Here is a 115,343-nt window from a genome sequence, read left to right on the forward strand (position 1 = left end):
ATTGGCGGAAATTCTATGAGAGAATCTCCTGCGATTCAAGAAGCTACTATGCGCCCTTATCAAGTGGCAGGAAAGTGGTATTACCCCGAGAAAGTAAGTCTTGGCGATAAGTTTGATGGCTATGCGAGTTGGTATGGTCCAGATTTTCATTCTAAAAAAACATCAAATGGCGAAACCTACAATATGTATGCGCACACTGCCGCGCATAAAACTTTCCCTATGAATACAGTCGTAAAAGTGCTGAATGTCGAAAATGGCAAAAGCACAATCGTGCGCATTAACGACAGAGGACCATTTGTGGAGGGGCGCATTATCGATTTGAGTGCTGCTGCAGCAAATGATATTGATATGACAAAAGTCGGCACGGCAAAGGTGAGATTAGAGGTGATTGGCTTTGGCGGTGTGATTAACAAAGATTCAAAGCAAGAAGCACAGAATGTGCAAAGTGATGATGTGCTGAAAAAAGAATTTAAAGTCGCAAATACGCCAAAATCGGTAAGTGGCGGGGACTTTGCGATACAAGTGGGTGCATTTAGACGATATGAGGGAGCGCAAATTACCCAAGAGCAGTTCTCGCATTATCCACCATATCAAAGCGTGATAAAAGAATTTGTGCTTGATGGTGTGCCTATTTATCGCGTGTTTTTGCGAGGATTCCAAAGCGAGAGTGAAGCGCGAGATTTTTTAAAGAAAAATACGCGCATTAAGGGTGGATTCTTTATCCGCGATTAAAGACAAAGCAGTTGCCAAAATAAAATGTGAGGAGTTAGAAATGGCACAAGATTCAAAAATGACCCAAACAATACAAAAATCGCGCAAGACAAAAGAGACAGATATTACCTTAAGCCTACTCGTGTATGGTAGCGGACAGGCGAAGATTCACACCGATATAGGCTTTTTCAATCATATGTTAGAATCTCTGACCAAGCACTCGCTTATGGATTTGGACATTAATTGCAAGGGTGATATTTTTGTCGATGGACATCATAGTATTGAAGATTGCGGGATACTTTTGGGCGAGGCATTGCGCGAGAGCATTTATCCGGTGGCAGGCATTGAGCGGTTTGGCAATGCGAGTGTAGTAATGGACGAATCTTGCGTGGAGTGTGATATTGACATCAGCAATCGCGCGTTTTTGGTTTTTGAAACAAATGCGTATAGGCTTCCATTTAAGGGTAAAGTGGGGGAGCTTGATGTAGAGCTTGTAGAGGAATTCTTCCGCGCATTGTGCTTTAATGCAGGGCTAAGTGTGCATATTGTGTTAAAAAGAGGCAAAAATCTCCACCATATCATCGAGGCAATGTTTAAAGCCTTTGCAGTGGCATTGCGCCGCGCTCTAACACTCAATTCTAGAATCTATATTCCCTCCACAAAAGGCGTATTATGATAAAACTTCTCGTTTTTGATGTCGATGGCACATTGAGCGATGGCAAGGTATATTTTTCTCAAAGTGGCGAAGAGATAAAGAGCTTTGATATACGTGATGGCTTAGCGATAAATGTGTGGAATCATATCCTAAAACGCCCGAGTGCGATTATCACAGGAAGGGAATCTAGCATTGTCAAGAAACGCGCAAATGAGCTTGGCATAGAACATATTTTTATGGGTGTAAAAAATAAGGGGCAAGTGCTACAAGAGCTAATTCAAATGCTTGGCTTAGGGCAAGATGAAGTCGCTTGTATCGGTGATGATTTAAACGATTTAAGTATGTTTAGAATCTGCCCTTATGCGTATATGCCCAAAAATGGTGATAAGGCTCTGAAAAAATATACCTTTAAGGTTCTAAAACACTGCGGTGGGAATGGTGCGGTTCGCGAAATGATAGAAGATGTATTAAAGCGCAATGGGGATAAAAAGCTTGAAAAACATTTCTTATAGAATCTATATTTTTTTTATCGCGCTTTTGTTGTTTAGCCTTAGCAGTATTGTATTTTTCACGCGCGATAATGAAATCCACGCTGCCATTGGCAAGGAAGTGCCAAATATAGAGATGACAGGTTTTGAACTCTATATTATTAATTCTCAATACACACAAGCGATTTCTTCGGGTGCAAAAGCTCTACGTTTTGAATCTCACGAGGAAATTTATGAACTCTTTATCAATCAAGTCAATAATGCTTTCAATGAATATATGTATGCACCTTTCGTGCATAGCAAAAATAGAATCTACACATTTTCGCAAGGTGTGCATTATCTACGTTTAGATGGGCTGAATTTTTGGAGCAAATGGGGAAATTATAATTACATCACGGGCATTTTCACGGGCAAGGGAGATTTTACACTCAACAACACAAACACGAAAGCAAAAGGGATGAACCTCTACTACGATGCAAGGCAGGATAACATCAGCGCGGATTCTATAAAAATCAATATGACTTTGGGGGACAAATAATGCAACTATGCAAGATATATGCGATTGTATGCCTTGTAAACTTTTTTGCACTAAGTCTTAGCGCAACAGAAACACTTCAAGTGAGCGCAAAAAAAATCAAAAGTGATTTAAAAAATGGTGAGACTACACTAAGTGGCGATGTTTTTATCACAAAGGGCGAGGATAAGCTATGGGCAGATAGTGTGATAATAGAGACAAACAAAAAGAATCAACCGCTGAAATATACCGCGATAGGAAGCGTGAGATTCTATGTAAAAATGCCAAACAAAGAAATAAGCGGTAGAGCAAAAAAGGCAACCTATGATGTGCAAAAAGATGAATATAAACTCCTTGATAATGCGGTGATTGAGGAAAAAGGCAAGACAAATATCATTCGAGGCAATATGATTGTGCTAAGCCCTGCCACAGAGGAAGCCTCCATACAGGGCACGAAACAAAAGCCTAGTGTGGTAACATTTAGCCTAGACAATGAGAAATAATGATACAGGTGATTCAATCTCATTTTGTGAGTAGTGCGAGCAATGTGCGCAATGCGCCGCCCCCAAAGGATTCTGAAATCGTGTGTTTGGGACGTAGCAATGTCGGCAAAAGCACCTTTATCAATGCCATTTTAAATAAACCCCTTGCAAAAAGCTCCGCCACACCGGGAAAAACACAACTCATTAATTTTTTTGCATCTACTTGGACTAACAAAAATGATACTATTCCGCTTACTTTTATTGACTTACCCGGCTTTGGCTATGCGAAGGTAAGCAAAACAATAAAGGCACAATGGGGGGAGCATTTGTTAGAATTTTTACATACGCGCACATCAATTAAGCTTTTTTTACACCTCATCGACTCTCGCCATAGAGATACGCAAATGGATACAATGATGAGCGAAGTGCTAGATTCTATAATCTACAATGACCAATGTATTTTTAGAATCTACACCAAAGCTGATAAACTTACACAAAATGAGCTTAACGCATTAAAAAGCAAAGTAGAAACTCTACATAGGGCAGATTCTAAAAATGATATAGAATCTACAAACAGCGCAATAAACGCGAGTAACAATGCAAAGAATATCTATCACTTTATCTTTAGCGCGAATGCAAAGAATCATCGCAAAATGACCTCCACAGCGCAAATGCGTGAGGAGATTCTATCCCATACTTTAGGACTTAACAATGAGCATTGAGATTATACGACCAACAATAGCGGATATTCCAGCTATGCGTGAGATTGTGAGTGTTGAGGTAAAAAATGGCATTATATTAGAGCGAAGCGAAGATGAAATGGCAAATGCCATTCGCTCTTATCATCTTGCTAGAGATTCACAAAGTGGCGAAATAACAGGATTTTGTGCGCTATATATTTATTCTAAAAGCTTAGCAGAAGTGCGCTCTTTGGTGGTAAAGGAATCTTTTCGAAGTAAAGGCATAGGCAGTAGCCTTATCCAAAGTGCTTTAGAGGAGGGGAAGAATCTAGGGCTAAAGGAGATTCTCACCCTCACTTATCGCGCACATTTGTTTCAAAGGCTAGGTTTTGTTATAATAGAGAAATCATTTTTACCAAATCACAAAATATGGGCGGATTGTATCAAATGCAAACATTTTCCAATATGCGACGAAATAGCTCTCATAAACAAACTCTCTTAAGTATTCTCCTCTTTGTAGGATTCTATATTTATGAGAGTATAGCGAGTATGAATATATGGCTACCACCGCTCGTGGGCGTGTGCCTCGCACTCTTTGTAAGATATGATAAGCAAGATAATTTATACAGATTCTTAGCGATTATTGGCTATATGGTTGTTATAGAATCCGAGAATGAATTACCTATGGGAATGCTTTTGGCATTATTCTTATTGCTTGCCTTTTTTGTAATACCGCGTATTAGAATAATGTTTGATTCTGTGCGTATCACGCGCATTGCCTGTGTTATTTTGGCATATATTGGTTTATTAATCGCATCTATTGCGACAGATATACTCACGGGTAATACAACCCCTAATGTGTGGATATTGCTTTATTATGCCGTATGTGAAATCATTATAGTGATGTTTATGAGATGAATATTCGATACAAGTTTTTTATATTTTCTATGCTCGCGGTGTGGTCTATCATCTGTCTGCGCCTTATTGTAGTAAATGTAATCAATAATGAATATTATGAAAAATTCGCTGAAAAAAATGCCCTAAAAACAGAGGTTTTGCTTCCTATGCGAGGAACGATTGTTGATAGGAATAACGAACCTTTGGCGATTAACGAACTTGGATTTTCTATCTCCCTTCTACCTAAGATTCGTAATAGTAGTGTAGTTGAATCTGAGATTGATCATATTGTCTCGCTTTTACCTTATCTTGATAAAGAGGAATTATTAAAGACTTACAAAAAAAATAACCACATATACAATCACGTGCCTGTGGAACTTGTGCGCTTTATCCCCTATGCAGAAATGCTTAAGGTATATGCGTACTTGAGGCGTTCCCCTAATATCATTATCGCCACCAATGCAAAAAGATTCTATCCCAATGATACCGCGGCTTCACACGTTATAGGCTATGTATCAAAAGCGAATGATAAGGATATGCAAAATAACCCCCTCTCCGCTTATAGTAAAATCATCGGCAAAGACGGCATAGAAAAGACTTACAACAGCTATTTACAAGGTAAAGCAGGATATAGAAAGACGCAAATCAACTCCCTTTATAAAGAAACAAAGCTTTTGCAAGAAGACAATGTGCTCAAGCGCAACGATTTGCGTCTCTCACTTGATTTAGCACTACAAGAAAGCATAGATAAAGAGTTTGTGGATAAGTATGGTGCGGTGATTGTGATGAATGTGCATAATGGCGAGATTCTAGCCGCAGGGAGCTATCCAGAATATAATATTAATTATTTTGTCGATGGCATTAGCCATAAAAATTGGCAAGACTTGACAGACAATATACACAAGCCCCTTATTAATAAGCTCGTCTATGGACGCTATCCACCCGGCTCTGTGATTAAAATGGGTATGCTACTTTCTTATTTGGAGTATGCAAATATCCACGAGAACACGATTATACAAACGCCACCATTTGTGGAGTTTGGTGGGCGTAAATTCCGTGATTGGAAAGCTTCTGGGCACGGCAGTGCTGACGCATTTAAGGCTATTAGAGAATCTGTTGATGTATATTTTTATATACTCTCTCAAAATGCGGGTATTGAAAACACTGCTAATGTGCTTACTCAAATGGGCTTAGGGGAGCTTACAGGGGTAGATATACCAAATGAAGTAAAGGGTATTTTGCCCACACCAGAATGGAAACTACGTCGCTATGGGGAGCAGTGGTATAAGGGTGATACTTTGACAACTTCCATCGGGCAGGGATACTTTCTTGCTACTCCTATGCAGATAGCGCGCTATACCGCGCTGATTGCTTCAGGCAAACTTGTAACACCACATTTTGCTATGGATTTTAATGGCGTGGATTCAAATTTTCCACCAAAAGATGTGCTCAACGACTTTCAAAAATCAAAGCTCGATGTGTTGCGCAAGGGTATGTATCAAGTCTGCTCTATGCCCGGAGGCACGGCGTATTATCGCACACAAGGCGCAAAAGTAAGTCTTGCTTGTAAAACAGGCACAGCGCAAGTAATCAGCATACCCCAAGATGTGCAAAAGCGCGTGAGAGAAGCGGATATGGAGTATTTTCACCGCTCGCACGCGTGGATTACCGCATTTTTACCCTATGAGAATCCACAATATGCTGTTACAATTCTTATCGAACACGGCGGTAGCGGAGGGAGTGGGGGACCTACGCTTGTGAAAATCGCCAATAAGCTTAAAGAGTTGGGTTATATCAAAAAGTAAAGGGGAGATATGGGGCATTTAGTGGATAACAAGACTATTCTTATTACCGGTGGCACAGGGAGCTTTGGCAAGAAGTTTGTAGAAATCGTTTTAAAACAACACAATCCAAAGAAAATTATTGTTTATAGCCGTGATGAACTCAAACAATACGAAATGGCGCAAGTCTTCAATGACAAAAGAATGCGTTATTTTATCGGTGATGTGCGTGATAGGAATCGTTTAGAATCTGCGCTGAATGGCGTAGATATTTGTATTCACGCTGCCGCACTCAAGCACGTCCCCATTGCCGAATATAACCCAATGGAGTGCATCAAAACAAATATTGATGGCGCAAGTAATGTCATAAGCGCGTGTCTTAGTAATAATGTTAAGCATATTATTGCACTTAGCACTGATAAGGCGGCAAATCCTATTAACCTCTATGGCGCAACAAAGCTTTGCTCAGATAAGCTCTTTGTAACCGCAAACAACATCAAGGGAAACAAGAATTCTAAATTTAGCGTGGTGCGCTATGGTAATGTCGTGGCTTCTCGTGGCTCTGTGATTCCATTTTTTCAAAAGCTTATCTATGAGGGTGCAAAGGAGCTACCAATCACTGATGAACATATGACAAGATTTTTCATCACTTTAGAATCTGGTGTGTGCTTTGTGCTCGATAATCTTGAACGAATGCACGGCGGAGAGATTTTTATCCCCAAGATTCCAAGTGTGAAAATTACGCATTTAGCCCACGCGCTCGCTCCGCATTTACCGCATAAAATCATCGGCATTCGCCCGGGTGAAAAGCTACACGAAATAATGGTGCCAAAAGATGATTCTCATTTATGTATTGAATTTGATGAGTTTTTTACCATTATGCCAACGATAAATTTCCAAACGCCTGTGGATTATCACACTACACTTAAAGGCGAAAAGGGCGTGGCTGTGGCTCCCGGCTTTGAATACAGTAGCCAAAGTAATTCTTGGTGGCTAAGCAATGAAGAGATTCTCAAAATAATCCAAAAATGATAAAGTTTTAAGGAAAATATTAGAAAACACATTTTAGAATACCGCGTTTAAATTCTCATTAAAGGAATCAAAATGGTATTAGAAAATGTTGTAAAAATGCTCAACGAGCAAATCGCAAAAGAAATGTATGCGGCAAATCTCTACTTAAGTATGAGTTCTTGGTGCTATGAAAATAGCTTTGATGGTGCAGGATTGTTTTTGTTTCAACACGCAGGAGAGGAAAGCGACCACGCAAAACGCCTTATTACTTACCTCAATGAGACAGATTCTAAAGTAAAGATTGCACGCGTTGATGAGCCAGAATCTCAATTTAGCAGCTTACTTGATGTATTTGAAAAAACCTACGCTCACGAGCAAAAAATCACGCAATCTATTAACGATCTTGTGGATTTTACGCTCACAAATAAAGATTATCCAACATTCAATTTCTTACAATGGTATGTGAATGAACAACACGAAGAAGAAGCACTTTTCCGCGGCATTGTAGATAAGATTAGACTTATTGGCTCTGGGGATAATGGACTCTATTTGGCTGATAGATTCATTAAAGACCTCACAAAATAACCTCAAAATAAGCTTTTATTTGCTAGATTCTTGTGCTTAAAGCCTCTTTTAAGGGGGCTAAGCCCCAAAGGCTCAAAGAGGAGATTCTATGCAGAAAATTTTTACCCACAAAAAAATTCTTATCTGTGTAAGCGGAAGTATTGCCGCGTATAAAATGCTCGAATGTATCTCGCGACTTTATAAATATGGCGCACAAATAAGAGTGATTATGAGTGCGGAGGCGTGTAAGTTTGTGAATCCTCTTAGCTTTGAAGCATTAAGCAAAAACATCGTGCTAAGTGAAAATAACCAAATGTGGGCAAGTGAATGCGTTAATGAAAGTATAGACAAAGTCGCAGACAAGACAATAGTTGGGGTAAATCACATCTCCTATGCCAAGTGGGCAGACATCGTACTTATCGCTCCAGCCACCGCAAATAGCATTGCAAAAATCGCCTATGGCATAGCAGACTCTGTAATGTTAAGTGCGATTTTAGCTACCAGCGCACCCAAGATTCTAGCCCCCGCGATGAATACCGCGATGCTAGATGCTCCTCAAACCAAACGTAACCTTGATACGCTCATATCTATGGGTTATGAGATAATTCCCTCTCGTTCTAGCCTCCTCGCCTGTGGAGACTATGGCAATGGCGCGTTAGCCGAAGTTGATGAGATAATTTTCTGCCTCGCCCGCGCCTTATATTTGCAAGATTCACATTTGCAAATCTCATATTTTCAAAATTCTAACACACACAATCCCCCCGCACAAATAGCCTTTTGGCGCGATAGAGAAGTAATCATTACTGGTGGAGGCTCAAAAGAAAATATAGATTTGGTGCGATACATTTCTAATCACAGCAGCGGCAAACAAGCAAGTGCCTTGGCCCTTGCCCTTTATATGTTAGGCGCGAGAGTGAGGCTTATCTCAAGCGCATTTCCCATAACATTACCACTTGGCATAGAATGCAAAAGGGTGCAGAGCGTGCGCTCCTATGATGAAGCCATTAGTGAAGCCATACATACTGCATTGGATTTAAAATCCACAAAAAAACCAGCACTTTTTATGGTGGCAGCCCTTGCAGATTATGCACCCACAAGGCAGGAGGGCAAACTTAAAAAAGAGCAAATTGGCGATGAGCTTATTTTAGTCTGCCACAAGACAAAAGACATTCTTTCACACATTTGCGCGGATAAAATATATAAAATAGGTTTTAAAGCCGAAACTGATGAGAAAAACGCTCTAAATCACGCTCAAAATATGCTTAAAAACAAACATTGCGAGGCAGTATGCCTCAATGTGATAAACGCAAACAATCCATTTGGTGGCGAAAATAATGCGCTAAAGATTATCACATCTCAAGGCATAGAAGAAATAAGCGGGAGCAAGTTTGATGTGGCACTCAAAATCGCGCTTTTTATCGCACCTCTCCTTACTTATAAAGATTTGGAATCTCAAGTCAAATAACTCACTATGCTCAACAAGATTGCTCAAATTGCCGCCACACTTAAAAATACACAAACACCCACGACCTATAATGCCGCCCTGCCTATACTCATAAAGGTAATTGCAAAACTTAAGGGCGATATGTATTTGTTGCAGATTGGAGCACAGAGGATTGAAACTAAAAGCCATAAGCAACTCAATGTAGGTGAGCGGTATTGGGGTGAAATGGGCAGAAGTTCGCTTGGGCATATCACGCTTAAAAATCTTATCGCACAGCCTAAAATCATCGATATGTTTGCTAATGCACCGCTCAAGCTTTCCTTGCAAAACTTACAGGATTTGGGGAAGCAGAGCGATATTTTTTCAGGATTTAAGGACTTTTTGAGTCAAAAACTTGCAGATTCTGTAAGCAAAGATGAATTTATCTTTCTAGGTAATCTCCTGCTTGGACTAGAAAAAAATGTGTTAAGCCTAGTGATTAGCGAAAAAGACGAGGTGCTACAAATGAAGAGAGTTGGCACAAACAAGGTGCGATTTAGCGCGATAATGCCTTCTCTTGGGATTATTGAAGGCGAGATAAACATTGCAAAAGGCGGAAATGCCTTAAGCCTTAAAGTGATGTATGAAAGCACCAAAATTTTGCTAGAGCAGAATTTTGCGCTCCTTAAGGGCTTTGCGGTAAGTAGCATTGTGCTTGATTCTGCGCTTAAGCCCTTGTATGAGTTTCAAGAAAGCTTACTTGATGTGCGAGGATAGATGGCTTTGCATCGCTTGACTTAGAAAGTTTTTATATTGAGATGTATTTATTTTCCAAATAAGTAGCTTCCAAACCAAAATACCCTGCATATTTTAGCTTTTTGGTTAAAGTCATTGTATTTTTCCTGCACGATAGAATCATCAAAGTAGAGTTCCCTTGCATTTTTTAAGGTAAGGGCAAAATCTATATTTTTGGCTTTATCTATACGCCTTTTGGTTATTTCACTCCCTTTCTCATAGATAAAGCCTATGTGGATATAGTTTTGCCTTTCATCGTCATAGAATTTTTTGTAAAATCTAAGCACAAATAATGCGCGATTTCTAGCGGATGATTCTGTTCCTTTTCTTTGCTCTCTCCAAAAAGCATTTTAGCTTTTGAATATGAGGTGTCTATTTCTAAGGGTATGCTTTGGTGTGTAGGGATACCCTCTTTATAATTGGCGGCAGTGAATATTCGCTCTCCTTTGAGATAATCAGTGCAAGCTTTTGCATTGTCTTTTGGCACAAAATCATATACACTTCTCACCCAAAACCAACGATATTCTTTGAATACAGAATCTTTAGATTCAATAGATAATATGACTTGCTTATTCATTCTAACTCCTCAAATTGTCAATATAATTCTACCATTTTTTGCATAAACTTCTTAGGTATTCGCACGCAGTTCGCTAAAGCTTAATTACTGATTGGATTTGTGCGAAAATGTGAAAAGATAGAATCATCAAAAGGCACTTTACAAAAAAAACAAAATGTAAAGGGAGTAGCTTTTAGAGATACAATAAAGCCAAAATGCAAAGTTATATCAAGCTAAACGAAGTAAAACTGCTATAATCATCTTTGCAATATGAGAAATAAGGAGAAATTATGTCATCACACAATCCACACGATACTAAAGAGCCACAAATGAAAGCAAAAAGCCCCGACTTTGATGGATTTATACGCGAGGCAACCCATATTTTTGAGGATAGAATCTACACAGATTATCTCCGCCGCTTTGCTTATGGCGTAGATGCTTCTTGCTATGCCTATGTACCGCGCGTGGTGGTAAGGGCATTTGATGAACGTGAAATTATTTTGCTTTTTACCCTAAGCAATAAATACAATACGCCTCTTACCTTTAGGGCAGCAGGGACAAGCCTAAGCGGACAGGCGTGTAGTGAATCTGTGCTTGTTTTAGCAAATGCAAGGTGGCAGGAAATCAGCATAACACGCGAAGCACAAAGCATTTTTTGTGATTGTGGCGTGATAGGAAGTGAGGCAAATGACGCACTCAAGCCATTTGGTAAAAAGATTGGACCTGACCCGGCTACGATTAATAATGCGATGATTGGCGGGATTTTCTCCAACAATTCAAGCGGTATGTGCTGTGGCGTGAAGCAAAATAGCTACAACACGATTAAATCTGTGCGTGTGATTTTACACAATGGCTTTGTGCTTGATACGAGCGAAAATGCAAATAAAAACGAAAATATAGAATCTTTTATGCGATTGCATAAGGACAAGGCGGAAGCATTACTTGCTTTGAGAGGAGAAATTCTCAAAAATAAGACGCTTTGTAACCTCATTAAACGCAAATTTGCCATTAAAAACACGACTGGTTATAGCATTAACACTCTACTTGATTTCGCAGATATAAAGGATATTTTGAATCACATTTTCATTGGCGCAGAGGGGACGCTGGGCTTTGTCTCAAGGGTAGAGTATGAATGCGTGGAAAATAGTGCGTTTAAAGCCTGTGCTTTGCTCTTTTATAAAGATTTAGAATCTGCGGCAAAAGCGGTGCAGATTCTTGCAAAAAATGATGACAAGGTAAGTGCAGCAGAAATAATGGATTATGCGTGTTTGAAATCAGCCCAACATTTAGAGGGCGCGCCAAAGGAGCTAAAGAGTATTAAAAGCGGACAATGCGCTATTTTAACGCAATTAGAGGATAGCTCACAGGAGGGATTGGATAGCAAAATCGCCTTTATTAGCAATGCGCTAAATTCTGCGCCTAGCCTCTTTGGGGTGCATTTTAGCAGTGATGAGAAAGAAATACAATCTTGGTGGAAAATACGCAAAGCCCTTTTGCCATTGTCTGCGAGTTTGCGCCCAAGCGGGAGCATTGTCATTACAGAGGATATTTGCTTCCCCATAGAATCTTTTGCGACAGGCATTGAGGAGATTACAAAACTCTTTAAAAAATTTAAATATGATGGCATTATCTTTGGACACGCACTATCGGGCAATGTGCATTTTATCATCACGCCATTTTTGGGTGAAAAAAGCGAGAGTGAGCGATTTGGTGGCTTTATGGAAGCTATGGTGGAATCTGTCATAGCCCTAAATGGCAGCACAAAGGCAGAACACGGCACAGGCAGAATGGTTGCGCCATTTGTTGAGAGAGAATGGGGAGCTAAAGCCTATGAGATAAATTGTCAAATCAAGCGCATTTTTGACCCAAGCGGACTTATCAACCCCGATGTGATTATCTCAAGCAATCCTCAAATCCATTTGCAAAATCTCAAAGATTCTACGCAGGTGGAGGATTTTATCAATCAATGTATGGAGTGTGGATTCTGTGAAAAGGTATGCCCGAGCAAGGAGCTTACCCTCACTCCTCGCCAACGCATTGCCCTAAGGAAAGAAATACAAAGGCTAGAAAATATCACAAATAGGAGCGCGGAGCAAGAGGAGATACTCAATGGGCTTAAACAAGGCTATAAATACTATGGTATAGAAACTTGCGCTACTTGCTCAATGTGCGCAACACTCTGTCCTTTGGAGATTGATACCGCACGCATTGCCCTAGAGATCAAATCTCGTGTAGCGCAAAATGCAGATGTGGGAGGTTTTAGCACATTTGTAGCGCACCAAAGCAGTAAGCATTTTGCAACAACCATAAAAGCACTTAAGGGCGGAATAAGCCTTAGCAATACACTTTTTTCTGCCTTTGGCTCAAATGTGATGAGTGGGCTAAGCCTCAAAGCACACAAGAAAATTCACACACCCTATATGCCTAGCACCTTACCACAGGCTAATACTTATGCTTTAAAGTCTAAAGCGATAAAGGCAGATTCTAAAGACAAAAAGAAAGCACAAAAAATAGAGAAAGTGATATACTTTACAACCTGTATCAATCGCACCTTTGCACCGAATAAAAAAGCCCTTGACAAGCGCAGTTTGCAGGAGGTTTTTGAATCTGTATGCAAAAAGGCGAATGTTAGTGTTATTTATCCGCGCAATGTAGCAAATCTCTGCTGTGGCAAGGCATACAAAGACTACAAGCAGAGTGCGGAGGGCAAGGTAAAGGAGCTTTACGCCACCCTTAAAGCAATGCAAAAAGAACACGGCGATATAGCCATAGTGTGCGACCATAGCGCGTGTAGCTATGAAACAATGCAGTATGTGCGCTCACAAGAGGATTCTAAAAATGGCTTAAAAATCTATGATATGCCTCAATATATAGAATCTGTGCTTTTAAAGCGACTAAAAATTACGCCTAAGAGTGAAAATATTGCGCTTTATGCAATGTGTGCCACCAAAAAAGGCAAGTGGAGTGGCTCATTAGAACAAATCGCAAAAACTTGCGTAAGCGGAGAAGTAGCGATACATCACAAAACGCAATGCTGTGGTTTTGCCGGAAACAAAGGCTTTATCTGCCCGGAACTCAATGAAAGCGCATTGAGGGAATTGAAGGATTTTTATAAACAAAAACAAAAAAATACAAGCCATTTTAGGGGTATTAAGCACGGATTTGCAAGCTCAAGCACTTGTGAGATTGGACTCAACGAAAAAACCAATATTGTGTGGCAGAATCTGCTCTATCTCGTTGATGAAGTGAGCGAGGCTAAATAGAAAATTTGGCAAAGCACGAAATACAATCTCATCAATAAGGTTAGATTCTAAAGATTTTAGGCGCGATAGAATTTAGGGCAAAAGCAACACATAACGTTTGCTAACGCGCAAGGTGTTAGCATTTGAGGGATGCAAAACCTTGCCGTGTATATCAAGCAAAAATGTTTGCGGGGCAATTTCTGTAAGAGTCGTGCGGAAACGATAATCCTGCGGAAAAACAAACTCCTGCCTTTTACAACTATTAAAATCACGCTCTTTGAGGCAAAGCGTAAGCATATTGGCAAGACTTCGTGTGTAGAGCTGAAGCTGAATCTTGGCGTGGAGTGTGCTATGAGTGTATGAGCGATGGTGGGATTGGCTAAGGTAAAAAGCACAGGCAAGCCCGAGCGAGAGAATAAACAAAACTGCATAGACAATATAGAATCCTCCGCGCATTTTGTGCTTTTTATAGGAATTACTTATATTTTGCTTTTGCTTCGCACACGCAGGATTCACAACAATATCCTTACTATATCATCAAGCCATACACCACCATTTTCACATCGTGCTTTTGTGGGGGATTTCACACATAATTCTAATGCAAGAAAAGTGCCTTGTGCAGAGACTATGGGTGTAATAAGAAATGAAAGCACATCATCAAGTAGCAACGCATTATCAAGCCATAGCGCATTACTATGAAATGCGAGATTGTGCGTCTTTATAGGTAGAATTATGCGCGGCGTGTGAGTTGGCGCACGCTCTAGCACTATAGCATTGCCCTGAATACGCGTAATTGTGTAAGGCTTAAACGCTTCTTTTGGATTACTCGGTATGTAGGCTTCCTGCGCACTTTGCCAGCCTTTGAGCGATGTAAAATAAAGTGTATTAGCGTGATGTGAATCCACCACAAGCGATACATTAGGCAAAAGCGTATCATTTTGCACCTCTTTGGTCGTATTTTTCGCTCCACCGCCAAAAAACAAGGAATATTCTATGCTAGAAAAACTTATTTGTGAGCTTGGAGTGGTGAAAGGTGTGCCATTTGCGCTAAGGGATTCAATAATAGCGTATTCGAGGAGATTTTGAATCTTAAGCAATGCAAGATGTGGGCTAGAATCGCTTGTATTCTTCGTATAGGCGACATTTTTACTTATCTGCAAAAGCATAGAGCTGCAAATAATACCCACGATACCCAAAATAACAATACTCACAACGGCTTCAAAGAGTGAGAAAGCATTGTGTTTGTGTGATAAACGAGACATTATCGAATGGATTGAGGTATGTAAAAGCGCAGTGTTTCAAGGCTTTTTGAGCTTGTGTAGCTATGCTCTAAAAGCTCGTATTGAATCTGACTAGAGTTTGGGCTACTTGATAGACTTGTTTGGATAGGATTGACAAAAAGCCCTTTATAAACCTCGTAGCTTGTAGGTGTGTGTGTCGGTGTGAGTGCGTATAAAAACATAAAGGCAAATACAAAAGCACTCGCACAAATACAAATCCCCATAACCGCATCAAGAAGCATAAAAGCAGAATGGGATTTGCGAGAATGCTTCGTTATGGGCTGTATATCCTGCTTTATTTGTTGTTTTACACCTCGCTCTAAAAAATGTATATTACTTGGAATCTGTACCCCTTTAAAGCGCATTATCGACTTTATCCTTGATAAACACTGGGGATTCAAAATAAGCCTTTAGCTCGGTGCTATTTTGCTCTATATCTGTCTCATAGCTGATCTCAATCACAAATTTCCACCGCCCCAAAGGTAAGTTGGTAAGCACTTCACTCTCCCATAGATTATTTTCTACATTTGTGAGCTCACCTAGATTCTGTAATTTATCCGCCTCGCGGTTAGAATCAAGATAAAACCAAATCCTATTAATACGAGCAGAGGAGAGCTTTTTATGAAGCTCTATGTGTAGCCTTACCCCATTGGGAGAGATAATGCTTGTTGGTATCTTGGCTTTTATGTCAGGACGATTAGCTGGGGCATAATATGGAAAAATAAAGCTATTATTAGCATATATTCCTTTTTCATCACTTAGCCAAATCTTGTAATCATAAATGTTGTGAAAGAGAGTTTGTTCTTTGATTATTTCATTAATATTCTCATCTACAATACGTTTTTTTGCAAAATAGGTATTTTCATCTTGGATAGGATTTTTCATCGCAATGGTGATAGATACACTTACCATAAATACGCCAAAAAGTAGCACACCTATAATGGCGTGGGGCCAATAATTCTTTTCTTTCATTTTTTATTCCTTGTGATTATTTCTTGCGTGTAAGATAAATAACGCCAATGATACCAAACATAATGAGGAGCATAGCATACATACTGAATCGCACAAAATCTCGACCCCCGCTTTCATCTACGGGCATATTGTTTTCAAGTTTCACATCAAAGTGCTCGGCAATCATATCTGCCGCTTGTGCATAGCCATTAAGGACAACAGCCGATACAAGTTGAGGTGAGAGTGCCTCATCTTTTTGTTTTGGTAAAAGCGGCACCATATATTCAAAATATACTTTGTCCTCATTGAAATACTTATGAGGCTCAGAGCTGATAATACCCATTTTCTCATCATCTCTCATAAAAAAAATAAGCGTATATGGCGCTTTTAGATGCTGCAAAAGAGAATCTTTGTATTGAGTGCGCCTAAGTTTTGCTAATTCTTTAGGTGGTAATGTTTCATCAATGATATTTTGTTGAGATTCTGGGGTTTTATCAACAACGGCTACATACAATGAGTAACCTGTTTTTGAGAAAAGCTCATTTGAGAGAATCTCCACAAATTCTACACTTTTTGGGACTAAAAGAAAACTTCTATTGTCAAGTATGTAAGATTGAAAATCAAGAGATGTAGAACCACCTGCAACCTGAGAATCTAGACTATCTGCATAAGAGAGCGTAAGGCACAAGAGGCTAGTAAAAACTAGCCTCTTTAGTAAGCAAAGCATTGAATTAAACCAAATGCAAGAAGAAATTAGGAATAAATGGAATCACAATTGTCGTAATAATGGTGATGACGATGAGTGTGCCAAGCAATTTTTCAATAAGTGTAAGTTTCATACCAACCTCCTAATTCGCGCTTTTGTGATATTGGGCATTATCAGTGCTGATTTGCTTGATTGAATCTATATGCTCAATCTTGTAATAGCTTGTCGCAACATCTTTTTGAGTAAGAATTGCGCAAGTGCCTAATCCTGCAACGATGCTAAGTAAAAGCACCACAGCGATAATAAACCCTGTTAAACCATTGAGTCCAAATAAACCATTCATCGCAATCCTCCTTACTCTATAGATTCTAAGTCGCGGATAAACGCGTTAAGTGCATCTTTTTGCTTTTGCGCAAAGTTAGCATACTCGAATGAAGGCATAACACCAATCATACCCTTTTTGCCTTTTTCAAGCACTTCCGCCAAGAAATTTGTTGTGCCATATTTTGTCAAGTCTGGCGCAAAGCCATCGAGTCCGCCACCATTACCTTTGCCCTCATCTCCGTGACAAGCTGCACATTGCTCTGCAAAAATTTCTTTACCCTTACTTACTTCAAGTGTGTATTTTGTGCTTTTTACACTTGAAATTTCTTGCATTACATACGCTGCTACTGCTCTTGCATCGCTATCGCTTAGCTCCACAGGCACCATTTCACCAGCAATGTAATTTAAGCCCTTGCTACCTGTTTTAATAGCTTCGATAATACCCTCTTCTTTACCCCATTTTGTGAGGTCTTCTGCCTTGCCATTCATACCTCCAGCATTGATGCCGTGGCATTGTGAGCATTGTACTAAGAATATGTTTTGCCCCATATTCTTGAGTTCTTGATTATCAAGAGTTTCCCAAGTAGATGCGTATTTTTCATTGAAGCTTTGCACTTCTTTGTTGTATTCACCAATTTGTGAATATGCGTTAAGTGGATAGCCTAGGAATATATACCAAAAGCCCCAAATAAGCACACCTAAAAAGCAAGCAGCCCAACCAACAGGAAGATTATTTGTTTGCTCACCTATGCCGTCCCAGCTTTCGCCGACCGACTCTCCTTCAGCCTTGCCATCTTTAATTTTTTTGAGATATACACCCATCACAAAGATAGTGAGTACCAAGATAACAAAAGCACCTAGCAACCCTAGTGTTGTTATATTATCTGACCAATTCATCTGTTTCCCCTTTATTGGATTTTTGTTTTCGTGGCTCAACGGGTTCATCATCAAGATTATCGTTTAACGCTAACTTTGCATACTTCTCATAATCCTTTTTGCCTTTAGCTTGTGAGGAGTAGAGATGATACACATACCCATACAAAAACGCTACGAGCAAAAGCGTAACGATGAGATAAATCTCTTTTTGATAGGCGATGATAAACCGCATTATGAATTCCTCCATCATTCTGCTGCTTCTGCCCGTGATACTGATACTACAGGTGATGCTGCACGGCGAGATTGCCCAAGACTATTCATATAGGCAATAAGTGCTACGATTTGTTTTACTTCGCCTTTTTCGTAAGCCTCTTTTACATCTTGGCTTATCATCTCATCTACAACAGCTTGAGCTTCTTGTTTAAAGATTTCTCTCGCTTTTGCAAGTGAATTTACATCACCTTTGACATAAGAATCCGCACCAATTTGCACACCACCTTCTACATCATAAGGCACACCAAAAACAACTTTTTGTGTATATGCTTCAGCAAATGCTGTTTCAAAATCAACATTTTTTGTGTAGAGATGCTCATACGCTGGCATAATTGAGCCGGGCACACGAGACTTTGGATCTCTCATATGTCCATCGTGCCAATCCACTGCATTACGGCTATCACCTACTCTATGCAAATCTGGTCCTGTACGCTTTGAACCCCACAAGAATGGTCTGTCATACGCATACTCACCGCTAAGGCTGTATGAGCCATATCTGTCTGTTTCAGCCTTAAACGGACGAATAAGCTGTGAATGGCAGTTATAGCAACCTTCAGCTATATATACCTGTCGCCCTGCTGTTTCAAGCAGAGAGTAAGGCTTTAGCCCCTCAATAGGTTGAGCTTTCTTCGCAAAGCCCGGGATTACCTCCACGAGCCCAGCAATAGAAAAAACCAACAAAAACGCAACCGTGAAAAAGAATGGATTTTTTTCCAAAAAACTAAACATTGCTTATTCCTCCTTTATGCTGCCATAGGTGTAGCATTTTGAGGTTCTTTGTCAAGAACCCTACCTGATGAGATAGTCATAAGAATGTTGTAAATAAACATAATGAATCCTATCAAATACATAAGCCCACCAATCGCACGAATAAGATAGTATGGGAAGAGCGCAGTTACTGTGTGAATAAAGCTATAAATAAGACTTCCATTCGCATCATAATCTCTCCACATCATACCTTGTGTGATACCTGCAATCCACATACTTGAGAAGTAAAGGATAATACCTGTAGTCATAATCCAGAATTGCGCGTCCATAAGCTTTTTAGAGTAAAGCTCTCGCTTGAAGATTCTAGGCACCATATGGAAGCACGCAGCAATAACCATAAATCCTACCCAACCAAGAGCTGCATCATGAACGTGTCCGATAATCCAGTCTGTAAAGTGAGCCAAGCCATTGACAGAACGGATAGACTGAATCGGTCCTTCAAGTGTGGTAAGCATATACCAAGTTGAAGCAAGGATGAGGAATTTTATCATTGGAGATTCTTTAATTTGATGCCATTGACCACGCATAGTAAGCAACATATTGATTGCTGTCCCCCACGAAGGCAAAATCAAAATAACTGAAAACACAGAACCAAGTGTCTGAATCCAATCAGGCGTAGTTGAGTAAATAAGGTGGTGTCCGCCTGCCCAAATATAAATAAACATAAGTCCCCAGAATGAGAATAATGTAAGCTTATATGAGAATATAGGCTGTCCAGATTCTTTAGGGAGGAAGTAATAGATTAACCCAATGATACCTGAAGTAAAGACGAATGCAACAGCATTATGTCCCCACCACCATTGCACCATCGCGTCATTTGTCCCAGCATAGAATGAAATAGAGTGCAACATACTCCCTATACCCGCGACGAAATAAGTTGGAACCGAAAGGTTATTGAAAATGTAAAGCGCAGAAATACCAACAAATGTAGCGATGAAATACCACAATGAGATATAAATTGTTTGCTCACGTCTCACACCCATACTTCCAAATAGGCTCACGCCCCACAATACCCACACAACAACTACAAGAATATCAAGAGGCCAAATAAGTTCAGAATATTCTTTAGATTGCGTTAGTCCAGCAAAAAGTGTAACCACTGCAAGCACCATAAGCACAATGTATATCCAAAAATGCGCTAGTCCCACTGCATGCAAGAAACAATGCTCTTTATAGGTAATCTTAAGCACCCTTTGCCCTAAATAATACCAAGAAGCCCAAATCCCACTAAGAGTAAAACCATAGATAATACCATTAGTATGAAGAGGTCGAAGCCTACCAAAAGTTCCATATTCTGAAGCTAGATAGTTTAAATCTGGGAATGCCATTTGAAATGCAATCACTACCCCGATGAGCAGCCCTACAAATCCAAAAGCCATCGCAGAGAAAACAAATAACTTAGCAATTGAGTAATCATACTCGAGCGTGTTTGTCTGCATTGCAGTCTCCTTATTTTGATTTAAATGCGGTATAGATTGTAGTATCTTTGAATTTATAGCCACCTTAAAAAGTTAATAAAGAAATAACAAAAAATTTTTAAAGAGTAAAAAAGTTTTTTATTTTGCACTCAAAACTATCATTTTCTTGCTGCGTTTTGTGTGAGGGTAGAGGGTTGTTTATAGAATCTGCACCAGATTCTATATGTGTGCTTATAGCCTGAAATTCCCACCAGATAAGCTTTCTTATCTTTGGTGGAATATGATATGTGGCGCATAAAGTTTTGAAAGGCTTTGTCATAGGCTCTTTGGTTACGATTTGAAACATACTAATACTATCCAGCGCAATAAACAGCAGCTTATCATTTTTAGCGATGATGAGATTGTGAATCTTACAATTAAAATGGCTTTTCACTATCTCCTCTCGTTGCTTACTGCTTAGCACATAGCCGCAGAGTTTAGCCGCCTTATCACACGCGAGCAAGAGCAAATACTCCTCATTAATGTTAAAGGCAAAAATCGCACATTGATATTTTCCTCTCTCCGTCCGCATAGTCTTAGAAAATTCACAAATATTTTTAGAATCTTTATACAAAGACTCTCTTGCCTCGCTCACAAACTTATGCAAAGATTCTAAAAACAGAATCCGCGGGGCAATCTGTGAAAGCAAATATTCCTTATCCTGCGCGAGATAATTGAGACTCTGTGCTATACCTACACCAAAGGTATTTACAAGATCATTACAAAATCTATGCCGAAAGAAATTTCGCCTAAAGCGCAAATCCGCATTACTCGTATCCTCAAAGTATCGTAAATCACGCTCTTTACAGAATCTATAAAGCTCTTCCTTTGGGGTAGATTCTAAAGGGCGGACAATAGGATATGTGCGCCCCCAATCAAAACCCAACAAATTACCTAGCCCACTGCCAAGCGTGAGCTGCATCATAAACCACTCGAAACGATCATTGAGCTGATGAGCGAGAATAAGCGACTCGTAACCATAAGATTCTATAATCTCATCAAAGAATCCAAATCTAAATATCCTTGCTTGAGTTTCAAAATTATGAGAAAATTGCGGCGCGTGGGCGACAAAGCATTGTTTGTTGTGAATCTGTGCCAACTCTTGTGCATACGCCACCTCATCATCGGCTTCTTTGCGTGTATGATAATGCACGATAGCGATGTCAAAAGGCACATTTGCTTCAAGGAGCAAAAAAAACAACGCCACAGAATCCACCCCGCCAGAAAATCCAAGCAGATGTTTGCCTGTGTAAAGAGATTGTGTTGCGGGGGAGAGCTTCAAAATGCGCCTTTGAAGTGAGATAGCGCATTATAGCATATCTTAGATTCTAAAGACACACCAACATTGTTATAGAATCCAAGATGATAGAATCTAAAATTTTAACGCATTTTATGAGGGATTGAATGAGGATTGCCCCCGCCTGTGCCAATTTGCTTAATCTCGCCACTAGGCAAAATATCAAAAGCCGCGCCAAAGCCCTTTACAAAGCGTCCCAAGCCAAGCTGTAACTCGATGAGATGAAAATCCCGCATTTGACGAATGGTCTTTATGCCACCAGCACCGCCCATAGCAGATTCTAAACTATTAAGCGCGGCATTAAACTCCTCGCTATCACGCTCAATAAAATGCGCATTTGCGCGGTATTTTAAACGTTTGCGCAAGATGACAGACTTTGCTTTGCCCTCATCTTCGAGGAAAAGCACCTCAATTTTTTGGGGATTTGCAGAGATACTCGCAAAATGTTCGGCAACCTCGCTAATGTAGATATAAAGTTTGTTATGAATCTGCATTAAAGGCGCATAGGAGGCAATTGCCTGTCCGTCTTTATCAATACTTGCAATAATGATTGAGCCAAAGCCCTGCTTGAATGCAGCAATTTCATCAGCTATATCTTTGCTATCATCGGGCTTTGCACTTTGACAAAGACTGATGATAGCGTCCTTTAGGCTACTTTCATCAGTCTTTTGCGGAAACTCCACGCGCAGGGAAATGTTATCATTATAGATAATATCTAAGCCCTCAAGATCAATGCCTGTGAGCGTGGCATTTTTTACCTCACCATTAATGAGTGCCTCTTTTTTGCCATATTTTTTACAGAGCGCAATAAGCTCGTTTGTGTGATAATTATTCATATGTGAAATGATGGTTTGTGGATTCATAGTTTGCTCCCAAAGTAGAATTGTGCCTTCATAGGCTACCACGAAAGTAGCCTACTTATGCAATCAAACAACAAATAAGGAAGGAAAAGATGCTCCTAACCCAACCCGCCCAACCAAACCAAAAATGATTTTGCTAAAAGCATCACTTAAAAGACAGGTGCATTATAATGTAAAGAAACTTAAAAATAAATTAATAACTATTCTTATTTTATAAAAATACAGAATCCTGCTTTAGAGTAAGCCAAAACTTTGGGCTACTTTCCACAATGTAAGAATAATAGAGAATGCGTATATGCCAATAAGCGCATAACGATGATTATGCAGTGTAACCTTACTGATGAGATAGATTCCAAAAGACACTCCAATCATTGAGGATATACCGATGATAATACCGGCTCTAAAGTCAATCAAATCGTGCGCAGCAAGTGAAAGTGAGCCAGAAATCGAAGCAAAAATAATAAAAAAAAGCGAAATAGGCACAACCTTTTTAGAATCAAAACCTAGATAATACGCCAAAATAGGCGCGAGGATAAGCCCTCCACCAACTCCCAAGCTCACAGCAAATATGCCCGTTAAGAATCCTGCACCAATCATCAAAAACTTTTGCTTGAAAGGATTAGTAATAGGTGGCGTGGGGTTAGCTTGTGTTTTGACATTAAAGACATATTTGTAAAAACTCACCGCAGATAGGAGCAAAAAGAGTAGGAGGAGGATTTGCGAAGAGAGTGAATCCACGATTATTCCGCTAAATGATGCCCCAATAAGTCCGCCTAGCCCCACAAAAACGCCGTGATAAATGTCAAGCTTTTTTTGAAAAATATTAATGAGTGAGCCAAAGGTTGAGGAAAAAACCATTTGCATAATGGATACACCGATAGCATACTCCATTTGCATACCCAGAATAAGCAAACAAGGCACGATAATCACGCCTCCACCTATACCAAAGAATCCAGCCGCCACGCCACTTGTAAAGCCAAGAATAATGAGTATTTCAACAGCCATTTTCTCCCTCCAATTACCCTTTCATATGCTTAGAATCCTACTCGCCTTACGCTCTTGTAGCATTTGTTTATGTTGCACTTTTGTGCGCCCAACTTTGACAACGCGCGTATTTTGCGTGTTTATTTTACGCCACTACGCCTACTTATTGTGCCTGCATACCGCTAGAATAATGGCTTATCCATTTCTTTTGGTATATCTAAGCCCATAACCTTAAGTATGCTCGGCGCAATATTGTTTAATCCACCATTTGCCACTTTTGTTACGCCATTAGCAAGGCAGAAGCACCACACTTGCCCAATCGTATGATTTGTGAGAACATTACCCTGCTCGTCTCTCATCTCCTCGCAGTTGCCGTGGTCGCTTGTGATGAAAAGTGCGTATTTATGAGACTTTGCGGATTCTATAATGCGTCCAAGCTCCTTATCCACTGCTTCTACTGCAGCCTTTGCCGCTTCAAAGTTCCCTGTATGCCCCACCATATCACCATTTGCAAAATTCACAACAACAAAATCAAACCCCTCTTCTATACCTTTTAGCACCTCATCGCCCACCGCCGCCGCACTCATTTGCGGGAGCAAGTCATAGGTTTTTACATTTGGCGAGGGGATAAGCACGCGCTTTTCTCCCTCAAACTCAGCCTCACGCCCACCATTAAGGAAAAATGTAACGTGTGCGTATTTCTCTGTCTCCGCAGTATGGAGCTGCTTCAAGCCATTTGCTGCAATCACTTCGGCAAGAGTATTTTGCACCTTTTGCTTAGGAAAGAGAATAGGATAAGGAAAATTTGCATCGTATTCTGTCATTGTGGCAATGTGGCATTTCACTACGCATTCTCTCTTAAAGCCCTCAAAGTTAGGATTCCCTAGCGCATCGACAATCTCTCTTGCCCTATCAGAACGGAAATTGATAAAAATAAATCCCTCATTGTCCTTGATACCTGTGAATCCGCCAAAACTTGCAGGGACAATAAACTCATCATAAATACCCTCTTCATATAGAGAGCACACATATTCTTGTGGGCTAAGTGTGCTAGGATTTGCACCTATTACGAGGGTATCATAGGCTTTTTGCACCCTATCCCAGCGTTTATCCCTATCCATAGCGTAAAATCGCCCGGCAATACTTGCTATGGAGATATTTTTACCACATAGATTCTCAATCTCTGTTATAAAAGTATTCGCACTTTGGGGTAAAACATCACGTCCATCGGTGATTAAATGCAAAAATACCCTTTTGTTTTGATTTTCCAAAATCTGCGCTAAAGCCTTAAAATGCTCAATATGTGAATGCACTCCACCATCACTCAATAATCCGCATAAATGCACTACCTCCACATTTTGCACTACTTGCAAAAAAGCGGGATTTTTTTGAATCTCACTCTTTGCGATAGCCTGTGAGATTCTTACCAAATCCTGATAAAGTATGCGCCCAGAGCCAATACACATATGCCCCACTTCGGAATTTCCCATTTGCCCCTCTGGTAGTCCTACACTCATTCCAAATGTATCAATCATACCATAAGGCACATTTGCAAAAAGATAATCATAAGTTGGTTTTTTAGCGTGGTAAAAGGCATTGTATTGTGTTTTTTCACTATACCCTATACCATCAGTAATCACAAGGATACTCTTCATATACACCCCTTAGGAACAAAAATTAACTAATTGTAGCTAAAATCTAAAACCTTTCATAAACCAAAAACTGCCTTAAAACCTTTCGCAAGGCTTAAGATAAAGGACATAAATATGCTGTATTGGCTCTATCAAACTTTTGGTATCAATATCTTTTCTTATATTACTTTCCGCGCGGGGGTGGCATTTTTTTGTGCCTTTGGCTTTAGTATCGCCCTAATGCCTTATTTTATCAAATGGGCGAAGGCAAAAAAGGCAAATCAGCCCATTTCTACCTATGTAGCCGCGCACGAGGGCAAAAAGAATACCCCCACAATGGGCGGAATCGTATTTGTTATAAGTATGCTTTGTGCCTCTTTGCTCTGTGTGAATCTCTTTAATCCCTATGTATTGCTCGGGCTTTTTTGCATCATTAGCTTTAGTTTCATTGGCGCAAGAGATGATTATATGAAAATTTCAGCCAAAAGCAATGCTGGAATGAGTGCAAAAATGAAGTTTTTTCTCCTTTTTGTTGTCTCTTTAATCATTACCGCTTTACTTTTATACATAGGGCATAATACAAACCTTTATATTCCATTTATGAAATATCCGCTCTTTGATATGGGTGATTTTACAATCGCAAACATTCCTATCATCGCCCTTGCCTTTTGGATTCTTGTATTTTTGGCTACAAGCAATGCCGTAAATATTACAGATGGGCTTGATGGATTAGCCACCGTGCCGAGTATTTGCGCTCTTTTTTCATTATCAATTTTTGTATATGTGGCAGGACACGCGGGATTTTCTGGCTATTTATTATGGCCCAAAGTCGTAGATAGTGGGGAGCTCGTTATTCTCTCTGTGTCGCTCATCGGTGCACTTTTTGGATTTTTATGGTATAACTGCCACCCCGCACAAGTCTTTATGGGGGATAGTGGTAGCCTCGCACTTGGAGGCTTCATAGCTTTTATGGCGATTGTCTCAAATAACGAGATTCTGCTTTTGCTCATTGGCATTATTTTTGTGATTGAAGCTCTTTCTGTGATTTTGCAGGTGGGAAGCTACAAGTATCGACAAAAACGCATTTTTGCTATGGCACCTATTCATCATCATTTTGAAGTGCGTGGCTGGGCGGAAAATAAAATCATTGTGCGCTTTTGGATTATTGCAATTTTGGCAAATCTCATCGCACTTTTAAGTCTAAAGATTCGCTAAAGGAGCATTATGCGTATAAGTATTTTTGGCTATGGCGTTACGACCACGCCTCTTGTGGCATTTCTCAATGCGCAAGGACATAAACTAAGTATTTATGATGATAAATTTCAAACTCTACATTACGATGAATATGGCAACACTCTGCTTCCCTCCTCACATTTTGAAAGCAGCAAAAGTGATATGGAGATTCTCAGTCCAGGTATCCCGCCCACACACCCTTTAGTGCTTAATGCAAAGAATCTCATCAGCGAGTATGATTATTTTACAAATCTCTTGCTACAAGATTCACAAAAAAATGGTGCAAATAAAGCACAAGCACCCTTTATGATTTGGATTAGCGGGACCAATGGCAAAACAACGACAACCGAGATGACCACACTTTTATTAGAATCTTTTGGTGCGCAAAGCGGCGGTAATATCGGCACACCCCTAGCGGAACTCTACACGCAAAAGCCAAAAGTATGGGTGCTAGAGACAAGCTCCTTTAGTTTGCATTATACGCACAAAGCCTATCCTCGCATTTATGCACTTCTACCTGTAAAAGAAGATCATATTAGTTGGCACGGCAGTTTTGAAGCCTATATAGAGGATAAGCTAAGCCCTTTAGCGCGTATGGATTCTCACTCTGTCGCCTTTATCCCCGCGCAGTTTAAAGACCACCGCCTAGTGAAAACATTTCAAGGGAAAATGATATACTATGAAGATAGCGCGGATTTAAGCCAAAAATGCAGTATCGCTATGGAAAAGATTAGATTCAAAGAGCCATTTTTGCTTGATGCAATTCTTGCGCTAAGTATCGCCAAATACGCCTTTGGTGCGGATAATATCGATTTAATTAATCGCTTTTGTATTGGCGCACACAGAATCGCGGAGTTTTATGACAAACATCATCGCTTATGGGTTGATGATAGCAAGGGAACGAATGTCGATGCGACCATTCAGGCAATCGCGCGATATGAGGGAATACATATTATGATTATCCTCGGTGGCGATGATAAGGGCGCAAATCTCACGCCACTCTTTGAATCTATGCGTGGCAAGGATATTGAGATTTTTAGCATAGGTGCTAATGAAAAAAGACTCATCGAGTATGCAAAAAACTATGGGATTCCAATCACATCTTGTGAAAACCTGCAAAATGCTATGCAAAAAATTCACGCAAAACGCACACTAGATTCTAAAGATGTTGTTTTACTCTCTCCAGCTGCTGCGAGTTTGGATCAGTTTAAATCTTATAAAGAGAGGGGGGAAATTTTCACCCACCTTGCTTTGGGAGAATCTTAGCCATAGTGCGTCAAGCTAAAAGCCTATACAGATTCAAAAATACCTACTAAGCTATGGACAAAAATACGAGATTCTAAAATAGAGCAGAGTAAAAACAAAGGCAAAATGTGTTATCTTACAGTATTCTACAACTTAAGCGACATTTAATACAGTAAGTCTTAGAATCCGTGACATATTTCTTTCAAAAGGAGCTTTTATGAAAAGATTAAGTGTAGGCTTGTGCGCGGCATTGTTTCTTTTGGGCTGTACTGAGCCAACTCCACAAGCAAAAGTAGAGGAGAACGCAAGGGCAGAAATATCTAAAAGATTGCAAAAACCACTTGAAGTAACCTATGGCAAAGTGCTTAAAGAAGATGAAACAGAAGCGATGAATAAATGTCTCTCTGCTGATTTGGTAAGCAAACTTACCACAGAAGAAAAGCTATTTTTGGGTGGAAACACAGCAGAAAAAACAAAAGTGGCTAAAGAAGCCGACAATGTGGCTAGCAAGCTTCTTTTCACAAGCAATGAGTTCAAAGGCTCTCTCAAGACCTGTTCTGCTGTTGTGGGCGTAGTCAAGGCAATTAATAAAGTCAAATAAATAACCTCTTTAAATAGTCAAAGCATTGCAACCTTGTGTTTTTATGCTTTGACTAGAATCCTCTCTTACTTTTTACTCCTTGTATGTTTATCACAAAACCTTAACCAAATTTAGCAACTTCACGATACAAGCCAAGAAATTTACTAGGCTTAGATTCTCTATTTTTGTTTAGTTCCTAAATCCTACCTATGAAGATTTTATCCCAGCGCGGATAATTTCACCAAAACCCTCTAGTTCGAAACTCGCCGAACCTACAAGCACACCATTGACATAAGGTAGAGACAGAATCTCACTCGCATTGTTAGCATTCACACTACCACCATAAAGCAATGGCGCGTCTGTGAGCTGTGAAAGCATTTTATGCGTAGATTCTATTTGCTTGAGGCTTGCACTCACACCCGTGCCAATCGCCCAAATAGGCTCATATGCGATAATAAGCTTAGAATAACTCGTATCAATACCACTAAGTTGCTTACTCAAAAACTCCTTTAGCGCGTTTTCACCTTTTTCTCGCACCTCCAAAAACTCACCGATACAATAATATATACTAAATCCTGCTTCTTTAAAGAATCTAAACTTCTCGTTGATAAAATCCTGACTTTCGCCAAAAAGTGTGCGCCGCTCACTATGCCCGATAAGCAAATGTGAGATGCGAAATTCCTCTAGCTGCTTGAGTGTAATCTCACCCGTAAAACCTCCGCTTTGCGCAAAGTAAGCATTTTGCGCACCGATATGAAAATGCGCAAAGCTATCATCTAAAAGTGCGGTGGCAGAGGGAAAAATACTCACTTGCAAATGCGATTTAGGCTGTATAGCAGAATCTTGCAAACCCTCCCCCAAAGATGCATTTTTGCAAGTCTCACTTTTGCAAGGCACATTTAGAGATTTAAGCAAAGATTCTAAACCTTCTGCATATGCACACACTTTGGCGCGTGTGAGATTTGATTTAAAGTTTGCAGCGATGATTTTTGACATTTTTACTCCTTTGAAATGTAGAATCTGCCAAAGTGAGGCATTTAATACCATAAATATGAGATTCTTAAAAACACAGAAATAGCATTTTATCTTAAAGTCGCAAATATCCCCTAGTATTGTTAAAACTCCCGACAAAGTGTCAGTAGTGGCAATTTAATATTTTGCGTTACAATCTTGCCCTTATAGTCTTAATTTGGCAATGAGGAGATTTATGAATACTCTAAGCGTGATTGATACTTTCGGTTTTTTCTTTAGGAGTTTTTATGCGCTCCCTCCGCTCAAAAATTCACAAGGCTTCCCTACCGGACTACTCGTGGGATTTTGTAACTTACTTCAGTCTTTATACAAAGACCCCTCTTGCACCTATGTTGTTTTCGCGTTGGAGGGCGGCGGAGAGAATAAGAGGCGCGAGATTTATGACGCTTATAAACGCAATCGCCAAGCCCCACCCCAAGAGCTCATTATGCAGCTACCTGTGGCGATTGAGTGGATTAGCAAAATGGGCTTTTTAAATATTAGCATTAATGGCTATGAAGCCGATGATGTGATTGCCTCTATTAACAAAATCGCAAACAATCAGCACATAGCAGTTAGAATCATCAGCCACGACAAAGATTTATATCAGCTCATCGATGAAAACACCTATATCTACGACCCCATTGGCAAAAAAGACATAAAAGAACAACAATGTATCGAAAAATATGGTGTGAAACCTGCGCAGTTTGTTGATTATCAATCGCTTGTGGGCGATACTAGCGATAATGTGGCGGGCATCAAGGGAATAGGCGCAAAAAGTGCGCAAAAGCTTATATCACATTTTGGCAGTATAGAATCTATGTATGCACGCGAGCAGGAACTAGACGACATTGTAAGCCCTCGTATTGCAAATCTCGCTCGCGAAGGCAAAGAAAGTGCGCTTATAAGCAAAAAGCTTGTAACCTTACACGATGATTTGTTGCAAGAGCTTGACTTAAGCAAATGTCTTATGCCGCAAACCAACCCTATGCTTAAAATCCTCGATGAACTGAAAAAATATGAGCTGAAAAATATCATCTCAAAGGTGCAATCTCCACACGAGCGACACGCACAGAGGAGAAGTGCGCAAAGAGGCGTAGGAAGCAGTCTTGATTCGCTTTCAAAAACAACGCAAAGCTTTTATTTCAAAGCGCACTTGCTCGATAATGTGGCAGATATAGAATCTATCCTCTCGCGCGTGGAAAAAGGCACAAAAATTGGATTTGATTGCGAGAGTGATAGCCTCAATCTCCAAGAGGCGAATTTGGTTGGATTCTCATTTTGCTTTGACGGAGAAAATACCTACTATGTACCAGTGGGGCATAATTATTTGGGTGTTGGCAAACAGCTTAGTATAGATGAGGCAAGGCATATTATTTCACGCATTTTTGCCTACCCGCTTATCGGGCATAATCTCAAATTTGACTTAAGCCTTATCTATCGCACTTTGGGGCTAGAACACAATAATGAAATTTATGATAGTATGATTTTAGGGTGGCTATATGATTCTATCTCGCCAGTGGGGCTTGATAAACAAATGCTAAAATGGTTTAAACACACAATGATAAGCTTTGATTCTATTGTGTCAAAAGGTGAAAATTTCTCGCAAGTCAATATCAATACTGCTATGCAATACGCCGCCGAAGATGCTGCCGCGACTTTCGCACTCTATCATCGCTTAGAGGAGGAGTTTCACGCAAGGAATTGGGGTGAGATTTTGGAGTTAGCCTATACTTTGGAATTTCCATTCATCAAGGTGCTTATGGCAATGGAGTGTGAGGGGATTAAAGTTGATATGGCACTTTTAGAATCTCTAAGAGACAAGATGAGTGAGCAAATCGCACATTTAAGCGCACAAATTTTCGCCCTTTGTGGAGAAAGCTTCAATCTCAACTCGCCCCAACAACTTTCTCAAGTGCTTTTTTCACATTTAGGGCTAAAGCCCGGACGCAGTGTCAAGGGAGGTTTAAGCACCGATGAAAAGACGCTTTCAGCCATAGCACACAGCCACGAGGTCATACCCTTGATTTTGGATTATAGAGAGGCAAACAAGCTTAAAAGCACCTACATAGAACCGCTTTTGCGCTTTGGTGCAACAAATGATGATCATAGAATCTATACATCATTTTTGCAAAGTGGCACAGCCACAGGACGACTAAGCTCAAAATCGCCAAATTTACAAAATATTCCGGTAAGACGCGAGGAGGGACGCAAAATCCGCGAGGCATTTATAAGCAAAGACAGGTATAGCCTCATAAGTATTGATTATTCTCAAATTGAATTGCGCCTTTTGGCACATTTTTGCAAAGATGATTCACTGCTTGAATCTTTTAGGCAAGATAAAGATATTCACTATGAAACAGCTGCGCGACTTTTTGGTAAGGAAAATGCAGAGCAAAAACGTGCGATTGCAAAGTCAATTAACTTTGGACTTATCTATGGTATGGGGAGCAAAAAACTTTCTCAAACTCTGCAGATTTCACTAAAAGAGGCAAAAAGCTATATTGAAAGCTACTTTGCACTTTTCCCCACAATAAAGGATTTTCTCAACGCGCAGGAGGCATTTTTACTAGAAAATGGTTATTCGCAGACATTGCTCGGGCATAGACGATATTTTGACTTTGAAAGTGCTACTGATTTTATGAAAGCAAACTTTTTGCGTGAGGGCATAAACTCTATTTTTCAAGGTAGCGCGGCAGATTTAATCAAGCTTTCAATGTGTGAGATTCACAAAAAATATGCAAAAAGTGATTTAAAAATGCTCCTGCAAGTGCATGATGAACTCATTTTTGAAGCACCTAGCAAAAAGGCGCAAGAATATGCACAAGAAGTGGCGCATATAATGAATAACATCTACACGCTTGAAGTGCCTTTAAAATGTGGCGTGAGTATCGGGCATAACTGGGCAGAGCTAAAATAAAGCGCAGATTCTAAAACTTATGAATCTTGTGTGTTGTGGATAGCGATTTATCAACATTTAGCAAAATTTTTGTAAAAAATGTATAATACGCGCTATTCTACTTAAGGAGGCAGTTATGGCTAAGATTTTAGAGGGCAAAAAAGGACTTATTGTAGGTGTGGCAAATAATCGCTCAATCGCCTATGGCATTGCTAAAGCGTGTAAAGAGCAAGGGGCGGATTTAGCTTTTACTTTTTTAAATGAAGCCTTAGAAAAAAGAGTGCGCCCTATTGCAGAGGAACTAGGCAGTGAAAAATATGTATATGAACTTGATGTAAGTAAGGAAGAACACTTTAGCGCACTTGCAGATGCACTTAAAAAAGATTTTGGCACATTTGATTTTATCGTGCATTCTGTAGCTTTTGCTCCTAAAGACGCATTAGAAGGAGATTTTGTCCAAACAAGCAAACAAGCCTTTAATACTGCTATGGAAATCTCTGTGTATTCACTCATTGAACTTTCTCGTGCTATGCTCCCGCTGCTTAATAAAAATGCGGCAATTCTCACCCTTACCTATCTTGGCAGCGTGAAATATGTAACAAACTATAATGTTATGGGTGTGGCAAAGGCAGCTTTAGAATCTAGTGTGCGCTATTTAGCGTATGATTTAGGCAAGCAAGGCATTCGTGTGAATGCAATCTCTGCAGGTCCAATTAAAACTTTGGCAGCAAGTGGGATAAGTGATTTTAATATTATGCTTAAATGGAATGAAGCAAATGCGCCATTGCGTGAGAATGTGAGCATTACACAAGTAGGCAATGCCGCAATGTATTTGCTAAGCCCTCTTGCAAGTGGTGTTACCGGAGAGGTGCATTATGTAGATGCGGGGTATAATATTATGGGAATGTGCGCCACCGAGGAAGTCGATGGCAAAATCACACCTCGTTGGGATATTTTACGCTCTTAAAAAGCAATCATAATATTTGCGAGGTAGCTAAGCTGCATAGACAGAGCTTCATTATTACTCACTCCTAATTCCTTAAACTTATCGCTCAAAGGGAAGCTACCTCGTCCCATTACTTCAAGGCTTACAAAATCGCTTAACACAAAACCTAGTCCTAGATTCACATTCACGCCAAATCCTTTTGCACTCTCATCATTGAATTTGAGTTGCGCATAATGCACACCCGGTCCGCCAAATGTATAAAATCGTGGAGTGAATCTATATCCTTCTTCCCAAGTGATACCATAGCTTCTATATGATGGCTTTGAGCTGCTATCAAGGATATTTGATTCTGCGACTTCAGCAAGGATACGCGTAAAAAGCTTTTGGCTTGTATTTATCTGCAAGCCCAATGCACCACGTCCGCTTAAACCACCCTTTTCATTATATAAAGTTTCACCCATATTGCTCCATTTGACATTTGTATCAGCATTTTTAAACCAAGTCGTTTGAGAACCTATGCTTCCGCCTACTATAAAGCGATATTTTTGCTCCTCTGCTCCAAAAACACATAATGCAAAAGCAAATGGAATAAAAGCAAGAATTTTCTTCATTATTTCTCCTTTTTGTGAGGTTGTTATAAGCTTATCAGTTTTGCAAACCACAGCTTAATATAAAAATCACATTTTTTGATTAGAATTTTAATATATAAGGTAACCAATCGAATAAATACCATAACATATTTTCCTCCTTTTTATACTATTAAAGATGTAATCGTAGGGTAGATTTCTACCCTGATAGATAGCCTCAAATTAGAATTGAAGACCAATGAGTATTCCAGCGACTAATGCCCACATACTACACCTCCTTTTAAAGATTATCCCAAACCAAAACTTTATGATTTGATTGAATGATTATACTATAAAATATAATAATTGTTATTATTTTATATATCAATATTTTGAGTAATGTAATTTTGTAACATAATCTTTTTTAAGTCAAATTTGCCTACAATGTGTCTTTTATTTTCATAAAGGATTCAAAAACAATGCGTTTTAGAGAACGACAGAGCCTCCACCTCATCTCACTTGGCTGCACAAAGAATCTTGTAGATTCTGAAGTAATGCTTGGACGATTACAATCTTATACCCTCACACAAGAGCTTGAGAATGCTGATGTGATTATCATTAATACTTGCGGTTTTATAGAATCTGCTAAGCAAGAGAGCATTCAAACCATACTTTATGCGCTTAACTCTCGTAAAAAGGGTGCGGTGCTTGTAGTGAGCGGGTGTTTAAGTGAGCGTTATGCTAAAGAGCTCAAAGAGGAGATTCCAGAGATTGATATTATTACGGGCGTGGGCGATTATGACAAGATTGATGTAATGGTGAGAGAGCTTAAATCCATGCAATCCAATCAAGTTTTTTTAGCCAATGAAACCCACGAGCGCAGTATTATCGGCTCAAATTTTCACGCATATATTAAGCTAAGCGAAGGGTGCAATCAAAGTTGTAGCTTTTGTGCGATTCCTAGTTTCAAGGGGAAGCTCCACTCTCGCAGCCTAGAATCCACCACAAAAGAGCTGCTTCATCTCTACGAAAAGGGCTTTCGTGATTTTAGCTTTATCGCTCAAGATTCTAGCTCATATATGCGTGATTTAGGGCAAAAAGATGGGCTTATACAGCTTATTAAACGCATTGACTCGCTCAAACTCCCCATTAGCTGTAGAATCCTCTATCTCTACCCTACGACAACAAGCCTTGAACTCATTGCCACGCTTGGAAACTCGGCAAGTTTCTTGCCCTATTTTGATATGCCAATCCAACATATTTCAGATTCTATGTTGAAAATTATGCGGCGTGGGGCAAATAGAGCCAAGCACATAGAGATTTTAAAAGCAATGCGCGAGATTGAAGGCAGCTTTGTGCGCACGAGCTTTGTGATTGGACATCCGGGCGAGGGCGAGGCGGAGTTTGAAGAGTTATGCGCATTTGTGGAAGATTTCACATTTGATAGGGCAAATCTTTTTGCCTACTCGCCGCAGCTTGGCACAAGAGCGTATGAGATGAGTAATCGTGTGAGTGCCAAAACGACTAACGCACGACTAAATAGGCTCAATGCCATTATCAAAGCGCAGGTAAAACATCACAATAAAGTACTTGTAGGCAAGGAATGCGTGGCAATTTGTGAGGGTAAAAGCGAGATAAGCGAGTATTTTTATAAGGCGCGATTAAAACTTTGGGGTAAAGACATTGATGGGGAGATTCTGCTTAATGATAGTGAGATTTGCGATGAAAGTGGGCAAATGCTTCCGCTGAATGAGGGCTATTATCGTATGCAAATCACAGAATATAAGCAAAACTTTCTTTTTGGTAAAGTTCTTGCGCACTAATGTGTATCAAGACAGATTCAGAATCCCTATGGTATTTTTGTGCGTATATTCAGCAATTTATGGGGTTTTAGTCTATGGATAAAGAAATATTGCTCTCAAACATAAACAGGATTCACACCACTACAATGGGACTTGAAAGGATAAGGAAAAATCTTAGAATCCGCACAAACAATGTCCTAGGATACTGCAAGGACAAAATATTAGATAAGCATTGCCACATATACAGGCAAGGCAAAAATTGGTATTGTGAAGTCGATAATATAAAAATAACGATTAACGCATCAAGCTACTCTATCATCACAGCGCACAGTATTTGATAAAACATATTAGCTCTTTGTGCATTACTCACAATAAGTAAAAAAATACTTACACAATCAAAGAAAATTAAATATTTTTTAATTAACTATGACGTATAATTACACCCGAGATTTGATGAAATTTATCTCTACCTCTAACTAACGCTCAAGGGGTTTTTATGCTTTCACTCATTCGTGCCTTAGGCATCAAAAAACAAATTCTTATCTCATTAGGTATCCCTCTCATCGCCCTTATTTGCTTTCTCTTTCTGCAGCTCTCCCAAACCTTTGCTTCTATGTCTCAATCTCAAATACTAGAAAAGCAAATTTTAATATCCGAACAAATCTCAAAACTCGTTCATGAAATGCAAAAAGAACGTGGGTTGAGTGCAGGATTTGTCGCGAGTAAAGGCACAAAATTTGCCAATGAGATTAAAGAGCAACGCATTCTTACAGATAAAGAGTATAAAACTTTGCGTGATATGGTTGCAGAAAACAATGATGTAGATTCACGTTTTCTTTCCGCTTTACAACAAGGATTGGAATTAGTGGAAAAAATTTCCCAAACAAGGCAAAAAGCCGATACTTCTATGAATACCCAAGAGAATGTGGGAGGGCAAGTTGTAGGGTATTACACAACAACGATTGCTTTTTTACTTGATAGTGTTTTAGAATCTACAAAAATTATTAATGACGCACAGCTTGCTAAATCTATGGTGGCTTATACAAGTTTTCTTTACGCAAAAGAGCGCGCAGGGCTAGAGCGCGCCACCGCAAATGGAATCTTTGTCGCTAATGTCGCCCCAAACAATGCGGGCTACAACAAAGTAGTTTCACTTATTGCCGAGCAAGAAGCATTTTTAAAGATTTTTCTTTCTCTTGCCTCACAGCAAAGCCTTGATTTTTATCACAACGCAATCAAACATCAAAGTTTTGCTGAAGTTGATAAAATGCGTAATATCCTCCACGAAAAGCGTCATAGCGGAGATTTTGGGATTGATGCGAAAGTATGGTTTGATACCATTACACAAAAAATCAATGTGCTTAAAGACATTGAGGATTTCATCGCATCTTATATTAACAAATCTATCAATGCGCATATTGATACCCTACAAAGTAGCTTTAGGCTACTCCTCACCATATATAGCCTTGTGCTTATTTTTACCATTATTGTTAGCATAGCAATGGTTAGGAGCATTCTTACTCGCCTTAATAATGTCAATCTCAAACTTGCCTATATCACACAAAACAAAGATTTGACAGGACAGGTAAAAATTCTTGCAAATGATGAAATTTCAAGAATGGCGCGCTCTGTAAATGCCTTTATCCGCTATATACACGATGTATTCTTGGAGGTAATGAAACTTATCAAAAACAATCTCTCCATCACACAAATGCTTGTTGAAACATCATCTCATCTTGATAGCAACACTAAAAATATTGCCAAAATTTCACAGGATAACACCGAGCTAGGCGAAAGGAGTGTGAATATCATTGAGCAAAACATCACCCTTTCAAATGCAACAAAAGAATCTTTAGAAGATGTGCTTAATACGATGCAGCAAACTCAAGCACTCATAAGCTCTATCAACGAAGAAATCACAAAAGACGCACAAAAAGAAGATGAAAATATGCAAAAGATTCTCTCTCTTGCTAATGAGGCAAAAAATATTCAAAGTGTACTTGTAACTATTACCGACATAGCAGACCAAACAAACCTCTTAGCACTTAATGCAGCTATTGAAGCAGCGAGAGCTGGGGAGCACGGACGAGGCTTTGCTGTGGTGGCTGATGAAGTGAGAAAACTAGCGGAGCGCACACAGCATTCCATTACCGAGACAGGTAGCATTATCCAATCTGTCTTGCAGTCTATTGATGAAGTATCAAGTGATATGGAAACCAGTGCCAAATCAATGAATAATCTTTCAAAGCAGGGTGAAGTGATGTATGGCAATATACAATCTCTTGCCACACTCGTGCAAGAAACAATGCAAAAATCATTGCAAAGCCTAGAGGGAGCACAAATGGCGAATGAAAATACATCAATGATTGTTGATAATGGTGTTAAAATCGCCGCTTGTGTAAGCCAAATCGTAGAAATCAATAATAATATGCAAAAAAGCTCACACGAACTCGCCAATCAAAGCAATGCGCTTGATGAAATGATAAGCACCTTTAAAACATAATCACGCTTTGCTAGAGAGCTTGTTTATTAGGTTGCATTTTACAATCAGGCGATTGGTTGCTTCTATTCCTATTTGGTGGTATGTTTATAATTGATTTAGTAAAGTATGATTAGCAGCATTACAATAAACAAATTATAGTCTTTGGTTTTTTAGAGACAGATAGAAGCATAAATGTAAATGGGGAAGAGTGGTAAATTTAATGTAAGTATAGGTATGTTTGGGAATATACAGGGCAGAGACTCAGGCGTCCATAAAGCCTTAGATTTATTCGCACAAACAGGAACAAAGCTTTATGCTCCATTAGATTGTGAAGAGTTTTTAAAATACTACAATACCGATAGAGCAAGAGGTTTAATTATGTTTAGATATTATTTTATACAATATTTTAAACCATATCAAAGACAAATAAAAATACTATACAACACCTTTTTTGCTTATTTTTTACTTGAGTTATTTGTTGGAGTTTTTGGAACTCTAGTGCTTATGGCATATTTTAAAAACGATACTGCCTTAGAAATTCAATTTATGCAAAACCTCCCTATGAGTGTGAAAATACTATTTATACATTCTTGTTGGTTTTATGTAGCAACTTGTATTTTAATCATTTTTAGCTTATTCTTTACTCCTAGTTTCGCAAGAGCAAAAAATCATAATGTGGGCAAGATTCTAATGGAAGTAAAATGGCAAAGGTGGAGATTTACAGGTTGGATTTATATATTTTTTCTTGCTGGATTTTTGATATTTATAGTATATGGCTTAGGTTTGAAACTCTACGCTTTTGGCTTAGTTGTGTCGTTGATATGCTGGAATAAGTCATTGGAGTATATATCTCAAAATTCTCTTAGTATCACAGAAAATGGTTTATTAGTTGGGCGAATCTTTAGTGATGTCTTTATTCCTTATGAACATTTCTACCTTTTAAGTGAGAAAGATATACAAGTTGCTTTGAATGCCAATGTGATATATTTTAGATATGGTGAGGGAAGCAATGATATATTAAGTTTTGAGTTGATTGTTAAAAATGGAAGCCAAGTAAAGGAATCTTTTATGAATTTTTACAATGAAAAAGTAAAAGAATATAAGCAATCTCACCAAGAGGATTCTACAAATGCAAACTAACAACACAAATACGAATAATAGCGAGGAGTAAGCAACTTGATTCAATATATAGACAATGGAGGCAAGAATATGGATACAAAGCAAGATATAAGATATGATGAGTTTGGAGAGGAGATTATGTATGAGCTGAAACATAATCCTAATTAGTGGGATTATCTCATACTTTGTTCTATGATTCTAAAGATAAATATAATCACATTCTTTCAGCAGAAGTTATAATGTGCGGTATTGATTGCAAATCATTGCTTAATAATATAACACTACCGACACAAGAAAACACAGAAATTCAAAGCGATTTAGTATCACAAGAAAAGATGGAAGGAGCACAACGATGGCAGTAGCGATGGGCATTGTCCTTTTTATAACGCTTATGCTTCCTATATCTACAATATTTTACACTGCTGCCACAATGCTTGTGCTGTGGCTACCCTATCAGCTGCGTTACTGCATTGATATATATTTTCTCTTAGGAATGCTTATAGGCTATATTGTGGTGGGTATTCTTGGCTCTACCTTCTTTTTCTTGTATATCAGAGATGTATCATTCATTCGTTTTTTGCTTATCATTGTGGGTATCTCAAGCCTTTTTATCGCTTTTCCCCACATTTGCTATGTGTTTTATAAATTTATCAAATCCCCAAAACAAGCGCAACATCAGCCCATTGCAACAGATGTGGCAATGCCTCATTCTATACCCCGTGAATCTTTTGCCTCATCTTGCGCTACGCCCTCCAACAAAGCCCCGCTTTTTAAAACAATCCCGCCCAAAATCGTGCTTGGTGCGTGCGTAAGCGGACTATGGGGGATAATAGTATTGGCGACTATGTTCTTTCTAGTGGGATTATTTAGATTCTAGTCTCTCAAACTGCGCAAGAAAGCGGTATAGATGCTATCTAGCTCCTCTCTTTCCTTGCGAAGTTTGTCGCTGCATTTTTGTTCGCCCTCTGCCTTATTAGAATCTTTACTCAAATCCGCTGCACAATCTAGCACAGATTCTAGAATCTGCATTCGCTTGAGGAGATATTCAAACGCCGCCTTGTCAATATCGGGCAGCTTGTTTATGGCATTTGCTTCTTTTGCCCTACCTTTGATTATCACACGCGCGGGGATTCCCACAGCAGTGCAATCTTGTGGCACATCTTTTATTACCACAGAATTTGCACCAATTTTGGCATTTGCGCCAATGCGGATATTTCCTAGAATCTTCGCCCCAGCACCAATGACAACGCCATCTTCTATGGTGGGGTGGCGTTTGACTTTTTCAAGGCTTGTGCCACCTAGCGTTACGCCTTGATAAATCATCACATCATTGCCTACTTCGGCAGTCTCGCCAATGACTACCCCTGTGGCGTGGTCAATAAAAACACGTCTGCCAATCGTAGCCGCAGGGTGAATATCCACATTTGTTATAAAGCCCGTAAGCCCCATAAGAATACGCGCTAAAACTTTGAATCCAACCTTATGAAGCCTGTGCGCAATACGATAATGCACGAGCGCAATCAGCCCGGGGTAGTTAAAAAATAATTCTATGCTCTTATTAATGGCGGGGTCTTTTTGTCTGATAATGCAAAAATCCTCCTTGATAGTCTGCCATAGTCCTATGGGTTGGGTGGCGTGAAAGGGTGTAGATTCTATATTATTTTCTATGTGATTTGGTGTGCGTGATTCTTCCACCCTTTAATCTCCCTTTGTCGTAATCGTGCGCAAATAACCATTCTCACTTAGCATTACATAAAGTCGCCCAAGCATTTCTTTCTTGCCCTCGCTATCGAGGTTTTGATTATCCTCGATATGCTGCTTTAGCCTACGCTCTATGTCTTTAGTATCATAATCCAAATCATCAAGCACATCTAAAATCGTTTGAGCTTCAATGAGGCGAGTAAGCTCATAGCCCTTATTTAAATCATCATCAAATTCCACGCTAAATTCTGTGGGGTGCGTGAAGAGATTATGCCGCATTCCAAGCACCTCCTGATACGCACCCACAAGGAAAAATCCCAAAAAATATTCCTCTTTTGTAACATCTACATCGTGCAAAAAAAGCGGCTGTGTCGCATTAAAAGCAATCTCACCATCAGAATCACAAGTAATATCCCATAAACTCGCGCTTCGATTCGGTCGGCGATTGAGCCTATCAAGGGGCATAACAGGAAAGTTTTGCGCCAACCCCCAATAATCAGGCAAACTTTGGAAAAAGCTACAATTCAATAAGTAACGCTCCTGCACCTGCTCTTGAATCTGTAAAATCTCATTAAAATTCTTATGTTTTAAAAGCTTAATAACTTTTTTGATGATGAGATGCACGAGCACTTCGGTATTTGAGCGGTCTTGCAAATCAATATAGCCCAAATCAAAAAGCGTAAGCAAAGATTCCATATGGTCAAGACTATCGTGGAGATATTCAATCGCATTTTTCTCCACCACGCTATTATAGAGATCAAAAAGCTCTTCAATAAGCGGAGGATTGCTCTTTTTAAGCTTGAGGGCTTTTTCGTCATATTCTTGTGAAAAAAGCTCCAAAACAGGCGCGATAAGCACTGCGTGGCTTGCGGCGATAAATCGCCCAGATTCTATAAAAATATCAGGCTCTGGCTCTTTTTTGTTTTTAGCAATCTCGCGCAAAGAAAACACAACATCGCCGCTAAATTCATTCAAAGTGTAGTTGCGATTATTCGCGCCCTCGTGTTGCGTGTATTCCACAGCGAGCCCTCCACCGATATTGACGCATTTTAGATTTTTTGCTCCCTTTTTGCGTAGCTCCGCATAGATATTTCCCGCCTCCCTAATAGCGCGCTTCAGCGGTGAAATATCGCTAATTTGGCTACCGATATGGAAGTGAATCATTGTAAATTTATGCAGGAGCTGCTCTTTTTCAAGCATATTTATCGCCTCTAAAAGCTCGGTGCTTGTAAGTCCAAACTTTGAGTTTATGCCCCCGCTTTTTGCCCAAATCCCCATTCCTGTGCTATGGAGGCGGATTCTAAGTCCAATATTAGGATAAGGCTCACCTAGCTCACGCGCCACCTCGATAATCGTCCCTAGCTCGTTTAAGCCCTCGATTGTAAGCGTAATATCGTGTCCCATATTCGCTGCACTAAAGCCTAGAGAAATCATCTCCTTATCTTTGAATCCATTAACCGTTATGGGCGCATCTTTATTCGTATAAGCCATAGCGAGGATAAGCTCGGATTTACTCCCCGCCTCTAGCCCATAGCATTTATCCTTGCTCTGCTCTACAAGTGGGAGGACGAAATTTGGCATTTGATTGACTTTGAGGGGAAAAACAGCCTTAAATCTACCCTTGTAAGAATACTCTTTAATCGCGTCTTCAAAAGAAGCAAACACCTTATCAACTTGCTTTTTTATTAAATGCGGAAATCGAAGCAACAATGGTCCTTTGTAGCCTTTCTCACGCGCCTCCTGCACAATGTCAATCAACGCCGGTTTATGCCTATAATTTACCTTAACCTTGCCATTATCGATAGTAAAGTCGTTGTTGCTCCAAAAATTAATGCCATAATCTACCATATTTCCGCGCCTCACTTGTGGTAAAAAAGAGTGAATTATAGCACTTTAATAGCACTTTATGGCTATACTTATGCAAAACAAACCTATTCTCTACACAAATGGAGCATAAATGCACAATCCTAACGATACCCTCGCGGATTCACAGCCTAGCCACAGCGCAGATTCTACCTTACAATCTAACGCAAAAACGCAAAAGGCACGAGATTTTTTGCCTATGCTTGATATACCGCAGGAAAACCTTACACATTTAGGATTCTTAAATGAGCTTATAGAACATATAGAGACGCTAGGATTCCTCAATATGAATCTTGCGTCCTTTACGCTTGAGGTAATTGCCCTAGATAGCGCGGATATGCGCGAGCTAAATAGCACTCATCGGGGCAAAGATACCACCACTGATGTATTATCCTTTCCTTTATGCTGTGATATGTTTAGCGAATCTCACACATTGACAGATATGATTTTGAATGAAAATTTAGAGGCACAGGAGTATAAAGGGGGGGATTCTAATGAATCTATGCTCCCGCTGTGTTTAGGAAGTGTAGTGATAAACTATGAACTTGCCGAGCAAGTTGCCAAAAAGCACGGGCATAGCGCACAAGATGAAATAAGTTTGCTTTTTATCCACGGGCTTTTGCATATTTTGGGCTTTGATCACGAAGTGGATAATGGGGAGCAGCGCACAATGGAGCAAAGGATTATAGAATCTTTGGGATTAAAAGAAAGCTTAATCGTGCGTGAAATGGGCTAAACTCTGCCTACCTCGCACGATAAAAATAAAAATTGATGTGCTTATAAAAAATCTTTGAAAAATTCTTTAAGCCAAACTTTCATTTCCTCGTTGCGCTGTAATCTTAGCATACAAATTCTTGATACATTCCTTAACTTTTCTTTTTATGCTTATGTAGGAAATATGTTATACCCCCTTTTTTAAACTTGCTTAAATTTAAGTAAATTTTAAGGGGAATAGACCAAAGAGTTCAATAATCCAAAAAAACAAACATTGTAGAAAGCAAATTGAATAAATGCAAGAGGGCGATAGTAGAGCGGATTCGTGTATAGAATCCGCGCTTTTTTAGAGCAGATTCTCAACGCACCAAGCTCCCCCTAAGTTTAATTAAGTATAGCCCCAAAAATTAAGCTTAATATTTTACAAGATTCTCACTTGCACTATTTGCCGCCTCTTGCAATCTCCTGCCACACTCTTAAAAGCTCCGAGCTAATCTCCTCATCAATAACACTTAGTCCCACGCCCTCGCACATTATACGCAAATGCCGCACCTTATGTGTGTATTCGATTTGGCTAAGTGGGTAGAGCGCACTATCAAGCCATACATACACACCCCACACGAGCATTTGACTTGCCGCCTTTGGATAAGCGACATTGAGCGAGCCATCATTGTTGCCCTCTTCTATGAGAGATTCTACAATAGGGACAATATGATTGTGCTTGAGACGATACCCAAGGGCACGAAAAGAGCCAAAAAGCGTGTTTGAATCCTGCACAAACGCCTTGTGTTTTAGCATATAATCCAAATGTTGCATAATAATTGTTTTAATCTTATCTCTACCATTTTTGTGAGGATACTGAATCTGCCATATCTGCTTTATTTGCTGCTCGTATTGCCAAAAGATAGATTCTAAAATATCATCTTTACTATCAAAATAATGGTAAATCGCGCCCTTGCTTAAACCATAAGTGGCTAATTTATCGACAATATCTTGCATTCTCACATTTTCAAATCCGTGCTTATTAAAAAGCTTGAGTGAAATATCAAGGATTTTTTGTGCGCTTTTGTGATTCTTTGGCATAGTATTCCTTTTAGAATCGAGTATTATTTTGGTGTGGATTGCATATCAAACAATTGATTTTATCTTAACATACAAAAGACAAACAAAAGTATGTTGATATGTATATAAATGCCTAGATTAAGCTTTTATAGAGAAGTAAAATTTTTAAAATCAAGTTATGAAATGGTAAATCCTAAGAACTCGCATATAGAATCGAGATTATTGACTAAGATAGAGGATTAAAGCTATACATAGAGTTTGCATAACGCAAACCCTACAAAAATTCAAGCTACTTTTTTGCGAAAATACCAAGATAAATAGCAAATAAAAACCCAAGCCCAACAGCCCAAGGTGCATAGGCGCTAATGCCATTTGGCGAGCTTGCAAGTAAAAAATTATGTGCTATTGCAGCTCCAGCTACCATACCGAGTATGAATATCACTGAACTTAAGTTTCCTGTCCCCATTTGCACGAGGTGTTTTCCGGGACAGCCCTCACTCAAGCTAAAGCATAATCCAGCTAAAACCATACCTAAGAAATTCCATACAAAATCATTGTGAGCTATGGCTTGTCCCTCAAAGCCAAATTTGTATTGTCCTAGGGCGAAATTAACTATACTTGCAGACGCGATAATAGCAACTATGCCCCAAAACATTGAAAAATCTCCCCTAAAAGCCCTTGAAAAAGCACCTACCGAGCAAAATTTGCTTTTGTGCATAAGGATTCCAACAATAGCACCAATCACTAAAGAAACAAGTATGGCAGCGTGTTGAGAAGCGGGACCCTTTGTAGAGGTAAAAGGTATGCCATTACTTAGCTTTAAGCCAAAAATTAAAACGCCAAGCATAAGCAAAGTCAAAACAACAGGCAAAAATCCTATGCTCTTACTGACAGAAACACTCTCTTGAAGTTTGTATCCGCGACTTTTGAAAAACATTCCCAAACCAACGCCCCCGGCTAAGCCTAAGAATCCGGCGATAGCTGTCATATCTCCCCCGCCAAGTCTCAAAAAAGCCCTCCAAGGACAGCCTAGAAATACAAGTGCGCCAATCATAGCAAATATGCCTAAGAAAAAGAGTGAAAATGCTGAAGCAGAACCCTTTGCGCTAAATTCTTTTGTCCAAAACATACTCGCTAAAAAGCCACCTATGATAAGTCCAAAAAGCTCGGGTCTTAAGTATTGAAGAGTCTCTACGCGGTGAAATCCAAGTGCGCCGCTACTATCACGCAAAAAACAAGCTGCACATATTCCCATATTTCCGGGATTTCCGGCATAAACCAAATAAGCAGCTAAAGCACCAAGTGCTATCCCTGAAACAATAAACCATTTTGTGTTTGCATTCATTATGAACTCCTTATGTTTGTTTGAAATCAAACTGACCTCTAAGGCTGAAATTATACTCAAAAATCACGCAAAACAAGATTTTAAAAGCACAATAAACATAAAGAGAGCAAAAAGGTTAAGTAGATTGTGTAATATTGTGTGATTGCATATATCGTTGCAAGATTTCACACGCACTTAGAGAATCTATGCGCCCATCTTTTTGAGCTTTGGCACGATTTTGCCTTTTCATATAAGAGAGAGATTGCAAAGCATTAGAGCTTGTATAGTCCTCATTGACAAAGCAAATCTCACCCTCAAAACTAAGAAGGGAGATAAAATGAGAGATGCGCTTTTGCATATCACTATGCTCTGCTTCCCCGCCGCTTGGTATTCCCACGACAAGTATGTGTATGTCGCGCTCTTTGAGAACATTATCAAGCTCTTTTGCAGCTTGATTACGATTGTGGCGCGAAATAGGCTCTAAAGGCAAAATAATTCCCTCTTTAAGAATTGCTATCCCTATGCGCTTCAACCCCACATCACACGCTAAGATATTTATCTCTTTCATTTTTACCTTACCCCTTTCTCTCCGCTTGTTTTTAGAAACTCAATACCCTTGCCTTGATGTCTTTAGAATCTGCGTCTTTGATAACCCTAGCTTCTACAAGATTCATTTTTTGCCCTTAAATCCACCCTCTATCCCTACACCACACGAATAAATCCAGATTCTCTTATAATTTTTCCCATTAGCTCATATTCATAGAGAATCTCCCCAAACAGCGCGTATGCCTCATCGAATCGGGGATTTTTCGCACAAAAGGCTAAGATTTTATCACTTTCTTTCGCAGATTCTGCACTCTCAAAAGATTCTAAGCTCTGCGAATCTCCAAAAATAGACTTTATAAAAGTAGGAATGTGATAAATCGCTTCCGCCTTGCCATCGGCTAGAAGTTTATTTGTCCCCTCGCTTTCGCCTATACGATGAGACAGCACAAAAAGGGGTTTCCCTAATTCCAAAGCAATACGCGCACTCTGCATTGAGCCACTCGCAATATCAGCTTGAGGGATTATCACACAATCACTCAAACCAACAACAAGACGATTACGCTCCAAAAAACTAAAGCGATGAGGCATATATGCGCTTTCATACTCGCTCAAAACAACGCATTCTTTCATCATCTTTTGAATCATCTCTGCATTGCTTTTAGGATAGCAAATCTCCAAACTCGCGGGAGAAAACATTATCGTGCGCGGGAAAGCGTGCGTATGTGCGATAATATCCACGCCCAAAGCCCCACCGCTTACCACCACGCCACCAGCATTTGCAATCTTAGTAGCCAAAGTAGCTACACAAGACTTCGTATAAGGATTAGGCTTTCGTGTGCCAACAATGGCGATTTTATGCGCGGCGGATAAAAGGCTTTCACACTTCGTGCGCTCACCACGATAAAAAAGTTTTGCAGGAGGATTAGGTAAGGAGCGCAGGGCTAGTGGCAAATCCTCTAACTCGCATATAGAATCGAGACTATTCATTGACCAAAAGGAGCGCGGACATAACGCGTAGTTTTACTCTCTGCGAGGTAAGATTCTAAATCTGCTGGGCTAACAAGCACAATATCATTTTGTATTTGCTTACTCATTTGGGACAACGCCTTAAAAGTCGCGTCATTTGGGTGGCAAATGCCGATCGCATAGCCTTTTTTACGCGCCTTTGCTATGAGTGATTTAATCTGTGTTTTGATATAAGTAATATTTGTTTCATTGTCTAAAAATACATCTCGCGCCATAATGAGTCTGCCCTGCTCGGTGGCTATACGCTCACTTACCGGGTGGCTTGTCGTAATACTATCAATGAATTTGAATCCAAGCTCATCAAAGATTTCAAGCAGATTTAGCATATCTGCGTAGCTTTGGGTAAATTTGCTCCCCGTGTGGTTATTAATATACACAAGATTAGGAAAATCTACCTTGATAGCCACTAGTTGTGCCTTTAGTGTTTCTTTAGATACGCCCGCTTTAATGGGCGTGATTTCATTTTGCACAAATCGCTTTGCTTCAAGCGGGAGATGCACCATAAATGGCTTATTTTTCGCATTCAAATACTCTGCGATATGCGGTGTGCTGGGATTGTGTTTTGTTTTTGGGAAAATTGATGGCGTGATATTAAATTGTAATTTTTCAAGTTTTTTTACTTGTGAAAGGCTAGAAAGGTCGTCCATTATAAGCAACACCTTTGGTTTGTCTCCTAATCTCTGTATAGAATCTTTTGAATCTTGTGGATGATGTTTGCTATCAACTTGCAAATTCTCTAAAGTTTGCTGCGATTGTAAATCCTTAGAATCTTGCGTATTTTGTGAATCTTGTGGGTTTTTCTGCGACTCTAAATCAATAAAATTGTCATTATGAAAGTAGGAAAATATCTTGCCAATCCCATACACTAATGGGTGCTTAGATTCTAAATCAAAGGGAGCATCTGCCTTAGCTACACACATCATAAGAGCTAAGCAATACAAAATGCGCACCGACTTATCCCCCCAATGTGATTTGCACTTCGAGGGTGCTGATATTTTGATTGCTGTTTGTGCTAAAGTGAATCTCATTTGATTTTGTATATTTTTGCACCACTTGCAAAATCTCCTTTTGCATATCCTCAAGGTATGGAATATTTGCGCTGCGCTCGTGTGCAAGAATGATGCTTAATCGTTCCTTTGCTCTAGATGCGCTTTTGTGTGAATCTTTTTGAAATAAGCTCAATAAACTCATTTAAAAATCCTTTTAAGCGTGCCCATAACACCCTCACTTTCCAAAGAAACAAAAGGCACTTCTTCCCCTAAAATGCGCTTTGCGATACGCATATATGCCTTTGAACTAGGGGATTGTGTGTAAATTACAGGCTCACCTGTATTTGTTGCACTCACAATTTTACTATCCTCTGGGATAAGCCCAATAAGAGGCAAAGCAAGTATGCCTAACACATCATCGGCTGAAAGCATTTCGCCCTTTTTTACAAGTTCTGGCTTAATACGATTGATGATGATATGTTTTTGGACTTCTTCATTTTGTTGTGCTTTGTGGCTTTTTGCATCAATAATACCAATCACCCTATCGCTATCTCGCACCGAACTCACTTCCGGCGTAACAACAATAAGTGCTCTATCTGCCCATAATATTGCGTGTTCAAACCCACTCTCAATCCCCGCTGGAGAATCTATAAGAATATAGTCAAAATTTTCTCGCAAAGATGCAATGAGTTTACCCACTTTATCCTTATCAAGGATTGTTTTATCCTTTGTCTGTGAAGCAGGAAGAAAGTAAAGATTTTTTGTTTTTTTATGATTGATGAGGGCTTGTGAGAGATTGCATTTACCTTCCATTACATCAATGACATCATATACAATGCGATTTTCTAGCCCAAGGAGCATATCAAGGTTACGCAAACCAATATCAAAATCTATCGCTACAACTTTCTTCCCACTAGATTCTAGCTCCATAGCTAAACCCACAGCGAGATTTGCTGTTGCGGTAGATTTGCCCACACCGCCTTTACCTGAAGTAATCGTAATAACTTGTGCCATATCTGCTCCCATTTATCAATTAAAATATCATTATATAATGCTAAAGTTTAGTATGCGCTTATTTGAGCTTTTGTTGCAAGCTATTAAACATTGAACAAGCATTATCTAATCCACCCTTACAAGCTTTTTGATAATATTTCAATGCTAATTCATTATTACTACTCACACTTCCAAAGCCGTGCTCATATATGCTAGCAGCACCTGAACACGCTACATTAATAATGATTTTTGTATGCTCCTCACATCTGTAAATATTTGCCTTTTCTTCGCTCAAAGCACTCACAGCTTTGCAATTTCTTTTCACATCACTTTCACAAGCAAATAATGTATGCTCTAAGGCTTTGTTTGCATCTTTAGTCGTTCCACCTAAGCCCTGCATTTCCCATAATCCTAATTGATAACAACTATTTGCATCTTTTAGCTCACAGCCTTTTTCTAAAAGGATTCTTGCCTGTGTGTGATTCTTATTTGCTCCACCAAAGCCGTGATAATAGTAAGATGAAAGCCTCTCACAAGCAGTGCCTAAACCATCTTCACAATCACTCTTATACATTAAGCCATACCTATCAAGATTCTCATTTTCACTATATTGCTCTAAAGCCTTTAGATTCTCACAACCTGCCTTAAATCCATAGTTACACGACAAAGTGGCGTATTTTTTAGCAAGGGGGATATTTTGTGCCACACCCTGCGCGTGTTCATATATAATGGAAAGATTATAGCAACCTCCACCATCTTTATTATCACAGGCTTTTTCATAATATTTTTTTGCATTACTCAAATCTTTTTTTTCAAATTTATAACTCGCACCTAACGCCCGACAGCCAAAAGGAGAATCTAGCTCACACGCCTTAAGCGCGTAAGAATGCAAGAGTGGCTTTTTGTTTTGCGGAATGCTCTCAAAAATACCGAGCCAAACCTCACTTATTGCGACTTCACACGCTGCTTTTTGCTCTTTTAAAGGTAAAGAAGCAGCAAGACATTTTTTGCCATAAAGAGATTCTCGTTCAAGAGGAAGCGGCTCTTTACTTGCCTTTTTAATATGCTCAATATAGTCCCACTCCACCAAACCGCTCTCTAGATTCACAATACTAAAAATAAAATGATAAGACACGATATGCAAACTGCCCTGCTTTGTTGTATCATTTGTAATCCGCGCACTTAAGGAATATTTAGGAGCAATCAATGTGCCTTTAGGGATAATGTCGGCAAACTCCTCATTGTTACGCATTGCACGAATCTTATCAAGGCTCGGGTCAGCATTAAAAGCATTTCCGGCAATCGCTGCAGTAAGTGTGATTTTTTGTGAGCTTACCGTGTCCGTGATAATCTTCCGCGCCAAAAGCCCAATGTCAATATCAAAATCACTCAAATTATTAAAATCTGAAATCATTAGGACTTTTTTTGTTTTAGAATCTTTTATAAATGAAGATTCTAATAAATCCGCTCCTGCTAGAGAGGTGATTTGAGAAATATCATCAAAGTTGAGCACAAATGGACTATTTTTATTAGGCTCGGCATAAATATATGTGCAAAATAAAAATACTAAGATACAAAATCTTAACCCCCTCATCACTTATTTATCCCTATTTGCCTTTCCTGCGATGATAAAACGCAAAGCATTAAGTTTAATAAACCCTGCGGCATCTTTTTGATTATATACAGAATCTTCCTCAAAAGTGCTATATGCTGCATTAAATAAAGAATTTTTAGATTCTCGCCCTATAACAATGACATTCCCTTTATAGAGCTTAAGGCGCACTACTCCACTTACTTTTTGCTGTGTCTTATCAATAAGTGCTTGTAATGCCTCGCGCTCTGGGCTAAACCAATAGCCATTATAAATGAGCTCTGCATACTTTGGCATTATAGAATCTTTTAAATGTGCCTCTTCCCTATCAAGACACAAAGATTCTATCGCACGATGAGCTTTTAAATATATTGTGCCTCCGGGTGTTTCATAACACCCACGAGATTTCATACCCACATAGCGATTTTCTACCAAATCAAGCCGCCCAATGCCGTGCTTTCCGCCTAGCTCATTGAGCTTTGCCCAAAAATTCGCAGGACTTAGCTTTTCTCCATTTATCGCCACGCCATCGCCATTTTGAAACTCAATGCTAATACATTCTGGTTTATCTGGCGCATTAAGTGGTGAAACACTCCATCGCCACATATCCTCTTCTGGTTCTACATTCGGGTCTTCTAGAATCTGTCCCTCATAGCTAATATGCAATAAGTTTGCGTCCATTGAATAAGGCGATTTATTTTGCTTTTTTTCAATAGCAATCCCTGCAGATTCTGCATAAGCTAAGAGTTTTTCACGACTATTCAAATCCCATTCACGCCAAGGAGCAATGACTTTAATATCTGGATTAAGCGCGTAGGCTCCGAGCTCAAATCGCACTTGGTCATTTCCCTTTCCTGTCGCTCCGTGTGCTATGGCATCAGCCCCAACACTTTTAGCAATCTCAACAAGTCTTTTTGCAATAAGAGGGCGCGCAATGCTTGTGCCAAGCAAATATTCTCCCTCATAAATTGTATTTGCACGAAACATAGGAAAGACAAAATCTTTGATAAACTCCTCTCTTAAATCTTCAATAAAAATATTTTCACTTTTTATACCAAGCTTTAAAGCCTTTTCTCGTGCAGGTTCAACCTCTTCACCCTGCCCAATATCAGCTGTAAAGGTTACCACCTCACAATGATAATTATCTCCGAGCCATTTTAAAATCACACTCGTATCAAGTCCGCCACTATATGCCAAAACAACTTTTTTTATTGCCATTGTCTGCTCCTTAACTTTTGTAGAAGATTCTAAAAACGGCATTATAGTCTAAAAGATTTAAACCTGCATTGTGGAGATTATGCTCGTGTAGATTCTATAAAGTGGGTTTGGCAAATGCTAAATATTCTAGGCTAGAATCTGCACCATTACATACAGCTTTCAAAGGCTTAGATTCTGCACTTAGGATACAAATCGCTTTTTGCTGTGTGCTACACAAATACAAGATACAGGGAGAATTAATGTTGCTTATTTATACGACAACGCCCACAAAGAAAGAAGCCAAAAAGCTTATTAAAATCTTGCTTCAAGTTCGGTTGTGCGCGTGCGTGCAAAGGCACAAAATAAAAAGCAGCTATGTATGGCAGAAAAAAGGTAAGGATACAATTTGCAAAGAAAGCGAATATCTGCTTATTCTTAAAACGTTGCCTGTGCATTATAAAGAAATTGAAAAACTCCTCCTTACTCATCACAGCTATGAAATTCCTCAAATCATTGCTTTTGAGGCAAAAGCACAACCCTCTTATGAAAATTGGCTTACTCTTACACTCCAAAAGCCGAGTGCATAGCTAAAATATTATATTTGATAATAAATTTTCTTGTTGCTATTTGTTTTCTTTACGCTTATAGAATGAGTGCGTAGGCTATCCTACTAATTTTAATATAAAGGATCTATTATGAAAAAATTATTCATTATAGCAATGGGAATCATCTTTAGTGCCTCTATGGCAAGTGCGTTTGATGTCAAAGGAGAAACTTATGGTGCAGCTTCTGATATTGCAAATGGCAAAAGCGCAAAACAAGTAGCTTCTACTAAGAAAAAAGAAGTAAAATCTGCAACAACTAAAGAACTAGAGAAAAAGAAAAAAGATGCAATGATGAAACAAATGCAAAAATAAAACTCTATGGCTCTTGGCAGAATCATAAAGATTCTGCCAACAAACTCTCTCCTATCACTTTTCCCCATTTTAAAACAATTTCAAATTTTAAGTGTATTTACCAATCGTTTTTTTTTTTTTTGTCAAATTGCCTTTCGTGGTTTATCACTACAATTTTCACATTACAAGGAGATATTATGAAAAAATTATTCATAATAGCAATGGGAATCATCTTTAGTGCCTCTATGGCAAGTGCGTTTGATGTCAAAGGAAATGCTCTTGGAGCAGCTTCTGACTTCTCAAGCGGAAAAAGTGCAAAAGATATAGCCGAAGCGAAGAAAAAAGAAGCAGTAGATGCAGCAAAAGCTGAAGCTGAAAAAAAGAAAAAAGAGGCTATAGATAAAGCTGATTCTAAAACAGGTGGAGCAGCAAGTGCGGTAGGAGGATTCCTTAAAAAGTAATCTTCTTAGATTAAAGATTAAGTATCTCTCTATTCTTCGCGTGTAATAAAGTCTGTGGGTAGGCTTTATTACACTACATTCTTATGACAAACATACAATCTCCTTATCGTTTCTTTTAACAAATTTTTTATGAGTTATATTCAGGCACAATTAAGAAAGTGATAGTTGAATTTGCTTTTAGCCTATGCTGTAGATTCTTATTTTATCTTAAAATATGAGTAAAAAAGTAGCAATAATATACAAATTTTTATGATTACATATTGTATTTTTAAAAAAATGTAAGTATAATACACTTCATAAGTTCAAACGAACTTAATAAAATCTAAAAAATGGAGGCATCCAATGAAAAAAGCAAAACCTATCCACTTCAACGCCTTTGAAATGAATTGTATTTCTCACCTTAGCCCGGGACTATGGCGATACCCAAAAGACCAAGCACTGCGATACAAAGATATTGAGTATTGGCAAAATATCGCAAAAATTGCAGAAAAAGGGCTCTTTGATGCCGTTTTTATCGCTGATGTGATAGGGGTATATGACATTTATGGGGGGAATGATTTGGGTGCGCTCAAAACCGCTCTGCAAGTGCCTGTAAATGACCCTACACAACTTGCTGTAATTGGCGCAGCAGTTACTCAACATTTAGGTTTTGGAGTAACTGCAGGTGTGCCTTTTGAGCACCCTTTTCCTTTTGCAAGAAGGTTAAGCACTTTGGACCATCTCACTAAAGGACGCGTGGGGTGGAACATCGTTACAGGTTATCTCCCAAGCGCCAATAAAAATATGGGTGAGAGTGAATTACCTCACGATGAAAGATATGCACTTGCTGATGAGTATATGGAAGTTATTTATAAGCTTTTAGAAGGAAGCTGGGAAGATGACGCGGTAATTTTAGATAAACAAAGTGGTGATTTCGCTAATCCTTCTAAGATTCACCACATAGGACATCACGGCAAATATTTTGATGTGCCCGGAATCCATATATGCGAGCCAAGCATTCAGCGCACACCTGTGCTCTTTCAAGCAGGAAATTCACCTCGTGGAAGACAATTCGCCGCTACACACGCAGAAGCAATTTTCATTGCGCCTCCCACCAAAGAATATGCTAAAATCGCAGTCAAACAAGTGCGTGATGCACTTATTAATGCGGGAAGAGACCCTTATAGCGCAAAAATATATATTCTTGCGACAATTATCACTGATACAACCGATGCTCTTGCAGAAGCAAAATATAAAGACTTGCTTTCTTATGCAAGTGTTGAGGGCTCACTTGTGATAAATTCAGGCTGGCTCGGTGTAGATTTGTCTAAATACAAGCTTGATGACCCTCTAAACAATATCAAATCAAATGCCATAGTTGCACAAGTAGAAGCTTTGAGCAATTCTACCACAGATGATGGGAGAGTTTGGACACTAAGAGATTTAATCAAACTCACAGGCATAGGCTGCCAAGGACTAAAATTTGTTGGAAGTCCGCAAAAAGTAGCAGATATTTTGCAAGAATTTATTGAATACAGCGATGCGGACGGATTCAATCTTGCCTATGCAACAACACCGGGTACTTTTGAAGATGTTGTAGAATTTATTGTGCCTGAATTGCAAAAAAGAGGTGTGTATAAACAATCTTATACACAAGGGAGTTTGCGCCATAAGCTTTTTGGTAAAGGTGATAGACTTGGTAATGAACATATTGCTTCAAAATATAGAGTAGGTGGCGAAAAATCCACTATTAACGATTATGCAGGGACAGGGAGACCAAAATTAAGAGGAGAAGAGTATGTTATATAATTCATTACCACAAGGCATTTTTATTATTCACGAGAATCCAGAATGGATCCCACCTTTTAAAGAGGCATTTGAACGAGCAAAAGTGCCATTTCAAGAAATAATCCTTACAGAAGGTGCTATCTATCTTGACAAAGAACCGCCTAAAGGAGTATTTTGGTCACGACTTAGTGCATCTTGCCATACACGAGAACATCAATATACCAAAGAATATGGACGCGCCATTTTACAATGGTTACATTCTTACAATAGGCGCGTAATTAATGGTTCATCGGTGCTTGAATTTGAAGTGAGTAAAATCAAACAATATCTTGCGCTTAATGCAGCAGGATTCTTAACGCCAAAAACTTATGCTTGTTTTGGTAAAACAAATTTACTTGAAGTGGCAAAAACATTGCAAACACCTTTTATCTCAAAACATAATCAAGGCGGTAAAGGGCTTGGTGTGAGACTTTTTGAAAACTTTGAATCTTTTAAAGAATATGTGCATTCGGCTGCATTTGAGGAAGCGATTGATGGTATTACGCTCTTGCAAGAATATATTAAAAGCAAGGAATTTTTTATCACTCGTGCAGAATTTATTGGTGGTAAATTTCACTACGCTGTGCGCGTTGATACAAGTGCGGGTTCATTTGAACTTTGTCCAGCAGAGGCGTGCAATATTGAATCTTTACCAAAACTCGCTGGTGGAATGTGCGAGATACAAGATTCTACACCCGCTATTGCAGGAGCAATGTGCGAGACAAGCGGAGATAAATTTAGCATTAGAGAAGATATTAACGCACAAACACCACTTATTGCAAAACTTGAAACATTTTTACACGCACATAAAATTGAAGTTGCAGGCGTAGAGTTTATGGAAAACACACAAGGTGAATTAGTCGTGTATGATATTAATACAAATACTAATTATAATAAATCTGTGGAATCTAAGGCTTCTCACAGAGCAGCAGATAGAATCGTAGCCTTTCTTAATGCAGAATGGCAAAAAAATCGTTAATTTAATCTCAAGGAGGCATTTATGGAATTTGGATATTGGACACCTGTTTGGGGAAGTTGGCTTAGAAATGTTGATGATGATAGCACTCAAGGCTCGTGGGAGTATATCAAAGATTTGACACTGCGCGCTGAAGAACTCGGTTATGTGCTTACACTCGTGCCAGAGCTCTACCTTAATGATATTAAAGGTGAAAAAGCTCCTGCTCTTGATGCGTGGTCTATTGCTAATGGATTGGCAGCAATTACGAAAAAAATTGAGATTCTAGCAGCCTTGCGCCCACAATATCATCAGGTTGCTCTCACAGCAAAGCAAATTGCTACGATTTCACAAATTTGTGGTGGGCGATTTAGTATTAATATGGTGTCAGCGTGGTGGGCAGAGGAAGCGAGACAATATGGGATAAGCTTTGATGGGCACGATGATAGATACGCCCTTACACACGAATATACTGATGTTTTAAGGGGATTTTGGAGCAAAAGCCCTCTTAATCATAAAGGCAAATACTTTAGTTTTGAAAATTCATTTAATGAACCTAAACCTCCTAAAATGCCACTTGTATATGCCGGAGGAGAGAGCGAAAGAGGAAGAGAAGCCATTACGCAGTTTGCAGATAAATATTTAATGCACGGAGGCACAATAGAAGAAGTCAAAGAAAAAATTGCTGATATGAAAGGAAGAAAACAAAAGGCTGGATTAGCACCTTTTAAAGGCTTTGGAATGGCTACTTATATTATCATTAGAGACACAGAGGAAGAAGCCTTAAAAGAGCTAGAAAGAATCACAACGATTAAAAATTATGCAGATTATGAAAATTCCTATAAGAATTTCACAGGCAATTCCCAACTTGATGTAGAAGTCTCTAAATATGATTATAGCGTTTCTAATCGTGGTTTGCGCTCTAATCTTGTCGGCACAGCTAAGCAAGTAGCACAAAAAATCAAGGCGTATGAGGAAGCAGGACTTAATCTGCTTATTGTGCAATGTGCGCCTATGAAAGAAGAACTTGAGCGCATTGCCAAAGAGCTTATGCCTTTGGTGAAGTAATGTTTGCGTAGCTTTAAGAAACAAAAAAACAAATTTTAAAGATTTGATAGCCATTTTAGATTCTAAAGTCATTTAGAATCTGCTTTTACACCTCTTTCTTTCATAAAATGGGCTTTATTTTCCATTACTTGCCCTCCCTTGTGGGGGAAACCTTATGTGGCAAAACTGCTTTTGCAATGCAAAAAATAAGAAACTAGGAAAGCGTTTTTTGGATTTTAAGAGACAAAGAAATATGTAAAATCAGGCTGGAAACTACCTGAAGTGCTAGAGTAGCCAAAATTTTATAAACTTGCCACATAAATAGGGTAAATCTTTAACAGAATCCCATCACTCATTGACAATATCAAATTCCGCGATTGTTTTGCGAATCTCCGCTAAGTGCTTCATATCCACGCTTTCACCAAATTCTTGTAAAATGCTAAGTCTTAGATTTTCTAGCATATCTTTTTTGAGGGATTCTATATCTACACTCTGTGGATTAAAATTAACGCGCCCATTTTTTAAATCTTCGAAAGTCCAAATAGGCACAATCCCCTTAAGTGCCGAGAAGCGATTGATAGTTTCCTCATCTTTTGAAATAAGCACAACAGGGATTCCCATTGCTATGCAGGGTGAGGCGCAGTGCAGAGCGCCGGTAATGACTAACTTCGCTCTTTTCTTGTAATCATCGAGTAGATTCAAACTCCTTGTATATAAATCCTCGCTAAGTGAGTGATAATCCACATATCGTTGATTGACTTTTTGCGCATTTTCTTGTATGTCTTGGGGAATGTAGGGCAGGTATTCCTCTGCAAGATTCACTAAAAAAATATCGTTTACATTCTTTGCTAAAACCTCATCTCGTCTTGGCAGGGTTATCGTAAGACATCGTGAAAGATAGGCATTTAGCCCTAAATCTTTGCAGAATCTAAGCGTCTCAAAGTCCCTACAACCAATATCTTTATTTTGGAAAAACCACGGATAATAGATAACAAAATATTCTAAAAATTGATATATGGGTGGAGTGAAATGTGTGCCAACAAAAATAGGTAAAATCTCATTATTGGGAATAAAATGCGAGTTGCGCGCAAACCAACCTTGCATAACAGCAGGTATGAGGATATTACCCTCTCCCTCCTTTGCTGGTATATGAAAGCTTGTGAGAGAATCTCTATCAAAATATGTAAAATTCGCTTGTGGAAACAGCGTAGAAATCGCAGATTTGGTAGCAATGCTTTGGATAAAATCCCCCAAATTTGAGTGCTTCACCTCCACCTTATGCCTCGTATAAGTAAAAAGTAGAAAATGATTTTTGGCAATACTTGCATTATCATTAGGAATAATCAAATCCCTGAATACAAGTATTTTTTCTCCATAACAATTTGTATCCCATTCTAGGAAATTTTGCGGCATTAGACCTGCTCCTTAAAACATTTCACAACAACTTTGTGGCATAAAATAATGCAAAAATATATCGCATTAAACAATGCTTATAACCTTGCCACCTTAAAAACCTTGCGGATTCTATCATAAGTTACAGAATCTCGGGCATTTTTGAGTTCCTACAAATATAAAATAGAGTTTCGCTCCTGCTTTATACAACGTCTAAAATAAAAAGGCAAAGCTAAATATTTACTCATAGAGTTACGAAAAATTTAACCTTTTAATGGTAATCTAACACATCATAAATATTTCAACACCTTGACACTTTGCATTCAAACTAGATGGACAATCAACATCAAGCAATATATAACAATAAAGGAGCATAAATGAGAATTGTTACCTTGCTACTTCTTGCCTTTAGCCTTAGTTTTAGCTTAGAGCTAAGGGTAGGGAGTGAAAATGCCTACAAGCCATTTGCATATCTCAATGAAAAAGGTGAGCCAAGCGGCTTTGATAATGATGTGATGAGGGCTATTTCTACTTATGTGGAAGATTCTAAGCTCGAGTTTAGTCCGCTTAATTGGAACGCGCTTTTTAGTGCGCTCGATGCAAAAAAAATTGACATTATCGCAAATCAAATCACCAAAACAAAGGAGCGCGAGGAAAAATATATCTTTTCAAAAAATCCTTATTTTTATGATGTAAGCACACTTATTAGCCTAAAAAATACGCCTATTAGCGATATAAAGGAACTTAAAGGTGCAAAAATTGGCGTAACGATTGGCTCAAATCACGCTAAGAATCTTGAAGAATATCTTGCAAATCACAAAGATTTGGAGATTCAAATCGTGTATTATAAGACAAGCTCCACACTCGTGGCGGATTTGAAAAATAAGCGAATCCACGCTATGGTAAATAATCCTATCGCCGCGCAGGATTATGCTAAAGCGCAAAAAATTACAATCACTCCTGCGAAATTTTATTTTGAAAAAGTGCCTGTGTATCTCATCTACCGCAAGGATAGTGCAAAACTTGCAAAAATTATCGATAAAGCAATGGAAAAAGCTGTGAAAAATGGTAAAATCGCCACGCTTCAAGCACAATATTTTGGTGAGGAATATTTCCAAATACTCAAGGCAGATTCTGAGTTATAGAATCTCAAACAAACTTGGCTAGATTCTAACCAAATCTAGCTCAAAGCAAACTCACACATAAAGGAAGCGAATGAAAAAGATACTTTTTGTTTTATTTTTACTTGGACTTGTGTCAGATTCTATCTTCGCATCAAGCCCTACAAAACCCATTGAAGTTGGCACAGGCAATGCCTATCGCCCATTTGCCTTTGTGAATGACAAGAATCAAATGGACGGCTTTGATATTGATGTGCTAAAAATCTTAAACAAACACGACAAGGGGCTTAATTTCAAATTTAACGGAGTGCAATGGAATGCAGTATTTCCCGGACTAGATAGCGGTAAATTCGACCTCCTTGCTTACCAAATCACCAAAACAAAGGAGCGCGAGGAAAAATATATCTTTTCAGATTATCCCTATTTTAACGACATTAGCGGGGTGATTGTGCGCGAAAATCAAAACATCACGGACTTCAAGCAGCTTAATAATCAAAAAATCGGTGTGAGCGTAGGCTCAAACTACGCGCGGGATTTAGAAAATTACCTCAAGGCGCACAAGGATTTGCAAATAGAGATAAAATATTATAAGAATCCTCCTGCGCTCATTGCGGATTTGGGAGCGAATAGAATCCAAGCAATCATAGGTGAGCCAATTAGCTCCATAAACATTGCCAAGGCACAAAATATCAACCTCAAGGCGACAGAGATTATTCTCGATAAAACGCCGGTATATTTTGTGTTTAATAAAAAAGATACCGCGCTTAAAGACAAGGTGTCAAAAGCCCTTAAAAAAGCGATAGATTCTAAAGATTTAAGCAAATTGAGCATTCAATATTTTGGGCAGGATTTAAGCAAATAATGTTTGATGGAGCTTATTTTTTAAACACATTTTTTACCCTACTTCCTGCACTTCCGCTGACATTTTTCCTCGCACTTGGCTCATTTGTCTGCGGTGGTGTGATAGGCTTTATCTTTGCGCTCATTCGCGTATTTGAAGTCAAATACATCAATCGTCTCCTAATGCTTTACATTTCATTTTTTCGTGGCACACCGCTTTTGGTGCAGCTCTTTATGTTTTATTATGGCTTGCCTATTTTCTTGCAATACTATGACATTCACATTGATTTTCATAATTTTGATAGCCTCTATTACGCGCTCATCGTATTTTCGCTCTATGCAAGTGCATATTTATGCGAAATTTTCCGCGCGGCTTTGCTTTCAGTCGATAAGGGACAAATTGAAGCCGCCTATGCACTGGGAATGACTAATACACAAGCTTTAAGGCGCATTATTTTGCCCCAAGCCTTTATGATTACACTACCAAATTTGCTTAATTTTTTCATTATACAAGTCAAAAATACCGCTCTCGCTTCGATTATCACAGTGCCCGAGCTTATGGGACTAGCGGATATAGAATCTGGCAGAAGCTCAAAATTTTTAGAAGTGTATCTTATGACTGCACTGATGTATTGGGTGCTATGCGTAGTGCTTGAAACGATATTTTTTAGAATCGAAAAGTATTTTGCTAAATTTAGAAAGAAATATGCCAAATGATAGAACTTAGCCATATCAACAAGACCTTTCATCAACACGCGGTGCTAAAGGATATTAATCTGCGCATAAATGACAACGAAATCGTGGCGATTATTGGACCAAGTGGCGCGGGTAAAAGCACACTTTTACGCAGTATCAATCTGCTTGAAAAGCCAGATAGCGGGCGTATTCTCGTTGATGATTTAAGTCTTGATTTTGCCAACTTTAGCAAACAAGAGATGTTTGCCCTGCGCCAAAAATCGGCTATGGTATTTCAAAACTTCAATCTTTTTGTGAATAAAAACATTTTAGATAATGTCAGCGAGGCACTCATAGTCGTCAAAAAAATGCCAAAAAAGGAGGCGCAAAGCCTTGCCATAGCACAACTAGAATCTGTGGGACTAGCCCAAAAGATAAAAGCATATCCCTATGAGCTAAGTGGCGGACAGCAGCAACGCGTGGCGATTGCTCGGGCATTGGCGTTAAATCCTAATATTATGCTTTTTGATGAACCAACTTCCGCACTTGATGTGGAGCTCATCGCCGATGTACTTGAGGTGATAAAAAATATCAAGGGCAAAACAATGCTTATCGTTACCCACGAACTAAAATTTGCTCAAGCAATAGCAGATAGAATCATCTTTATGAGTGATGGGGAGATTATCGAACAAAAGAGTGCGAAAGCCTTTTTTGAATCCCCTACACACGAAAGAGTGCGCAATTTCCTCGCTAAAGTCTCGCAACTTGGGTGATTCTATAAACTTTTAGAATCTCGCTCTAAAATCCCGCCGCTTTTGCGCCTCTACCACAGATACACAAGGTTTATGCGGAGAGTATGTCTTTATCCACAACTTAAATCACACAAAGTGTGGCATTAAAAGCATTATAAAGGCGAGCGATATATCACAAACAATATACAAAACAAGAAATAATTTGTGTGTGTTGATAAAACCACTCTTGCAAATTTTTGTCCCCTCCCCTTATACAACAAAAATGCATAGAAGACTCAACACAAAATCTATAATCCCCACAAATATGCAATCAGTCTAGATTCTATAAACCCACAGGCTCTAACGATTTTTCAAAAAATATTTCTTTCCACCGATAGCCCTGCTCACAATCTGCGCAAATTTTGCGTATATATTCATTGTGCGAAGAAGCAGTATTGGCAAACAACTCTCGGCGGAGATTCACACACTTGTGGGAGAAAAATATCTCAAACATATCTTGCTTTTTACAATCACCTATAATAAATGGCTCGTGCCCTTTCTCATCGCTCCTTGTATTGCAGCAGGGCATCACAAGCCCATTATAATCCACATAAAAACTCATCGCACTTTGAAAGCAGCCTGATTGGGTAGATTGGGAGTTTTTCATTAAATCTACCGAACCACCTCGTGATGAGCCCATTGCATTTGGATTCCTAGCACGATAGTATAGCTCTAACCCCTCCATTACAAAAGATATGCGGTATTCTTGTTTCTTATCCCACACAAGCTTAGATTCTAAGCCTAATTTTTGTTGCATCTTTTGCATAGCTTTAAGAATCTGCTCCCTATCAAAATGCTTTTGCGTAGGGTAGTAGGACATAAGTATCCAATTTATCCCTGCGTCCCTTAGCTCCTCTAAATATGATTTTGAAACATAATCACCATTTGTAAAAATATTCAACTTTGCCTTTGGTAATTTTTGTCGAGTTTGTCTTACACGTTTAAGTATAAGCTCTTTGTTTGCTAAAGGCTCGTTGAATCGATGAAAGCTAATGTCCTTACTATATTCAATCTCTGCAAGATTATTAAGAATCTTCAAAAAAACCGCCTCATCTAGCTCTGTGCTCGTGCTCTTTCTATCTATATGAGCATTTGGGCAAAAATAACAAGTGCGATTGCAAAAACTCGCAATCTCAAGCTCCACGAGTCGCAAATAATGTTTGAGAATCTGTTTTTGTAGCTCCCTATCGGTAATAGATGTGCTTAAAAGCACGATAGCATCAATAAAGCTTTGCATTCTAGTATCCACAGCAATGAGATTTTGCATTAGATTCTAAAGCCACTTTGGATTTGCTGTCCAACTGACAGAAAGCCAAATCTTGTAGCTTGGTATCTCAAGGGCTTTTTCTATGCGCTCACGAATGCTATCAAACTCCTGCATACTCACAGGTTTAAAATGCTCGTGGGTGAGGATATTCACCTCTACCATATAGAATCTGCCTGATTTTGCCACGTGCGTATCGTAGTCGCTAAAGCCAAATTCCGCACTCAAAGATTCCATAATCTGCGTGATTTTCTCATCAATCTCGGGGGGCGCGACCATAACCAAATCTTTAAAATTCGCTATGGCAATGCGAACAGGCGAAACACACAAAAGCAAGGACAAAATAGCCAAAAGCGCAGGGTCGATGTAGCGCGCAAATGTGCTTGAATGCGTATCAAAGCCAAAATGAGGCAGCATATATATCGCCCCAAATGCCACCAATGCGCCCAAATACAACACACAATCAATTTTCCACTCGGTATTATCAACCTTAATCAAATCAGATTCTAGAATCCTCGTGTAAAGGAGCGTATAGACAAACAGCACACCACAAAACGCAAAGGCACACAAGCTATAAAGCACTGCGCCGCCCAGCTCCACCTCATAGCCACCATTGACAATACTTTGAATCGCATTGATAAAGGCATAAACACACACAAAGACGAGCACGAGGGACTTAAAGAGATTAACCATTGGTTCAAAGCGCACATAGCCATACTGAAAAATATCATCGTCCTCTTTGTAGATATAGCGCGAGGTAACCACGCTTAACGCACCTAATCCCACACTAATAAGAGCCACAAAACCATCAAAAATAACCGCCATAGACTTGACATAAATCCCAAAGCCGATACCAAAAATAGCAAGTATAAGCGCACTAAACATCGAAACTTTTAACACAAATTGTTCTTTTTGCGCGGCTTTAAGCACATCTTGTAGTGAAACTTTGAGGTTTGCAAAATGCGATTTGGCACTTTCCTTGCTCCTTTGCCTCGTATGCAAGCTATGCGCACTTTCTTTGCGTGAGCTAAAACGTGTTTTATTGCCACGCACACTCGTGCCATAGCCAAGATATGTCTTATCGTTTCGAGGTGTGAGGGAGGATTCATAGGGATATTGCGGAGTTTGTGCCATTTTATGCCTTTGCACTTTTGCGTTTTGTTTGATTTTGGCTAAGGGGCGAGTTTATTTAGAATCTACCCCCTTTTTTTAGCAGTCTTGCAGAAGAGGACAGATTCTAATGCCCACTAATTCTTATCCTTATCCACCAATTTATTTGCGCCAATCCAAGGCATCATCGTCCTTAATCTCCCACCTACTTGTTCAATTTTATGTTGAGCAAGATTCTTGCGCTCTGCATTCATTCTTGCATATCCTGCTTTGCGCTCTAAAATAAAGTCTTTAGCAAATCGCCCCTCTTGAATGTCTTTAAGAATTTCTTTCATCGCCTTTTTAGATTCTGCATTAATCACGCGCGGACCGCTAACCATATCGCCATATTCTGCAGTGTTTGAGATAGAATAGCGCATATTAGCTAGTCCTCCCTCATAAATCAAATCCACAATGAGCTTTAGCTCGTGCAAGCATTCAAAATACGCCATTTCTTCAGGATACCCTGCATCGACCAAAGTTTCAAATCCAGCTTTTACAAGGCTTGTAACCCCGCCACAAAGCACCGCTTGTTCGCCAAATAAGTCTGTTTCTGTTTCATCTTTGAAAGTTGTTTCAATGATTCCACTGCGTCCGCCACCAATCGCACTTGCATAGCTTAGCGCAATGGCTTTAGCATCGCCTCTGCTTGTATCTTGCTCTACTGCGATTAAATCGGGGATTCCGCCACCTTTGACAAACTCACTGCGAACGGTATGACCCGGGGCTTTTGGTGCGACCATAATCACGCCCACGCCTTTGGGAACTTTGATTTGCCCAAAATGGATATTAAATCCGTGTCCAAATGCAATGATTTTATCCTCGCTTAAAGAAGGCAAAATATCCTTTGCAAATACATCAGCTTGCAACTCATCGGGGATTAAAATCATAATCACATCAGCCGCTTTTGTCGCCTCACTCACTTCAAGCACCTTAAAGCCCTTTGCTTCAGCCTTGCTCCAGCTAGAGCCGCCACGATATAGCCCGATAATCACCTCAACGCCAGAATCTCGCAAGTTTTCTGCGTGTGCGTGTCCTTGACTTCCAAAGCCAATCACGGCAACCTTTTTCTTTTGAATAAGCCCTAAATCACAATCTTTGTCGTAATACACTTGTAATGCCATTTACTTTCCTTTCGAGGCGTCCGCACTCTTGTTAAAATAAAACTTGGATTATAGTTAAAACAAACTTAGTTATAATTAATTCTAGAATTAATTATAAGAATCTACGCAAAAACACTCAATCATCTTTAAAAGATACAAAGGACACCTATGCCAAAAAACTCACATAAAGACTCTAAAGTCCCATCTACTAGCTCCGCCCTGCTTCAACCCTCGCAGATTGAATTTGTCTTTGAAAGCATTACGAGTTTGCTCCAAACGATTGATTGTGAGCTAAAAAATACCTTTATAACGATAAAAGAATCCATCGAAAAGCAAGATAATAAAACGCTTCTATCCACACTCTCCACACTCAAAGAGCAAAACAAAATACTGCCGATAATAAAGGCTTTTACCCTCTATCATATGCTCCTTAATATCATCGAGGAGCTCAATATCAGTGGCAACACAGAGGCAAATAAACTCTCTCAAGCCCTGCAAGAGCTTAACAAAGAGGGTTATGAAATGCCTGAAATACTAGAAGTTTTGGAGCATTTAAGATTCTATCCTGTCTTTACCGCTCACCCCACAGAATCTCGCCGCCGCACATTCCTAGAGGCACATCATCAAATGAGCGAAAACATCAAGGATATTTTCGCATACAATGACGAAAAAGCAAAAAATCAGCTCCTCTGTCGGCTAAAACTCCTCTGGCAAACACATTTGGTGCGTAGTGAAAAAATGGAGATTCTCTATGAACTTGATAATTTACTTTATATCATTGAAAGTTCCGTTTTAGAATCTGCCGCACAGGTGCTTACATACATACAAAACTTGCTTGATAAACCGCTAGAAGCCTCTCCTATTACCTTAGGAAGCTGGGTAGGAGGCGATAGAGATGGTAACCCCTATGTAAGTAATGAGATACTCACAAAAGTAATGAAAATTGCGCATAAGGCGATTATTGAATCCTACATTAGCAAGTGCGATAGGCTTATACGCGAACTCTCGCTCTCAATTGACTTTGTCAAGCCCTCACGCGCACTTATGCTCTCTATCCAAAGCCAAATACACGAACTTCCTAGTAGCGAGGCAACACTCTTTGCAAAAGAGCCTTTTCGCGCCAAGCTCTACCTTATGCGCAAAAAACTACAAAATCGCCTCATAGCCATTAATGCGCCGGATAATATTGACTTCACTTACGCAGATTCTAAAGAACTTTTAGATGATATTGATTTGCTTATGGAATCTTTAGACCCTCTCTCTGCACAAGGACTGAAAGAATTTCGCCATTTGGTGCTTTTGGGAGGATTTCATTTATTGCGCCTTGACTTTAGGGAGCATAGAGATGTGGTATTAAACACGATTAGCGAGATTTTTTGCCTACTAGGCTTAAGTGATAGCGACTTTAAAGACTTGAATGAAAACAAAAAGTGCGAGATTCTCAACCTCGCCTTGAATAAAAAATATGATTTAAATATTATTATTCAACAGCTAAGTGCGCAGTCGCAGCGGCTTGTAGGAGCATTTTTACGCATACAATGGGCAAGAAAACACATCTCTAGGCATATTTTGCAAAGCTTTATCGTCTCTATGAGCACACAAGCAAGTGATTTGCTCTGTGTGCTGTGGTTTGCCAAACAAAGCGGATTGTGGAAAGCAGGAAAGCAACAAGAGGCTAAAAGCGGCAAGGCGTATATTTCTATTACACCACTTTTTGAGACCATAGATGATTTGCAGAGGGCGAAAAACATTATCCGCATACTACACACAAATGCGCATTATAGGCAATATCTCTATGACAATAATAACACGCAAGAAGTTATGGTGGGCTATTCGGATTCAAGCAAGGACGGGGGGATTTTTGCGAGTAATTACAACCTCCACCGCGCCATTACGAGCCTTACGCATTTGCAAGATGAACTAGGCATTAGCATTAGCTTTTTTCACGGACGAGGCGGAAGCGTGTCTCGTGGCGGAGGAAGCCTAGAAGAAGCACTCCTCTCGTCTGCACCAAAAAGTGTGCATAACACGCTTAAGACAACCGAACAGGGCGAAATGATAAGCGCAAAATACCTCAATAAACACATTGCTACAAAGAATTTTTCAAGCACATTAGGTGCTTTACTCAAAAAGAGTGTGGCGGATACTTTTTGCATGAATGGCGCGTGTGAGAGTGATGCGCATATTATGGCATTGCTTGAGCCTGTATCTATTGGCTCATTTGAAAGCTACCGCGCATTAGTCTATGAAGACAAGGGCTTTATGAGCTATTTTAAAATGGCAACACCCATAGCTTTTATACAAAATCTTAATCTCGGCTCACGCCCGAGCAAACGCAAAGATTCGCAAAAAGTAGAGGATTTACGCGCAATTCCGTGGGTATTTGCCTGGACGCAAAATCGCGCCATTATCCCTGCGTGGTATGGGCTAGGCAGTGGCTTAAGTCGTGTGGATAAAAATGCGCTTAAAGATTGCTATGAGCTGTCTTTATTTTTCAAAACTACCATTGATAATATCTCACAGGCTATGCTTAAAGTGGATTTAGACATTGCCAAGCTTTATAGCACATTTGTAACAGATAAAGCGGTGCGGGAGCGCATTTGGGAGTGCATTTATAGTCAATATAATCTCACACTTGAAAATCTTTTGTATTTGCGTGGAGAGCATAGGCTACTAGATTCTGAAATGGCAATTCGCGAATCTATCCTCTTGCGTAGGCCCTATTTGAGTGTACTTAACCTCACGCAAATCGAGCTTATCAAGCAATATCAAAGTTCCCCATACGAGAAAGCAAAGGGCAGAATCCTAGAGCAAATCCACGCCACAATTGTAGGTATTGCGCAAGGCATTCGCAACACAGGGTAAAACCCAAATACTTGTGCAGATAAGCTTAATGGCGTAGATTCTATTTTGCCTATTTGTCCGAGTTATCGTGCTAATGTATGGAATCTTATACATTTTGGTTTAAGGAATATTATGGAGAATTATCACTCTGCCTCGTGGAATCCTTGGCACGGCTGCTTTAAGATAAGTGAGGGTTGCAAAAACTGCTTTATTTATAGCATTGATTCTATCCATAAACGAGATACAAAACACATTTGCCTCAATAAAAACTTTGAATATCCTCTCAAAAAGCGCAGAAATGGCGAATATCACATACCTGATAATACATTAGTATATACTTGTTTAAGTAGCGATTTTTTGCTTCCACAAGCTGATGAATGGCGAAATAGAGCGTGGGAGATTATGCGTATTCGCAGAAATGTGCATTTTGTATTTTTCACTAAACGCATTGAGCGATTACAATCTGTGTTGCCGAGGGACTGGGGCAATGGATATGAAAATGTGATCATAGGTGTGAGTGCAGAAAACCAAAAACACGCCAAGCAGAGAATCCCTCTTTTATGCGCTTTGCCCATCAAACATCGCTGGGTAATTTGTGCGCCACTATTAGAGGAGATTCATATAGAATCTTATCTTGCCAATATAGAACTCATCTCTGCGGGAGGAGAAAGCGGCTATAAGGCAAGAATATGTGATTATAAATGGGTGCTAAGTTTAAGAAAACAAGCCTATGAAGCGGGTATTAAATTTCACTTCCACCAAACAGGTGCGATGTTTTTAAAAGATGGCAAACTCTATAAGATTCCAAAACACCTCCAAAGAATCCAAGCCAAAAAGGCGAATATTGATATAGCACCTCTTCACGCACCACACTGCAAAGAACTTAACGAAAAAAGGGGACTTTTTAGTGTAGAAACTTAAAAAGTTAGACAAAATAGGGGGTAATTAGAGTATTGTATAGGGAGAATTATGCAATATGAGTTAAGGCTTTTATTTACGCGTGTAGTTTAATACTGCGGATTCTATCCCTATCTCAAGGGATAGAATTGCTAAGAATGTGAGATAGGGCTTGTTTGTTACATCATTCCACCCATACCGCCCATTCCACCCATATCAGGCATTGCTGGAGCTGGTTTATCTTCTTTGATTTCATTGATTGTTGCTTCAGTTGTTAAAAGCATACTTGAAACTGATACCGCATTTTGCAACGCAATACGAGTAACCTTAAGTGGGTCAATAATACCTGCTTTAAACATATCCACATATTCACCACTCGCAGCATTGAATCCTGTATCTTTTGTGCCTTTTTCGACTTCATTTACCACCACACCCGCATCATATCCAGCATTTGTAGCAATTTGTGCCAAAGGAGCTCTAATGGCGCGCTTGATAATGTCATAGCCAATGGCTTCATCGCCACTAAGGTTTAATTTTACTTTTTGCGAAGCACGAATAAGCGCAGAACCACCACCGATTACGATGCCTTCATCAACTGCTGCCTTTGTAGCAGAAAGCGCATCATCTACGCGGTCTTTCTTTTCTTTCATCTCTACTTCAGTTGCAGCACCTACTTTGATAACTGCTACTCCACCGCTAAGCTTAGCTAGTCTCTCTTGCAATTTTTCTCTGTCATAATCGCTTGTAGTGTTTTCAATCTCTGTTTTGATTTGGGCGATTCTGTTTTTTACCTCTGTAGCCTTGCCCTTGCCATCTACGATTGTTGTATTATCCTTATCAATCACTACACGAGCAGCACTTCCCAAATCCGCCAAAGTAGCCGCCTCTAAAGTTTTGCCAAGCTCCTCACTAATCACTTGTCCGCCTGTGAGGATAGCGATGTCTTGAAGCATTGCTTTTCTTCTATCGCCAAAGCCCGGAGCTTTCACAGCAGATACATTCAATACACCTCGCAATTTATTTACAACCAAAGTTGTCAAAGCTTCACCCTCAATGTCTTCAGCAATAATTAAAAGCGGTTTGCCACTTTGCATAGTCGCTTCAAGTAGGGGCAGAATTTCTTTCATATTTGAAATTTTCTTATCAGTCAAAAGCACATAAGGATTCTCAAGCTGCGCGACCATTTTGTCAGTGTTTGTTACAAAATATGCAGAGAGGTAGCCTCTATCAAATTGCATACCCTCAACCACACTTAGCTCATCATTGATACCCTTTGCTTCTTCCACAGTGATAACGCCGTCTTTGCCTACTTTATCCATAGCTTCAGCAATCAATTCGCCTACTTTTACATCAGAGTTTGCCGAAATAGTCGCTACTTGTGCAATTTCACCCTTACCACCAACTTTCTTACTTGCTTTTTTAAGCTCCGCGATAATCGCTTCACTTGCTTTATCCATACCGCGCTTAACCTCAATGGGATTTGCTCCAGCTGTAATATTGCGTAAGCCCTCTTTGAAAATGCTATGTGCCAAAACGGTGGCTGTCGTTGTGCCATCACCTGCAGCATCAGCGGTTTTGCTTGCGACTTCTTTTACAAGCTGTGCGCCCATATTTGCGATAGGGTCGGCTAACTCAATCTCTTTTGCCACAGATACGCCATCTTTTGTGATAGTCGGTGCACCATAGCTTTTTTGAATAAGAACATTGCGCCCCTTTGGTCCCATTGTTACCTTTACCGCGTCATTTAGTTGCTTGATACCCTCATACAATTTGTTTCGTGCATTATCCGAAAATTGAATCTCTTTGCTTGCCATTTCTCACTCCTTTAATATAATTTATTTCTCAAGAACGCCCAAAATATCATCTAGCTCTAAAACTATGTATTCTTTAGAATCTAGCTTGATTTCTGCACCCTTATATTTGCCAAATACGACTTTGTCATTTTCTTTCAGCACCTTATCTTCTTTGATTTTCGCGCTTACTGCTTTTATAACACCCACGAGAGGCTTTTCTTTTGCATTATCGGGGATAATAATACCTGAACTTGTTTTAGTATCTTCCTCAACGCGCTCTACAAGAACTCTCTCGCCTAGAGGTCTAAATTTCATAGGGTCTCCTTTGTGAAAATATGATGAATCAATCAAAAATTAGCACTTAATTTTTGAAGTGCGAGAATTCTATATATTTTTGTTAAACAAGTCAATACTTTATAGTTAATTTATAAATAAACTTTAGTCTAATAAACTAAATTTATATAGGCTAGATTCTATAAACTTTTAAAATCTATCGTAACATATAGAGAAACTAAGCTTTACTTATGTAGAATTCGCCCTCTATAATTAGTTTTACGAACTTATACCAAAACCTATGCGACAAGATTGTGGCGGCTATAAAATCGCAGATTTTATAGCCATAATTTACGCAAATGGTGCAGAATCTGGAATCTTAAAGTCAAAAAAAGGCTCACTACTGATGATTAGCAAACACTCCATAGAGCAGCTCAAGCAACACATTAATATCATTGAGATTATCGGTGCGTATGTGGAGCTTAAAAAAGTGGGGAACAACTATATTGCGTGTTGTCCCTTTCATAACGAAAAAACGCCAAGCTTTGTTGTGAGTGAGGCGAAAGGATATTATCATTGCTATGGTTGTGGCGTGGGTGGCGATGCGATTAGCTTCCTTATGGAGTATGAAAAACTAAGTTTTATAGAGAGTGTGGAGAAAATCGCCGCAATAAGTAGCTTCACGCTCGAGTGGGAAAAGAGCTATGAAAAAAAGCCTGATTCTATCGTGCTTGATGAGATGATGCGCTTTTATCAAAAGAATCTTCTCTCTCACAAACCCTCACTTGATTATCTCGCTTCGCGCCAAGTGGCAAATGCAAGTGTCGAAAAATTCCGCTTAGGCTATTGCGGACCAAGCTTTGAAAGTCTAAATTTTATTCGTCAAAATGCACTCAACAAAGAAGAATGCCTCGAATTAGGTGTGATTGGGCGGGACAATGGACGAGAATATGCGCGATTTAGCGATAGAATTATCTTTCCCATTCACTCCCCGAGTGGTAAGGTTGTGGGTTTTGGCGGACGCACAATGAACAATGCAAATGCAAAGTACATCAACTCCCCCCAAAGCAAGGTTTTCAATAAATCGCAACTTCTTTATGGCTACTACATCGCAAAAGACAAAATCTATAAACAAAAAAAAATCATTGTATGTGAGGGCTATCTTGATGTGATTATGCTTCATCAAGCCGGGTTTGATTACGCTGTGGCAACACTTGGCACAGCCCTAACTAAAGAGCATTTGCCGCTTTTGCGTAAAGGAGAACCAAAAGTCATTTTAAGCTACGATGGAGACAAAGCCGGGATAAATGCCGCCTTTAAAGCCGCGCAAATGCTTGCTAAAGAAAGTTATGAGGGTGGCGTAGTGATTTTTAGAGACGGAGCAGACCCAGCTGATATGGTTGCCAATAAACAAATTAATGAATTGAGTGAGATTTTTGCTGCCCCTATGCCCTTTATTGAGTTTATCCTCACCCATATTGCCCAAAGTTACGCACTTGAAAATCCCCTGCAAAAAGAAAAAGCACTCACTGAATCTACACAATTTTTACATACACTAAGCCCACTTTTGCAGGAAGAGTATAAGCCCCTTTTAGCTCGTTTGCTCTCCGTGCCTATACGCCTCATACACACTCATCGCACACAAACCCCTGCTGTATCATCACACCTCATCACAAATAGCCAAGATTTTGCCGAACTCACATTGCTTAAATCTTTCATCGAAAAACCCGAACTGATTGACTTTGCGATTGAATATATCGATTCGTCAATTTTTGGCACACACAAAGAAGCCTTTATGCTGATCCTCAACAAACAATACGAACAGCCCCAGATTCTAGGCATAAGCCTCAATGAGAGCATAAGAGCACTTCCGGATTTGGAGAGCCTTAAAGAACATTTGCGATTATTTATCGCTCAAGCCTACACGCGCCTTTTAGCGCAGATTCCACAAACTAAGAATCTAAGTTTAATGCGCAAAAATGATATGATTAGAGACATAAAACACAAAATCCTACGATTAAAACAAGGAGAACTACTCGCATATGTTAGCATTAGCACTTTTTAGCGGAGGCTGTGATAGCCTTATTTCTATGAAACTCCTCAAAGACCAAGGCATTGATGTAATTGCCTTGCACTTTGATATAGGCTTTGGCGGGAACAAGGACAAACTTGAATATTTCCACAATGCCACCGCTCAAATCCCCGTAGAGCTTAGAATCTTAGACATCAAACGACAATTTTTCAACGATGTGCTTTTCAAGCCAAAATATGGTTATGGTAAATATTTTAATCCCTGCATTGATTGCCACGCTAATATGTTTGGCAATGCGTTTGATTATCTGCTGAAAGTGGGTGCGGATTTTGTCATAAGCGGCGAGGTGCTAGGACAGCGTCCAAAAAGTCAGCGCAAACAAGCCCTTGATCAGGTGCGGAGTCTTGTGCGTAAAATCGGGGCGGATTCTAAATTTGATAGTATTTTAAGCCGTGATGGCAGCGATACAAGCAAACCGCAATATCTTGATGAACTGCTTTTGCGCCCAATGAGTGCAAAGCTTTTAGAGCCAAGCTTCCCTGAAAAGATGGGCTGGGTTAATCGTGAGGAGCTGCTTGATGTGAGCGGAAGAGGGCGCACACGACAACTTGAAATGATTAAAGAGTATGGATTCAAATATTTTGAAAAGCCCGGCGGTGGGTGTTTATTAACTCAAGATTCTGTGGCATTAAAGATTAAGGATTTAACCTCGCATCGTCAAATGCACTTTGAAGATATAGAAATGGTAAAAGTGGGACGCTACCTTGTGCTAGAAAATGGTGCGAGATGTGTGATTGCACGCAATGAGGAGGAGAATACCAAACTCGCGCAAAGCAATCCGCAAATGGAGCAAATCATATTGCTAGATTGTGTGGGACCGCTTGGACTTGTGGAAAAGGACGCAGGAGAGGAGGATAAGATTCTCGCTGGGCGCATTGCACTAAGCTATGGCAAAACTGAATCTGGCAGGGCATATCAGGTGCAGATTGGAGAGAAAATTCATCATCTTATGTCGCTTGAGCGAGAGAAAGCACAGAACTATTTGCTTTTGATGTAAAAATTTTAAACTTTAATCTGCTAGAATACTGCACTTTTTAGAGGTTTATGAATGAAGGAGTTATTATGAAATGCGCGGTTGCCTTTCTCATAAGATTTTTAACTCTATGTAATACAAGCTGTATGCTTAAAGGAAGTCTCGCTCATATGGCTTCTAGCTCCATAGGTTGCACACCTTCAGAAATCACTATCAAAAAGAATAGATATGGATTTGTAAATGATAGTTATGTAGCTCAATGCAGAGGGGGAGGACTTATTACTGCACGACAAGCAAATGTTTGTGGAGGCAATACTGCAAATACAAAATGTGCGCAATCAATGCCATAATATGATGTTAAGGAGCGAAAATGGGCTTTGAGATTATGGGTATGCGTGTATGGGACTTAAGTCAGCCATTTGGCTATTTTGAGGCATTTAGTGGCATAGCTATTGTGTGCCTGTGTGCGGGGCTATGTTTATGCCTCCTACGATATTTTCCACCAAAAGCATAACATCTCAAGATGAGATTTAGCCCTAACAAACCTTGATATAAGTGCTTTTATAACAAATCTTTTCAAACTTATTATAGCTGCTATCGCGCGAGTGGTAGGGTGTTTTTTGTTTCGCTCGGGGGGGGGGGTGATTTTAGAGGATTCTCATTGAGAGGATTCTAAAATGCGCACTACTTTAACTTATAGTGAGTTTTTGTTCGGGCTTTTGCGGTGGAGTTTTTAGAATCTTTATGCACAAAGTCCAATCGCAGCCTAGCGCATAAAAAAATTTTGCATAAATGGAGCGTCTTTGAGGCTTAAATTGCTATTAACAATCCACGCATTCGCTTCAAATTCACAATCTCAATCTCACCCTCCATTATGCCATTGCCAAGTATATGCGCACTTGCGCGATAGACCGAGGCATTTCTTTCTCTGCTTCATTTACTGCCTTCTCTTCATTAATGGAATCTTGATTGAGATGTGTTTGATGGTTTGATTGAGCGTGGCTTGAGTGAGGCTCTTGTGTAGATTCTGCTTCGGTAGATGTGCTTTTTAGGGGTGTAATGTTTAGAATCTCCACCCTTTGAAGCCTCCTGCCATTTGAGCTCTCGTGCTTTCTGCACTCACAAAGAGATTTGCCGTTCGACTTTCTCCCAAAGTGTGCAAAAAATAACCAATACTTGAATAGCGCAAAAACTTTTGCACATCGCCACCAAAAAGCCCCTGCATATAGCCCTCAATCGCCGCTTTTTGTGCCTTTGCTTCTTTTTCTTGTGGAGAGCCTTCACACCCACTGAATATAAAGACAAGACAAAGCGGCAGGGCTAAAATGAGCGCATATAGCTTCTTTACATTACTCACAACTTACACCTTTTTCAAAAAGCAGGTTTTAAGCACCACCACGCCGCATTTATCCACCTTTGCCTCAACCTCATCATCTTTATGAGTGAGACGGATATTTTTGATAGTCGTGCCACGTTTTATGGTGCTACTTGCACCCTTAATTTTTAAATCCTTAATCACGCTCACGCTATCACCTGCATTGAGTTCCGATCCATTGGAATCTTTTGGCATTTGTTGTTCCTTTGTATAAAATAAAGCGACATTATAGAATCTTTGTTGGCGTTTATCAAGCAGGAGTGCGAAGCATAAAGTCTTGAATAAGCCTAAATGCAGCATAAGCTTAGGCTTGGCATAATCCTTGCTTAAGCTTGTATATTGAAGAAATATCTTAAGAGCATAGAAGGAGGAAAAATGGCACTAAGCCCTATTGGAAATGTTACTTATATCAACCAAAATTCCCAGCTTGGCTCGATTCAGCACGCAAATAATATGCAAAAGGTGGATTTTGCGCTCAATGCAAATATGCAAGAATTTGTAGATAAATTAAAGGCTGTGCAAGAAGTCTCTCCAGCACCGCAAGTGGAGGCTGTCGACCCCGAAAAAGATGAGAGCAAGAAACGTGAGTTTGAAGAAAAGCAAAAGGAAAAAGAGCAAGATTCTCAAAACACTGCGGAATCCTTTGTAGAGGACGAAACCCCCATTTATAGCGCAGATAATACCCATTTGCTTGATATTAAGGCTTAGAAAAATACAAAGGATAAAAAATGAAACACATATTCCTACACTCACTTTAATATGATAAAACAATGTGAAGCCAAGCGATGATTGATAATGCGGTGATTCTTTGGGCTTCTTTAATTTTTGTGCCTTTATTAATTTTTATGTTTAAACCTCAATGGAGATTCTTTGCTATTTGCTTATCGTGTGCTAATTTGTGTTTTTGTGCTATCAGTGATATAACTCTCATTTTTAATGATAATTTATGGGGATTGCTACAAACAGAACTAAATGTATCCAAAAGTATGTTTTTGCATATGAGAGCATTTTAACTTGTCTTTATTTAGCTTTATTGTTTGTAGCATATAAATATATCAAAATTCGTGTAATAATTTTTATATACTTCATCTTGTGCAATATATTATTACCTTTTAATCTTAAAGTAAAATTTTAAAATATATTGCTGCATTACTTTGTGCTATTTTAGTGACCTTTTTAGAATCTCCCTCTACACTTAAACTCTATGAGGGCTATATCCGTACAAGTGAATTAGAGTATCTTGCACCTTTTGGCGAGAATTATATTAAAAGATGAGGAGTGCTATGGTATTCTTGCCTATACTTTCTATATACACCCTAACATAAAGTATTCCTTATGTCTCATCTCTCCTTTACTATCACTAAAGCTCATATCAAAGAGAGTTTAGAATCTAAAACTAGCTATAAGCGTAACGATTCTAACTTATCTCTTTAGCTCATAAGAACTTTACTATTTAAGGGGTGGCTAACCCCTTGCGATTTGCTCTATTATCGCATTAAAGCTTTTGCTTGGGCGCATAATCGCATTTGCTTTATTATCATCAAATTTATAATACCCGCCTAAATCCACTTTCGCACCTTGCGCGCCATTAAATTCAGCACGGATAGAATCTTGCTTAGATTCTAGCTCATCTGCGATTGGTTTAAAAAATGCAGCAACGCTAGAATCTGCGCCTTGATTTGCTAAAGCTCTTGTAAAATACATCGCTAAATAGAAATGGCTTGTGCGGTTGTCATCTTCGCCGACTTTGCGCGAAGGAGCTTTATTGTTATTAAGCCACTCGCCAATCGCGCTATCAAGCGCGTCCGCTAGAACTTTTGCCTTGGCACTATTTTGCTTTTGTGAGTAGAACTCTAAACTTGCTTGAAGTGCTAAAAACTCGCCCAAGCTATCCCAGCGCAAGTGGTTTTCATCTACGAGTTGTTCTACTTGCTTTGGCGCACTTCCGCCCGCACCTGTTTCAAACATCGCACCACCATTAAGCATAGGCACGACAGAAAGCATTTTCGCACTTGTACCAAGCTCCAAAATAGGGAACAAGTCAGTAAGATAATCTCGCAATACATTGCCTGTAATAGAAATCGCATTTTTACCCGCTCTTATAAGGCGCAAAGATTCTAAACACGCCTCTTTTGGTGCTAGAATCTCTATGTTTTTGCCCTTTTCTTTTAGTCTCTTTTGCACCAAATCAATCATAATTTTATTGCTTGCTCTTTTTTCATCTAGCCAGAAAATCGCCTTATCACCCGTAATATCAGCGCGTTCAATGCCTAAATCAATCCAATTTTGCACCGCATCAAATTTTGCTTGATTTGCACGATAGATGTTATTTTTACGCACCTTGTGAGAGAGAAGCACTTTTCCTGCAGCATCTACAATTACAAATTCGCCATCATTTGGAGCTATGAAAGTTTTATCGTGTGAGCCATATTCTTGCGCCTTTTTTGCCATAAGCCCGACATTGCTTACACTCCCTAGCTTTGTAGGCTCAAGTGTGCCATTTTTGCGCAAATCCTCAATTACAGCCTCATAAATTGTCGCATAAGTCTTATCCGGAATCACAGCATTCGCATCGCATTCATCTCCATTTTTATCCCACAATCTTGCGCCATTTTTGAGCATTGCAGGCATAGAAGCATCAACGATAACATCGCTAGGAATATGCAAATTCGTAATGCCCTTGTCGGAATTTACCATAGAAATTTTTGCGCTTTTTTCTAAAATCTCATTATATTTAGCTAAAATCTCCGCCTTTTTCGGGCTAGATTCTATCTTGCTTAGAAGCTCACTCACGCCATTGTTTGCATTCACGCCAAGCTTTGTAAGCTCATCGCCAAAAGATTCAAAAATTTCTTTAAAATAAGCCTTAACCGCATAGCCAAAAAGCACAGGGTCGCTTACTTTCATCATCGTAGCTTTTAAATGCAGTGAGAAAAGGATATTGTCCCTTTTGCAATTTGCTATCTGCTCTTCATAAAATGCGCTAAGCTTTGCCACATCCATAAATGTCGCGTCCAAAATCTCATTTTGTTCAAGCTTCAAGCCCTCTTTTAGCACCTTCTCCCCGCTAGAATCTTTAAAGATAATCTTAGCAGTTGTGGGAGATTCAATAAGAACCGCTTTTTCATTATCAAAAAAATCGCCATCACGCATATAGCTCACAAGACTTTTGCAGTCCTTGCTAAAAGGCACGACACGATAGGGATTTTTCTGCGCATAGGATTTCACCGCGTTTGTGCTGCGGCGGTCGGAATTGCCTTGTCTAAGCACAGGATTCACAGCCGAGCCGAGCACTTTTTGATATTTTTCTTTAATGGCTTTTTGCTCGTCATTTTGTGGCTCATCAGGGAAGTTTGGCACATCATAGCCTTTGCCTTGCAATTCTTTAATTGCCGCTTTGAGTTGGGGAATTGAGGCAGAAATATTAGGTGTTTTGATGAGATTTGCGCTTGGCTCTTTTACAAGCTCACCTAAAAGCGTGAGGGCATCTTCCACTTGCTGGTCTTTTTTAAGTCGCTCAGGGAATTGTGCCAAGATTCTAGCAGAGAGCGAAATATCTGAAGTTGCTACCTCAATATTTGCGTGTGCTAAAAACGCTTTGACAATAGGCAAAAAAGAGTAGGTTGCAAGAGCTGGAGACTCATCTGTAAGGGTGTAAGTAATTTTCATAAGCTATCCTTTAATGTAAAATGGTAATGCTTAAAGTATAGCAAATTTGATTTTCTTTAAGGCAATAGATAAAAATTCTTTAAACTTTTATCGTCCAACTTGGCAGATAGGTAGCAAAACATTTCTATTTCGTGGCTACTTGCTATATTCACGCTATTTAGATAGAATCAGCCTAGATTAAACTAGGACAAACTATGCGCTATATTCTCATCATATACAGCTTAATAAGTCTATGTGGCTGCTCTAGCTTTATGGAATTTTTAGCAAGCGAAGATTCAAAAAGAGCGTGGCATGGCTTTGCAAGACAAGAAGACTTTAAGCGGCAGTTTGAAAGCAATGCCAACACAGGCACATCAAAAGGAGACTTTGCACCAACTTTGTATGGACCATAGAAAACAAAAATCTCTTTACCCCCCAACCCCTATGTAGAAAAAATAGAAGAATCTTTGCAAAACACTACTTTGTCTATCTATGAATTTACTAGTCTCCCATCATATTGAGGCAAAGCCAAATCTATAAATCCCTCACCACTTCCGCGCATCGCTCACATAATGCACTCTCTTTAGAATCTGCTTGATTTTCTACAACAAATTGCCAACATCTCTCGCACTTACCCTTCTGCGCCCTATACAGCACAAATTCATTACCTGCAAGTTCAAATCGCGCCAATTCCTCGCCATTTTGCACTGCCTTTTGTGTCCCAGAGACGATAAGCCACCTATCAAGTAGCTCTATATCCTGTGGCACTTGCAAAAGCACCTCGAGCGAGGATTTTAGAATCTTCTGCTTTTTCAGGCTATCAAGCGTCTCGCCAAATTTCTCCCTCACGCGCAACAAATAGGCGAAATCTATGTTTGTGGCGAGATTATAGCTCTCCTTGCAGGTGCTCCTCTCTAACATAAAAATATCCTTGCAACCTGCTTTAATCGCATTACTTGCGTGATTAAATGCCTCATCTGCGGTATATGTAAGCACAGGAGCTATAAAATGTAAAAGCCTCCTTAAAATCATAACCATTGCACTTTGAATCGAGCGGCGGCGGAGAGAATTGGCACTATCACAATATAAAATATCTTTACATAAATCTAAATACACACCACTTAACTCATTTGTGAGAAAGTTCATCACTCCTTGAAAAGCTTTGGCAAACTCATATTCATCAAAATACGAATATGCCTCATCAAATACCCTATCGCATTCACCAAGAATCCACCTATCAATCTCACCTAACTCATCACGCATAACCAAATCTTGTGGATTATTCGCAGCATTTGCAAGCAAAAATCGTATCGTATTGCGGATTTTACGATATTGCTCACCCACTTGTTTGAGAATCTCATCGCTAATATTTTGGTCGCTCTGATAATGACTAAGTGCCACCCATAAGCGCAAAATCTCGCTGCCTTGAGTCTTAATAATCTCACTCGGGGCTATCACATTTCCCTTAGATTTACTCATTTTCTCACCATTTCTATCAAAGGTAAAGCCGTGTGTTAGTATCTCCTTAAATGGTGCTTTTTTGGCTATCGCGCAAGAAAGCAAAAGCGAGCTTTGAAACCACCCTCTATGCTGGTCGCTTCCCTCAAGATACATATCTGCAGGGTGAGAGCCTGCATCATAATCATTTCCTTTCAGCCTATACGGATTCTCAAGCACAGCACTCCAAGTGCTTCCGCTATCAAACCACACATCAAGTATATGTTTGCTCTTTGTGAGATTATCTGCCAAATGCTTATGGCTTGGTGGCAAAAGGTCTTTTATCTCATAGCTCCACCACGCATCACAACCCTCTTTTTCAAAAATACAAGCAATATGTTCAAGCACTGCCTCATCAAGCAACGCAATACCACTCTCTTTATCAAGCAAAAATGCGATAGGCACACCCCAATCTCTCTGCCGAGATATACACCAATCAGGGCGATTTTCAATCATCGAGCAGATTCTATTTTTACCATTTGCAGGATAGAATCTCACACCTTCAAGTGCATTAAGGGCAACTTCACGCAAAGTTTTCCCCTCATAAAAAGGCTTATCAAGCAAAATAAACCACTGCGTAGTCGCACGATAAATCACAGGCTTATGAGAACGCCAACAATGCGGATAGCTATGCGTAATTACATCTTTTTTCAAAAGTGCTTCTCCTAGAATCTCAAAAATACTCTTATGTGTATCAAAAATATTCTTGCCCACAAACTCATTCACATATTCTTTAGGCACAAGATTCATAGATTCTATAAGAGGGCTAAAATTCCCTCTATCATCAACGGGCATAATCACAGGCAGATTATATTTTAACCCCACATAGTAATCATCTTCGCCGTGTCCGGGCGCAGTATGCACAATCCCCGTGCCATCGCTCACACCCACGTGCTCACCCAAAATGATAAGCGATTTTCTCCCATTAAGCGGATTTATCGCTCCTAAACCCTCTAGCCCCTTAGCACTCAAGGTGCGCAATACATCTCTACCTATGCCGAGATTTTCTACAAGTTTTTGATGTAAGGTTTGTGCCACAATGAAATAATCATTTGTAAGCACATAGGATTCGGTAGGATTTAAAGCCAAAGCAACATTTGCTGGAAGCGTCCAAGGTGTGGTTGTCCAAATGATAGGCTTTGCCTCTTTTGCACCAAGCTTTTGAAGCGCATTTGTATCTAAACTAAAAGCGACAAATACAGAATCTGATTGCTTGTCTTGGTATTCTACTTCGGCTTCAGCGAGGGCAGATTCACAAGCCCAGCTCCAATAAATAGGCTTAAATCTCTCCGCCAAAAGTCCTTCTTTAACAAGTGCGATAAGAGTGCGATAAATTTGTGCTTCAAATGCAAAATCCATTGTTTGGTAAGGATTCTCAAAATCCCCTATAACCCCTAATGCCTGAAATTCACTTGATTGAATTTGTATAAATTTTTGAGCGTGATTGCGGCAGAGTTCTCGTAATTTTGTTTTCTCTAAACTATCTTTTTTTGCTTTGCCAATTTTTTGTTCTACTTGTTGTTCAATAGGTAGTCCGTGGCAATCCCAGCCGGGCGTGTAGCGGATATTTTCACCCTTAAAATAATGATATTTCACAATAATATCTTTGAGAATCTTATTGAGTGCGTGTCCTATATGTAAATGCCCATTTGCATACGGGGGTCCATCGTGGAGATAAAAACTTTTAGCATTTGTGTTGTGAGTATTTCTTAGGCGAGAATAAAGCCCCTCATCACGCCATTTTGCATAAGTTTGTGGCTCATTAACTGGGAGATTGCCTCTCATTGGAAAAGAAGTATCAGGTAAAATCAAAGTGTCTTTATAGTCCATAGCTTAAGCTCCGTGTATAGATTGCGCAAACAAAAACGCGATTGTAGCAGAAAAATGCTTTTAAATACGCCTTAGTTTCTCTAAGTTGCACCTTTTATTATCGTATTAAACCTAAACAAAAAACACTTTCCCATTTTTTGTTTTTTATTAAAGAGGACAAAAATATGCAAGTGCAACAACGAGCTACTTTAAAAACTTATAAATCCCTCAAGCGATAATACGAGGCTAAATCTCCCATTTAATCAAGGATTCAAAGCCATTATCTCTTTAAAAGCATTTACACCCTCATATTCCTTTATCTCATCACCCACAGCCCTACCAAATGCGCTAGTGCACCTTAAGGATTCTATCTCGTCTGTCCTTTTCTCTGCAAATAACCCCGCTAAAGCACAAGCCTTGCATATATACTCCTCTTTAGAAAACGCCATAAAAGACAGATAAGATTCTGCTAATATAGTGTATGCCTCATCGTATTGCTCCTGCATTTTCGCTGTGCCATCGCGATTAGGGATATTTATCCACCGCGCTAGGTTCTGCTCTAAACGTTGTAAGCGCTCCTCTTTACTCTCCTTACTCATCACAAGACTTAAACCACCCTTTGCGGCATATTCTATGCGACTTTCGCCTTGCTCGAGCGGAAAGCTATCAAGCCATATATCAATGATATGTCCATAAATGCCACTATCTACATATCCCGCAAAATGCACCCGCCTTAAAATCTCCTCGCCATCACCAGAGATAGCACACACTTTTTCTATACACTCACTAATGAGTGCGCTATTGCCCCCCCCACACGCGAGATAGATAGTCTGCGGAAAGGAGCGCATAACTTCGACCACACACTCCCAATATTCCTGCGAGTGAAGCTTCATCAACCGCCCAATCGTGCCAAGCACAATGACATTTTTTGGGAATCCTGTGCGTATAGAGTGAATTTTCTCTTGAGATTTGGCATCTAGCGGGGGATTATAGAATCTTTCCTGCATTTTCACAGGCACACCATAAAAATCAAAGCCCTCGTGCGTAATGTGGCGATTACCTTGACAAATATGTGTCATTCGCGCATCAACACAAGATAAATCATATACAAAATTGCCGTGAGAATAGTAAATTTGCAGTGGCGCACTGCGCGTGGCGAGAAGAAAATCGCTTATGCCATAGCCATTATTTGGGCTGATGAGTATAGAAACATTATCGCGGTGGAGCGCGTCTTTAAGTGCAAGGGCTTTTTGCAAATGGGAATTATAGAATCCTTTCGCATTAAAAGGTGAGACGACATCTACCACCTCTATGCCAAGCCCTTCATACGCAGCAATTACTTGTTTGTCATCATCACTCTTTTCAAGCAACTTCATCGTGTAGATTTTGACTTCATATTGTGCTTTGAATGCCTCATCATTGTAGAGATTATGCAAAAGGCTATATTCGACTTTGTAGGGAGAGTTTGGCACAAGCCTATCGCGCAAAAAGGCGATACAAATCTTGCCATTTGCTGTGTGTGTGGCTCTATTGCCAACGCCATAAACACCGCAAGTTTTAGCAAAAGCCTCATATGCTTGAGATGCTACTTTGTCAATTTCCTCACAAAACCTACGCCATTGCGCTTGGTGATGAAAATTATTCCCGCACATATGATAGATGAAAAACTGCATATACATTGCCTCATCTATGCTCTCCACATCACCTTTTTGAAGCAATGTATAAAACAAGTCCTGCCACAGCGGATACAGCTCGAGCCACGCATTATGATTAAAAAAATGTGAAACATTCCAAAAACAATGCAGCTGCCAATTCAAAATACTGCGTCTTGCAAGGGCTGGATAGTTAAAGTAGGCTTGTTTATCCTGCTGAGCTTTGAGCGCACTAAGGAGTGTGGGCATATCTACGCCTAGTTTCTCAAAAGATTCCACTATAAATTGCGTATGTGCGAGACTCACAGGGATATTAATATCCACGAGCATAATGAGCGTAATATACTCGCACACGAGCTGGGTAAAATCACGCATATTCATTAACGCCTTTGCAATAATATAGAGCTCGATGAAAAGCACATTTTCTACATCGCTATTTCTCTGCATAAAAAGGCTTTCTTGTGCGAGTTTTACAAAGACTTCAAAGCGCGAGTCAATCTCTATGGTTTCTGGTGAAAATATATGACTTTGAGCTTCATTTGTAGCTTGATATACTGCTTTGTTTGATGTAGTAGTTTCTAGAGTAGATTGTTTAGTAGATTTTAAGCTAGATTCTGAATCTGTGCGCGAAACAAAAAGCAAAATATAGAGATACTCCACGCCACATATATGCCCCGCACAAAGCAGCTCGTATATTTTATCCCTCATAGTCCTAATGCACTCTCGCACTAGATTCTTGCCTTGCGGGGTGGATTGAAGCAAATTTATATCACTCGCTTTAATATTGTAAAGTTCCTTTATGAGCGCACTTGTATCCGCCTGCGAGACACTTTTTTGTAATGAGTGTATGAAAATATGTAAAAAAGATTCTATAGTGTCGCTTGGCTGATTCATTTGTATGCTTCTTGACTATCTTCCTGTGTCTTGCTCATCATTGTGGGGGGGGGGGGTAACTTCTCTATCGATAATCCATACATAAGAGAGCTCATTTACACTCACATATGGCTTTACTTCCACACTCACATAGCCATAATTTTCGCGCACACTCTCCACGACACCAACAGGTATATTTTCAAAAAAGATACCATCAAGCCCACTTGTAAAAACTCTATCCCCTTTTTGAATCTTACTCCTGTTGGATACATACTCCACAAGCAAATTGTCATTATACGAGCCTGTTACGATGCCCATAGCTCTACTTGCACCAATATAAACATCGTAATTACAATTTGTATTGCCGTTCAAAAAGCCTTCAACTCGCCCATCTTGCACGATTGCCACGCCGAGTGCAGCATTATCTTTTACTATGCCAAAAATTTTATTTTCTAAATTGTCATTTTGATGATATTCAGCAAGATTTGTATCAAGCCATACCCTATCACGTTTCCCCAAAGTCGTGAATGAAATGATACGCGCGTGATGAATATTGCTACTCGCCTGCACAATACCACCCTTATTGATGACATTACGCAATTTTGTAATATCATTTTTCAAGGCTTGATTTTCAAGGAATAATTTATCATAATCGACAAGCTTCGCATTAAGCTCCTCTATCCGCTCTGCTTGATTAAAATGCCTATCGTAAATATCAATTACGCTTTCTTTTGAATCTAACAAAGACACCTTGATATAGTCGCTAATGCCTAGAATCTTTGCTTGAACAGACTTGTCTAGCTCCATTACAACTAATACAGATACAAAAAAAACAATCCCGAAAACAAGGATTTTGTATCTCATATATCACTCAAATCAATCAAAGGCAAGTTGATTAAGCAAGTTTAAATCTTCCATTGCCTTGCCTGTGCCTTTTGCCACACATAGTAGTGGTTCCTCGCCCACATAGATTGGCAAACGCACAATATCAGAAAGATACTTATCAAGTCCCCTTATAAGCGCACCACCACCAGTTAGCACAATCCCATTTTCGACAATATCCCCCGCTAAATCTGGCGGCATAGATTCTAAAACTGACTTGAGAGCATTGCTAATCTCACGTAACTGGTCTTTCATCGCCTCACGTACATCCTCGCTTGTAAGTTCGATGGTATTAAGCAATCCACTCACTTGGTCGCGTCCGCGCACCTGCATAACAAGAGGCTTTTCCATAGGTGAAGCAGATCCTATCTCAATTTTAATCTCCTCTCCTGTGCGCTCACCAACAAGGAGGTTAAATTTCTTACGAACATAGTCCACTATTGCTACATCCAACTTATCTCCGGCGATCTTAATAGACTTGCTAATTACCAATCCACCCAAAGAGATAACGCCAATTTCTGTCGTGCCTCCGCCGATATCAATGACCAAATTGCCTCTAGATTCTTGAATCTGCAATCCTGCACCAATGGCTGCTGCCATAGGCTCCTCAATGAGAAATACCTCCCTAGCACCTGCGCTCATAGCAGATTCTTTCACTGCTTTTTTTTCTACACCTGTAAGTCCATAAGGCACACATACCATAATGCGCGGACGAATGAGTGATTTGCGCTGATGGGCTTTCTCAATAAAATAGCGAATCATCTTTTCTGTCATATCAAAATCTGCAATCACGCCATCTTTTAATGGGCGGATAGCCTGAATACCATCAGGCGTTTTTCCTAGCATATCTTTAGCTTCTTTTCCTACTGCTAAAATTCTGCCTGTATTAAATCTATCAGCCTGAACGGCTACCACAGAAGGCTCATTGATGATAATCCCCTCGCCCTTGACTAATACCAAAGTATTTGCTGTCCCTAAATCTATGGCAATATCTTTGGAAAAAGTCCCAATGATTCTATCCATTAGCATAAAAGCTCCTTAAATGCAGAATGACAAAAATAAATTTGCAAATTATACATTCTAATCCTTTGCTAAACCTTTGTTTTATGTTAAATTAAGCTCTTTTTTGTGTATTTTTTCTTTTTTTGACAAGAATCGGGCTTTGCTTTTGTGTAATGCACTCTTTTGTAATCGTAATATCATAACCCTCAAGTTCAGGCAAATCATACATTAAATCAATCATCACCTCTTCCATAATCGACCTAAGCCCCCTAGCACCTGTTTTTCGCGTAATGGCAAGCTCTGCAATAGCCTCAATTGCACCTTTTTCAAAATGCAAATGTGCTCTGTCAATTTCAAAAATCTTTTGATACTGCTTGATAAGCGCGTTTTTAGGTTCGGTGAGAATCTCAATCATCGCCTCTTTGCCAATGGGTGCCAATGTAGTAATCATATGCAATCGACCAATGAGTTCCGGAATAAGTCCATAAGCTATCAAATCATCAGGTTCAACAAACTCAAGCAACGCATTTGCCTCGCTTTTGCCTTTTTTCTCTCCGTGGAATCCGAGCACATTGCCGCCCAAACGCCTCTTAATAATATCGCTTAGTCCATCAAATGCCCCACCGCACACAAAGAGTATATTGCTTGTGTCAATTTGCACAAAATCTTGATTTGGGTGCTTTCTACCACCTTTTGGGGGGATATTTACCACACTTCCCTCAATAATTTTAAGCAATGCCTGCTGCACACCCTCGCCGGATACATCGCGAGTAATAGAGCGATTTTCAGAAAGGCGCGAGATTTTGTCAATTTCATCAATAAAAACTATACCTTTCTCTGCCTTTTTTACATCATCGTTTGCTGCTTGAAGGAGACGCGTTAAAATATTTTCTACATCCTCGCCCACATAGCCGGCTTCTGTGAGGCTTGTTGCGTCCGAAATAGCGATAGGAATATCCAAAAACCGCGCTAAAGTTTGCGCCATAAGTGTTTTGCCACTGCCTGTAGGACCAATAAGCAAAATATTGGATTTAGAAATCTCCACATCACGTAAAACCTCACTTATCTGCTCTTCATCCTTTATAATGCGCTTATAGTGATTATACACAGCCACTGAAAACACGCGTTTTGCAGCATCTTGCCCTATCACATATTCATCAAGTTTTGCTTTAAGTTCTTTGGGTGAGGGAGCTTTTATATCAAGATTCTCCTCCTCGACATCGCTTCGCGCCGAATAGTCTGTGAGTGCTTTATGTATATAAGTAACACAATTTCTACAAATATACACACCCGGTGCGCCGGATATAAAGGGATTGTAGGTGCTCTCCTCTACCTTACAAAAACTACATCTTTTCTCATTATTCATTACTTGCTCCTTTAAGAGGAATGCCGCGCGTGGAGGAAAGAATAAACTCACAAATATAGCGAATGCTGTCAATAGGGCTAGATTCAAGCTGGGCTTGGGCTAATTCCCTAATCGGTGCAGAATGTGAAAATAGAATCTTATACACGCGGCTTATTTCATCGATTTCCTCACGCGAAAAAAGCTTACGCATACGATGTTTATTTAGCCCTCTAATATAGGCTCGATTACCTTCTAGCAAACAATATGGTGGCGCATCTTGAGTAAGCACCGCTCCTCCGGCAATCATACAACCATCACCAATTTTGCAGAATTGATGAATAGGTGTCAAGCCACCGATATTTACAAAGTCTCCAAGTTCCACGTGTCCGGCAAGTGTAGCATTATTTGCCAAAATGCAATCATTCCCTATTATGCAGTCGTGTGCAATATGCACATATGCCATAAGCAGATTTCTATTACCTATGGTTGTTTTTCTCCTTCCTCCTGCTGTGCCCGGATTAAGTGTGGTAAATTCGCGGATAAGATTCTCATCACCGATAATAAGCTCCGTATCCTCTCCGGCATATTTTAAATCTTGGGGTGGCACACCCACAGCGGCATTGTTATAAACTTTGTTTCCCTTGCCCAAAGTCGTGTGCCCACTAATATGCACATAATTACCTATCACACAATCATCGCCAATGCGCACATTTTTACCAATAATACAAAATTCGCCAATGCGCACATTTTTACCAATATGCGCACCCTCTTTTATAATGCTTGTTTTACCTATCATAATAGCCCCCGATTTCTAAGAATCTTTTGCATCGGCAATCATCGCCTTTAGTTCTGCTTCGGATACAAGCTTATCATCAACGAATGCTTGCGCCCCAAGTTGCCATATGCTTCCTTTATGCTTAAGCACTTTCAATTCATACACCAGCCTATCACCCGGCATAACAGGAATGCGAAATTTGACATTATCAATAGTCATAAAATACACAATCTTGTTTTCTGCCTGTGCAGTATCATCGCCAAACATACTCACAAATGCTAACAAACCTCCAGCCTGTGCCATTCCCTCAATCTGCATAACGCCCGGATAAATGGGCTTATTTGGAAAATGCCCCAAAAACACCTCTTCGTTGATTGTTACATTTTTATATGCCTTGATATATCCATCTGGCTCACTATCATTTGTATTGCGCCTTAGCTCCATTACCCTATCGACAAGCAACATAGGATAACGATGAGGTAAAATTTGGCGAATCTTCTCCACATTCATAACAAAATCTTGCATATACACTCCTTATAGCAAATGTCGCATTCTACCAAAAATTTCTAATGTGTGATAATGCCAAAAACATTACTTTCTTGAAAATGTGCATTAATAAAAACTTTCATAGAATCTTCAATGCGGCTATCTAAAATAATGATAGGATTCAGACTATCTGCTCCGCACAACATTGTGCGCAACATCAACTCATCTTTATAAAGCGGGGGACAATACACCATATCTTGTGCACAATGATAAGATGTGCCAAGCAGAGCATTTATATCCTCAACACTTATAAACACACTATCATCGTGCCTTGCATAGCCTAGCCAAATACTCACGCTCTTATGTAGCACATTCTGCACATCTGCGCTACCTCCTACCTCACTCTTTGCAGATTCTAATCTTTCTCCCAATACATTAGCCTGAAGCAAAAAAGGTGCAATGTGTATTGATTGCTTTATGTAGGTAATATTTGAAGTTTTTACCATATTTTTACTGCGTGAATGGGTCAATACATAAGATCCTATGACCTCACTATTTTTTATACATAGGCTTCTTAGATTGCGCCAAATCATTTTAGGGTGTTTATAGAGTATGTATTCTACTCCCTCACATTCACATTTATCGCGCATTGCAAATACGAGCTGACGCTCCTCATTGCTATCGGGTGCTATCTGTCTGCCAATATTACTCATTAGCTCGAGTGGAAATTGATTCTGCTTTTCCCTTTGCTTGTTAAGCGCAAATTGACAACCACAATAAGTTTGTTTATAAAGTCTATCCTTATTTGCGAGCACACTTTGAGCCTGTGTGCCACCATTGCTACGCACATTAATTTTGACAAAATCCAATCCATAAGCACAGGCGATTTCATCACCCTCCGCATACAAAATCTCCTGCTCCTTAAGCGGACTAGCCAAAAGAGTGGAGGTGAAAGAATGGATAGACATTTTTTGTGCGACCTGTGCGCTTTTTTCTAATCGCATATCAAAGCACTTCACACATCGTTTGCCTTTTTCCGGCTCACATTCTAAGCCCCTTACATCATCAAACCATTTGTGAATCTCGTATTCTCCCTCTATTAAATCAACGCCCAGCATTTTGCAACTCCGCTCCACATCAAGCAGACGCAAATCATATTCTTCTTTGGGATGAATATTTGGGTTATAAAAATACCCTAACATTTTGCTATTAGGATAGATTTTTTGCAGCTCACTCAAAAAATAATGGCTATCCACCGAGCAGCAAATATGCACGAGCATATCATAGGGTGTAGGCTTACTCATCTTTCTTGTTTGCAAAATACCAAAATGACACGACACCTACAAATACAACTGCCGCCAAAAAAACAATGAGCAAAATATCTAAATTTATCATTGTATATGCTTCTCCTTTCTTATGATTTTACATTGTGCGTTTTTAGAATCCACCACTTGCATTTTGTTAAAGATTCTATTTTTTGATTTTCAACGATTTTTATAGAATCTAAAATTACTTTTAAATCTATCCGCCAATAAAAATATTGCAAGATTCTAATCCTCATTGCTAAATCCTTTTTGCACAAACACATCTTTTGTTTTCTTATGAGATTGTGCTTTGTTTTGTGAGTATTGAGTCTTTGAATCTATATGTAATGTTTCGCGTGAAACATTACTACTTATATTTTTGCCTTGCCGATTCTGTGTGGGTAATTGAGTATCGATAAAATTTTTAGAATCTTGCATAGATTCTGTATTTAAAAGTTTTTTGCGTAAAGCCTTTGGCTTTGGCACGATTATTCCATTCTCTTGCTTCACCTTTTCACGCAGTTGTCCGCACGCTGCACTAATATCAATACCCTTAGATTCTCGTATCGTGCAGAGCAATCCCCGCTCCACCAAAAAATCGGCAAATGCTTTGACCTTATCCATCTGCGGACGCTCAAATTCACTTCCCTCGTGTGGATTAAAAAGTATCAAATTCACTTTTGCCCTAATACCATTAAGCAAAGAAAGAAGTTTTTTTGCACTTTTTAAATCATCATTTACATCTTTTATCATCAAATATTCAAACATCACTCTTTTGCGCGTATCCACAGGAAACGTCCTCACTTCTTTAAGCACATCGGCAATGTTATAAGCCTTATTAATTGGCATAAGCTTCGAGCGCAATTCATCATCAACAGCGTGAAGAGAAATCGCGAGTTGCACCCCGAGATTCAAACTGCCTAATACTTTAATTTTAGGAGCGATACCGCTTGTAGAAATTGTCTGTCTTTTTGCCGAAATGCTTAATCCTTGAAGCTCACTTAAGATATTAATCGCCCTTGCTACATTTTCTAAATTATCAAGTGGCTCACCCATACCCATAAAAACAATATTGACTTTTTTGTGAGGTGCGATGTGATTATCCCTTTTCATCATCACAACCTGTTCGACTATTTCGGCAGCGGATAGATTCCGCACAAATCCACCTTTTGCGGTAAAACAAAATGCGCAACCCACCTTGCAACCAATTTGACTTGAAAGACACATTGTCCATTTTTCACTTTTTTCTATGCCGTCCTTGCTTTGCTTCTCTCGCATCTGTATCAACACAGATTCAAAACTATGTCCATCGTGTGTGTGGAAAAGATATTTTTTGCTCCCGTCCTTGCTCGTCTCTATACGCAAAGGCTCGATTTGTGATACCACAAAATGCGATTGCAGAAATTCCTGCATTGCCTTTGAAATATTATTCATTGAGGTAATATCATTTTCATATCGATGATAAAGCCAGTGATAAATTTGCTTTGCACGGAAAGAGGGAGAGAGCAAGGTAGAAAGTTCATCTAAAGTGTAGTTATAAAGACTTGGTAGTAATGTTGTGCCTTCTTGTAATTTTTTAGAATCTAAGATGTTCTTAGGCACATTTCTATGAGTATCCTTATTAGCATTTTCATTCTTTGTATTTTTGCGTGTATTTTGTTTAGTATCTGTAAGCTTGTTAGGCTTGTGTGGATTCACATTTTTTTGTATTTGTGTTTTCATATTTACACGTTTTTCATTCTCTATCATTTGACTCATTTCTATGGGCTAAGGCGTATGAAAGCTGCTGTATAAAATGAGATTCTGCCATAATCTTTTCTTTTACCATTTGATGATTAGACAAAAATTCATTATGTGCATTTTTATGGCAGTGATTACTCACGCAAAATACACCAGCGCAAGGCAAGTGAAAATATTGCGCCACTCTCATCACTGCAAAAAATTCCATATTCTCTAAAGCGATATTTGCATTAGCAAATCGTAAAGCCATAGCCTCATCAGTCGTAATGTAATTTGAGCTATTCACAATGACTTTTTTGTAGGTGGCAAGATTCTTATATGTTTCATATGAAACATATTTTTCGTTTAAAACTCCGCTTTGAATATGGTTGTCAAGCGGGGTATAGGCTTTATCCTCTAAGAAACCTAACTCTATTTGTGTCGCATTATCAGCAAGACAAATATCGCCGATACAAATATCTTTGCTATATGCTCCAGCACTTCCTACAAAAATTATAGAATCCACGCTCTCCCTTAAGCACACTTGAGTTAGTCCTATCGCGCTTTCACACAATCCAATGCCTATGGATTTTGCGAAAGAAAAGTACTCACCATTACCCGCGCATACTATCATTTTTACTCCACTCTATTTTTATCTTTTACCAGTAAAGACAAGCTAAATTTTATGGCTATTTATAACCTTGATATTTTCACTCACTCAAATTCTTACCGAAACACCTTTGTTTTGTAAGTATCTTTTCAAATCTTTGATGTCAATCTCTTTATAGTGAAACACACTCGCGGCTAATGCTGCATCAGCTCCATAATCAAAAACCGCAGCAAAATCTTCCATTTTGCCCGCTCCACCACTTGCGATAATTGGCACTTTCACAAAAGTAGCCAAAGATTCTATCATCATTTTATCATAGCCATTTTTTGTGCCATCAGTGTCCATACTTGTGAGGAGTATTTCTCCAGCCCCTCTATCGCAAGCCTCTTTTATCCACTCAATCATATCCTTGCCCGTATCCACTCGTCCGCCATTGATATAGATATGCCACACATTTGGGGCGAACATTTTTGCATCGACAGCCAAAATAATACATTGTGAGCCAAAACGTTTTGCACCTTCATCAATGAGATGAGGATTCTTAATCGCCGCACTATTGATACTCACTTTATCACAACCCGCATTGAGTAGAGCAGACATATCATCTATAGAGCTTATACCTCCGCCCACGCTAAAGGGTATAAACACTTCCTTTGCTATATTTTTGACAATATCTATCATCGTGCCGCGTTGCTCGTGGCTTGCGGTAATATCAAGCAACACGAGTTCGTCCGCACCCTCATCATTATAACGTCTAGCAATCTCCACAGGGTCCCCCGCGTCTTTTAAGCCAACAAAATTTACACCCTTTACCACACGCCCACCACGTACATCAAGGCAAGGGATAATCCTCTTTGCTAGGCTCATATATTCTCCTTTGGCTTTGTTTGGAATCTGTAGTTTTAGCATTGCTTTGAGATTCTATCTCTTAGGATTAAATTTATACTTTGGGCTTTAAAATACTTTTGTTTAAGATTCAAAACTTGTGTAAATTATAGATTTAAGTGCGTATCATAGCCAAATACTCTTTACAGAAACAAAATATTTGCATATTTTAGGTTATAATGCCGCATAGACTAAGGGTGGGTAGTGAAAAGTTATAAAGCAAAAAAACATTTTGGACAAAACTTCTTGCAAGATTCTCACTACCTCCATAAGATTATCCAATCCATTCCCACACTTCCTATCCAATGTGTAGAAATTGGGGTTGGCTTGGGTGATTTGACACAAGAGCTATTGAAAATAGAATCCTTGATAGCCTATGAAGTCGATTTAGACTTATGTTCTTTGCTTGATAAAAAATTTTCTAGTCATATTCAAAGTGGGCGATTGAAAATTATCTATGAAAATGTTTTAAATTTTCCACAGGAGCAGCAGTGGCTCTATGAAAATGAATACAAGGTTGTCTCTAATCTTCCTTATTATATTGCCACGCATATTATTTTGCGACTTTTGCGTGATGATTTTTGTCGTGCATTGCTTGTAATGACACAAAAGGAAGTAGCACAAAAATTTTGTGCTACAAGTGGAAAAAGCGATTTTTGTGCCCTAAGCGTTTTAACCCAAAGCTTTGGCGAGGCGCAACTACTTTTTGATGTGCCAAATACCGCTTTTTCTCCTGTGCCAAAGGTAACCTCATCTGTGTTTGTGATTCAAAAGCATTGTGCTAAGCCATTTAAAGGTTTCTCTTTGTATGATTTAGAATCTTTTTTAAAATGTGCTTTTATTGCACCACGCAAAACGCTCTTCAAAAATCTTAGTACGACTTTTGATAAATGTGTTTTGCAAGAGGCTTTAGAATCCGTGGGTATATCACTCAATGCACGAGCACACGAAGTAGAGACAAAAAGTTTTCACCACATTTTACAAATTCTTAAAAAAGGACATAGCAATGGAAGAAAAGAATGTAACAGAGCAACATAATAAGCCACAATCTTTTGGGGAAAGATTCAAAAAGAAATCCATAGAGAAACAAGCAAATGATATGACTGCCACAGGAGAATCTAGGGAATATCATAGAGAATCAAGCCACAATACAAGAGAAGGCAAAAAAGAATATTATCACAAGCCAAAATCACAGCACCCACAAGATAGACATCAACATAATGGTGAACAGAGACAAAAACCATTTGAAAAGCGCAAATGGCAGGGCAAAAATCCTATGGCGCAGAATCAAAACAAAGCACAAGCAGAGGAGAACATAAACGGCGTTAGTGAGGTGCGTGATGTCAATGAAAGTGGCAATCTTGGGCTACATAAAGATTTAAAAAAATGTGTAGAGGCAAATACAAGGATTCAAATGCAGAGCCTCAATCCCCACAATAAATTGAATCTCAACACAAAAGCAAGTGTGCGTATCACACCTCTTGGTGGGCTAGGCGAAATCGGCGGGAATATCACCGTTATCGAAACTCCAGATTCGGCAATCGTTATTGATGTAGGTATGAGCTTTCCAAATGAGGATATGCACGGCGTGGATATCCTCGTGCCGGATTTTAGCTATCTTTTTGCGATTAAGGATAAAATCGCAGGGGTAATTATCACTCACGCGCACGAAGACCACATTGGCGCGGTGCCTTATCTTTTCAAACTTTTGCAATTTCCAATCTATGGCACACCACTGCCACTGGGTATGATTGGCAGTAAATTTGACGAGCACGGGCTAAAAAAATTCCGCTCGTTCTTCAAAATCGTGCAAAAACGCAAGCCAATTAAAATTGGTGCATTTGAGGTTGAATGGATTAATATCACGCACTCTGTAATTGATGCTTCTGCCCTTGCTATACGCACAGAAGCAGGGGTAATTATCCATACTGGTGATTTTAAAATCGACCACACGCCTATTGACAATCTCCCCACTGACTTGCACCGCCTCGCACACTATGGGGAAGAGGGCGTGATGCTTTTACTTAGTGATTCTACAAACTCACATCGCAGCGGGACAACGCCTAGTGAAGCGAGTGTGGGACCAACTTTTGAATCTCTTTTTAAACAAGCAGAAGGGCGCGTGATAATGAGCACTTTTTCATCAAATATTCACCGCGTGTATCAGGCTATCCACTACGGGCTAAAGTATAATCGCAAAGTCGCTGTAATTGGACGCTCTATGGAAAAGAATCTCGAAATTGCGCGCGAGTTAGGCTATATTGACCTACCACAAAATATTTTTATAGAAGCCCACGAAGTCGCAAAATATCCTGACAATGAGGTGCTTATTGTTACCACAGGCTCACAAGGCGAGACGATGAGCGCACTCTATCGTATGGCAACAGACGAGCACCGCCATATCAAAATCAAACCTAGTGATATGGTGATTATTTCCGCTAAGGCAATTCCGGGCAACGAAGGCTCTGTATCTGTTGTGCTAAATTTTCTCCTCAAAGCTGGAGCAAAAGTCGCTTATCAAGACTTTAGCGAGATTCATGTAAGCGGACACGCTGCACAAGAAGAACAAAAGCTAATGCTACGACTCATTAAGCCAAAATTTTTCTTGCCCGTGCACGGAGAATACAACCACATCGCCAAACATAAACAAACGGCGATAGCTTGTGGGGTGCTTGAAAAAAATATCCTGCTTATGGAAGATGGCGACCAAATTGAAGTCAATCCAAACTATATAAAAAAGGTGCGCAGTGTCAAAAATGGCAAAACTTATATTGACAATCAAATCAATCGCCAGATTGAAAATGATGTTGTGCTTGATAGACAGGCTTTGGCTCAAGATGGCATTGTGATTATCTCCGCACGTATCAACAAAGAGCGCAAGATTCTAGAAACAAAGATTTCTAGCTATGGACTCGTGGCAGACAAAGAGGACAAAGGCTTTGAAAAAGAAATGAATGAGACGCTAGAATTTCTTGTAAAAAACTTTAAACAAGAGGGATTCAATGCAAAAAATCTCGAAAACGAAGTGCATAATCTCTTCAAGCGACATATTTTTAAGAAAGTCAAAAAATATCCAACAATCGTGCCAATGATTTACATCGTGTAGAAATCACCAAAGCGAGATAAAAATAACAAAGCAAAAAGCGAGGGATAAAATGGCAAAGCTAGATTACGCACTCATCGCGAAAGAAGTTCTTGAGATGGAATCTAACGCCCTACTTCAAGCAGCAAAAAAAATTCAAAGTGCAGAGCTTGAAAAAATCGTGGAGTTAGTTGCGGATTCTAAAGGAAAACTTGTTGTGTGTGGCGTAGGTAAGAGCGGACTTATCGGCGCAAAGATTTCTGCCACACTTTCAAGCACAGGCACACCAAGCATTTTTATGCACCCCACAGAGGCAATGCACGGCGATTTGGGGCTACTACAAAAAAATGATATTATCCTCGCTATTAGTTATAGTGGCAAGAGCGAGGAATTACTCAATATCCTCCCGCACATTAAACGTTTGGGGAATCCTATCATCACGATGAGTAAGGATAGAAATTCTCCGCTCTCGGCTATGGGCGATTACTTTTTAGATATTAGCATAGAGAAAGAAGCCTGCCCGCTTAATATCGCGCCTACAAGCTCCACTACGCTCACTCTCGCATTAGGTGATGCGTTGGCTGTGTGCCTTATGAAAAAGCGCGACTTTAAGGCAAATGATTTTGCTTCATTTCACCCCGGCGGTGCGCTTGGCAAGCAGCTTTTTGTAAAAATTAAAGATTTAATGCAAACAGAAAATCTCCCCCTTATTGCACCGGATATACCTTTGGCTCAAGCGATTATTGTAATGAGTGAAAAGAGACTAGGAAATGCTATCATCACGCAAGATAACGCACTTTGGGGGATTCTAAGTGATGGTGACTTACGCCGCGCAATGATGATGAACAATTTTGACTTAAATGCACCCGTAAGTGCCTATGCCACGCGCTCACCAAAAACTTGTGATAATCCACAAATCCTTGCCTTTGATGCGCTTAAAATGATGGAGGAAAACAAAATTCAGCTCTTAATCATCACAGATAAGCAAAATCATATACAAGGTGTTATACACTTACATACACTCATCGCTGCTGGGCTTAAATAAAATCTACCGAGCAAGGAGGATAAAGATGTTTGAAAAAATAGATGAAATTTTTAAAAATATCGAGGACATTCGCGATGATATTAATATTTTACTCAATATCGCTAAAATCTCGCTCATTGATTATATTATGATTAAACGTGGTTCGCAGGATATGCCCGAGCATCTTAGCTTTGACTTGCTTTCACAAATTGATGTGGAAGTTGAAAAGCTTAAAGCCCAAATTGACGCACTCAATAAACTCAAACGCGAGTTGCTTATTTTCTAAAATTGCGCTTTTTAAGTGCTTTTTTGAATCTTACGAAGTTCGCGCATTACCACAAAAATTCTAAGACTCATAAATAGAATCTTGCAAGTTTTAGAATCTATCATAGATTCTAAAACTTTTGTGCTGTGCGTAGGATTTGTATCAGCACCTCATCGCTTGCTAGCGCAAAACCTTGTGTGATATGTGAATCACTAAGAGATTCTATGGTTTTACTTGATTGTATCACGCCACTTTTACTTTTAAGATTCGTAGAGATAAGCTCATAAAACACACTTATTTGTGCCTTATATGTATTATTTTCCTCCACAATCTGTAAGGAGAGTAAAGAGAGTTTAAGTAGAGTTTGAAGCCTTTGTGTACCAAGTGGTGGCATAGAGACTTCAAAACATTGTTCCTTTGCCTTAAACACAAATGCTCTTTGTAACATATCTTGGGGTAGGGCTATCCATTTTTGTGCCTTAAGCACATCAATATGTTTAGAATTCAAAATGTAAATATTGTTGCTATGATAGGGTGGCATAGCGCGTATATCAAGCAGGGCGAGTTTTTTAGGTATCTTACACGAATAAGATTGTATCTGTGGCTGCAAATGCAAATACGATATATTATCAATGTTAGAAGCAATTTTCACATCAACACAACCCAGCATAATCCACGCGCAGAGGCATAAAAATATCCATTTCATTATTTATCCTTTTTAGAGTCTTTACTTTTGTCTTTGGATTCTTTGCCAAAAAAGCTATCATAGGGATTTTTATCGACTTTATCCAAAAATGCCGAAGCTTTAGTAAAAAACGCGCTCATATCCTGCAAACTACTTTGCAGCGCAAAAAGAGTGGGTGTTAGAATCTCACGGATATTATACTCACCATTTTGCATTTGTGTATCAAGTTGCTTTGCCACACTCTGCATAGAATCCATACTCGTTCGCAAATCTTTTAACAGCAAACTGATTTCGCCAATATTTCCCTCATCAAATACACTATTCACACTTTTAAGAAGTAAATCTACATTATCGCCTAGCTCCCCTGCTTTTGCTAAGATTTTATCAAGCTCACCTTTGTCAAACTCGAGTACCTTTTTGCCCTCGCTGTTTATTTGTAATATTTCTCCCTCATTTTGTATAATAGAGAGATAATTCGCCCCTGCTAATCCTTGTGAGCTTACGATGACTTTTGCATTTTCGCGAATAGGCAAAGAAGATTCTATAAGCATATCGACTTCGATAATGCCTGAAACAATATCTTTAAATTTCACATCACGCACGTGCCCCACACTAATACCCTTGTATCGAATAGGTGTGTTTGTGCCTACACCACTCACTTCATTAGAGCTATATGCGTAATACTGCGCGTATTTTTTAGAATCTACTTCAAAGCGATTGAGCCATAAAACAAAAACCACCATACAAATAAGCACAATAAAAAATATCGCTCCAATCCATACATATCGAACATTGCGTTCCATATTTTCTCCTTCAAATTATGCTTTTATATTATCAATTTTATTCAAAGCCTTGCAAGAAACGCGCTCCACGCTTACCATTAAAAATTTTTGCCTGTGTATGTCCTTGAGACATACTTGTATAAAGCTCTTGCAATGTGCCTTCAAATACAATATGCTTATCTTCAAGTAAAATCAATCTATCCACACTATCTTTTATAGAATCTAAATCGTGTGTTACCATTACAATCGTAATTTTTAACACTTCTTTGAGTTTAAGTATCAGCAAGTCAAAACGTTCCGAGCTTTGCAAATCTAACCCGCTTGTAGGTTCATCTAAAAATAAAATATCGGGATTAAGTGCCAAAGCTCTAGCTAAAGCTACGCGTTTTTTCATACCTCCGGAGAGTTCATAAGGGTATCTATAAGCTACATCTGCATTTAATCCTACCATATCAAGCCACATTTTTGAAATCTTTTCAATACTTGCTTTATCATAAGCACTTTTTTGAGTCAGCAAAAAACCCACATTATCAAGCACATTCATTGATGAAAAAAGCGCACCAAACTGAAACATTACACCGCAACGATCTAAAATCTTACCTCTTTTATCCTCTGCTAAGCTCCAAATATTTTCACCAAAAAATGTGATTAAACCGCTCGTTGGCTTCTCCAAAAAGAGCATATTTTTAAGTAATGTGCTTTTGCCACTCCCACTTCCACCTAATATGCCAAAGATTTCACCTTTTTTCACATCAAAACTAATCCCATTGTGAATAATCACATCGTTGTATTTTGTATAAAGATTCTCAACTTTTATGATACTCATATATTAAGCCTTGTCGTAATAACTGAAAAGATTGCATTGATGAGAATCACCCAAAAAAGCGCATTCACAACACTTTTTGTTGTTTCCAAACCCACAGATTCTGTATCACCCCTTACAGATAATCCACGAAAACACCCTACAAGCGCGATTGCCGCACCAAAAAATGGTGTTTTTATAAGCCCCACTAAAAAATGACTAATCCCCACATATTCATAGAATCTTTCTAAATATTGCACGAAGTTAATGCCTGTTTGCATCTTTACAGCAAACATTGCAGCAAGGAGACTTACCACATCAGCAACGAACACAAGCAAGGGCATTACAATCACAAGAGCTAATACACGAGGCAATACGAGATAATCATACAGACTAAGATTCATCGTTTTGAGCGCGTCATTCTCCTCTGTGAGATTCATAACACCAATTTGCGCACTAAAGCTAGAAGCACTGCGTCCAGCGATAACAATTGCCAAAACAAAAGGACCCATTTCACGCAAAGAAAGTTTTGCCACAATTTCCACACTCATTAGAGGCGCACCCATTTTTTCAAGCTGTAATACACCTTGCAAGGCAATCGCATAGCTCACAATAAAAGCCGTCAAAAGCGCGACAGGCAAGGCTTTAAATCCAGATTCATTAATATGATAAAAAACCGAGCCTACACGCAAACGCAAAGGATAACGAATAGAGAGTATAAAATACCACAGGCACATACCACAAAACTGCAAAAAATCAATAAAAATATTTACAAATGAGCTAATCTTTTTCCCTATGTGAGATAAAAAAGCTAAGGAAAAAAATGTTTTTGAATCTTCTTGCGTAGATTCTATTGTCTGCAAAAGTGAAGAAAACATATCATTAATATGCTCATTTGCACCATCTAATGTAAAATCTCTACCCTTTAAAAGCTCACATAAAAAAGCACAAAACACATAATCAACCACTTCAACTTGACTAAAATTAAGGACAATATGCATATTTGAACTATTGGAAGATAATGTTTGATTGAGGATCTTAGCAAAATTTTTTTGGGATTTTTTTGATAACCTCCAATCGCATCGCCCATAAAAAAATATATGAGATTCATTTATATTAGAACTTATCTTAAAATCCATTGAAAGCAGTCCTTTTAAAATATAAAATAAATTTTATATGCAAACAAAGCCAAAGAATTATAACAAAAGCTTGTAATATTGCACTCATAAAGCCCAAGTTTGCACACAATCTAGCCCAAAAATACCAAAATCTAAAAATTTTTAGATATAATTGCGTGAATTGTTGTGAATAGTCTCCATTGGCTATTCACATAATAAACAGCAAATTTAGAGAGGATTAGAGGCAGTTTATAATATTTTTTCACATTTTCACTGCACCTACTACCTCTACTAAAATCTATTTTATATTAAAGGATAAAAAAGATGAAAATCTCGCTTCCAAAAAACTTGCTTGAGACTATTCTTACAAATTGTCAAAATTTCCTTGACAAGAGAGATCGCTCACAAATCACATCACATATTTATTTTGAAGTCCAAGAAAATATTTTTATCCTTAAAGCTACTGATTATGAAATATATTTAGAATCTCACATCAATATTCCCTCAATAGAACAAGGTAATGCCACTGCAAATGGTAGACAAATGCTAGATAGTATCAAATATCTTAAAGACGGCGAGGTAACAATAGAAACAACAAACCAAGATTCTATACAAATTTCACAAGGCAAATCAAAGACAAAACTACCTATGTTTAATGCTGATGAATTCCCAAAATTTCCCGAGTATGACAAAAATAAAAAGCTTCAAATAGAATCCACGAAGTTTTTGAACTCAATCAAAAATATTAATCCAGCAGTTGATACAGCTAGTCCAAAATACGAGCTTAACGGCTCTCTACTTGATATTAAAGACTATGGATATAATTTTGTAGCCACAGACACAAGGAGACTAGCTATCATTGAGTATAAAAGTCAATCTGTAGATACACTCTCACTTATTATACCAAAGAAAGCAATTAATGAAATTTCAAAGCTTTTCATTGATAACTTTGAAATTTATCACAACAGCACACATTTAATCATCAAAAACGATGAATACACTTTTTATACAAAGCTCATCAATGGTAAGTATCCAGATTACGAAAAAATCATTCCTAAAGACTTTAAATATAAAATCGCGCTTCCTAAGGATAAAATCATTGATGCATTGCAATTTGTAAAATCCCTTGCAAACAATATCAAAATCACATTTAAACCAAATGAAATGCTTTTTGAATCTCTCAACGAAGAGAGTGGCGAGGCTTCCACACAGCTTGAGATTCAAACCGGTATTGAATTTTTGTGCTTAGGGATTAACTCCAAGTATATTTTAGATTTCCTCTCACAAATTGATGGCAATGAATTCACACTTTGCATTAATGAACCAAATACGCCATTTGTCGTTGTAAATGGTAATTTCTCAACCGTTATTATGCCTGTGATTCTCTAAATCACAGCTTCCCCTTTATAGAATCCACATTTGGAGCATTTGCTAATGGAAAAAAAAGAATATCAAGCAAGTAATATTAAAGTTTTAAAAGGTTTAGAGGCTGTTCGAAAACGTCCGGGTATGTATATCGGCGATACAAACATTGGTGGCTTACACCATATGATTTATGAGGTTGTGGATAACTCCATAGATGAAGCTATGGCTGGATATTGTAATAAAATTAGCATCACTCTCACTATGGAGGGAAGCGCAATTATTGAAGATAATGGACGTGGAATTCCTGTGGATATTCACCCCACAGAGAATTTGCCCGCTGCTACTTTAGTGCTTACTACACTTCACGCAGGTGGAAAATTTGACCAAGATACCTATAAAGTTTCTGGTGGTTTGCACGGTGTGGGTGTATCGGTAGTAAATGCTCTCTCAAATCGCCTCATTATGACAATCCACAAAAATGGCAATATTTATAGACAAGAATTTGCAAAAGGTATCCCACAAAGCGATTTGGAAATCATTGGAAAGAGCAAAGAACACGGCACGACAATAGAATTTTTCCCAGACGGGGAAGTAATGGAGGTGCTTGAGTTTGATAGCGAAGTTCTTATTCGTAGATTCAAAGAAATGGCATATCTTAATCACAATATTACGATTCATTTCAAAGACGAGCGCACACAATTTGAGGAGACTTATCATTTCGAAGGCGGCTTAAAGCAATTTATAGAGGATATTAATAAAAAGCCTTTCATCTCGCCAATCATTAGCTTTGAAGTGAGTGAGCAAGATTGTGAAGCAGAAATTGCCTTAGCGTATAATGAGGGTTATGACGAGAAACTTTTAAGCTTTGTGAATAATATCCGCACACCAGATGGTGGCACACACGAGGCGGGATTTAGAGCAGGGCTTAGCCGAGCAATTATGAATTACATTGAAGCGAATGCAAATGCAAGAGAGAAAGATTCTAAAGTCAATGGCGAGGATGTACGTGAAGGGCTCGTGGCGATTATCTCTACAAAGGTGATTGACCCGCAATTTGAGGGACAAACAAAAGGTAAGCTAGGAAGTTCTTTTGTAAAGCCAATTGTTCAAAAGCTCACTTATGAAAAACTCTCAAAATTCTTTGAAGAGAATCCAAATGAAGCAAAAGCTATTATGCAAAAGGCAATTATGGCGGCGCGCGGTAGGGAAGCTGCGAAAAAAGCGAGGGATTTAACGCGCAAGAAAGAGAGTTTTTCAGTTGGCACATTGCCGGGTAAGCTTGCTGATTGTCAAAGTAAAGACCCAAAAGAATCCGAAATCTATCTCGTTGAGGGCGATAGCGCGGGAGGAAGTGCGAAGCAAGGGCGTGATAGAGCATTTCAGGCAATTTTGCCTCTACGAGGGAAGATTCTTAATGTTGAAAAATCGCGCCTTGATAAGATTCTAAAATCTGATGAGATTAAAAATATGATTACTGCCTTTGGTTGTGGGATTGGCGATGAGTTTAATCTTGAGAATCTCCGCTATCATAAAATCATCATTATGACTGATGCTGATGTCGATGGTAGCCATATCCAAACACTTCTAATGACCTTTTTCTATCGCTATTTGAAGCCTCTTATTGAAAATGGACATATTTATATAGCCCAGCCCCCGCTTTATCGCTACAAGAGGGGCAAAAAAGAGATTTATCTCAAAGATGAACGCGCTTTGAGTGAATATCTTATCGAAAATGGTATTGAAAATTTTAGTTTCGAGGGTATTGGGAATAAGGAACTTTTGGAGATTCTCAAATTTATTTCACATTATCGTATGCTTTTAAAAGAGCTTGAAAAACATTATCCTATGGTGGAAGTGGTGCGCTTTTTTGTCGAAAACAAGAAGCTTGATAGTCTCTCTTTAAATGATTTGAGTAAAGAGATTGAATCTTTTTTACAAAGCAGGGAATGCAATATCCTCAATAAAGTAAGTAGTGATGAGCAGATTACACTTTATGTGCAAACCAAAGTTGGACTCGTGGAGCTTAGCATAAATGATAAGCTTTTTGATAATAATTTTTTCAAGGAAGCGCGTGCGGTTTATGGAAAAATCGCAGATAGGAATCTTGCATTTTTAGAGGGTGAAGATGTAATTGCATTCTTAGAAAAAATCGAAGAGAGCGCGAAAAAAGACGCGTATATTCAGCGATATAAAGGTTTAGGAGAGATGAATCCAGACCAGCTATGGGAAACAACGATGATGCCTTCAAATCGCACATTTTTGCGTGTGAAAATCGATGATGATAATGTAACCGATGAAATTTTTACACTCTTTATGGGAGATGAGGTAGAGCCGCGGCGCGCATATATACAAGACCACGCTAAAGATGTAAAACATCTTGATGTATAAAAGAATCTACTAAGAGGAAATGTGTATATCTTAGGTATTGACCCGGGCAGTAGAAATTGTGGCTATGCAATTATTGATTTTAGTCATACAAAGACTTTGAAACTCGTTGAGGCGGGATTTATCAAAATTAAAGAGCGCGAGTTACAAGCTCAAATCATTGAATTTGTCGAGGGCATCGACTTGGTATTGAAGCAGTATCATATTGATGAGGTGGCAATTGAAGATATGTTTTTTGCCTATAATCCTAAGAGTGTAATCAAACTCGCGCAATTCCGCGGGGCGTTGAGCCTTAAAATTTTACAAGAAATCGGGCATTTTGCTGAATACACGCCCTTACAGGTTAAAAAGGCTATCACAGGCAATGGTAAAGCAGATAAGGCACAAGTGGCTTTTATGGTAAAACATATTTTAGGTATAAAAGGCGAGATAAAGCCACTTGACATCACAGATGCCATTGCCATAGCAATTACACATTCCCAAAGAATACAGCCCTAAGGCGAAAAATGCAAAAAATCTTGCCTCATTTTTTTGACTTGCAACATAATATCAGCTACACCCTAAATGAAAATACCTTATCTCACAGCGGCAAAAAGCCAAAAAGCACAAATATTCTTTGTCCGCCTTTATCTTATTTCACATATTTTCAAGCAGAAATAGATGTGCAGGATTTGCAAAATGAGCATATTTCTTCATTTCTATTTTCGCTTGCTTACAAAGATTCTGTTTTATCTGCTCCGGCATATGCTTATGAGCTTTATTTCACTCATCGCGCACATCTTTTTGATGAGCAAAAGTGCGTATGTGAGTGCTTTTTTTATCATAAGCTAGAATGCACAAATGACTTTGCACTGCCAAAATCACCTATTATCACTTGTGATATATTCCTACCTTGTGCGCTTAAGGCATTTGATACAAATGCGGATTGTCTTGTATTTATAGAATCTTATCTCTGCTATTTTGAAAATAATGTGCCTAAAGAGGTATTATCTTGCAAACAGCACCTACGAACTTTTGCTATGCTCCTGCAAGATTCACAAAAACAAAGCCAAGAGGTTGCATTAAAAGAGCAACTAAAGGAATGGCATAGCCACATCAGCGCACATATTATATATTTGCAAGAAGCCTATAAAAAGTATTTTACACAGATATATTATTTTTTGCCGGAGGATAAAGATACTCTTACATCTTTAGCACATTTTTCACATAGCGCAGATTCAGTAGATTTTGCAGAATCTGCGGAGTCAGATTCTCATAATTCTTTGCTTATTAGCACACCTTTTACACAGACTCAAGCACTTTTTATCGCGCCATTAAGTGATATATGTGCCTTGAAAAAAGATTTAAGTCTGCAAGATTTTAGGGCAATGTTAGCTTTGCATTACGCCTTATTAGCTCCGCAGGAATCTTTAGCAAACTTCGCCCCAAAGTCAAATCCACGCAAGAGATTATATTACGCGCTTATGTGTGTATCAATTATGTTTTTATGCGTTTTACCTCTATGTCTTAAAATATATACTTATTATCTAGAGCACGACATTGCAGAGTTACAGGCTAAAAGTGAGGCACTTTTCACGCACCAAGATTCACAATCAAACCAACTTGCGTATGACACATTTGTATCTCTCACGCAGAGACAAAATGAACTTATTACAAACTTACAAGACTTGAGTCTATGGCAGCAGAGCTACAATAAGCGCTATGTTTTTATGCAAGATATATTCAACACTCGCTTTGAGGGTATAGCGTATGATGATGTGAGCTTTTATTTTAGTCCGAGTGTATTTGTCGCCTCACTCAAAGTCAGTGCACAGAATAATATTGATATTTCTACATTTCTAGCATATCTCAATGTCGGCACACAAAAGGCTTTTTTGCAAGATTCTAAAAATATGCAGAATGTGAAAGATTCTCTAAATAGGGATTCTACAAATCACATAAACCAAACGCATAATATAGAATCTTTCCACGCACATATTATCGTGGTGCATTATGCGATTTAAGCCACATTTAGCGTATTTAGCGCAGATTCAAAAGCATTTATATCATTTTCTTTCCACTAAAACTACACGCGAAAAATATCTTTTATTCACTGCCACGAGCTTATGTGTGATATTTATAATGCTTGATTTTGTGTATATGCCGCTATTTGAGCGACTTAGCACATTGAGGCAGCTACATTCTCACACGCAAAATGAATACAATCTCTCTCTAGATTCTGTGTATAGCGCGAAAAATGAACATTTAGAGCAAATGTACTCTTTGCACTCTAGCCTTGAATACACAAAAGAAAACCTTGCACTTTTGCAAGAATATTTTGATAATCAAGAGCCCCTGCTTAACCCCTACACTTTTATGCCCCCACTCATTGAGTTTGCCAAAACTTCTCATCTCACACTTTTTGCATTCACACCAAATCCCGCACTTAATGCTCTTAGTGTGGAGGGAATGGGGCATTTTGATGATATTGTTGCATTGCTTGCTTTTATAGAATCTCATCGCTTTTTTAGTATTGATTATATGCATTTTACATCTAGCCGTGAGGAATCTATATATTTTAGTCTGCAAATTATTGATTATCGTTTGCAAAAACAAATAAGCGAAGATTCACAACCTAAGCAAAATATCAAGGAGGTGCGCAAATGAGAGCAAAAGTAATATTTTTATTGCTGTTTTGCTTTAATGTTTGTGTGGCACAGGAAAAGGCACAGATTCGACATTATCTCACACTTTTAGATAATTTTTCTAAAGCCCAAAGCCTCGATAATCTCGCGCATTTGCAGAATCCTTTTTTGCATAATGTGGCTAAAAATCCATTGAAACTTCAGGCTATTGTTAATGGCAAAGCCCTTATCAATGGCGAGTGGTTGGAAAAAGGCACGATGATACAAGGATATAGAATCCTTGAGATTTATCCCCAATATGTTGAGATACAAAAGGGTAAGATTATTCAGCATATTGTGGTTGGTAAAGATATAAATGAATGATTGAAGAACAGGGCAAAATCCCGCAAGATGCGCGTAAAAATGCAAAATAAAACACAAAATGTGTAAGATAGGCATAATTTTGTTTAAAAATATCTTTTTAGCCCACAAACCCTTATATATTACTTTATGTCAGCTACAATTAATCCCTACCGCCAGTCTAATGTAGATTTACAACTCGCAAGATTTAGCCCATAGATGCAATGAGGAGTTAAAGTGCATACAAAAGCACATATAAAGGCATATAAGATTTTTTGCCTTTTTCTTGTCTGTTTATCGCCTCTTTTTGCGTGTGATACACCCATTCATATTCGCTCTAATAGTGATGTGCCTCTCAGTAAAATCATCGAGGAAATCGCCACACAATGCCACCTTAATGTTATTTATTTGCAAGAAAATACCAAAGCAATGCTTGATAGTAAAAAAAGCGCGATTCATATCAATAATAAGCCATTAAAGAGTGTTTTAAATAGCCTTATACTTGGCAATGATTTCTATTATAATTTCGAGCGCGACACGCTTAAAATCGGCTCACTTCTTACAAAAACTTTTGAGATTCACTACATTGCCACCACGCGCGTGGGTTCGAGTAATACCGACATAGTTTTTTCACAAGATAATCAAATGCAAAGTCTCTACAACACGAGCTATAATAGCAACGCTCCGCTTAGTTTTTCAAATTTTGAGCTAGATTCACAGGCGCATAAAATGGCAATAGGCAAGGCAACAACGAGTAATCCAAGCCTTGGCAAGAGTGGCACGAAAATTTATAGCATTGATGAGATTGACTTTTGGGGGGAGCTGCATAATGAAATTGCGGGTATCGCGTATGCTCCCGGTGATATGTATCAGCCTAAAAATACCGAACTAAAGGGCAAGACTAAGGATATTATCATCAACAAAGCCGCGGGGCTACTCACTATCACCGCTACCCCCTTGCAAATGCGCCGCGTAGAGGCTTATATCCGCAATCTTAACGAAAAGATTCAAAAACAAGTGTTGATTGATGTGCATATTTTCAATCTCCAGCATAATGACAATCAAACCTATGGTGTGGATTGGAATGAGTTTTATAAGTTGGGGAATCTTGCCACTCTTGCACCGAGCGCGGATTCTAATAGCAACGCGAGTATAAATAGTGCGGGTTCAAGCTTTGCGATTAATATTTTCTCACAAGGCGTGAGTATTCAACGCATTGTTGAGTTTCTTAAAAGCTATGGCAGAGTGCAATCGGTTTCTAATCCCAAAGTGCTCACACTCAATAATCAACCTGCTATCATTAGCGTGGGGAGTGTGCTTCGATATTCCCAAAACACGACTTATCAAACTACCACGCAAGGCACTTCCATACAAAATAACGCCCAAGCCTACCCCTCTGTGTTTGCTGGAATCCTACTTGATGTAACGCCAAGCATTAAGGGTGATAGTATTATTTTAAAAATCAATCCTTCCATTACCAAAACCAAGGATATGTCTGTTGAAAATCAAACCACTGCGCTTGAAATGCCGCCAAATCTCTCCACGAAGCAGCTCTCTTCGCTCGTGCAGGTGCAAAATGGGGAGCAGATTATATTAGGAGGGCTTATTGATAAGACGCAGGGGCAAATCACGCGCAAATTGCCAATTTTGGGCGATATTCCACTCTTTAAATATCTCTTTAGCTATAAGAAAAATATCAAAGAGACACAAGAAATGGTGATTGTCATTGCTCCGCGCATTGTGGATTTGCAGCCGCCAAGTCTTGAGGAGCAAAAACGTATTGAATCCATTATTGATTTTAGTAAAACATCGCTAGATGAAGTTTTAATACCAGCGCAAAATGCCAATAACGCGCAAGATTCTATACAGGATTCTACCAATGCACCCCAATGAATATTTGAGTGAGAATGTGGATTCTATACAATCCCCCACCGCAATTCATAATAATCAAAAGGCACAACAATGAGCTTCCCCACAATGAGTTTGCAGAATCTCGCATTGAATGAAGCTTGCCTCAATGCACTTACCTATAAATTCATAGAAAAACATCAATGCTTGATTTTTGCAATTAATGAAAATACAAATGAGATTCACATAGCTCTTAGCCCAAATTCAGCACCATTAGGGCTTATCCGCGCTCATATTTTGAATCTTTTCCCAAAGGTGCATTTGCATTTTTTCAATGCTTCATCGCAGGATTTTACGATTCAGGCTCATCGTATTTATCTTTTTCAGCATTTTAATACCCTAAAAATCGCGCTTATCAAGCAGCACACGAACCAAAATCAAAATGTGGATTCTATGAGTGCAGTGGCGTTATTGGATTTTATTCTGCTCACTTGCATTGAGCAAAAGGCAAGTGATGTGCATTTTGAATCTTTTATAAAAAATGGAGAGAGTGGGGCGCGTATAAGGGCACGTATTGACGGATTGTTGCAAGAGATTTTTCATTTTGAAAGCTATGTATTAGAATCTTTGAGTTCGCGCCTTAAGCTTGAATGTGAGCTTGATATTACTCAAACGCGCCAAGCCCAAGATGGGCGATTTAGCAGAATCTTTAATGATGTAGTTTATGATTTTCGCCTCTCGATTTTGCCCTCTTTTGGTGGTGAATCTATTGTGATTAGAATCCTCTGCAAAAATGCAGAAACCATTACTCTGCAAAGTTTGGGCTTTAAGAGCGCGCATTTAGCACTTATTGCAGAGCAAATAAATGCAAATAGTGGCATTGTTTTTCTCACAGGTCCCACAGGCAGCGGTAAATCAACCACGCTTCACGCAATGTTAGAATCCATAAAATCCCCGCAGAAAAAAATTATTACCCTAGAAGATCCTATCGAGTATCACACAGAGCTTACCACGCAGGTGCTTATACACGATAAGTATGATTTTGGCTTTAGCAAAGCTTTAAGGGCATTATTGCGACACGACCCAGATATTTTGATGATTGGTGAGATACGCGACAAGCAAAGTCTAGACATTGCACTAAGGGCTTCCTTAACCGGGCATTTGGTGCTTAGTACTTTGCACGCAAATGATTCTCTAAGCGTGGTAGAGCGACTGCTTGATATGGGCGCACAAAGCTATTTACTCGCTTCAAGTGTGCGCCTTGTGATTTCTCAAAGGCTCGTGCGCACATTATGTGAATCTTGCAAAGTAAGTATTGAATCTCAAGTGGTGTATGATAAACTTTCAACCGCAAACTTGGCGCATTTGTGGGAAGATATAAAAAATGGTAGTTTTTATGCGCCCAGTGGCTGCGTGCATTGTAATATGCAAGGATTCAGTGGGCGCACATTGTGTGCAGAGGTATTGCCTATCTCGCCTATGCTTTGTGATTATATTATCTCGCCACACAATAAGGCACATATACTTACAGCCTTAAAAGAGAGAGGATTCAAAACCTTGCTTGAAGAGAGTATGGAGCTGCTTAAAAATGGACAAAGTAGCTTTGAAGAAATTTATAGGGTTTGTCATATATGAAAAAATTACCACAAAAATACTTAATTAAGGGCATAAAGGATAATCAAAATGTGCAAATAACGCTCCTTTCGACTTCGTATGAGAATGCAAAAGAGCAGAGTTTGAATAAATACAATATTTATCCTATTGAGATTAAAGCCCTAAGTGGCTTTGAGTTTTTGCATTTGCAGATGTTGCGCTTTGATAATAAAATTACTTCGCAAGACATCAGTGCACTTTTTTTGCAAATCTCTATTATGCTAAGCGCGTCTTTACCTATACTCGAAGTGATTGAGGTTTGTGCAAAAAATACCAAAAAACCTCCGCTTAAACGCGTTTTACTTGAGATTGCTTATCGTTTGAATCTTGGGCAAAAACTTTCGGTTAGCTTCAAGGAGCATAGCGATATTTTTGGTGATATGGCGTGGAATCTCATAGTTTTGGGTGAGAAAAGCGGGGAGCTTGGCGAAATCTTTAAAATGCTAAGCAATCACTCCATAAAGGAGCATAAAAACAAAAACAGCATTAAACGCGCCCTTTTTTATCCTTTGCTCGTGCTTATCAGTATCGTGGGTGCGTTTGTGGGGCTCGTGCTGTTTGTGCTACCTGAATTTTTGGTAATGTTTGAGGAGGTGAATGCAAATCTCCCCATCTATACACGTATTCTCATTGCAGTGCAGGATTTTTTTACGCATTTTGGCTTGATTTTTATCGCTCTAGTGCTTATTGCGGGGCTTGTTGTGTATAGATTCTATAAACATTCCCTTGCCTTTAGGCACAAATGCCATAGTATTGCCTTGCGTTTGCCATTTGCGGGGGAGATTATCGAGCTCAATATGTTTTATCAATACACTTTCACACTTTTTTTACAGCTCAAATCCTTCACGCCGCTTGATATAGCCCTGTCCTTGAGTAACAATACCCTATCAAATCTCGCGTTAAAAGCACATTTTGTGCGGGTTTTAGAATCTGTCAAAAATGGTAAAAGCCTCTCCCTTGCGCTTACACAGGAAAATATCATTGATGAGATTTCTCTCGCACTTATCGCCGCTGGGGAGCAGAGTGGCAAGCTCCCCGAAATGCTTGAGGTATGCGCGAAACGATTTGAGCAAATTGCACAAGAAAAAATAGACTTCCTTATCTCGCTTATTGAACCACTCTTAAGCTTGCTTATGGGAGTTTTGCTGCTCTTTTTGGCACTTGGCATTTTTGTGCCTATGTGGGATATGAGCGCAACAGCTATGGGCGGCGTATAGGTGGCAAAAATTTGTAGGTAAAGAGATTTAAGGCAAGGGCGGGATAGAAACTAGCCTAGCCAATTAAGATATGTGTTTGGTGGTTAGAATCTTTATTACATTATTCTACAATCTTACCATTTTGGTCTTCTATGCTCCAACCATTTTCGTGCGGGATTATATTATAAGTCTGTGCGGTTTGCATATCAAAAACATAGCAGGGCGAGCTTTCAAGTTGCGCTCTTTGTGGCGGGATTACCTTTAGTCTATCGCGCACTTCTTGCATATCTTCGCACATCGCGCTAAAGCCACACATCATTAATTTGTAGCGCATACGATTCTCCTATTTTTAAGCTTAGAATGCCCTAAGCATATCCTCAAAACTTTTTTGAAAGGCTACAATTCCCTCATTTAAAAGCCTTTGTGATAACTCTGCTCTATCTATCCCCGTGCGCGCTATCTCTTGCCAGAATCTTGCTCGTGTGCTCGATTCTAGAAGTGATTTTTGCACCTTGTCTGTGCTTGTCTTATACGCCATTATGGCATCAAGTGGTGCAGTATTCACACTATGGGGCAAAATAAGCTTATCAATATAATAGCTTTTAACCAAATCATCGCCTTTTACGCCTGTGGAGGCAAAAAGTGTGCGGATATGGCTTTGATTAGAATTTTCAATTATCTCATAGCAATCCATTGCATTTATAATTCCCATTTGCGCCCTTAGATTCTCACTAAGCATAGCATCTGCCGCCCTATCAAAACGTGAGACAAATACGCTTATCACACCTTGGGGTTTTATAGAGTGAGAATCCGCAAAAGTTTTGCTTCCCTCCTTCATCGCTTGCGCGCATTCCTTTGCTTGAGCGGGTGTGAAAACCAAAGTTGCATTCACGCTTATGCCCCTTCGCATAATCTCGCTCATTACCTCATAGCCGACTTTTGTCGCTGGGACTTTTATCATTACATTTGGCATAGCAATACTTTGTTGCAACCTTATGCCCTCATCTATGCTTTGTTCTGCGTTATCGCATAAAAATGGGTCAATCTCAATGCTTACAAAGCCATTTGCGATATTTTGCTCCCATATAGGCATTAGAATCTCCGCCGCTCTTCTAATGTCCGCTATGGCAAGGTTTTCATAAATGCTTTTCTTGTCTTTGCCCTTTAATGCTTTTATAGAATCTGTATAGGCAGGGGTTTTGAGGCTTTGGGCAAAAATGCTAGGATTGCTTGTCGCTCCATTGATAAGCCTCGCATCAATAAGTGCTTTAAACTCATTTTCTAAAAAATCTCTTTGGATAAAATCACACCATAGGCTAAACGACATAGCCCACCCCCTTATTAAAGTATTTTATTTCTTGCTTTCATAGATAAAAGGCACGCTATTGATACCTATATCCGCCACCTTTTTATTGATTTTCATCGTGTCTTTTACATCGATGTTGAGGTATTTTTGAGGCACTTTGGATTGAGGTTTATAGACTTCTTTAAGCACATCAATTTTTTGCTTATTGTCCTTTACATCAAGCAGACGCTCTCGTATTATACTCGCCTTAACAGCAGAATCTTGCCCCAAAAAGCCTACTACAAGCATATAGACATTAGAATCTGCAAGATGCTTATCGATATTTTGTAGCTCTCTTTGACAAGATGGGCAGTTTGGGTCTGACACGATATAGGTGGATTTTTTCACATTCTTGTTTGGCGAGTTTAGCACGATATATTCGTCTTTTGGAATCTGTTTGAAAAACTTTTCAAGCGCAGCATCGCTCGGTCCAGGGTTATTATCTGCGTCTATTTGTTTTAACACAGAGCCAATTGTCCCTATATCCTCGCTTTTGTTGGC

At 39.2% G+C, this 115,343-nt stretch carries 111 protein-coding genes and 2 pseudogenes (2 of these 113 running past the window's edge); 56 read left to right on the forward strand and 57 right to left on the reverse strand.

Features of this window, described 5'->3' with window-relative positions:
* The 13 genes from BN2458_RS08880 to BN2458_RS08940 all read left to right on the forward strand — a co-directional run.
* Positions 1 to 732 carry the 3' portion of a septal ring lytic transglycosylase RlpA family protein gene (locus BN2458_RS08880; protein ID WP_034325349.1) on the forward strand. Its footprint begins 165 nt before the window's first position, so 732 of the gene's 897 nt are visible here — the last part of the coding sequence; its start codon lies beyond the left edge, outside the window; it ends in the stop codon at positions 730 to 732.
* Positions 733 to 790: 58 nt separating this feature from the next.
* Positions 791 to 1,387: an imidazoleglycerol-phosphate dehydratase HisB gene (gene hisB / locus BN2458_RS08885; protein WP_034325421.1), complete on the forward strand. Its 597-nt coding sequence runs from the start codon at positions 791 to 793 to the stop codon at positions 1,385 to 1,387.
* Positions 1,384 to 1,878 (forward strand): KdsC family phosphatase, encoded by a 495-nt coding sequence (locus BN2458_RS08890; RefSeq protein ID WP_034325350.1) that lies wholly within the window; start codon positions 1,384 to 1,386, stop codon positions 1,876 to 1,878. The genes hisB and BN2458_RS08890 overlap by 4 nt, the downstream gene beginning before the upstream one ends.
* Positions 1,859 to 2,392 (forward strand): hypothetical protein, encoded by a 534-nt coding sequence (locus BN2458_RS08895; protein WP_034343673.1) that lies wholly within the window; start codon positions 1,859 to 1,861, stop codon positions 2,390 to 2,392. The genes BN2458_RS08890 and BN2458_RS08895 overlap by 20 nt, the downstream gene beginning before the upstream one ends.
* Positions 2,392 to 2,871, forward strand: a complete 480-nt coding sequence (lptA, locus tag BN2458_RS08900) for a lipopolysaccharide transport periplasmic protein LptA (RefSeq protein WP_034325352.1) — start codon at positions 2,392 to 2,394, stop codon at positions 2,869 to 2,871. Before BN2458_RS08895 ends, lptA begins: the two co-directional genes overlap by 1 nt.
* Entirely contained in the window at positions 2,871 to 3,572 is a 702-nt protein-coding gene (gene yihA / locus BN2458_RS08905; RefSeq protein WP_034325354.1) for a ribosome biogenesis GTP-binding protein YihA/YsxC, read from the forward strand. The genes lptA and yihA overlap by 1 nt, the downstream gene beginning before the upstream one ends.
* Positions 3,562 to 4,032: an N-acetyltransferase gene (locus BN2458_RS08910; RefSeq protein WP_034325355.1), complete on the forward strand. Its 471-nt coding sequence runs from the start codon at positions 3,562 to 3,564 to the stop codon at positions 4,030 to 4,032. The genes yihA and BN2458_RS08910 overlap by 11 nt, the downstream gene beginning before the upstream one ends.
* Positions 3,996 to 4,448 carry a hypothetical protein gene (locus BN2458_RS08915; RefSeq protein ID WP_034325356.1) on the forward strand — a complete coding sequence of 151 codons (453 nt, stop codon included), beginning with the start codon at positions 3,996 to 3,998 and terminating at the stop codon, positions 4,446 to 4,448. The genes BN2458_RS08910 and BN2458_RS08915 overlap by 37 nt, the downstream gene beginning before the upstream one ends.
* Positions 4,445 to 6,232: a penicillin-binding protein 2 gene (gene mrdA, locus BN2458_RS08920; RefSeq protein ID WP_034325357.1), complete on the forward strand. Its 1,788-nt coding sequence runs from the start codon at positions 4,445 to 4,447 to the stop codon at positions 6,230 to 6,232. Before BN2458_RS08915 ends, mrdA begins: the two co-directional genes overlap by 4 nt.
* Positions 6,233 to 6,241: 9 nt before the next feature.
* The gene (pseB, locus tag BN2458_RS08925) at positions 6,242 to 7,240 is read left to right on the forward strand and encodes a UDP-N-acetylglucosamine 4,6-dehydratase (inverting) (protein ID WP_034325358.1); all 999 of its coding nucleotides are present in this window, start codon (positions 6,242 to 6,244) and stop codon (positions 7,238 to 7,240) included.
* A 72-nt stretch (positions 7,241 to 7,312) separates the two neighbouring features.
* The gene (gene ftnA / locus BN2458_RS08930; RefSeq protein WP_034325360.1) at positions 7,313 to 7,804 is read left to right on the forward strand and encodes a non-heme ferritin; all 492 of its coding nucleotides are present in this window, start codon (positions 7,313 to 7,315) and stop codon (positions 7,802 to 7,804) included.
* An 88-nt stretch (positions 7,805 to 7,892) separates the two neighbouring features.
* The gene (gene coaBC, locus BN2458_RS08935) at positions 7,893 to 9,248 is read left to right on the forward strand and encodes a bifunctional phosphopantothenoylcysteine decarboxylase/phosphopantothenate--cysteine ligase CoaBC (RefSeq protein ID WP_034325361.1); all 1,356 of its coding nucleotides are present in this window, start codon (positions 7,893 to 7,895) and stop codon (positions 9,246 to 9,248) included.
* Positions 9,249 to 9,254: 6 nt separating this feature from the next.
* The gene (locus BN2458_RS08940; protein WP_034325362.1) at positions 9,255 to 9,983 is read left to right on the forward strand and encodes a hypothetical protein; all 729 of its coding nucleotides are present in this window, start codon (positions 9,255 to 9,257) and stop codon (positions 9,981 to 9,983) included.
* Positions 9,984 to 10,230: 247 nt separating this feature from the next.
* Here BN2458_RS08940 and BN2458_RS08950 read toward each other — a convergent pair whose 3' ends face one another.
* Positions 10,231 to 10,578: a hypothetical protein gene (locus BN2458_RS08950; RefSeq protein WP_034325364.1), complete on the reverse strand. Its 348-nt coding sequence runs from the start codon at positions 10,576 to 10,578 to the stop codon at positions 10,231 to 10,233.
* 308 nt (positions 10,579 to 10,886) lie between these two features.
* On the opposite strand from BN2458_RS08950, the gene BN2458_RS08955 reads away from it, so the two are divergent.
* Entirely contained in the window at positions 10,887 to 13,820 is a 2,934-nt protein-coding gene (locus BN2458_RS08955; protein ID WP_058122111.1) for an FAD-binding and (Fe-S)-binding domain-containing protein, read from the forward strand.
* A 72-nt stretch (positions 13,821 to 13,892) separates the two neighbouring features.
* Here the strand turns inward: BN2458_RS08955 and BN2458_RS08960 are convergent, their stop codons facing one another.
* The 14 genes from BN2458_RS08960 to gpmI form a co-directional block, all read right to left on the reverse strand.
* Complete coding sequence (locus BN2458_RS08960) at positions 13,893 to 14,315, reverse strand: hypothetical protein (protein WP_231944783.1); 423 nt, start codon at positions 14,313 to 14,315, stop codon at positions 13,893 to 13,895.
* Positions 14,312 to 15,010 (reverse strand): hypothetical protein, encoded by a 699-nt coding sequence (locus tag BN2458_RS08965; protein ID WP_231944784.1) that lies wholly within the window; start codon positions 15,008 to 15,010, stop codon positions 14,312 to 14,314. The genes BN2458_RS08960 and BN2458_RS08965 overlap by 4 nt, the downstream gene beginning before the upstream one ends.
* A 50-nt stretch (positions 15,011 to 15,060) precedes the next feature.
* Positions 15,061 to 15,444: a hypothetical protein gene (locus BN2458_RS08970; protein WP_231944785.1), complete on the reverse strand. Its 384-nt coding sequence runs from the start codon at positions 15,442 to 15,444 to the stop codon at positions 15,061 to 15,063.
* Positions 15,434 to 16,051, reverse strand: coding sequence for a hypothetical protein (locus tag BN2458_RS08975; protein ID WP_034343552.1), 618 nt, complete (start codon positions 16,049 to 16,051; stop codon positions 15,434 to 15,436). Before BN2458_RS08975 ends, BN2458_RS08970 begins: the two co-directional genes overlap by 11 nt.
* Positions 16,052 to 16,067: 16 nt before the next feature.
* A complete protein-coding gene (locus tag BN2458_RS08980) occupies positions 16,068 to 16,757 on the reverse strand; it encodes a hypothetical protein (protein WP_034325367.1) in 690 nt (229 codons plus the stop codon).
* Between the two features lie 121 nt (positions 16,758 to 16,878).
* Positions 16,879 to 17,079, reverse strand: coding sequence for a DUF4006 family protein (locus BN2458_RS08985; protein WP_034325368.1), 201 nt, complete (start codon positions 17,077 to 17,079; stop codon positions 16,879 to 16,881).
* A gap of 11 nt (positions 17,080 to 17,090) precedes the next feature.
* On the reverse strand, positions 17,091 to 17,957 hold the full coding sequence (ccoP, locus tag BN2458_RS08990) for a cytochrome-c oxidase, cbb3-type subunit III (RefSeq protein WP_034325369.1): 867 nt from the start codon (positions 17,955 to 17,957) through the stop codon (positions 17,091 to 17,093).
* Positions 17,941 to 18,186 carry a cytochrome c oxidase, cbb3-type, CcoQ subunit gene (locus BN2458_RS08995; protein WP_081951497.1) on the reverse strand — a complete coding sequence of 82 codons (246 nt, stop codon included), beginning with the start codon at positions 18,184 to 18,186 and terminating at the stop codon, positions 17,941 to 17,943. The genes ccoP and BN2458_RS08995 overlap by 17 nt, the downstream gene beginning before the upstream one ends.
* Positions 18,183 to 18,938 carry a cytochrome-c oxidase, cbb3-type subunit II gene (ccoO, locus tag BN2458_RS09000; protein WP_034325370.1) on the reverse strand — a complete coding sequence of 252 codons (756 nt, stop codon included), beginning with the start codon at positions 18,936 to 18,938 and terminating at the stop codon, positions 18,183 to 18,185. Before ccoO ends, BN2458_RS08995 begins: the two co-directional genes overlap by 4 nt.
* A gap of 14 nt (positions 18,939 to 18,952) precedes the next feature.
* Positions 18,953 to 20,416, reverse strand: coding sequence for a cytochrome-c oxidase, cbb3-type subunit I (gene ccoN / locus BN2458_RS09005; RefSeq protein WP_034325371.1), 1,464 nt, complete (start codon positions 20,414 to 20,416; stop codon positions 18,953 to 18,955).
* 97 nt (positions 20,417 to 20,513) lie between these two features.
* Positions 20,514 to 21,716 carry a tRNA lysidine(34) synthetase TilS gene (gene tilS / locus BN2458_RS09010; protein ID WP_052082193.1) on the reverse strand — a complete coding sequence of 401 codons (1,203 nt, stop codon included), beginning with the start codon at positions 21,714 to 21,716 and terminating at the stop codon, positions 20,514 to 20,516.
* A 98-nt stretch (positions 21,717 to 21,814) separates the two neighbouring features.
* Entirely contained in the window at positions 21,815 to 22,594 is a 780-nt protein-coding gene (locus tag BN2458_RS09015) for a HugZ family heme oxygenase (protein WP_034343676.1), read from the reverse strand.
* Positions 22,595 to 22,825: 231 nt separating this feature from the next.
* Positions 22,826 to 23,596, reverse strand: coding sequence for a sulfite exporter TauE/SafE family protein (locus tag BN2458_RS09020; RefSeq protein ID WP_034325372.1), 771 nt, complete (start codon positions 23,594 to 23,596; stop codon positions 22,826 to 22,828).
* 161 nt (positions 23,597 to 23,757) lie between these two features.
* Complete coding sequence (gene gpmI, locus BN2458_RS09025) at positions 23,758 to 25,236, reverse strand: 2,3-bisphosphoglycerate-independent phosphoglycerate mutase (RefSeq protein ID WP_173644088.1); 1,479 nt, start codon at positions 25,234 to 25,236, stop codon at positions 23,758 to 23,760.
* 105 nt (positions 25,237 to 25,341) lie between these two features.
* Between gpmI and mraY the strand changes: the two genes are divergently transcribed.
* The 3 genes from mraY to BN2458_RS09040 all read left to right on the forward strand — a co-directional run bounded on the left by mraY (position 25,342) and on the right by BN2458_RS09040 (position 28,285).
* Positions 25,342 to 26,421, forward strand: coding sequence for a phospho-N-acetylmuramoyl-pentapeptide-transferase (gene mraY, locus BN2458_RS09030; protein ID WP_034325374.1), 1,080 nt, complete (start codon positions 25,342 to 25,344; stop codon positions 26,419 to 26,421).
* Positions 26,422 to 26,430: 9 nt separating this feature from the next.
* Complete coding sequence (gene murD / locus BN2458_RS09035) at positions 26,431 to 27,705, forward strand: UDP-N-acetylmuramoyl-L-alanine--D-glutamate ligase (RefSeq protein WP_034343558.1); 1,275 nt, start codon at positions 26,431 to 26,433, stop codon at positions 27,703 to 27,705.
* Positions 27,706 to 27,901: 196 nt separating this feature from the next.
* Positions 27,902 to 28,285: a hypothetical protein gene (locus BN2458_RS09040; protein WP_034343562.1), complete on the forward strand. Its 384-nt coding sequence runs from the start codon at positions 27,902 to 27,904 to the stop codon at positions 28,283 to 28,285.
* A gap of 186 nt (positions 28,286 to 28,471) precedes the next feature.
* Here BN2458_RS09040 and BN2458_RS09045 read toward each other — a convergent pair whose 3' ends face one another.
* The gene (locus tag BN2458_RS09045) at positions 28,472 to 29,260 is read right to left on the reverse strand and encodes a triose-phosphate isomerase (protein WP_034325376.1); all 789 of its coding nucleotides are present in this window, start codon (positions 29,258 to 29,260) and stop codon (positions 28,472 to 28,474) included.
* A gap of 211 nt (positions 29,261 to 29,471) precedes the next feature.
* On the opposite strand from BN2458_RS09045, the gene polA reads away from it, so the two are divergent.
* On the forward strand, positions 29,472 to 32,195 hold the full coding sequence (polA, locus tag BN2458_RS09050; RefSeq protein WP_034325377.1) for a DNA polymerase I: 2,724 nt from the start codon (positions 29,472 to 29,474) through the stop codon (positions 32,193 to 32,195).
* Between the two features lie 115 nt (positions 32,196 to 32,310).
* Positions 32,311 to 33,141 (forward strand): enoyl-ACP reductase FabI, encoded by an 831-nt coding sequence (fabI, locus tag BN2458_RS09055; RefSeq protein ID WP_034343564.1) that lies wholly within the window; start codon positions 32,311 to 32,313, stop codon positions 33,139 to 33,141.
* Here fabI and BN2458_RS09060 read toward each other — a convergent pair.
* On the reverse strand, positions 33,138 to 33,731 hold the full coding sequence (locus tag BN2458_RS09060) for an outer membrane beta-barrel protein (RefSeq protein WP_034343567.1): 594 nt from the start codon (positions 33,729 to 33,731) through the stop codon (positions 33,138 to 33,140). The genes fabI and BN2458_RS09060 overlap by 4 nt on opposite strands.
* A gap of 434 nt (positions 33,732 to 34,165) precedes the next feature.
* Between BN2458_RS09060 and rimO the strand changes: the two genes are divergently transcribed.
* From rimO to BN2458_RS09085, 5 genes are all read left to right on the forward strand, one after another.
* The gene (rimO, locus tag BN2458_RS09065; RefSeq protein WP_034343569.1) at positions 34,166 to 35,509 is read left to right on the forward strand and encodes a 30S ribosomal protein S12 methylthiotransferase RimO; all 1,344 of its coding nucleotides are present in this window, start codon (positions 34,166 to 34,168) and stop codon (positions 35,507 to 35,509) included.
* A 74-nt stretch (positions 35,510 to 35,583) separates the two neighbouring features.
* On the forward strand, positions 35,584 to 35,826 hold the full coding sequence (locus BN2458_RS09770; RefSeq protein WP_081951499.1) for a DUF3781 domain-containing protein: 243 nt from the start codon (positions 35,584 to 35,586) through the stop codon (positions 35,824 to 35,826).
* Between the two features lie 158 nt (positions 35,827 to 35,984).
* Positions 35,985 to 37,991 (forward strand): methyl-accepting chemotaxis protein, encoded by a 2,007-nt coding sequence (locus tag BN2458_RS09070; protein ID WP_034325381.1) that lies wholly within the window; start codon positions 35,985 to 35,987, stop codon positions 37,989 to 37,991.
* Between the two features lie 177 nt (positions 37,992 to 38,168).
* On the forward strand, positions 38,169 to 39,110 hold the full coding sequence (locus tag BN2458_RS09075; protein WP_034343571.1) for a hypothetical protein: 942 nt from the start codon (positions 38,169 to 38,171) through the stop codon (positions 39,108 to 39,110).
* 331 nt (positions 39,111 to 39,441) lie between these two features.
* Positions 39,442 to 39,966: a hypothetical protein gene (locus BN2458_RS09085; RefSeq protein ID WP_034343573.1), complete on the forward strand. Its 525-nt coding sequence runs from the start codon at positions 39,442 to 39,444 to the stop codon at positions 39,964 to 39,966.
* Here BN2458_RS09085 and cysE read toward each other — a convergent pair.
* Together cysE and speA are read right to left on the reverse strand one after the other, a co-directional pair.
* Positions 39,963 to 40,712, reverse strand: a complete 750-nt coding sequence (gene cysE, locus BN2458_RS09090) for a serine O-acetyltransferase (RefSeq protein ID WP_034325429.1) — start codon at positions 40,710 to 40,712, stop codon at positions 39,963 to 39,965. The genes BN2458_RS09085 and cysE overlap by 4 nt on opposite strands.
* Before the next feature lie 75 nt (positions 40,713 to 40,787).
* Positions 40,788 to 42,638: a biosynthetic arginine decarboxylase gene (gene speA, locus BN2458_RS09095; protein WP_058122095.1), complete on the reverse strand. Its 1,851-nt coding sequence runs from the start codon at positions 42,636 to 42,638 to the stop codon at positions 40,788 to 40,790.
* 109 nt (positions 42,639 to 42,747) lie between these two features.
* Here speA and ybeY point away from each other — a divergent pair, with 109 nt between their 5' ends.
* Positions 42,748 to 43,389, forward strand: coding sequence for an rRNA maturation RNase YbeY (gene ybeY, locus BN2458_RS09100; protein WP_052082070.1), 642 nt, complete (start codon positions 42,748 to 42,750; stop codon positions 43,387 to 43,389).
* Between the two features lie 419 nt (positions 43,390 to 43,808).
* Here ybeY and BN2458_RS09105 read toward each other — a convergent pair whose 3' ends face one another.
* The 9 genes from BN2458_RS09105 to BN2458_RS09145 all read right to left on the reverse strand — a co-directional run bounded on the left by BN2458_RS09105 (position 43,809) and on the right by BN2458_RS09145 (position 52,116).
* The gene (locus BN2458_RS09105; protein ID WP_034325388.1) at positions 43,809 to 44,450 is read right to left on the reverse strand and encodes a TetR/AcrR family transcriptional regulator; all 642 of its coding nucleotides are present in this window, start codon (positions 44,448 to 44,450) and stop codon (positions 43,809 to 43,811) included.
* Between the two features lie 268 nt (positions 44,451 to 44,718).
* The gene (gene yedE, locus BN2458_RS09110) at positions 44,719 to 45,774 is read right to left on the reverse strand and encodes a YedE family putative selenium transporter (RefSeq protein ID WP_034342421.1); all 1,056 of its coding nucleotides are present in this window, start codon (positions 45,772 to 45,774) and stop codon (positions 44,719 to 44,721) included.
* Positions 45,775 to 45,889: 115 nt separating this feature from the next.
* Positions 45,890 to 46,321, reverse strand: a complete 432-nt coding sequence (gene ruvX, locus BN2458_RS09115; protein WP_034342423.1) for a Holliday junction resolvase RuvX — start codon at positions 46,319 to 46,321, stop codon at positions 45,890 to 45,892.
* A gap of 134 nt (positions 46,322 to 46,455) precedes the next feature.
* The gene (locus BN2458_RS09120; RefSeq protein ID WP_034325391.1) at positions 46,456 to 47,286 is read right to left on the reverse strand and encodes a DNA-processing protein DprA; all 831 of its coding nucleotides are present in this window, start codon (positions 47,284 to 47,286) and stop codon (positions 46,456 to 46,458) included.
* Complete coding sequence (locus tag BN2458_RS09125; RefSeq protein WP_231944786.1) at positions 47,283 to 48,275, reverse strand: divergent polysaccharide deacetylase family protein; 993 nt, start codon at positions 48,273 to 48,275, stop codon at positions 47,283 to 47,285. The genes BN2458_RS09120 and BN2458_RS09125 overlap by 4 nt, the downstream gene beginning before the upstream one ends.
* Before the next feature lie 4 nt (positions 48,276 to 48,279).
* A complete protein-coding gene (gene minE / locus BN2458_RS09130) occupies positions 48,280 to 48,516 on the reverse strand; it encodes a cell division topological specificity factor MinE (RefSeq protein WP_034325392.1) in 237 nt (78 codons plus the stop codon).
* Positions 48,513 to 49,328, reverse strand: coding sequence for a septum site-determining protein MinD (gene minD, locus BN2458_RS09135; RefSeq protein WP_034342426.1), 816 nt, complete (start codon positions 49,326 to 49,328; stop codon positions 48,513 to 48,515). The genes minE and minD overlap by 4 nt, the downstream gene beginning before the upstream one ends.
* Before the next feature lie 58 nt (positions 49,329 to 49,386).
* Positions 49,387 to 50,901, reverse strand: coding sequence for an SEL1-like repeat protein (locus BN2458_RS09140; protein WP_138128798.1), 1,515 nt, complete (start codon positions 50,899 to 50,901; stop codon positions 49,387 to 49,389).
* Between the two features lie 3 nt (positions 50,902 to 50,904).
* The gene (locus BN2458_RS09145) at positions 50,905 to 52,116 is read right to left on the reverse strand and encodes an argininosuccinate synthase (RefSeq protein ID WP_034342433.1); all 1,212 of its coding nucleotides are present in this window, start codon (positions 52,114 to 52,116) and stop codon (positions 50,905 to 50,907) included.
* 68 nt (positions 52,117 to 52,184) lie between these two features.
* On the opposite strand from BN2458_RS09145, the gene cutA reads away from it, so the two are divergent.
* The 6 genes from cutA (at position 52,185) to BN2458_RS09175 (ending at position 57,281) form a co-directional block, all read left to right on the forward strand.
* On the forward strand, positions 52,185 to 52,682 hold the full coding sequence (gene cutA / locus BN2458_RS09150) for a divalent-cation tolerance protein CutA (RefSeq protein WP_231944787.1): 498 nt from the start codon (positions 52,185 to 52,187) through the stop codon (positions 52,680 to 52,682).
* 108 nt (positions 52,683 to 52,790) lie between these two features.
* Positions 52,791 to 53,012: a hypothetical protein gene (locus BN2458_RS09155; RefSeq protein ID WP_034325398.1), complete on the forward strand. Its 222-nt coding sequence runs from the start codon at positions 52,791 to 52,793 to the stop codon at positions 53,010 to 53,012.
* A 176-nt stretch (positions 53,013 to 53,188) separates the two neighbouring features.
* Entirely contained in the window at positions 53,189 to 53,452 is a 264-nt protein-coding gene (locus BN2458_RS09160; protein ID WP_034342203.1) for a hypothetical protein, read from the forward strand.
* A gap of 342 nt (positions 53,453 to 53,794) precedes the next feature.
* Positions 53,795 to 55,240 carry an LLM class flavin-dependent oxidoreductase gene (locus BN2458_RS09165; RefSeq protein ID WP_034342201.1) on the forward strand — a complete coding sequence of 482 codons (1,446 nt, stop codon included), beginning with the start codon at positions 53,795 to 53,797 and terminating at the stop codon, positions 55,238 to 55,240.
* Complete coding sequence (locus tag BN2458_RS09170; RefSeq protein WP_011116054.1) at positions 55,230 to 56,237, forward strand: ATP-grasp domain-containing protein; 1,008 nt, start codon at positions 55,230 to 55,232, stop codon at positions 56,235 to 56,237. Before BN2458_RS09165 ends, BN2458_RS09170 begins: the two co-directional genes overlap by 11 nt.
* Positions 56,238 to 56,258: 21 nt before the next feature.
* On the forward strand, positions 56,259 to 57,281 hold the full coding sequence (locus tag BN2458_RS09175; RefSeq protein WP_034342197.1) for an LLM class flavin-dependent oxidoreductase: 1,023 nt from the start codon (positions 56,259 to 56,261) through the stop codon (positions 57,279 to 57,281).
* A gap of 327 nt (positions 57,282 to 57,608) precedes the next feature.
* On the opposite strand, the gene BN2458_RS09180 is transcribed toward BN2458_RS09175, so the two are convergent.
* The gene (locus BN2458_RS09180) at positions 57,609 to 58,673 is read right to left on the reverse strand and encodes a polysaccharide pyruvyl transferase family protein (protein WP_058122096.1); all 1,065 of its coding nucleotides are present in this window, start codon (positions 58,671 to 58,673) and stop codon (positions 57,609 to 57,611) included.
* Between the two features lie 356 nt (positions 58,674 to 59,029).
* Between BN2458_RS09180 and BN2458_RS09185 the strand changes: the two genes are divergently transcribed.
* From BN2458_RS09185 to BN2458_RS09200, 4 genes are all read left to right on the forward strand, one after another.
* Positions 59,030 to 59,797: a substrate-binding periplasmic protein gene (locus BN2458_RS09185; RefSeq protein WP_034325402.1), complete on the forward strand. Its 768-nt coding sequence runs from the start codon at positions 59,030 to 59,032 to the stop codon at positions 59,795 to 59,797.
* Positions 59,798 to 59,867: 70 nt separating this feature from the next.
* Positions 59,868 to 60,635, forward strand: a complete 768-nt coding sequence (locus BN2458_RS09190) for a transporter substrate-binding domain-containing protein (protein WP_034325403.1) — start codon at positions 59,868 to 59,870, stop codon at positions 60,633 to 60,635.
* Positions 60,635 to 61,330, forward strand: coding sequence for an amino acid ABC transporter permease (locus tag BN2458_RS09195; protein ID WP_034325404.1), 696 nt, complete (start codon positions 60,635 to 60,637; stop codon positions 61,328 to 61,330). The genes BN2458_RS09190 and BN2458_RS09195 overlap by 1 nt, the downstream gene beginning before the upstream one ends.
* Entirely contained in the window at positions 61,327 to 62,061 is a 735-nt protein-coding gene (locus BN2458_RS09200) for an amino acid ABC transporter ATP-binding protein (protein WP_034325405.1), read from the forward strand. Before BN2458_RS09195 ends, BN2458_RS09200 begins: the two co-directional genes overlap by 4 nt.
* Before the next feature lie 301 nt (positions 62,062 to 62,362).
* On the opposite strand, the gene BN2458_RS09205 is transcribed toward BN2458_RS09200, so the two are convergent.
* The 3 genes from BN2458_RS09205 to ilvC all read right to left on the reverse strand — a co-directional run bounded on the left by BN2458_RS09205 (position 62,363) and on the right by ilvC (position 65,616).
* On the reverse strand, positions 62,363 to 63,346 hold the full coding sequence (locus tag BN2458_RS09205) for a radical SAM/SPASM domain-containing protein (protein WP_052082045.1): 984 nt from the start codon (positions 63,344 to 63,346) through the stop codon (positions 62,363 to 62,365).
* A 6-nt stretch (positions 63,347 to 63,352) separates the two neighbouring features.
* A complete protein-coding gene (locus BN2458_RS09210) occupies positions 63,353 to 64,477 on the reverse strand; it encodes a cation diffusion facilitator family transporter (protein WP_052082044.1) in 1,125 nt (374 codons plus the stop codon).
* Positions 64,478 to 64,590: 113 nt separating this feature from the next.
* Positions 64,591 to 65,616: a ketol-acid reductoisomerase gene (gene ilvC / locus BN2458_RS09215; RefSeq protein ID WP_034325407.1), complete on the reverse strand. Its 1,026-nt coding sequence runs from the start codon at positions 65,614 to 65,616 to the stop codon at positions 64,591 to 64,593.
* Positions 65,617 to 65,763: 147 nt separating this feature from the next.
* On the opposite strand from ilvC, the gene BN2458_RS09220 reads away from it, so the two are divergent.
* Together BN2458_RS09220 and BN2458_RS09225 are read left to right on the forward strand one after the other, a co-directional pair.
* Complete coding sequence (locus BN2458_RS09220; protein ID WP_081951346.1) at positions 65,764 to 68,460, forward strand: phosphoenolpyruvate carboxylase; 2,697 nt, start codon at positions 65,764 to 65,766, stop codon at positions 68,458 to 68,460.
* A gap of 111 nt (positions 68,461 to 68,571) precedes the next feature.
* On the forward strand, positions 68,572 to 69,360 hold the full coding sequence (locus tag BN2458_RS09225) for a DUF5131 family protein (protein ID WP_052082043.1): 789 nt from the start codon (positions 68,572 to 68,574) through the stop codon (positions 69,358 to 69,360).
* Between the two features lie 155 nt (positions 69,361 to 69,515).
* Here BN2458_RS09225 and groL read toward each other — a convergent pair whose 3' ends face one another.
* The gene (gene groL / locus BN2458_RS09230) at positions 69,516 to 71,150 is read right to left on the reverse strand and encodes a chaperonin GroEL (protein WP_034325408.1); all 1,635 of its coding nucleotides are present in this window, start codon (positions 71,148 to 71,150) and stop codon (positions 69,516 to 69,518) included.
* Between the two features lie 30 nt (positions 71,151 to 71,180).
* Positions 71,181 to 71,444, reverse strand: a pseudogene (gene groES, locus BN2458_RS09235) (co-chaperone GroES); the annotation flags it as partial.
* A 259-nt stretch (positions 71,445 to 71,703) separates the two neighbouring features.
* On the opposite strand from groES, the gene dnaG reads away from it, so the two are divergent.
* The 4 genes from dnaG to BN2458_RS10130 all read left to right on the forward strand — a co-directional run bounded on the left by dnaG (position 71,704) and on the right by BN2458_RS10130 (position 74,981).
* A complete protein-coding gene (gene dnaG / locus BN2458_RS09240; protein ID WP_231944788.1) occupies positions 71,704 to 73,467 on the forward strand; it encodes a DNA primase in 1,764 nt (587 codons plus the stop codon).
* Entirely contained in the window at positions 73,445 to 74,491 is a 1,047-nt protein-coding gene (locus BN2458_RS09245; protein WP_138109511.1) for a 7-cyano-7-deazaguanine synthase, read from the forward strand. The genes dnaG and BN2458_RS09245 overlap by 23 nt, the downstream gene beginning before the upstream one ends.
* Before the next feature lie 65 nt (positions 74,492 to 74,556).
* Positions 74,557 to 74,817: a hypothetical protein gene (locus BN2458_RS09250; RefSeq protein ID WP_034343510.1), complete on the forward strand. Its 261-nt coding sequence runs from the start codon at positions 74,557 to 74,559 to the stop codon at positions 74,815 to 74,817.
* A 20-nt stretch (positions 74,818 to 74,837) separates the two neighbouring features.
* A complete protein-coding gene (locus tag BN2458_RS10130; RefSeq protein ID WP_162845532.1) occupies positions 74,838 to 74,981 on the forward strand; it encodes a hypothetical protein in 144 nt (47 codons plus the stop codon).
* Between the two features lie 358 nt (positions 74,982 to 75,339).
* Here the strand turns inward: BN2458_RS10130 and BN2458_RS10030 are convergent, their stop codons facing one another.
* Genes BN2458_RS10030 through BN2458_RS09265 form a run of 3 tightly spaced genes read right to left on the reverse strand, consistent with a single transcriptional unit; the run spans position 75,340 to position 76,037 of the window.
* Entirely contained in the window at positions 75,340 to 75,543 is a 204-nt protein-coding gene (locus BN2458_RS10030; protein WP_052082114.1) for a hypothetical protein, read from the reverse strand.
* Positions 75,531 to 75,824: a hypothetical protein gene (locus BN2458_RS10035; protein WP_052082113.1), complete on the reverse strand. Its 294-nt coding sequence runs from the start codon at positions 75,822 to 75,824 to the stop codon at positions 75,531 to 75,533. Before BN2458_RS10035 ends, BN2458_RS10030 begins: the two co-directional genes overlap by 13 nt.
* A gap of 3 nt (positions 75,825 to 75,827) precedes the next feature.
* Positions 75,828 to 76,037: an alkylphosphonate utilization protein gene (locus BN2458_RS09265; protein ID WP_034325447.1), complete on the reverse strand. Its 210-nt coding sequence runs from the start codon at positions 76,035 to 76,037 to the stop codon at positions 75,828 to 75,830.
* A gap of 180 nt (positions 76,038 to 76,217) precedes the next feature.
* Between BN2458_RS09265 and BN2458_RS09270 the strand changes: the two genes are divergently transcribed.
* Positions 76,218 to 76,550 (forward strand): hypothetical protein, encoded by a 333-nt coding sequence (locus BN2458_RS09270; protein WP_034325413.1) that lies wholly within the window; start codon positions 76,218 to 76,220, stop codon positions 76,548 to 76,550.
* Between the two features lie 756 nt (positions 76,551 to 77,306).
* Here the strand turns inward: BN2458_RS09270 and BN2458_RS09280 are convergent.
* Positions 77,307 to 79,511 carry an NADP-dependent isocitrate dehydrogenase gene (locus tag BN2458_RS09280; protein WP_034325415.1) on the reverse strand — a complete coding sequence of 735 codons (2,205 nt, stop codon included), beginning with the start codon at positions 79,509 to 79,511 and terminating at the stop codon, positions 77,307 to 77,309.
* Positions 79,512 to 79,705: 194 nt separating this feature from the next.
* Here BN2458_RS09280 and BN2458_RS09285 point away from each other — a divergent pair, with 194 nt between their 5' ends.
* The gene (locus BN2458_RS09285; protein WP_034325416.1) at positions 79,706 to 79,903 is read left to right on the forward strand and encodes a hypothetical protein; all 198 of its coding nucleotides are present in this window, start codon (positions 79,706 to 79,708) and stop codon (positions 79,901 to 79,903) included.
* A gap of 121 nt (positions 79,904 to 80,024) precedes the next feature.
* On the opposite strand, the gene ileS is transcribed toward BN2458_RS09285, so the two are convergent.
* The 12 genes and pseudogenes from ileS to hisF all read right to left on the reverse strand — a co-directional run bounded on the left by ileS (position 80,025) and on the right by hisF (position 94,311).
* A complete protein-coding gene (gene ileS, locus BN2458_RS09290) occupies positions 80,025 to 82,817 on the reverse strand; it encodes an isoleucine--tRNA ligase (RefSeq protein ID WP_034325417.1) in 2,793 nt (930 codons plus the stop codon).
* Positions 82,818 to 83,059: 242 nt separating this feature from the next.
* On the reverse strand, positions 83,060 to 85,342 hold the full coding sequence (locus BN2458_RS09295) for a hypothetical protein (protein ID WP_058122097.1): 2,283 nt from the start codon (positions 85,340 to 85,342) through the stop codon (positions 83,060 to 83,062).
* 15 nt (positions 85,343 to 85,357) lie between these two features.
* Positions 85,358 to 86,185, reverse strand: a complete 828-nt coding sequence (gene mreC, locus BN2458_RS09300; protein ID WP_058122098.1) for a rod shape-determining protein MreC — start codon at positions 86,183 to 86,185, stop codon at positions 85,358 to 85,360.
* A gap of 12 nt (positions 86,186 to 86,197) precedes the next feature.
* On the reverse strand, positions 86,198 to 87,232 hold the full coding sequence (locus BN2458_RS09305) for a rod shape-determining protein (protein ID WP_034327857.1): 1,035 nt from the start codon (positions 87,230 to 87,232) through the stop codon (positions 86,198 to 86,200).
* 85 nt (positions 87,233 to 87,317) lie between these two features.
* A complete protein-coding gene (gene clpX / locus BN2458_RS09310; protein ID WP_034327859.1) occupies positions 87,318 to 88,571 on the reverse strand; it encodes an ATP-dependent protease ATP-binding subunit ClpX in 1,254 nt (417 codons plus the stop codon).
* Positions 88,564 to 89,346: an acyl-ACP--UDP-N-acetylglucosamine O-acyltransferase gene (gene lpxA / locus BN2458_RS09315; protein ID WP_034327861.1), complete on the reverse strand. Its 783-nt coding sequence runs from the start codon at positions 89,344 to 89,346 to the stop codon at positions 88,564 to 88,566. Before lpxA ends, clpX begins: the two co-directional genes overlap by 8 nt.
* A 15-nt stretch (positions 89,347 to 89,361) precedes the next feature.
* On the reverse strand, positions 89,362 to 89,850 hold the full coding sequence (gene fabZ / locus BN2458_RS09320; RefSeq protein WP_034327863.1) for a 3-hydroxyacyl-ACP dehydratase FabZ: 489 nt from the start codon (positions 89,848 to 89,850) through the stop codon (positions 89,362 to 89,364).
* A 41-nt stretch (positions 89,851 to 89,891) separates the two neighbouring features.
* On the reverse strand, positions 89,892 to 91,115 hold the full coding sequence (locus tag BN2458_RS09325) for an epoxyqueuosine reductase QueH (protein WP_231944789.1): 1,224 nt from the start codon (positions 91,113 to 91,115) through the stop codon (positions 89,892 to 89,894).
* Positions 91,116 to 91,225: 110 nt separating this feature from the next.
* Positions 91,226 to 91,372 (reverse strand): hypothetical protein, encoded by a 147-nt coding sequence (locus tag BN2458_RS10040; RefSeq protein ID WP_156407292.1) that lies wholly within the window; start codon positions 91,370 to 91,372, stop codon positions 91,226 to 91,228.
* A gap of 238 nt (positions 91,373 to 91,610) precedes the next feature.
* A pseudogene (gene rlmN, locus BN2458_RS09330) lies at positions 91,611 to 92,837 on the reverse strand (23S rRNA (adenine(2503)-C(2))-methyltransferase RlmN); the annotation flags it as partial.
* A 13-nt stretch (positions 92,838 to 92,850) separates the two neighbouring features.
* Positions 92,851 to 93,468 (reverse strand): 5'-methylthioadenosine/S-adenosylhomocysteine nucleosidase family protein, encoded by a 618-nt coding sequence (locus BN2458_RS09335; RefSeq protein WP_034327866.1) that lies wholly within the window; start codon positions 93,466 to 93,468, stop codon positions 92,851 to 92,853.
* Between the two features lie 84 nt (positions 93,469 to 93,552).
* Positions 93,553 to 94,311 (reverse strand): imidazole glycerol phosphate synthase subunit HisF, encoded by a 759-nt coding sequence (gene hisF / locus BN2458_RS09340; RefSeq protein ID WP_034327868.1) that lies wholly within the window; start codon positions 94,309 to 94,311, stop codon positions 93,553 to 93,555.
* 222 nt (positions 94,312 to 94,533) lie between these two features.
* Here hisF and rsmA point away from each other — a divergent pair, with 222 nt between their 5' ends.
* Genes rsmA through BN2458_RS09360 form a run of 4 tightly spaced genes read left to right on the forward strand, consistent with a single transcriptional unit; the run spans position 94,534 to position 98,721 of the window.
* The gene (gene rsmA, locus BN2458_RS10045; protein WP_034327869.1) at positions 94,534 to 95,367 is read left to right on the forward strand and encodes a 16S rRNA (adenine(1518)-N(6)/adenine(1519)-N(6))-dimethyltransferase RsmA; all 834 of its coding nucleotides are present in this window, start codon (positions 94,534 to 94,536) and stop codon (positions 95,365 to 95,367) included.
* On the forward strand, positions 95,336 to 97,435 hold the full coding sequence (locus BN2458_RS09350) for a ribonuclease J (RefSeq protein WP_034327871.1): 2,100 nt from the start codon (positions 95,336 to 95,338) through the stop codon (positions 97,433 to 97,435). The genes rsmA and BN2458_RS09350 overlap by 32 nt, the downstream gene beginning before the upstream one ends.
* Before the next feature lie 49 nt (positions 97,436 to 97,484).
* The gene (locus BN2458_RS09355) at positions 97,485 to 98,456 is read left to right on the forward strand and encodes a KpsF/GutQ family sugar-phosphate isomerase (protein WP_034327872.1); all 972 of its coding nucleotides are present in this window, start codon (positions 97,485 to 97,487) and stop codon (positions 98,454 to 98,456) included.
* A 25-nt stretch (positions 98,457 to 98,481) separates the two neighbouring features.
* Entirely contained in the window at positions 98,482 to 98,721 is a 240-nt protein-coding gene (locus BN2458_RS09360; RefSeq protein ID WP_034327874.1) for a DUF2443 family protein, read from the forward strand.
* Positions 98,722 to 98,830: 109 nt separating this feature from the next.
* Here BN2458_RS09360 and BN2458_RS09365 read toward each other — a convergent pair whose 3' ends face one another.
* Genes BN2458_RS09365 through BN2458_RS09380 form a run of 4 tightly spaced genes read right to left on the reverse strand, consistent with a single transcriptional unit; the run spans position 98,831 to position 101,970 of the window.
* Positions 98,831 to 99,406, reverse strand: a complete 576-nt coding sequence (locus BN2458_RS09365; RefSeq protein WP_034327876.1) for a hypothetical protein — start codon at positions 99,404 to 99,406, stop codon at positions 98,831 to 98,833.
* A complete protein-coding gene (locus BN2458_RS09370) occupies positions 99,406 to 100,188 on the reverse strand; it encodes an MlaD family protein (protein WP_034343527.1) in 783 nt (260 codons plus the stop codon). The genes BN2458_RS09365 and BN2458_RS09370 overlap by 1 nt, the downstream gene beginning before the upstream one ends.
* A gap of 37 nt (positions 100,189 to 100,225) precedes the next feature.
* Positions 100,226 to 100,993 (reverse strand): ABC transporter ATP-binding protein, encoded by a 768-nt coding sequence (locus BN2458_RS09375; RefSeq protein WP_034343528.1) that lies wholly within the window; start codon positions 100,991 to 100,993, stop codon positions 100,226 to 100,228.
* Positions 100,990 to 101,970 (reverse strand): MlaE family ABC transporter permease, encoded by a 981-nt coding sequence (locus BN2458_RS09380; RefSeq protein ID WP_231944790.1) that lies wholly within the window; start codon positions 101,968 to 101,970, stop codon positions 100,990 to 100,992. Before BN2458_RS09380 ends, BN2458_RS09375 begins: the two co-directional genes overlap by 4 nt.
* A 441-nt stretch (positions 101,971 to 102,411) precedes the next feature.
* On the opposite strand from BN2458_RS09380, the gene dnaN reads away from it, so the two are divergent.
* The 9 genes from dnaN to BN2458_RS09425 all read left to right on the forward strand — a co-directional run bounded on the left by dnaN (position 102,412) and on the right by BN2458_RS09425 (position 113,518).
* Positions 102,412 to 103,476: a DNA polymerase III subunit beta gene (dnaN, locus tag BN2458_RS09385; RefSeq protein WP_034328312.1), complete on the forward strand. Its 1,065-nt coding sequence runs from the start codon at positions 102,412 to 102,414 to the stop codon at positions 103,474 to 103,476.
* A 45-nt stretch (positions 103,477 to 103,521) separates the two neighbouring features.
* Complete coding sequence (gyrB, locus tag BN2458_RS09390) at positions 103,522 to 105,840, forward strand: DNA topoisomerase (ATP-hydrolyzing) subunit B (protein ID WP_034328314.1); 2,319 nt, start codon at positions 103,522 to 103,524, stop codon at positions 105,838 to 105,840.
* Between the two features lie 21 nt (positions 105,841 to 105,861).
* A complete protein-coding gene (ruvC, locus tag BN2458_RS09395; protein WP_034328316.1) occupies positions 105,862 to 106,335 on the forward strand; it encodes a crossover junction endodeoxyribonuclease RuvC in 474 nt (157 codons plus the stop codon).
* 8 nt (positions 106,336 to 106,343) lie between these two features.
* Positions 106,344 to 107,840 (forward strand): hypothetical protein, encoded by a 1,497-nt coding sequence (locus BN2458_RS09400; RefSeq protein WP_034328318.1) that lies wholly within the window; start codon positions 106,344 to 106,346, stop codon positions 107,838 to 107,840.
* Positions 107,830 to 108,483 (forward strand): hypothetical protein, encoded by a 654-nt coding sequence (locus tag BN2458_RS09405; protein ID WP_034328319.1) that lies wholly within the window; start codon positions 107,830 to 107,832, stop codon positions 108,481 to 108,483. Before BN2458_RS09400 ends, BN2458_RS09405 begins: the two co-directional genes overlap by 11 nt.
* Positions 108,480 to 108,824, forward strand: a complete 345-nt coding sequence (locus tag BN2458_RS09410; RefSeq protein ID WP_052082188.1) for a hypothetical protein — start codon at positions 108,480 to 108,482, stop codon at positions 108,822 to 108,824. Before BN2458_RS09405 ends, BN2458_RS09410 begins: the two co-directional genes overlap by 4 nt.
* A gap of 213 nt (positions 108,825 to 109,037) precedes the next feature.
* Positions 109,038 to 110,693, forward strand: a complete 1,656-nt coding sequence (gene mshL / locus BN2458_RS09415; RefSeq protein ID WP_082628723.1) for a pilus (MSHA type) biogenesis protein MshL — start codon at positions 109,038 to 109,040, stop codon at positions 110,691 to 110,693.
* A 69-nt stretch (positions 110,694 to 110,762) separates the two neighbouring features.
* Positions 110,763 to 112,283: a GspE/PulE family protein gene (locus BN2458_RS09420; RefSeq protein WP_034342950.1), complete on the forward strand. Its 1,521-nt coding sequence runs from the start codon at positions 110,763 to 110,765 to the stop codon at positions 112,281 to 112,283.
* On the forward strand, positions 112,280 to 113,518 hold the full coding sequence (locus BN2458_RS09425) for a type II secretion system F family protein (protein WP_034326338.1): 1,239 nt from the start codon (positions 112,280 to 112,282) through the stop codon (positions 113,516 to 113,518). The genes BN2458_RS09420 and BN2458_RS09425 overlap by 4 nt, the downstream gene beginning before the upstream one ends.
* A 100-nt stretch (positions 113,519 to 113,618) precedes the next feature.
* On the opposite strand, the gene BN2458_RS09430 is transcribed toward BN2458_RS09425, so the two are convergent.
* The 3 genes in view from BN2458_RS09430 to BN2458_RS09440 are tightly spaced (at most 24 nt apart) and all read right to left on the reverse strand, a layout consistent with a single transcriptional unit that may run on beyond the window.
* Positions 113,619 to 113,831, reverse strand: a complete 213-nt coding sequence (locus tag BN2458_RS09430; protein WP_034326341.1) for a hypothetical protein — start codon at positions 113,829 to 113,831, stop codon at positions 113,619 to 113,621.
* 21 nt (positions 113,832 to 113,852) lie between these two features.
* Positions 113,853 to 114,824, reverse strand: coding sequence for a transaldolase (locus BN2458_RS09435; protein ID WP_034326344.1), 972 nt, complete (start codon positions 114,822 to 114,824; stop codon positions 113,853 to 113,855).
* A gap of 24 nt (positions 114,825 to 114,848) precedes the next feature.
* Positions 114,849 to 115,343 carry the 3' portion of a protein disulfide-isomerase gene (locus tag BN2458_RS09440; protein WP_034326346.1) on the reverse strand. It continues 240 nt past the right edge of the window, so only the last 495 of its 735 coding nucleotides appear in the window; its start codon lies beyond the right edge, outside the window — the gene reads right to left on this strand; it ends in the stop codon at positions 114,849 to 114,851.

Source organism: Helicobacter typhlonius (assembly GCF_001460635.1).
GTDB lineage: Bacteria > Campylobacterota > Campylobacteria > Campylobacterales > Helicobacteraceae > Helicobacter_C > Helicobacter_C typhlonius.

Bases quoted from the DNA above. Each gene is read 5' to 3' on its own strand.
- hisB (WP_034325421.1), top strand. From the start codon at position 791: ATGACCCAAACAATACAAAAATCGCGCAAGACAAAAGAGACAGATATT.
- BN2458_RS08890 (WP_034325350.1), top strand. From the start codon at position 1,384: ATGATAAAACTTCTCGTTTTTGATGTCGATGGCACATTGAGCGATGGC.
- lptA (WP_034325352.1), top strand. From the start codon at position 2,392: ATGCAACTATGCAAGATATATGCGATTGTATGCCTTGTAAACTTTTTT.
- yihA (WP_034325354.1), top strand. From the start codon at position 2,871: ATGATACAGGTGATTCAATCTCATTTTGTGAGTAGTGCGAGCAATGTG.
- BN2458_RS08910 (WP_034325355.1), top strand. From the start codon at position 3,562: ATGAGCATTGAGATTATACGACCAACAATAGCGGATATTCCAGCTATG.
- BN2458_RS08915 (WP_034325356.1), top strand. From the start codon at position 3,996: ATGCGACGAAATAGCTCTCATAAACAAACTCTCTTAAGTATTCTCCTC.
- mrdA (WP_034325357.1), top strand. From the start codon at position 4,445: ATGAATATTCGATACAAGTTTTTTATATTTTCTATGCTCGCGGTGTGG.
- pseB (WP_034325358.1), top strand. From the start codon at position 6,242: ATGGGGCATTTAGTGGATAACAAGACTATTCTTATTACCGGTGGCACA.
- ftnA (WP_034325360.1), top strand. From the start codon at position 7,313: ATGGTATTAGAAAATGTTGTAAAAATGCTCAACGAGCAAATCGCAAAA.
- coaBC (WP_034325361.1), top strand. From the start codon at position 7,893: ATGCAGAAAATTTTTACCCACAAAAAAATTCTTATCTGTGTAAGCGGA.
- BN2458_RS08940 (WP_034325362.1), top strand. From the start codon at position 9,255: ATGCTCAACAAGATTGCTCAAATTGCCGCCACACTTAAAAATACACAA.
- BN2458_RS08950 (WP_034325364.1), bottom strand. From the start codon at position 10,578: ATGAATAAGCAAGTCATATTATCTATTGAATCTAAAGATTCTGTATTC.
- BN2458_RS08955 (WP_058122111.1), top strand. From the start codon at position 10,887: ATGAAAGCAAAAAGCCCCGACTTTGATGGATTTATACGCGAGGCAACC.
- BN2458_RS08970 (WP_231944785.1), bottom strand. From the start codon at position 15,444: ATGCGCTTTAAAGGGGTACAGATTCCAAGTAATATACATTTTTTAGAG.
- BN2458_RS08975 (WP_034343552.1), bottom strand. From the start codon at position 16,051: ATGAAAGAAAAGAATTATTGGCCCCACGCCATTATAGGTGTGCTACTT.
- BN2458_RS08980 (WP_034325367.1), bottom strand. From the start codon at position 16,757: ATGCTTTGCTTACTAAAGAGGCTAGTTTTTACTAGCCTCTTGTGCCTT.
- BN2458_RS08985 (WP_034325368.1), bottom strand. From the start codon at position 17,079: ATGAATGGTTTATTTGGACTCAATGGTTTAACAGGGTTTATTATCGCT.
- ccoP (WP_034325369.1), bottom strand. From the start codon at position 17,957: ATGAATTGGTCAGATAATATAACAACACTAGGGTTGCTAGGTGCTTTT.
- BN2458_RS08995 (WP_081951497.1), bottom strand. From the start codon at position 18,186: ATGATGGAGGAATTCATAATGCGGTTTATCATCGCCTATCAAAAAGAG.
- ccoO (WP_034325370.1), bottom strand. From the start codon at position 18,938: ATGTTTAGTTTTTTGGAAAAAAATCCATTCTTTTTCACGGTTGCGTTT.
- ccoN (WP_034325371.1), bottom strand. From the start codon at position 20,416: ATGCAGACAAACACGCTCGAGTATGATTACTCAATTGCTAAGTTATTT.
- BN2458_RS09015 (WP_034343676.1), bottom strand. From the start codon at position 22,594: ATGAATCCACAAACCATCATTTCACATATGAATAATTATCACACAAAC.
- BN2458_RS09020 (WP_034325372.1), bottom strand. From the start codon at position 23,596: ATGGCTGTTGAAATACTCATTATTCTTGGCTTTACAAGTGGCGTGGCG.
- mraY (WP_034325374.1), top strand. From the start codon at position 25,342: ATGCTGTATTGGCTCTATCAAACTTTTGGTATCAATATCTTTTCTTAT.
- murD (WP_034343558.1), top strand. From the start codon at position 26,431: ATGCGTATAAGTATTTTTGGCTATGGCGTTACGACCACGCCTCTTGTG.
- BN2458_RS09040 (WP_034343562.1), top strand. From the start codon at position 27,902: ATGAAAAGATTAAGTGTAGGCTTGTGCGCGGCATTGTTTCTTTTGGGC.
- BN2458_RS09045 (WP_034325376.1), bottom strand. From the start codon at position 29,260: ATGTCAAAAATCATCGCTGCAAACTTTAAATCAAATCTCACACGCGCC.
- polA (WP_034325377.1), top strand. From the start codon at position 29,472: ATGAATACTCTAAGCGTGATTGATACTTTCGGTTTTTTCTTTAGGAGT.
- fabI (WP_034343564.1), top strand. From the start codon at position 32,311: ATGGCTAAGATTTTAGAGGGCAAAAAAGGACTTATTGTAGGTGTGGCA.
- BN2458_RS09060 (WP_034343567.1), bottom strand. From the start codon at position 33,731: ATGAAGAAAATTCTTGCTTTTATTCCATTTGCTTTTGCATTATGTGTT.
- rimO (WP_034343569.1), top strand. From the start codon at position 34,166: ATGCGTTTTAGAGAACGACAGAGCCTCCACCTCATCTCACTTGGCTGC.
- BN2458_RS09770 (WP_081951499.1), top strand. From the start codon at position 35,584: ATGGATAAAGAAATATTGCTCTCAAACATAAACAGGATTCACACCACT.
- BN2458_RS09070 (WP_034325381.1), top strand. From the start codon at position 35,985: ATGCTTTCACTCATTCGTGCCTTAGGCATCAAAAAACAAATTCTTATC.
- BN2458_RS09075 (WP_034343571.1), top strand. From the start codon at position 38,169: ATGGGGAAGAGTGGTAAATTTAATGTAAGTATAGGTATGTTTGGGAAT.
- BN2458_RS09085 (WP_034343573.1), top strand. From the start codon at position 39,442: ATGGCAGTAGCGATGGGCATTGTCCTTTTTATAACGCTTATGCTTCCT.
- speA (WP_058122095.1), bottom strand. From the start codon at position 42,638: ATGGTAGATTATGGCATTAATTTTTGGAGCAACAACGACTTTACTATC.
- ybeY (WP_052082070.1), top strand. From the start codon at position 42,748: ATGCACAATCCTAACGATACCCTCGCGGATTCACAGCCTAGCCACAGC.
- BN2458_RS09105 (WP_034325388.1), bottom strand. From the start codon at position 44,450: ATGCCAAAGAATCACAAAAGCGCACAAAAAATCCTTGATATTTCACTC.
- yedE (WP_034342421.1), bottom strand. From the start codon at position 45,774: ATGAATGCAAACACAAAATGGTTTATTGTTTCAGGGATAGCACTTGGT.
- ruvX (WP_034342423.1), bottom strand. From the start codon at position 46,321: ATGAAAGAGATAAATATCTTAGCGTGTGATGTGGGGTTGAAGCGCATA.
- BN2458_RS09120 (WP_034325391.1), bottom strand. From the start codon at position 47,286: ATGAATAGTCTCGATTCTATATGCGAGTTAGAGGATTTGCCACTAGCC.
- minE (WP_034325392.1), bottom strand. From the start codon at position 48,516: ATGAGTTTATTGAGCTTATTTCAAAAAGATTCACACAAAAGCGCATCT.
- minD (WP_034342426.1), bottom strand. From the start codon at position 49,328: ATGGCACAAGTTATTACGATTACTTCAGGTAAAGGCGGTGTGGGCAAA.
- BN2458_RS09140 (WP_138128798.1), bottom strand. From the start codon at position 50,901: ATGAGGGGGTTAAGATTTTGTATCTTAGTATTTTTATTTTGCACATAT.
- BN2458_RS09145 (WP_034342433.1), bottom strand. From the start codon at position 52,116: ATGGCAATAAAAAAAGTTGTTTTGGCATATAGTGGCGGACTTGATACG.
- BN2458_RS09155 (WP_034325398.1), top strand. From the start codon at position 52,791: ATGAAAAAATTATTCATTATAGCAATGGGAATCATCTTTAGTGCCTCT.
- BN2458_RS09160 (WP_034342203.1), top strand. From the start codon at position 53,189: ATGAAAAAATTATTCATAATAGCAATGGGAATCATCTTTAGTGCCTCT.
- BN2458_RS09165 (WP_034342201.1), top strand. From the start codon at position 53,795: ATGAAAAAAGCAAAACCTATCCACTTCAACGCCTTTGAAATGAATTGT.
- BN2458_RS09170 (WP_011116054.1), top strand. From the start codon at position 55,230: ATGTTATATAATTCATTACCACAAGGCATTTTTATTATTCACGAGAAT.
- BN2458_RS09175 (WP_034342197.1), top strand. From the start codon at position 56,259: ATGGAATTTGGATATTGGACACCTGTTTGGGGAAGTTGGCTTAGAAAT.
- BN2458_RS09180 (WP_058122096.1), bottom strand. From the start codon at position 58,673: ATGCCGCAAAATTTCCTAGAATGGGATACAAATTGTTATGGAGAAAAA.
- BN2458_RS09185 (WP_034325402.1), top strand. From the start codon at position 59,030: ATGAGAATTGTTACCTTGCTACTTCTTGCCTTTAGCCTTAGTTTTAGC.
- BN2458_RS09190 (WP_034325403.1), top strand. From the start codon at position 59,868: ATGAAAAAGATACTTTTTGTTTTATTTTTACTTGGACTTGTGTCAGAT.
- BN2458_RS09195 (WP_034325404.1), top strand. From the start codon at position 60,635: ATGTTTGATGGAGCTTATTTTTTAAACACATTTTTTACCCTACTTCCT.
- BN2458_RS09200 (WP_034325405.1), top strand. From the start codon at position 61,327: ATGATAGAACTTAGCCATATCAACAAGACCTTTCATCAACACGCGGTG.
- BN2458_RS09205 (WP_052082045.1), bottom strand. From the start codon at position 63,346: ATGCAAAATCTCATTGCTGTGGATACTAGAATGCAAAGCTTTATTGAT.
- BN2458_RS09210 (WP_052082044.1), bottom strand. From the start codon at position 64,477: ATGGCACAAACTCCGCAATATCCCTATGAATCCTCCCTCACACCTCGA.
- ilvC (WP_034325407.1), bottom strand. From the start codon at position 65,616: ATGGCATTACAAGTGTATTACGACAAAGATTGTGATTTAGGGCTTATT.
- BN2458_RS09220 (WP_081951346.1), top strand. From the start codon at position 65,764: ATGCCAAAAAACTCACATAAAGACTCTAAAGTCCCATCTACTAGCTCC.
- BN2458_RS09225 (WP_052082043.1), top strand. From the start codon at position 68,572: ATGGAGAATTATCACTCTGCCTCGTGGAATCCTTGGCACGGCTGCTTT.
- groL (WP_034325408.1), bottom strand. From the start codon at position 71,150: ATGGCAAGCAAAGAGATTCAATTTTCGGATAATGCACGAAACAAATTG.
- dnaG (WP_231944788.1), top strand. From the start codon at position 71,704: ATGCGACAAGATTGTGGCGGCTATAAAATCGCAGATTTTATAGCCATA.
- BN2458_RS09245 (WP_138109511.1), top strand. From the start codon at position 73,445: ATGTTAGCATTAGCACTTTTTAGCGGAGGCTGTGATAGCCTTATTTCT.
- BN2458_RS09250 (WP_034343510.1), top strand. From the start codon at position 74,557: ATGAAATGCGCGGTTGCCTTTCTCATAAGATTTTTAACTCTATGTAAT.
- BN2458_RS10130 (WP_162845532.1), top strand. From the start codon at position 74,838: ATGGGCTTTGAGATTATGGGTATGCGTGTATGGGACTTAAGTCAGCCA.
- BN2458_RS09265 (WP_034325447.1), bottom strand. From the start codon at position 76,037: ATGCCAAAAGATTCCAATGGATCGGAACTCAATGCAGGTGATAGCGTG.
- BN2458_RS09270 (WP_034325413.1), top strand. From the start codon at position 76,218: ATGGCACTAAGCCCTATTGGAAATGTTACTTATATCAACCAAAATTCC.
- BN2458_RS09280 (WP_034325415.1), bottom strand. From the start codon at position 79,511: ATGAAAATTACTTACACCCTTACAGATGAGTCTCCAGCTCTTGCAACC.
- BN2458_RS09285 (WP_034325416.1), top strand. From the start codon at position 79,706: ATGCGCTATATTCTCATCATATACAGCTTAATAAGTCTATGTGGCTGC.
- ileS (WP_034325417.1), bottom strand. From the start codon at position 82,817: ATGGACTATAAAGACACTTTGATTTTACCTGATACTTCTTTTCCAATG.
- BN2458_RS09295 (WP_058122097.1), bottom strand. From the start codon at position 85,342: ATGAATCAGCCAAGCGACACTATAGAATCTTTTTTACATATTTTCATA.
- mreC (WP_058122098.1), bottom strand. From the start codon at position 86,185: ATGAGATACAAAATCCTTGTTTTCGGGATTGTTTTTTTTGTATCTGTA.
- BN2458_RS09305 (WP_034327857.1), bottom strand. From the start codon at position 87,232: ATGCTAATGGATAGAATCATTGGGACTTTTTCCAAAGATATTGCCATA.
- clpX (WP_034327859.1), bottom strand. From the start codon at position 88,571: ATGAATAATGAGAAAAGATGTAGTTTTTGTAAGGTAGAGGAGAGCACC.
- lpxA (WP_034327861.1), bottom strand. From the start codon at position 89,346: ATGATAGGTAAAACAAGCATTATAAAAGAGGGTGCGCATATTGGTAAA.
- fabZ (WP_034327863.1), bottom strand. From the start codon at position 89,850: ATGCAAGATTTTGTTATGAATGTGGAGAAGATTCGCCAAATTTTACCT.
- BN2458_RS09325 (WP_231944789.1), bottom strand. From the start codon at position 91,115: ATGAGTAAGCCTACACCCTATGATATGCTCGTGCATATTTGCTGCTCG.
- BN2458_RS10040 (WP_156407292.1), bottom strand. From the start codon at position 91,372: ATGAGGATTAGAATCTTGCAATATTTTTATTGGCGGATAGATTTAAAA.
- BN2458_RS09335 (WP_034327866.1), bottom strand. From the start codon at position 93,468: ATGATAGTATGCGCGGGTAATGGTGAGTACTTTTCTTTCGCAAAATCC.
- hisF (WP_034327868.1), bottom strand. From the start codon at position 94,311: ATGAGCCTAGCAAAGAGGATTATCCCTTGCCTTGATGTACGTGGTGGG.
- BN2458_RS09350 (WP_034327871.1), top strand. From the start codon at position 95,336: ATGGAAGAAAAGAATGTAACAGAGCAACATAATAAGCCACAATCTTTT.
- BN2458_RS09355 (WP_034327872.1), top strand. From the start codon at position 97,485: ATGGCAAAGCTAGATTACGCACTCATCGCGAAAGAAGTTCTTGAGATG.
- BN2458_RS09360 (WP_034327874.1), top strand. From the start codon at position 98,482: ATGTTTGAAAAAATAGATGAAATTTTTAAAAATATCGAGGACATTCGC.
- BN2458_RS09365 (WP_034327876.1), bottom strand. From the start codon at position 99,406: ATGAAATGGATATTTTTATGCCTCTGCGCGTGGATTATGCTGGGTTGT.
- BN2458_RS09370 (WP_034343527.1), bottom strand. From the start codon at position 100,188: ATGGAACGCAATGTTCGATATGTATGGATTGGAGCGATATTTTTTATT.
- BN2458_RS09375 (WP_034343528.1), bottom strand. From the start codon at position 100,993: ATGAGTATCATAAAAGTTGAGAATCTTTATACAAAATACAACGATGTG.
- BN2458_RS09380 (WP_231944790.1), bottom strand. From the start codon at position 101,970: ATGCATATTGTCCTTAATTTTAGTCAAGTTGAAGTGGTTGATTATGTG.
- dnaN (WP_034328312.1), top strand. From the start codon at position 102,412: ATGAAAATCTCGCTTCCAAAAAACTTGCTTGAGACTATTCTTACAAAT.
- gyrB (WP_034328314.1), top strand. From the start codon at position 103,522: ATGGAAAAAAAAGAATATCAAGCAAGTAATATTAAAGTTTTAAAAGGT.
- BN2458_RS09400 (WP_034328318.1), top strand. From the start codon at position 106,344: ATGCAAAAAATCTTGCCTCATTTTTTTGACTTGCAACATAATATCAGC.
- BN2458_RS09405 (WP_034328319.1), top strand. From the start codon at position 107,830: ATGCGATTTAAGCCACATTTAGCGTATTTAGCGCAGATTCAAAAGCAT.
- BN2458_RS09410 (WP_052082188.1), top strand. From the start codon at position 108,480: ATGAGAGCAAAAGTAATATTTTTATTGCTGTTTTGCTTTAATGTTTGT.
- BN2458_RS09420 (WP_034342950.1), top strand. From the start codon at position 110,763: ATGAGCTTCCCCACAATGAGTTTGCAGAATCTCGCATTGAATGAAGCT.
- BN2458_RS09425 (WP_034326338.1), top strand. From the start codon at position 112,280: ATGAAAAAATTACCACAAAAATACTTAATTAAGGGCATAAAGGATAAT.
- BN2458_RS09430 (WP_034326341.1), bottom strand. From the start codon at position 113,831: ATGCGCTACAAATTAATGATGTGTGGCTTTAGCGCGATGTGCGAAGAT.
- BN2458_RS09435 (WP_034326344.1), bottom strand. From the start codon at position 114,824: ATGTCGTTTAGCCTATGGTGTGATTTTATCCAAAGAGATTTTTTAGAA.